The following is a 115,343-nucleotide window of genomic DNA, read 5'->3' on the forward strand; positions in this document are numbered from 1 at the left end:
CATTTTGCCGGCCTCGATCTTGGAGAAGTCCAGGATGTCGTTGATGATGCCCAGCAGGTTTTTGGCGGCGGCGTTGACCTTTTGGATGTAGTTGGCCTGGCGCGGGCTGAGCTCGCCCGCCAGCGCCAGACCCGACATGCCGATGATGGCGTTCATCGGGGTGCGGATTTCATGGCTCATGTTGGCCAGAAAATCCGACTTGGCCTGGTTCGCCTCTTCGGCGGCCTTTTGCGCCTGGCGGATAGCGAGCTCGGCCTCTTTGACGGCGGTGATGTCCTGGTTCACGCCAAACAGCTGCGCCAGGCGGCCATCGGGGTGGTTTTCGGCCTGCACCAGGGTGCGCAGCCAGATCTGCCGACCGTCGATGGGGCGGCGGTAAGGGTAGGTCAGCTCAAACGAGTGGAGCCGCCCGGCGAGCGCGTCGGCAAACTGCTGGCGAAACTGGTGGATCAACTGCGGCTCCGAGAGGTCGATGCGTCGCCACACCTCGGCCAGCGTAAATTTCCACTCGGACACGCCAGGCAACTCGCCGCACAGCTCCGCGTTGCGCTCGGAGGACACCAGCCAGTCAGGCTGGTCAGCGCGGATGTACCACTCGCCCGAGCGCGTCAGTGTGAGTGCCAGGTTGGCCCGCTCATTGGCCGCCTGCAGCTGGGCCTGGGCACTTTGCTGGTAGAGCTGCACCGCGCTGAGTTTGTCGCGCATCTGCACCAGCCGGTGCAGCACGCTGTCGCCCTGCGCCACGTCGGTATGGATAGCCGAGCCCAGGTCGCCGTCGGCAATGCGCTGGATGGTGGCGTGCACCCGCTCGATGGTGCCGCCCATCAGGGTCTGCAGTTGGTCGATGTAGCGGTTCACGTTGTCGGTCACCGCCTGGAATTCCCGGGTATCGGCGGGTGGCAAATGCCGTTGCAGGTGGCTGCCGCTGGAGGCAATGGCATCCAGCGCATCCCGGATCTTGCCCAGCGGGCTGAGCACCTGCTTGGTGACGATGGCGTACAGCGCGGCCACGGTCATGCAGTTGATCACCAGTATCTGCAGCACCAACTGCACCAGGTCGTTTTGCAGGCTCTCGCGGATGCTGCGCTCCGAGGCGTAGATGGCCACCGTACCCACCTTGGGTTCGCCGGGCTCGTAGTACACGTCGAACTCCCGCGTAATGTCGGCCGCCAGTGGGCCCGCCAACTCCACCAGCGCGCCTTGGACCCGCTGCAAGCCATAGGCCTTGTTTTTTCCGTACTGGACCTGGACGCCCATCACGATGGGATCGTTCATCTCGGAGCGCACGATGTTGATGATTTGCTCGCGGTTGAACTGCCAGATCGCAATCGGCAGACTGGTCTTGACGCGCGCCTCGATATGGTCCAGCCGCTGGGCCATATCGGCCTCTTTCGCGTGCTTGCGGGTGACGTAGTTCCAGGCCCCAAATGCCCCCAGGCCCACCGACACGATCAATACAAACAGGACGACGAATCGCAGTCGGATAGAGGGCTTTTGCGACATGGACCGTGCTGCGCCAGGTTCACTCTGCGGGCTGCAGTGGCGTGATGCCCAGCTCGGCCAGCTTGTCCTGGAAGGCCATTTTCAGCAGTCCTTCCTTTTGCATGGCCTGCAGGGCGGTATTGATCCTGGGCACCAGCGCGGCATGCTTCTTGTTCAGGTAAAAATACATCGGTTCACTGGCCCAGTAGCGCGGTCTGCGGTAAATTTTTTGCGGCTGGCGGGCAACCCCCAGCTCGCCGTCAATGAAGTTCATCATTGCGATGTCAACGCGTCCATTGACCAGCATTTCCACCGTGGAGGCGATGGTTTGGGTTTCGGTCACGGCCATACCCTGGCTGTACTTGGCCACCACCAGGGAGCCTCGCGTCAAACCCACTTTGACCCGACGCAGCTCGGCACGCGGCAAATGGACCAGCTTTTCATCCAGGCTGTAGATACCCACGTCCAACGACCCCAAAGACGTGGGCACCGCCACCAGATTGGGAAAGGTTTTGACCGCATCGGCAATACGCACCAACTCCCCGTCCAGGCTGCCCTCGTCCGCCATGGCCAACGAGCGTGTCAGTGGCAAGGGCTTGAACTCAGCCTGTAGCCCACTGCGCTTGAACGCTTCCCTCATCAACCCCTCGGCAACGCCGACCATGGGCGATTGGATATCTATCCGACCGATCTGCAACACCTGCTGGGCCGCGGCAGGCCCTGCCGCCCACGTAAGCACTGCGGCTGCGGCACCGCAGCACAGCGTGCGGCGGATAAAAAAACAGAGGGTCATTTCATCGTCCTCGCTAACTAAGTCCATGCGCGCGCCCATGCTATCCACACTCGGACCATGTTCAAGGTCTTTTTGGGCCTCCGGGTCAATCGGCAGGCAGCAGGGGCGCAATGCCCAGCTCGGCCAGCTTGTCACGGAAGATCCTTTTGATCAGTCCCTCTTTTTGCATTCCCACCAGCGCGGCATCGACTCTGGACACCAGCGCGGCGTGCTTTTTGTTCAGGTAGAAGTACAAGGGCTCGCTGGCCCAGTAGTGCGGGCGGCGGTACACGTCCTTGATACCTTTGCGGGCAATTTCCGGCTCGGCATCGAGGAAGATCAGCATCGTCATATCAAAACGCCGGTTCGCCAACATCTCGAAGGCGGTGCTGATGGATTGCGTATCGATCACGTCCATGCCCTGGCTGTGCTTGACCAGCATCAGCGTGCCACGCGTCAGCCCCACCTTGCGCTTGCGCTGCTCGGCACGGGGCAAATTGACCACCGCTTCGTCCATGCTGTAGAGGGCCACGTCGGCCATCACCACCGGCGTGGGCACCAGCACCAGGTCGGTGAAATTCTTTCCCACATCGACGATGCGCATCAACTCCCCGTCGAGGCTGCCCTCGTTCGCCATGGCTACCGAACGCAACAGCGGCAGGCGTCTGAACTCGGCCTGTAAGCCACTGCGCCTGATCGCTTCCCTGACCACCGCTTCGGCAATGTCCGACAAGGGCGATGGAAAGTCCACACGCCCAATCTGCAGCATCTGCTGGGCCGCAACGGGCCCGACCACCAGCGCCAGCGCAGCGGCCCCGCCCCCGCGAAACAGCCTGCGGCGGGCAAAAGAAGGAAGGCTCATCACGTCCACCTCGTTGGGTAAGTCAAAGCATTACATATGCTATCTAGACTTACATCAACTCACAAATACACCTAGATAAAAAATTTAAGCAAAAACAGGGGCCCGTGCTTACCCCATAAGCGGCAGGAGCTACTCTATCTATAGCAAAAACAACAATCCTGCCACCATGGTGGGCAGGGCTGCGCCGGCCAGCAAGCCTAGCGCCCCGATCGACTCGTCGTTGAAGCCCTTGCGCAGCAGCGCCACCCCAGCCGGATTCGGCGCATTGGCGATGACCGTCAAGCCACCGCCCGCCACCGCCCCGGCCACCAGCATGTACTTGGCCGACTCGCTGATGCCTACGATCAACGAACCCAGGTAGGTCAGCGCCGCGTTGTCGGTCAGCGCCGTCAGGCCCAGTGCGCCAAAAAACAGTGCCGTGGGGGCCAGGCTGGAGACGATGGGCTGCAGCCACCACTGCTGCATGCCGCCCAGCACCACCAGCCCGGCCAGAAAAAAGCCTACCAAAAGACCCTCTTTCAGGATCAGCGGGCTCTGGTGCCGCTTGTAGGCTTCGGTGTAGCCGATGAAGAACAAAAACAGCCCGATGAACACCACCGGATGGTGGGCAAACACCACCACGCCGGCCAGAAATGCCAGGTGGATCAGGCTCACCAGCAGAGGTACAGGCGGGGTCGCCGTGGGCTCGGCCGGGGTTGCACTCTTCAGGTACGGGCTCAGCAGTGCCACCACCACGCTGGCATTGACCAGCACCGCGATGCTGGCGCGCCAGCCAAAAGTACGAGCCATAAAAGCGCTATCCCAGCCCCAGACGGATGCCACCATCAGCACCGGTGGTGCGGCATACGAGGTCAGCGTGCCACCCACCGACACGTTGACAAACAGCACGCCCAAGGCACCGTATTTGAGCCATTCGGGCAGGCCGGGACGGAACACCAGCGGGGCCAACACCAGCGCAGCCAGCGTCATGGCCGCGGGTTCGGTGATCAGCGAGCCCAGCAACGGCACCAGGGCCAGCCCCAGCCAGGCGATGGCCAGCGGGGTGGACAGGGGCAATGCCCGTGCCGTGCCGGTGAGCCAGCGTTGCACCAGTTCCAGCACCGGGCGCGAGGCCGCCACCACCATCACCACAAACACAAACAACGGCTCGGTGTATTGGCGCGACTCGGCATAGGCCAGCGCATCGGCCCCGCTGCCCAGCAGCGCCATTACCAGCACCAGCACCAGGGCCCACAGGCCAAACACCACCTCCACTTCACCCAGGATGTGGAACAAGTCGGCATGGCGCGGGTGCCGGTGGGCCAGGGTCTCAAACCACTTGGCGGCAAACGTGTGCAGCAGTGCCAGCCCGAACAGTACGGCGGCAGCGATGTGGATGGCTGTGGGCTGCATTGCGTGTGACCAAAAGTAAATAAAACACCATTGTCGCCCACCCCAGAGTCACCCCTGGTTGGGACGTAAATGGATTAATTCCGTTCATAAAGTTACATAAAACATCTTTCACATTTGATGCATTTATTAACATTTAACAACCATTAAAAACATCCTTTGCGCACATCTCATTAAAGTTAATCCCTCATACCCGTTCGTCTCTCCAGGCCAAGGGGAGCGACCGCAACTATCCAGGGCTGGCAAGGGTTTGCCGCGGGAGTGCTGTTAATAGTCCCGTAATCCACCCGCAAAATCAGATGGCTATAAAAAGATCCAAAACACTGGACGTATTTCGTGGCTTGTTATTTGTCCTGATGGCGAGCACCCATGCGATGACACTGTCCGGTCTGGACAGTTCGCACTGGCTGTTTGGCGATTTCTGGTTACCCAATGGCTGGGCCACCGTGGTGTATGTCATCCTGTCGGGCTACGGGATTGGGTGGATATTCACGGTGCGGCACCCACCCGCCATCTACGGGCCCTTGTTGCGCCACCGCAGCGCCGTCATTTTGCTGGTGATGCTGCTGTCCAATAGCATTTTTGCGATCGGTGCCCTGGCCCAGCACGGTGACCTGTCGCAGGCCTTCACCTGGGGCTGGTGGATCGGTTTCGTGACACTGACCACGCCCTGGTCGATCTCCGGGGTGTTGCTGCCCACGGCCCTGGTGTTGCTGTGTGCACCGGCCTTGGTTCAACTTTGCCGCACCCGGCCCTGGCACACATTGTCTGCGCTGCTGCTAGCGCAAATCGCCGTGACTGTGGCCGCACAGGGGTTGTTGGCATCGGGCTCTGCGGAGCACTGGGCGGTGCGCTTCTTCCTGACCGAAGGCCTGGGCGGATTTCCGGTAGTGCCTTTCGTGCTGAACGGTTGCCTGGGTTGCTGGCTCGGCATCTATCGCCACCACAACGAGCCCCTGTGGCTGTACGGCATTGCCTTGCTCTTGCTGGTACAGCTATGCGTGTTTGCATCGACCTTTGCGCCACCAGCCCTGGCCTGGAGCATTTTTCGCAACACGTTGGGGCCCACAGGCAAATTTGCCTGGATTTTTCTGTGTGCCGGCCTTTTGGCGCGATCGGGCTACAGGCCACTGGTCGCTCCGATAGCACTCATCGGCAAGTTCGCCTTGGCCACCTTTGTCGCACACCGCATTTTTCTGCAGCTGCTCAACACCACCATCACCGGCACGCCGCTGGGCGCAATGCCCGGCGAACTGCGCTATGTCACGCTGTGGATCGGCACCCTCACCCTGACCTGGGCCCTGTGTGGAGGAATGCAGCGCCATTACAACCGGACAGCATCCGACCGAATGGCCCAGGACAAGGTATCCGGCAAGGACGACTACTTCACCCAGTGAGCGGCGAAGCGCGTGTTCAAGGTGCTCTCCTGCCGGGCAGCAAGAAGTTCTGCCCGAACACCTCGGCGGGCACCGGGCGGCTGAACAGAAAGCCCTGCATTTCATCGCAGTCCATCAAACGCAGCAGGCGCGATTGCTCCTCGGTCTCCACGCCTTCGGCGACCACCTTGAGCTTGAAAGCGTGGGCCAGATTGATGATGGTGGACACCAGCGACAGCCCGCGCGGACCGGAGACCATATCGACCACAAAGCTGCGGTCGATCTTCAGCGTGTCCACCGGCAGGCGCGACAACTGGCCCAGCGACGAGTAGCCGGTGCCAAAGTCGTCGATGGCAATGGTCAGCCCCATGGCGCGGATGGCCAGCAGGCTGGCACTGCTGCGCTGCACGTCTTCCATGATCAGGCTTTCGGTGATCTCCAGCTCCAGGCCCTGCGCCGCCAGGGGGTCGGTACCGATCACCTGCTCCAGCGCGGACACGAAGTTGCGGTGGCGCAGTTGCAGCGGCGAGACATTGACGGCGATGCGCACCGGCTCCAGGCCTGCGGCACGCCAGCGGCGGCAGTCTTCCAGCGCCTTGCGCAGGGCCCACAGGCCGACTTCGTAGATCAAGCCGGTCTCTTCCAGAATCGGGATGAAATGGCCGGGTGCCACCAGGCCGTTTTTCGGGTCGTTCCAACGGATCAGCGCTTCGGCGCTGGTGACTTTGCCGGTATCCAGATCGACCTTGGGCTGGTAGTGCAGCACGAACTGCTCCAGGTCCAGGGCGGTACGCAGGCGGCTTTCCAGGTCCAGCGCGGCAGCCACCCGGGTGTCCATTTCGGGCGCATAGAACATCAGGTGCTCGGCCGATCCTTTGACCCGCTTCAAGGCCGACTCGGCATTGCGCAGCAGGGTTTCGGCATCTTCGCCGTCCAGCGGGTACAGCACCACACCGATCTTGCCGGCAATGCGCAGGTCCGATTCCTGCAAACGGTAGGGCTGGGCAAAACAGTCGCGCAGCAATTGCTCCAGCTCCAGCGCCACGCGCCCCACGTCACGCGGGCCTTGCAGCACCACCGCAAAGCAATTGATACCCACGCGCGCAGTAGCCTCCAGTGCCACGCTGCCAACGCGGATGCGTTGCGCCAGTTGCTTGAGCAGGTCGTCTCCGGCCGCCCGCCCCAGGGTGTCGTTGATGGCCCGGAAGCGCTCCACATCGACCAGGGCCAAGGCCAGGCTGCTGCGGCCCCCGTCGAACATGCGCAATTGCTGGCTCACCTGCTCCAGAAACAGGGTGCGGTTCGGCAGGCCGGTCAGCTCGTCGTAGTAAGCCAGATAGTTGAGCTTGTCGGCCTTTTCAATGTGGTCGAGTGCAAAGCCGATGTCGCCCGCCAGTTCGGTCAACAGCGTCATCTCTTCTGCGTCAAAAAAACCGGTTTCGTCGGTGTACAGGGCGAGTACGCCGACCACCGTGTCGCCCACCAGCAGGGGCAGCACGGCCATGGCACTGATCCCCTGGTCCATGTGCGCTTTCAGGTACGCGCTGCCAGAGAAGTCCTTCATGTCGTTGAGCACCATGGGCTTCTTGCCCTTGATGGCCCGCACGGTCATGGAGTTGGCATGCTGCGTGCCGTCTTCCAGGGAAAAGCTGTCCCGGATGTAGGCCAGAAACTCCGGAGCCACCCCTGCCGAGGCAATGGGCAGAATCTGCAGCCCGTCCCAGTCGGTCACACCAATCCAGGCCATCCTGAACTGACCCAATTCAACCGCAATCCGGCAGGCCTCCTGGAACAGCTCCTCATGGTTGCGCACGCGCACAATCAGGGTGTTGATGCCGCTGAGCACTGCGTACACGCGGTTGAGCCGTTTGATCCGCAGCTCGGCCGCCCGCTGGTCGGTAATGTCCTCACCAATGCTGGCAGTTCCCACCACCTCGCCAGACACCGCACGCAGCAAGGTGTGGTTCCAGCGGATCAAGCGGCGGGCCCCCTGGCGGGTCTGGATTTCGCTTTCAAAATGGGCCATGCCCGGCTGGTTGGCCAGCAACGCGGCAAACCGCTGGCGTGCCGCATCCGCCGCATGCGCCGCGAAGATGCCGAAGAATTCGCGGCCCATCACTTCGGCCCGCTGCCAGCCGGTAAGGCGCAGCAGGTAGTCGTTGCAATAGGTGACCCGCCCCTCGCAGTCCAGCATCTGCGATACCAGCTCCAGATGGCCCAGCATGTCGTTGAAGCGGCGGTTGCTCTCCACCAGGGCCTCGGCGGCACGCTTGCGCTCCACCACCTCCTCCTGCAGTTGCTCGGCGTGCACCCGCACCTCTTTGTAGAGGCTGCCGTTCTCGAAAATCCGGCCCACCTGCGCCGCCAGAATGGTCACGATCTGCTCGTCCTCGTCGCTGAAATCAACCGCTCCCAGCTTGTCCACCAGGCACATCCAGCCGTAGGCGTACGACAAGGACACCACCGGCACCACCAGGCTGGCATACAGCGGCGGATAGCCCGGCGGCAGGCCCACCGACACCGGGTCACCGTCAGCACTGTGGGTTCGACGGGGGCGGCGCTGGGCGCGCACCAGGCCCAGCAGGCCATGGTCAATGGCGGGACGCGACAGCGTTTTCAACAGCGCCGCATCGATGCCACTGGCGAAAAAAGCCGGCTCGGCCTGGTACTTGCCCTGCACGCACAGCAGCACGTACTTGGCCCCCATCAGATCGCGTGCGCCGCGGCAGACCTTGTCGAGCAGCACCAGCGGGTCGTGCTCCGAGGCCAGGTGCAAATTCAAATCGGTCAAGGCCGCCAGGCGCCGGTTGGTGCCACGCAGGTCCTCCAGCTTCTCCGACAGCTTGTCGCTCATCAGCCGCATATGGGCGCGGTCAAACTCCAGGGTGTCGGGCACCGTCAAGGGCTGGGGCGCAGGCATGTGCGACAGCGCCTGGGCAATCGCCAGCAAAATCTCTTCAGGCTCGCAGGGCTTGACCAGCACCCGCAACACGCCGCAACTCTTGGCCAGGTTGCGGGCCTCGCGCTCGCGGTAGTGCGCGCTGTAGAAAATCACCTCGGTGGCCGCGCACAGGGGGTCGGCGCGCAGCTGGCGGACAAATTCGTAGCCGTCCATGGTGGGCATCAGGATGTCCGAAATCACCAGGTCCGGGCGCGAAGCCCGCACCACCGCCAGTGCCTGGGCACCGTCGGCGGCTTCCAGTGGCTGGTGGCCGCCATGGCGGATCAAGGCCACCAGCAATTCGCGGTTTTCAGCCAGATCATCCACCACCAGAATTTTTGCCATGAACTGTTCCTGGGGCGCTATGCGTCTGGCGGGCTGGGGGCGCGGAGCCCGGGCGGCAAGAAGGCCGCGATCTGGTCTACAAACACCTCGGGGGTGATGGGTTTGGTCAGGTAGTTGTCGAAGCCTGCAGCCAGCGCAATATCGCGGTCGCCCGGCATGGAAAACGCGGTGACCGCAATCAGCGGCACCACCTGCCACAGCGGGTTGCTGCGCAAGCGCTGCGCCACTTCATAGCCATTGAGCACCGGCATCTGCAGATCGCACAGCACCAGGTCCGGACGCGCGCTCAGGGCCAGGTCCAGGCCGGCACCACCGTCGGCGGCCTCCAGCACGGTGTAGCCGTGCCGGTCCAGCAGGTAACGCACCAGCTCGCGGCTGAAGTCATCGTCTTCGATCACCAGGATACGGGCGGGCATGGGCTACTCCAGGGGGAGCTCCAGGATGAAGATGCTGCCCTGCCCATGCACGCTGCGCACCGTGATGTCGCCGCCCAGTTCCTGGGCCAGTGTGCGGCTCAGGTGCAGGCCCAGGCCGGTGCCTTCGAATCTGCGCCGGTCTGCCGCCTCGACCCGGGAAAACGCCTCGAACAAACGGCCCTGCTCGGCCTCGGGAATGCCGGGACCGGTGTCTTCCACACCGATGCGCACCACGGGGCCATTCGCGCTGGCACCAGCCTCCAGTTGCAGGCACACCCGCCCACGCTCGGTGAACTTGATGGCGTTGCCCAGCAGGTTGATGACGATCTGGCTCAGTGCCCGGCGGTCGGTTTGCAGCACCAAGGTCTGCGGGGCCAGCCGCAGCGTAAAGTCCAGCCCCTTGTTTTCGGCCTCGGGCCGCAGCGTGGCCGCCAGCTCATCCAGCAGGGCCTGGCAGTCCACCGCCTCGCGGGACGGGTCAAACTTGTGGGCCCCCAGCTTGGCCAGGTCGAGCAAATCGTTGATCAACGACAACAGGTGGCGGGCGCTGGTCTGCACGATGCGCAACTGCTTGTCCTGCTCTGCGTTGAGCGGGCCGGGCAACTGCATGCGCAGGGTGCCGGTGAAGCCGATGATGGAATTCAAAGGCGTACGCAGCTCGTGCGACATGCTGGCCAGAAACCGGTCTTTCACCAGCGCCGCACTCTCCAGTTCGCGGTTTTTGTCCTGCAAGGTCTGCTCGAAGCGTTTGCGTTCGGTCACGTCGCGGATGGCGCTGGACACAAACAACCCGTCTTCCGTCTCCAGCGGGCTCAGGCTGATCTCGACCGGAAACTCTGAGCCGTCCTTGCGCTGCCCGAACAGATCCAACCCCGCCCCCATGGAGCGGGCGCGCGGCTGCGCAAAGAAGCCGCCGCGGTGGCCCGGGTGCTGGTGGCGAAACCGCGCGGGCACCAGAATCTCGATCTTCTCGCCCAGCAGTTCCTCTCGGCTCCAGCCAAACAGTTTCACCGCCTGGGAATTGACCAGCACCATGGTGCCGTCGCGGTTCACGATGACCATCGCGTCCGGGGCCGACTCCAGCAGATCCTTGAACTTCTGGTCGGCCTTCTTGCGGTCGGTGATGTCGCGGATGGCGCTCATCACCATGGTGCCCTCTTCGGTGGCGATAGGGCTCAGGCTGACCTCGACCGGAAACTCCTCACCCCCCTTGCGCAAACCAAACAGGTCCAGCCCGGCCCCCATGGTGCGGGTGCGTGGCTGCTCGAAGAAGTCGCTGCGGTGGCCCAGGTGGGCACCGCGAAAGCGCTTGGGCAGCAGCACCTCGATCGGCTGACCCAACAGTTCTGCACGCCCATGTCCAAAGACTTTTTCCGCCTGGGAATTGACCAGCACGATACGCCCGGTCACGTTGACCACCACGATGGCATCCGGCGTGGACTCCAGCAAATCCCGGAACCGGGCTTCCACCAGCTTGGCATCGCGCAACACCTTCAGGTGGGTCACATCCTTTTTGTTGGAGAGAAAGTAGGCGAACTGGCCGTTGGCATCCTTGACCACCTTGGTGGAGATGCTGGTGTGCACCAAGGTGCCGTCCTTGCGGCGGCGCACGGCCTCGTGGACCATGACACCCTGGCGCAGTACCTCGGCCTGGAAACGCAATTCTTCGTCGGCACGGTCCTTGGGAACGATCAGATCGAAGATCGACTGCCCGACCGCCTCACTTTCGCTGTAGCCAAAAATACTCTCTGCCGCCGGGTTCCAGTTCAAGACCTGTCCGGTCGCAGAAATCGCCAACAGCGCATCCGGGTTGAGCGCCCAAAGCGTGTCGGTCGAGGCCGGGATCATCCGGCCACCTTTCGCAAGCGGCCCACCGTGCTGCACTGCCATGGGCAACGCCGTCCTGCATACGCGGGCCGCAAAGGAGTTCTGTGCAATGGCATCACCATCTCCAAATGTGTAACCAATACTGTAACCAACAGTTACTTATAAACCCGTACCACCCTGCAAGGCAAGCCTCGTATGGACGCGGTGCTTACAGGTACAGGAACCATACCAGTACACAAAAACTATATCCAATAAATGGATACTTTCGCAGCATGGGTTTGCAAAATAGTTAGCTAAATGGGCCTCTACCGCCCACTCCATAAGCACAAGCAGCTATTTCTTCAATAGCAAACTACAAATACGGCGGCGTGCAGGCCGAGACGATCTCGACCACGCTATTGCCGGTATTGCGAAAGCGGTGCGGCAGGCGGCTGTCGAACAGGTAGGCATCGCCCGCCTTCAGCACCCGCACCTGCTCGCCCACGGTGAGCTCGATTTCGCCGCTGAGCACAATGCCGCCCTCGTGCGATTCGTGCTCCAGCATGTCCACGCCGGTGTCGGCCCCGGGGGCGTAGCGCTCTTGCAGGATTTGCAGGTTGTGGGCGCGGGCATTGCCCACCTGGCGCAGCGTCAGCGTGCGGTCGCCGCTGGCACCGGGGGCGTGGCGGGTCAGGCGGGATGTCAAATCCACCAGGTCGGCCGGGCGGTGGAACACGGCATCGGCCTGGGGCTGGTCGGGTTCGAAAAACTCCGCCATGGTCAGCGGCACGCCACTCAAAATTTTGCGCAGCGAGGCCACCGAGGGGCTGCTTTTGTTCTGTTCGATGGTCGAAATCTGGCTGGACGGCACGCCCGCCCGCTCCGCCAGCTGCCGCTGCGACCAGCCCGCCACCATGCGCACCTGGCGCAAGCGGCTCCCCACATCAAACGGACCATCCAGCATAAATAATTTCCCCAAACGCTCAATATTTTGAGCAAAATATACACCTATACCGATCACTTGCGAATTTGCCATGCCACTAGCCCACACCCCCACCGCCGCCGACAAACCGCCCGTCACCATTTTCGGCCCCGATTTTCCATTCCCGTTCGACGACTGGATCGCCCACCCCGCCGGGCTGGGCAGCCTGCCCGCCCAGCACCATGGGGCCGAGGTGGCCATCGTCGGCGCGGGCATGGCCGGTATGGTGGCGGCCTATGAGCTGATGAAGCTGGGCTTCAAACCCGTGGTGTACGAGGCCTCCAAGATGGGTGGCCGCCTGCGCTCGCAGCCGTTCGAGGGCGGCCAAGGCGTGATCGCCGAGCTGGGTGGCATGCGCTTCCCGGTGTCCAGCACCGCGTTCTACCACTACGTCAACGCCCTGGGCCTGCAAAGCCAGCCCTTCCCCAACCCGCTTACCCCCGCCAGCGGCAGCACCGTGGTCGATCTGGAAGGCCAAACCTACTACGCCGAAAAGCTGGCCGACCTGCCGCCCATGTTCAAGGAAGTGGCCGATGCCTGGGCCCGGGCGCTGGAAGACGGGGCCCAGTTCGAAGCCGTGCAAAACGCCATCCGCAGCCGCGACGTGCCCGCGTTGAAAGCGCTGTGGAACAAGCTGGTGCCGCTGTGGGACGACCGCACCTTCTACGACTTTGTGGCCACCTCCAAGGCGTTTGCGGGCCTGTCGTTCCAGCACCGCGAGGTCTTTGGCCAGGTGGGCTTTGGCACCGGCGGCTGGGATTCGGACTTCCCCAACTCCATGCTCGAAATTTTGCGCGTGGTGATGACCAACTGCGACGACGAACAGCGCCTGATCAAAGGCGGGGCCGACCAGGTGCCGCTGGGCCTGTGGCAGCAGGTGCCCGACACCCTCACCCACTGGCCTGCAGGCACCACCCTGGCCAGCCTGCACGGCGGCGCACCGCGTGCAGGCGTGGCGGCCATCCAGCGCCAGAGCGACGGCAACATTGCCGTGACCGACCGCTGGGGTGATACGCGCAGCTACGCCGCCGTGCTCACCACCTGCCAAAGCTGGCTGCTGACCACCCAGATCGATTGCGACGAATCGCTGTTTTCGCAAAAGATGTGGATGGCGCTGGACCGCACCCGCTACATGCAGTCCAGCAAAACCTTCGTCATGGTGGACCGCCCGTTCTGGAAAGACAAAGACCCCGTCACCGGCCGCGACACCCTGAGCATGACGCTGACCGACCGCCTCACCCGCGGCACCTATTTGTTCGACAACGGCCCCGGCAAACCGGGCGTGATCTGCCTGTCGTACGCCTGGATGGGCGACGCGCTGAAGATGCTGCCCCAGCCACCCGAAAAGCGCGTCAAGCTGGCCCTGGATGCCTTGAAGAAAATCTACCCCCACGTAGACATTGCCAGCCACATCATCGGCGACCCCATCACCGTCTCGTGGGAGGCGGATCCTCACTTTCTGGGCGCGTTCAAGGGCGCACTGCCCGGCCACTACCGTTACAACCAGCGCATGTTTGCCCACTTCATGCAAGACGACAAACCCGCCAGCGAACGCGGCATCTTCATCGCGGGCGACGACGTGTCCTGGACCCCCGCCTGGGTGGAAGGCGCGGTGCAGACCTCGCTGAACGCGGTGTGGGGCATCCTGCACCACTTCGGCGGTACAACCCACGCCGAGAACCCCGGTCCCGGCGATGTGTTCAAGGAGATTGGCCCGATGGAATTACCCGAATGAGCGACCTGAAACTGGCGCTGTTGCAGTGCCCGTCGCTGCCGCTGGACGTGCCCGCCAACCTGGCGCGGCTGGCGCAGTTCGCCGCCCAGGCGGCTGCCGCCGGGGCGCATTTGCTGGTCACGCCCGAGATGTTTTTGACCGGCTACAACATCGGCAGCAGCCAGGCCAGCCAGTTGGCAGAAGCTCCCGACGGCCCGCGCGCCCAGGCCGTGGCCGCCATCGCCCGGCAACACCAGATCGCCATCGCCTTCGGCCACCCCGAGCACGACGGCACCGGAGCCGTCTTCAACGCCGCCCAGTGCATCGATGCCCAGGGCCGCACCCTGGGCCGCTACCGCAAAACCCAGCTCTTCGGCGACCTGGACCTGGGCATGTTCACCCCCGGCCTGGGCGACGAACCGCTGTTTGACTTCCACGGCTGGCAGCTCGGCCTGCTGATTTGCTATGACGTGGAATTCCCCGAAAACACCCGCCGCCTGGCCCTGCTGGGTGCCGACCTCATAGTGGTGCCCACCGCCAACATGGAAGGCTTCGACTTCGTGGCCCAGCACCTGGTGCCCACGCGGGCGTACGAGAACCAGGTGTTCGTGGCATATGCCAACTTCTGCGGCAGCGAGGGGGACCTGGCCTACAACGGGCTGAGCTGCGTGGCCGCCCCGACGGGGGCAGATTTGGCGCAAGCCGGGCGCGGGGCCGAACTGCTGCTGGCCGACGTGACGCGGGCCGGTTTGGTGGCGGGGCGGGCCATGAACAGCCATGTGGCGCTGTGCCAGACCCCGGGGCAATCGCTATACAAAAAATAGCTGCTTGCGCTTATGGAATAAGCGCTAGAGGTCTATTCGGTTCAGATATTTCAGTTGGGCGTGGGGCATCCCTGCAGCAGCCTGGACATCCCCCAAACCTATGATGCGTACCGCTCCCGACGCGCCTACATTGAAGCCATGGCAGACCGCACATCCCGCTGCCATGTGCATGTTGCGGCACAGCCCTGCGGGGGACTGACGCGCACGCACTACCGAAAGGCCGGCCATGGAAACGCCCGTTGTATTGCTTCTGATTGGTGGACTGCTCCTGCTCATCGCCCTGGTGGGGGGTGGTATGGAGGTCAAAGGGTGGCTACAAATTCCCAAAATCGAGCGCTTGGCGCGCTTGTTCTGTGGCGCAGCCGGTGTGGTGCTGGTGCTGCTGGGTGTCCGTCTCCACGAAGATTCGCAATCCAAAGTCGGGCCACAAGAAGCGAAGCAGGATGCCCCCGAGGTGCAGTTTTTCGTCTTCCAAACTTTGACCCAGGAAGGCCTGCACATGCTGCAAGCTGAAAAGACCAGGATCGTCATCAATGGCATTTTGGTGGGCTACCTGATCGTGACCCCGGATTTTCCGGCGCTTGATCTGCCGGTAACGGTTGCTGGCCCAGGCATGCACAGCTACGCAATCGAAACCGCGGTAAACCAAACCGAGAACGGCCAAACCATGCAGGTGAGTTGCAGCGGAGCGGGGCAGATCAACGTCAAGCAAGGGGCCCGGTTCAGCCTGGAGGGCCGCATCCGGCAAGACGGTTCCTGCCCGTTGTGGCTAGAGGAAAAAGTGACCTAGCAACCTGGGCGGCAGTGCCGACATATTTGCTATGCAAATAGTAGCTATTCACGCCCTCTATATAAGCGCTACGGGCGTATTCGACACCTAAAGAGTAGCGGTGCCCGCTAGCTGCAAGCATCCACAAAACTAAGTACGTTTACGCCGCCGCACCGTCCAAGCGGAATTGACGCACCTATTGCCGGTCTCTACCCTCAAATGCGCCGTGCATTTCCGCACGTGCACCCACCAGGAGAAAACCATGCTTGTCGCAACCAATCGCAATATCAATAAAGACAACTTCAAAAATGGTGTTGGCGATGAAAAGGGGTTTGGTGAGCAACAAAATGAAAAAGGCTCCAACGAACTTCGCTTTGCGCGTGCCGAAAAAGCAGGCGACAAATGGACGCTTGCATTGGTACCAGAGCCCAAAGACATTACCCCCGAAACTGCACCTTCCAAGGCAGAGTTTGAGAATGTGGCCAAGCAGTGCTTCACCCACAAGAAAAATTGCGTTTTATATACCCATGGCTACAACAAACCATTTTGGGAGACGCTGGAGCAAGCCTGGTTAATCCAGGAGCGGTATGGGGTAGAAGTGGTTTTATTTTCATGGCCTTCCAACACCGGTGGCCTGGTGTTCACCGAATACCGCGCAGCCCGCAGAATTGCGCAGGCATCTTTTGGCGCGCTGGATTCTTTACTGGAAAAATTTTCCAAGTTCACAAAATATTGGATGGACCAACAAAGCACAAAATCATTGCTGGCCTGCAATACCACCATCAACTTTATGGCGCACAGCCTGGGAAACTATTTATTTGAGCATTACGTTTTAAGCCAGGCTTACCAAGAAGAAACCCGGCTATTTACCAATATCATTTTGAGCCAGGCTGATGTCAACAGCAACGACCATACCAAATGGGTGGAGAAATTGGTTACGGGCCAAAGAATCTATATCACCATCAACGAAAACGACAAGATTCTGAGTTTGGCAGAAAACCTGAACCCACCACGCCTGGGTAAAACGCTTGCAAATCTGGTTTCCACCAAAGCCCAGTATTTTGACTTCACCACAGGCAAAGGGGTGGGTAACAAGCACCAACTTTGGGGCGAAGTTAAAAACCCCACCGTCAAGGCCTTTTATGACTCGGTGCTCAATGGCCGTCGCGGCGATGATGTCGCGGGATTTACCTATGACGCACTATTGAAAGCGTATCGGATTAAGTCTTCTTGAGACTAAAACCGCTATATAAAATATAGCTATAAATCAATATTTGGAAAGCGCTACAGGTATTTTTAGCGTCTAAAAATACCTCTTTCTGCATTCATCCACAAAACTAGGGATGTCTGCCCCACCCCGCCGCACAAGGCAATTGACGTAACCCGCCACCCCGCCTAACCTCGCGTGAGCCTTTCGAGCCAAAAATGCGCTTACAGGCTCATCCGTGAAGGAATCCGCATGGCTGGCACTGCTGACACCGTTTTTTTGCGCGCATTTCTGTGGCTCCAGGGCAGCGTGGCCGCGCTGCAGGCCGACATCCAGCCGCCCGCGCTGGCCACGCCCCTGGCCGACGCGCTGCGCACCCGGCTCGGGCTGGCACTGGACCAAACCGCCGCCACCATCAACCCCGACAGCTTCCACGCCAGCAACGCCGAAGCCCAGTCGCTGGCGACGGCAGCCATGGTGGTGGGCGAAACCCTGGCGGCGCTGAAAACCGTGGGCGAGCTGCTGGCCCACATCGGCGACGGCACGGTAGGGCTGGGGGATTTGTCCAAGGTCGTCCAGCAAATCCACCGCATCACCTCGGCCAGCCCCGGCAAGCCGCCCAGCGCGTACTCGATTGCCAAGCTGCTGCTGATCGTCAGCGGCGATGCCGACCAACCCGCCAGCGATCCGCCCGCCAAGCTGCTGGTCTACCGCCTGCTGGGCGCAACCGCCGCCAGCCCGCCCACCCCCGCCGCCTTTGCCGAGGCGCAGATGACGCTGGGCCTGGTGGTCATGGCCATCGGCACCCTGCTGGACCGGGCCTTTGCGGCACCGAATCTGGACGATGCCAAGGGCTGGCTGGTGCCCCGCGGCCCCGGCATCGAACTGCCACCACTGGTAGCCAGCCGCGCCTTCCAGCTGGCCGGGGGCGCGAATGGCAGCCTGGACCTGCTGCTGGGTTACGACCTGCCCCTGCACAAGCTGTATGCCGAGCTCACCTCCACGCTGCGATCCAGCACCGGGGTCGACCAGGGTTTTGCGCTGGAGCTCAAGGCCGACGGCAAGGTCACGCTGCAAATCGACCTGCCGCAACTGGCCATCCCGCTGCCACCGCTGGCCGCGCCGGTGCTCACCGGCACCACGGCCCTGGGCCTGCTGTTCAGCCGCAACCAGCCCCTGGTGCTGGGCGACCCGGCCCAAACCCACTTCACCATTGGCCGGATGACCGGCGGCTTCACGCTGGACAACCTGCAGCCCAAGGTGGAGTTTGACCTGGCCGAGAGCGTGCTGTCGCTCAAGGTGGGCGACGACCCCTTCCTGGGCGCGGTGCTGGGCGATGCCATCGAGGTGGCGCTGACCTTCGGGCTGATTGCCGACATGGCGGGCGGCCTGCGGCTCAAAGACGGCACGGGCCTGCGGGCCACCATCCCGCTAGAGCGCATCCCCAACAGCCCGGTGCAGATTCCGTTCCTGACCTTCGAATTGAAGAAAGCCGACAACCTGGACAAGATCGAGGTGGAGCTGTCGGGCTCGTTCCAGGTGGAGATCGGGCCATTCTCGGGTGCCATCGAGCGGCTGGGCACCCTGCTTACGCTGGACGATCTGCTGGCGGGTGTGACCGCGCCGCGCTTTGACCTGAAGCCACCGTCGGGTGCGGGCCTGGCCATCGACGCGGGCATCGTCAAGGGCGGCGGCTTCTTGCTGTTCGACCCCGACCGGGGCGAATACGGCGGCATTCTGGACATCCGCATCGGCGTGATCGGGGTCAAGGCGATTGGCCTGCTCAGCACCAAGAACCCCGGCGGCTGGTCGCTGCTGCTGATCATCACCGCGCAATTGCCGCCCATCCAGCTGGGCTTTGGCTTCACCCTCACCGGCATTGGCGGGCTGCTGGGCGTGCAGCACACGGTGAGTGTGGATACCTTGTCGCAGGGCCTGGCCAGTGGCTCGCTGGACAGCTTTTTGTTCCCGCAGAACCCGGTGGCCAACGCGCCGCAAATCATCAACCAGCTGCGCACCATCTTCCCGTTCAAGGCCGGGGGTTTTGTGATTGGTCCGATGCTGGAGCTGGGCTGGGGCACGCCCAGCCTGGTGATTGCGCGGGTGGGCGTGCTCATCGAGGCCAGCCAGATCGTGTTTGTGGGCCAGGTGATCGTGCAACTGCCGCCGCTGGTGGACAAGTCGCTGTCCATCCTGCGGCTGCAGGTGGACTTTGCGGGCGGCATTGTGTTTGACCCGCTGAAAATCTGGTTCGACGGCGTGCTGCGCGACTCGCGGGTGGTGTTTATCTCGCTCACGGGGCAGTTTGCGTTCCGCGCGATTTTTGGCGACCGGCCCAGCTTTTTGATCAGCGCAGGCGGCTTCCACCCGCGCTTTACCGACCTGCCGCCCGGCCTGCCCAGCCCGTTCCAGCGCATCGGTGCGGATTTGTCGATCGGCCCGGTGGGCCTGCAGTTCAAAGGCTACTTTGCCGTGACCTCGGCCACGGTGCAGGCGGGCTCGTCGATGCGCATCTGGGCCGACATCGGCATTGCCGCCGTGGAGGGCGGGTTTGAGTTCAACGCCATCGTCTACATCGTGCCGCGCTTCCGGTTTGAGGTAGACCTGCACGTCTGGGCCAGCGTGGAGGTGTTTGGTATCGACTTTGCCAGCATCGACATCTATGGCCTGTTTGCCGGGCCGGGCCGCTGGCACATCGTGGGCCGGGCCGAAATCCACACCCCCTGGCCGCTGCCCGACTTCAGCTTCCATGTGGACGAGAGCTGGGGCGAAGACCGCGCCACCACGGTGCGCAGGCTGTCGCTGGCCGCCGAGCTCAAGGCCGAGCTGCAAAAGCCCGGCAACTGGTCAGCCCAGTTGCCGCAAGAGGGCGATGCCTTCGCCAGTTTCGCCAAGCTGCCTGCCAGCGCTGGCATCCTGGCCCACCCCAATGCCGTGCTGCAGTTTGTGCAAAAACGCATGCCGCTGAACAAGAAGCTGGCCAAGCTGGGCACCGACGGCATCGAAGGCACAGGCGACGCGCTGCAGATCGGCATTGGCGAGATCCGCTTCGGCAGCGAGACCGCACCGGTGGACAAAAAGCTCAACGACCAGTTCTCGGCCGCCCAGTTCCTGGAGCTAAACGAGGACGAAACCTTTAGCCGCCCCTCGTTCGACAGCTTCGAGGCGGGCTTACAGGTGGGCCAGCACAAGTACCAGTTTGGCCGCACCGCCAAGGACGTGTTCGACTACGAAGAAGTCAACCTGTCCACGCCCAAAACCGCCTTCAGCTCCACCCTGGCGCGCGGCGTGCTGGTGGACGCGGGCTATGCGCGCTGGGCCACCTCGCTGGGTGCGGCAGCCCGCTCGGAGCTGCGCCGCCCGGCCCGGCTGCAGCCCGCCACCGAGGTCAAGATTGCCGTCAGCCCGGCCCCGCTGCAGACCATCACACCGGCCAGCGGCACCCTGGCGGGCACGCCCCTGGCCGGGGCGGCTGCGCAGTCGTACTGGGCCGCGCAGGACCTGGTGGGCGCCAGCGGCAAGGCGCTGCAGATCGTCGAATCGTTTGAAACCGTACAGGCTTTCTAGGACACCCCCATGGCCACCTCCACCCAAGTTGCCTACCAGTTCATGCCCTGGGTCCGCCGGGGCCTGAGCGTGGCCCTGACCGCCACCGATACCCTGGGCGCTGGCGCACTGCTCCCGGCGCGCGCCACGGCCCAGGTCCACGTGGCCCTGGCCGGGCCGCACGCGGGTACACCCATCGATCCGCTGGCCCTGCAACTGCACGGCCCGGGCGATGTGGTGGCCATCGATACGCGGCTGGTGCTGCGCACCGACCCCAAGCCGCACGCGCGCAACTTCGAGCCCAACTACCTGGCCATCGTGGACTTCGACCCGCCCGATTTCCCGTGGATGCTGACCCCCGCCCTGGCCCACGCCGACGACCGCCTGCGCCCCTGGCTGGTGCTGCTGGTGCTGGAAAAATCCAAGGTGGGCACGCCCAAGATGCCACCCCAGGGCCCGCTGCCCACGGTGCGCATTGCCGCTGCCGACGTGGCCACCGAACTGCCGCCGCTGGGCGAATCCTGGTACTGGGCGCACGCGCAGGTGGTAAGCCACAAGGACGACAAACCCGGCATCCAGGGCGATCTGCAAGCCGACCCCACCACCAACGCCTCGCGCCTGGTCAGCCCGCGCCGCCTGCTGCCACTCACCGACTACGTGGCCTGCGTGGTGCCTGCGTTCGAGCCGGGGCGCTTGCGCGGCCTGGGCCTGGCCGAATCCCAGCCTGCGGCCATGGCCACCCTAGGCCCGGCCTGGGACGTGCAGCAGGCCCGCGATGTGCTGCTGCCGGTGTACTACCACTGGGAGTTTTCTACCGGGCCAGGCGGCGACTTCGAATCGCTGGCGCGGCGGCTCAAAACGCCTACCGCCTACGCGGGCAATGCCGAGGTGGCCGCCCTGCTCAGCCGTGTGGGCACCGCGCCCATGGGGGTAGACCCGGTGCTCACCGGCTTTGTGCAGGGCGCGGTGGCCACCATGGAAGGCGCGCTGGTGCCCGTGAGCTACACCCCCGGCACGGCACCCGACCCTACCCAGGCCGAAAGCCTGGCCCTGATCGTCAACACCCCGCAGGCCAATGTGGCCGACCCGGTAGCCGACGGCCCCACCAATGCCGCCGGGCGGCGTATCGAGGTCAAGCCGCAAATGGTGGGCGGCTGGCATGCCAAAAAGCACCAGGCGACGGTAGGCGAGGCCGCCACGCACTGGGTCGCGGGGCTGAACCTGAACCCGCGCTACCGGGGCGCAGCGGGCTATGGGGCCGAGGTGGTGCGGCAAAACCAGGAGATCTTTATGGACGCCGCCTGGGGCCAGATTGGCCGCATCCAGGAGGCCGAGATGCGCTTCAACCTGACCCGGCTGGCCATCGAGGCGCAGCGGGCTTTGAAGGCCAAGCATTTCGACAGCCTCTCGTCCGAGCGGCTGCTGCAGGTGATGGGGCCTGCGCTGGGCCGCATCGAGGCCCGGGTACTGAATGGCACGGCCTACCGCATTGGCAACGCCGCCGGTTCGGTGGGCGGGCAGATCGACCGCACCAGCCTGCCCAGCGCAATGACCGACACGGCCATGCGCCGCGCCACCACGCCCCAGCGGCGCAGCCTGCGCATGGCCGCCCGGCTCAACGCCGACCTGCCCGCGCTGGCCGGGCACACCCAGCGCTACCTGGGGGCCATGGCCGCCGCCACCCAGCGCGGTGCGGACTTCACCGTGAACGCGTTTTTGCCCGACGGCATCGTCAGCAGCAAGACGCTGGCCGCCATGAACCTGGAGGGTGCCGCCGACCAGCTGCTGGACCTGCGCAGCCTGGGGCTGGGCCAGACCACGGTGGGCCAGGCGCGCGCGCTGCAAACCGCAGGCAAAGGGGCCGAAATGGCGCTGGCCAAACGCGGCATGCCCGGGCTGCAGATCCGCGCAGGCCAGCACCTGGGGGTGTTCACCGACCTGCACGTGGAACGCTTCAGCCAGCTGGCCAGCGCCATGCCCACGGTGCAATCCACCGACTGGGGCGTGGTGGCCAGCACCATCGAGTCGCTGGGCCACCGGGGGGTGGAGGGGGTGCTGGTCGAGGCGCGCGCCGCCACCGAGCAGCAGCAGGCCAGCCTGCAGTTCAGCACTATGAAGCTGGATGCCCGCAGCGGCAGCCTGCGCCTGAACCGCGCCCTGGTGCGCGAGCTCGACAGCGCCCGGCGCGACCTCCCCCCCGCGGCCCGCAAGGGTGCAGCGGCCCGCGCCCTGACCGGCACCACCCTGGGCAGCCTGCGCATTGCCGACAGCCGCAAATTCAGCACCGCCGGCGTGTTTGCCGCCCTGCCGGTGAACGCGGTGCAGTCGGTGGTGGCCGATGCCCAGAAACCGCAGTTCAGCGTCAACACCGGATTTGAAATTGTCGGCTCGCTGGCCGCCCCGCCCGACCTGGCCGTGGCTACGCTAACCCTGCCGCCCGCCCTGCGCCAGCGCGCCATACTGAACCGCTACGCCGTGGCGACCCGCGGCAGCCAGCAGCTGTGGACCGACGGCTTCGCGCAAAGCCAGGTACAGGTGCAGCCGGTGGACTTCAGCCTGGTGGCCGCCCGCAACGCCATCACCGTGGCCACCCAGCCCGACACCACGCTGCGCGCACGCCTGGCCAGCACGGTGTCGGTGGCCCACCTGGCGGCCACCGAGGGCAATGCCTTTGTGTCGGCCTATCTGTCCACCACCGATGCCTTTGCCCGCCAGCGCTTTATGGTGCCCGCGCTGTTCGACCGCGTGATGGCTTGGCCCACCCTGCCCGAGCCGCTGTACCAGCGCCTGTCTAGCTGGAACAAGAACGCCTTCATGCCGGGGGTGGACGGCATTCCGCAAGACCTGGTGATGCTGGCCAAGGTGAACCAGCATTTCATCGACAGCTTCATGGCCGGGGCCAACTGCGAGATGAACCGCGAGCTGCTGTGGCGCGGCTTTCCCACCGATCTGCGCGGCACCCCGTTCCAGCGCTTCTGGGACCGCAGCAGCATCGGCCCCGCGCCAACCTACACCTACACCGCGCTGGACGACATCCAGCCCATCCACCAGTGGGGCGCGCAGCCGCTGGGCCTGCGCAGCGACCAGGTCAGCCCGTTCATCCGGCGCATCAACGGCGAGCGCATCAACCCGGTGGTGCTGCTGGTGCGCGGCCAGTTGCTGCGCCGCTACCCCAACACCGCCGTCTACGCCTGGAAAAAGACTGCCGGGGCCGACAGCCTGTTGAAAGACGCGCAAGGCCAGCCACCCGACGGCGCGCTGGCCACGCCGCGGTTTAGCGGCACGATTGGCGACGACATCAGCTTCTTTGGCTTCGACATCGACGACGAAAAAGCCGCCGACTGGTGCTTTGTGCTGGAAGAGCAGATGACCGAGCCGCGCTTTGGCTTCGATGTGGACGAGCCCGCCCCCGGCCAGGCCCGCACCGGCCCACCCCGGCGCAACGCTTTGCGCACCGCCATGGCCACGCCCCTGCACAGCCAGTACAACGCCTACAAGGCCTTGTCGTGGAGCAACCTGGCCGTACCCCCCGGCGGCTTTTTCACGCTGGCCGGGCTGCGCCAAGCACCGCCACCGGCATTTGCGAGTTTCCCCATGCTGACGGCCCAGGCCAATGCCGCCGAAATCGCCCGCGCCCTGCTGCAACAACCGTTCCGTGCCTTTTTTGTGGGCGCAGATTTGATTACCTGAGGATGCCGCCATGCCCGCACTGAACCTGAATCTGGACGCACTGCAGGCCGCCCGCGCCGAGCTGGTGCGCCAGCGCGAAACCCAGCGCAGCGCCACCCTGGCCTGGCAGCAGGCCCAGGCCGCACTCGACACCCTGGCCCGCACGGGTGCCGGTGCAGACACCCTGCAAGAGCAGGCCAAGATCGCCGCCGACCTGCGCCGCGCCGCCCAGGCGGCCCTGCAAGGCACGGCAGAGCGGCTGCAAGGCATTCAAAACCTCTCGCAAGACCTGCTGGGCCATTTGCAACTGCCACCAGACAACCCGGCCCCGCTGGTGCAGGCGCTGGATGCCGCGCACCCAGTCGCCCTGCTGCCGGTGGCAGTGCAAACCCGCTACACGGCCGATGGCAGCACGCTGATGGTGCGCATCTACCCCGATGCCATCCACACCTTTGGCCACGAACCGGGCCTGAGCGAGGCCGAAACCGCCGAGGGCAAGCGCTACTGGACCGAACGCTTTGCCACGCCCAGCGACACCGAGTCGCCCTGGCTGCAGATTGCCCGCATCTACACCCCGGCCCGCGCCGCCTGGATTGTGCGCAGCACCACACCCACCAACTTCGACCTGCTGGGCCGCCGCATCGACGATGCCGACGCGGTGCTGGTCAGCCCCGAGTTCATTGATGCGGCCATTCCCCAGGCCAGCAGCAACGGGGCCACCGTCTACGCCACCGCCCTGCCCGACCGCTTTGTGGTGGTGGGCCAAAGCAAGGGCCGCGAGGTGTTCCGCGTCTGGGGCCAGCCGGTGGCCGACCTGTTGCCGATGAACCCGGCGTTCGACCCGCTTACCGCCACCGATGAAGCCGAAGCTGACCACGACCCCTTTGGCGGCGACCGGGCCTGGCTGGTGGACTACCCCGCCGCCGTCAAAGCGGGCATGGCCATCAGCGTGAACCAAAGCCACCTGCAAGCGGGTTCGCGCATGACCGACCCCATCGACCGCCTGGTGGTGCTGGGCGTGGACTGGACCCAAACCCCCGACTCCGCCGCCACCCTGCTGGCCAGCCTGCTGGACAACCACCAGCACAGCGCCGGGCTGAAGCTGGTGGCCCAGGGCACGCCCACCAACAACACCAGCAGCACCCGCGCCGCCTTTGCCGCCAACGGGGCCGACCTGCTGGCCGACATGGACCCGCAAACCACCAGCCAGCGCACGGCAGACGGGGCCTTCGAGTTGGCTACCGCCGGGGGCCGCTTGCAGGGCATGCTGGGCCTGCCGGTGGAGGTGTTCGACGCAGGCACCGTGCCCGGTGCCACCCTGCGCGAATCGGCCAGCGCGGGCCACATGGTCAACGCGCTGTGGAGTGCCACCCTGGGCTACACCCTGCGCTACTTCTGGAACCCGCGCGACACGGCCCAGGCCCTGATCAGCGACGCGGCGGTGGAGCAACTGCGCGCCTGGTCGGTGCGCTACCTGCGCCCCGGCGGCCCGCTGTCCACCCTGCGCGTGGGCCAGCAGCCCTACGGCATCCTGCCCATTTGCGCACGCACCTTTGTGCCCAGCCCGCGCTCCGCGTTGGAGCGCGAGCTCACCGAGGCGCTGGACTGGCTGCGCCCGCACTGGGACAGCGTGGTTTACAAGGTGCCCACGCTGCGCAACCCCAGTGCCGAAAGCCTGCACCAGGTGCTGTCCATGCAGCCCTGGGCCTGCGCCAAGCGCTACAACGAAGTCATCGGCCCGGCCACCACCCAGAACAACCCGGCGTTTGCCGAGCTGGTGCAGTTCCAGGGCGCATTTTTGCGCAGCCTGATGGGCCAGTTGCTGGGTCGCAAGGGTGCCGCCGTGCAGGTGCCCTACCTGTCGCTGTGCGCCATGCGGCCCAAGCAGAATTCGCTGGATGCCGTGCCCTGGGTGCAGCGCGACCCCGACCAACTGCCGCGCGAACGCGAAGGTGCGGCCCTGCTGGAGCCCAACTACATTGCCACCCTGCACAACCACCTGGGCGACCCCGCCAGCGACCTGCGTGCGCGCATCGTGCCCATGCAAAACGGCAATTCCCTGCTGGAAGCCATGCTGGCCTTTGCCGCCGACGAGGAAATCTTGAAGTCCGGCCACGCGCTGTTTTTTGAGCACGTGCAAAACAGCGCCACCGTCAGCCCGCTGGTAAAAAGCCAGTTCCAGCGCATGGGCCTGGCCGAGTACGTCGGCGTGGCCACCAGCACCCTGGTGGGCGACCAAGTCGAGGTCAACACCGCCCGCAGCATGATGGGCGTGCGCCTGGAAGGCACCACTGCCAACCGCTCCGTCGAGGGCCACATCGCACAGTTCCTGGGCCAGTCGTCCACCCTGTGGCCACAGCAGATGCAGAACATCGCCAGCTTCAAAGACAGCCTGGCCTTTTTGCAGGACTGCAACGCAGGCGAACTGCAACAGTCCTTTCGCACCACGCTGGACCTGTACGCCCACCGGCTGGATGCCTGGATCACCGCGCTGGCCACGCACCGGCTCGACACGCTGCGCACCGCCCGGCCCCAGGGCCTGCACCTGGGCGCGTTTGGCGTGGTGGAAAACCTGCTACCCGATGCCGTGCGCCGCAGGCAGTTGCCGCCCGGCCAGAGCCAGGCGCTAGACAGCCTGGGCTTCGTCCATGCGCCGTCGGTGCAGCAGGCCACCGCAGCCGCCGTGCTGCGCAGCGGCTTTCTCGCCAACAGCCAAACCCCTGGCCAGGCGTTTGACATCGACCTGCGCTCCCAGCGGGTGCAGCGCGCCAAGCACCTGCTGGAGGGCATTGCCAACGGCCAGTCCATGGCCGCCCTGCTGGGCTACCGTTTCGAGCGCGGCCTGACCCACAGCGCGGGCCAGGCGCTGGCCCAGTACATCCTGGAATGCCGCCAGGCCTACCCGCTGCGCCCCGCCGGAGCCACCCCGCAGGACGAAGCCAGCGAGAGCATTGCCGCCCGCGACGTGGTGGACGGCGTGCGCCTGATGGATGCCTACCGCACGGCCCGCGCCACAGGCGCGGCCTTCAAGGTGCCCGGCGTGCCGGACGCGCTGCTGCAACCCAACGCCGCCATCGCCGTGCTGATCGACGACCTGCTGGAGCAGATGGACGCGGTGTCTGATCTGCTGGTGTCCGAGAGCGTGTACCAGATGGTCGGCGGCAACCTGGACGGTGCCGGGGCCGCCATGATGACCCTGGACAAGCAAACCCGCCCGCCCGAGCCCCGCGTGGCCGACACCCCGCACAGCACCCGGGGCTACACCCAGCGGCTGGTGGTGGCGCTGGAGTCCACCGACCCTGGCCCCTGGGCAGTGGAGGGCGAGCTGATCGCCCGCATGGAGCCGCGCCTGAACGCCTGGCTGGCCCGGCTGCTGGGCGATCCCAGCCGCTACCAGTTCCGCGCCCAGGTGTTCAGCCCGCCCACCGCGGAAAACGGCGACTGGCTGCTGACCGACACCGTGCTCACCGCCCGCATCACCGAGCTGGGCCTGTCGCCGCTGGCGCTGGTACTGCACAGCGAGGCCCAGCAGGGCGCAGGCCAGAGCGGCGTGCAGGAGCGCCTGGGGCAGCTCATGGGCGACAAGCTGCGGGCGCAATTCGGTGCCGCCGCCGACGGCCTGGCCGTGGTGCTGCACGCCGATGCCCCCGAGGCCGGGCAGATCGGCCTGGTGGCCTTCGAGTCGCTGGCCTGGGTGCTGCGCCGCCTGCTGGCCAAAACCCGCCCGCTGCGCCGCATGGACATGGTGCAGGCCCGCGACGGCGTGGAGTCAGCCGCCACCCAGGATGACGGCGAAGCCGCCGGGGTGGACCTGGCCGAGCTGGAACTGCGCTGCCAGGATGCGGAACGCGAGGCCGATGCCGTGCTGGCCCTGCTGGCCAATGCCAGCGCCGCCGCGCCCGAAGACCTGGACACCCTGGACCCGTTGGATCCGGCCACCCCGGCCCTGCTGGTACAAGCCCACACCGCGTTGGCCGCCGCCTACGCCCTGGGCTGGCGCAGTGCCGCAGGCCACACGCCCGTGGCCGCAGGCGACGGCCAAGGCCAGCCGCTGATGGACGACGACACCGCAGCCCGTGCCGTAGGCCGCGCCCGTGCCCTGCTGCTGGAAATCGGCGGCCGCAGCACGGCGGCCCGCAACGCGCCCGTGTCGGATGGTCGCGGCGGCCAACTGCAAAACCTGCTGGACCGCATCCACGCGGTGATGGGCAAGGACTTCCCGGTGCTGCCGCTGTTCACCCTGGGCGCATTCGCCCCGGATGCCGCCGCTACCCTGGCCGACCGCGACATGCTGCTGGGCAAGGCCGCGCTGGGCAACGACGACTTGGCCGTGGCGGGCTGGCTGCCCAAGCTAGCCTGCGTGCGCGAAGCCAGCGCCCTGCTGTCCGACACCCTGCTGGCAGCCGAAGCGCTGGGCGAGGACAGCGGCTACCTGGACGACCCGCTGGACTTCCAGCTGCTGCAGTACCCGCGCAACCCGCAGAACCACTGGGCCGCCCTGCCCCCCGCGCCCAAGCAAAAACTGCAAGACCTGCGCGGCGTGGTGGCCGTAGCGGCCCACGCCCCCGGCGGGCTGCGGGCGCTGGATGCAGCCACTACGCTGTCGGGCCTGTTTGTCGATGAGTGGATGGAAACCATTCCCTCGGACACCGAAACCACCGGCGTGGGCTTCCACTTCGACGCGCCCGGGGCCCGCCCGCCGCAGAGCATTCTGCTGGCCGTGCCCGCCGACCCCGCCGCCGACCACTGGACGCTGGACAGCCTGCTGGCCACGGTCAACGAGGCCATGGCCCTGGCCCAACTGCGCGCCGTGCGCCCGCAAGACCTGGAGGGCCTTGGCCTGCTGTTGCCGGGCATCTTTTTGTCGAACAACTTCAAGCAGGACGTGCCGTCCATCGACTTTGCCACCATGGTCAGCAAGAACCTGTACGCCCTGCGCGCCGCCAGCGGTACGGCCAACGGCAAAGCCACCATGGCCGCAGGCACCGTCCAGTTCGCCACCAAATCCTGAGGAATTGCCATGCCCATCTCCCTCACTGCCGCCCGCATCTCGGTGGTCTCGGCGCTGATTGCGCAGCCCGAGCCCTCGCACACCACCTGGTCCCGGCTGGAGCCGCTGCCCACCAACGACGACGTGGCCGACAGCTTGCAGGCCCGCATTGCCGACCCGCTGTGGATGCTGGCGCGGCAATGGCAGTTCAACGAATTCCAGGGCGAGGACGCAGGCAGCCCCATCGCGGCCGCGCTGGCGGTGGCGGGCCTGCCCGTCAGCAGCCTGCTGCCCAGCGCCGACGCATTGGACGGCATCGCCCTGCCGTCCGGTGCCGCGCCGCTGGAGGCATTGGTGGAGCACGAGCAGGTGTTCCAGATCCACCCCAAGCTAAACGCCCAGGCCGGCCAGCAGCTGATGCGCAGCCTGCGCGCCGCCGGGTTGGGCGGCCTGGCCCAGGCGCTGCGCAAGCAGTTCCCCGCGCCATTGCCTGCACCCGATGATGCCGCCGCCGACAACGCAGGCTTTGTGTGGCACACCCTGCTGGACCAGCGCGCCATCCATGCCCAAGCCCTGGCCCTGGCCTTCCGCGCCCTGCCCGACCGTGCGGCGGAAGAAGCGTTTGGCAGCATCGTGGGGGCCAGCATCGCGCAAATGGATGCCTTTTTAGCGCTGCTACACCACTGGGTGGACTGGCTGGCGGAATTTGCGCTGGACGGTGCCGCGCCCGGTGCCAGCCCCTACTGGAAGCCCGAGCGGCTGGAGTACAGCTTTGCGCTAGGTGCCCAGGGCGGTGGCGCGCCGGTGCGGCTGGTGGCCGACGAGTACACCGACGGGCGGTTGGACTGGCACAGCTTCACCCTGGGTGCCGCCCACGCCGACGCAGGCGGGCCAGACCAGACGGTGCCCTACCCCACCGAGCCGCCCAAAACCCTGCCCCTGCCCACCACCGCCCGCTACCCCGGCATGCCCGCCGACCGCTACTGGGAATTCGAAGATGGCCGCGTCAACTTCGGCATGCTGGGTGCGGCCAAAAGCGACCTGGCCCGGCTGGCCGTGCTGGAGTACGCGCTGGTGTTCAGCAACGACTGGTTCACCCTGCCGCTGACCCTGCCGACCAACGCGCTGTACACGATCAAACAGCTGGATGTGCGCGACAACTTCGGCATCACCCTGGCCATCCCCCCTGCCGGCTGGAACATGTTTGAGCTCAGCCTGCAGCCCGGCGCGCCGCAGCGGCTGGACAACACGCTCTACCTCTGCCCCGCCCTGCACAGCCTGCAAGGCCCGCCGCTGGAGCACGTGATGCTGGTGCGCGACGAGATGGCCAACATGGTCTGGGGCATCGAAAAGCGGGTGCAGGGCAGCTCCGGCGAGCCCATCGACCGCAAGTTCGAAAGCACCCGCCTGTCCACCACCCAGACCCTGCGGCCCACGGTGGTGGCCGACGCGCCCCCCGCCAGCGCCGGTGCCCTGCTGCAGTACACCCTGCAAACCCCGGTGGCTGCGCACTGGGTGCCATTTTTACCGGTCAAAAAACAAGGAGCCGGTGTGCTGAACTGGAGCATCCAGCTACAGCGCGGCGTGGTCACCCACCACTACCAGACCACGCCCGCACGCATGGCCGAGCCGGTCAACGCCAGCTACAGCGCCTTCATCCAGCGCCTGCGCGACAACGCTTTTGTGGAAACCACCGGTGCGCTGGGCGCCGATGACCACCAGCTCGAAGGCTTCATGTTCCACCCGCGCGGCAGCCTGCTACGGCAAGACCCGAACGTGGACGTGAAAACCGACTTCCTGCGCATCGCCGAAGAAGAGGTACCCCGCGACGGCATCAGCCTGCAGCGCCGCTTCAACTACGCCCGCGACAGCCAGGGCCGGGCGTTGCTGTGGATAGGACGGAGCAAGTCGGTTGGGCGGGGAGAAGGGGCGAGTGGGTTGAGGTTTGATGTGGTGAAGGCGTAAGGCATACCAGTAGCGCTTGGCCTAGTCACGACGGCTCATATGGAAACAGCCTCGGCCAGCACCGCGGCGCGAAATTTGGTCGGTAGTGCTTTGGGCGTGAGCACATCCACCGGCACACCCAGCAGCTCCAGCAATTCATGGCGGATGGCACCAATGTCAAACAAGGTGGTGTCCGGGCTGGGGTCAATCAGGATGTCGAGATCGCTACCTTCGGCATCATCGCCGTGCACCACCGATCCAAACACACGCGGGTTGCTGGCCCGGTGGGACTCTACGATTTGGCGGATGCGTCCCCGGTGGGTCTGCAAAGCGTCCGATGGTTTCATGCGGGACATCCTGAATGGTAGTTCCTGATTACAACACCGAACACCGTAGCCCAGTGCCTGGACGCGGTGATGGCGTGGATGCTATGCAATTTGCCATAAATTTCTCTAAAGAAATCAACCACCTGAGCCTATTCCACGGGCATAGGTAGCTATCAAAAAAACAGAGAAATCACGCCACCCGCAGCCAAAACCAGAACGCAGCCAGCGCCACCTGTGCCAGGAGTCAAGAGCCGCCGCACAACGCCAGTCTCAATAGCAGCACTCGGGCGGTGACTGCGCTGAGTTAACTTGCTTCCACGCCCAGTCGGGTGTCGACGAACACCCTTTACTTAGAGCACTGCACGCCGTAACCTGCTCGAGCCACATCACCAAACGCAGCCACAAACCTTGGCTCATAGCTCTTGAGTACTACCGAGTGATAGAGCTGCTGTAGCAGCCATTTAAATCTGAAGAAATTGAGGTCGCTATGGCCGTTCATGATGGATTTATCGCTAACAAAAATATTCCATATCGGGCTGTTGGGCGAATACACCGTGTGCAAATCCAATTTTTCTGTTGTCAGCATCTTCTCTGGATCCACCGCCTGCTGGGATGGACTTCGACTAGGCGGGTAATCGGGAATATGGCTAATCGTGCTACCTCCTAAAAAAGTACCCACCCATCCCACCATAGGCTTTTCGTTACCAACGTCTTTAGACCATTGCGCATCGGTCGTTCGTCCATTTAGCAACTTGGCCAGATTAACTTCAGTCAGCAAGGCTTCGCATATGCCCTTCTTGGCGGCATGCTCGTCGAGATGCTTCAAAACGTCACAGGCAAAATTGCTGCTGCCAGTAGCGCATTGGTTTGCAAAATCGTTCAGTTGGGTCTGCATTCTCTGGTCTGCGGCTTCTTTCGCTTTGGCTGTATCGGCTGTCATGCAACGCCGCTTGCGCAGATCGATATCTATCTCACTCCCTGACATATCGGCGCAGTCGTTTTTCAGCTTTTGGGCATATGTTTTGCGGACCTGGCGCAAGCTTGCATCATCCAAAGCCTCCTCCTTCGGAGCCACGGAATCACCATATCGAGTGGTAAACGCCTCCTGCCCTTCCAATATATGGGTGTGAAAACGGGGGTTTTGGCCTATTGTTTTAAGGGCTCCAGCCTTTTCCTCACTGCGGATATACGCCCGCTGTGCATCGTTGAATTCAGGGTTGTAGGGACTTTTATTTTCCAGCAGAGTGGCGAAATATTGAAACCACGGAAAAGTCACGCTGGTACCCCAGTCATGCTCGGACGTGATTACCACCATTACGGGCTTTTGATTGGGGCAAAAAGCTCCGATACGTTTGTCGTCTTGCGCCGAAAAACTGCGGCGCGCACGTTCCGTACTGGCTTGGTGCAATGGCTCATAGCGGGCTGCCTCTACAGCAGGGTTGATTAAAACAATCAAGTCGGCATAGGACCGTACCAGGGACTTGCCGTCGGCGTAACGCGCAGGAAAGCTGGGATTAGCGCAAGGGTCAATGCCATGCTCGCCCTTTTTCTGTGGATCGAACAACATGCCCTGCGTGATGTTCTCCAGCAGTTGCTGAGACACTGCGTTATGGACGATGAGCGCACCAAAAGAATGGCCCACGATCAGATGCCGAACCGGTTTACAGAGGTAGTAACTGTTTTCTTCATCTTTCATGCTTTCTCCGCAGGCGTTGCGAGGGGGGTCCTCAGGAGCGAGCGCAGCATAGGTAGCAGCCTGTTCGTTTCGCTCTTCCTGGTACACCTTGAGCATGCTGAACAGTTCCCGCACCGAACCCACAGCCACAATCTGAGCGGTATTTTTGCGATCCCAAATCGACACATATTCCCACGGTGTCAGCAGGTACGACAGCACCGTGGTGTCTTTGATGTCGTTGGTGGCGGTGGAGAGGCCCCGCCAACCCACATACACCCCAACCACTTCTCTAGGACAACCCATGGACGGCGTAGGCTCCAGCTTCGTCTGTGCACCGTAGTATGTAAATTCGAGTGTTTCGCGGGCCAACTGCACGTTGGCATTGTCGTAGCGTGCATTGTTGCGCCAGCCGTGCACAAAGGTGACGATGCTGACACCGTTGTTACGTTGGCTGCATGGAGCTTTGGCTTCGCCGGGCTTAAACGGCACATCGTTCGGCCGACTCTTCAATTCAAGCAAGTATTTCTTCAAAGATTGCAATTGACGACGGTCAAAAAATCGCCCCTGGTCGTCTAGCTCGACAAAAAACATCCGGTACTTGTCAGTCCGCTCAACCCACACCCTTTGACATTCAGGAATCTCGTTGGGAGGGCCATTTTTGAAGATGGGAGCACAAGGCACAGGCTTTTCATAGGGTTGCATAACTGCGCTATCGTCAACTGGCTTGGATCGGTAGGGAGATACCGCCGTACATGCCGTCAACAGCGCGCCGAGCGCAAGTAATGCCAGCGCACGAAATGTGTAGCGCAAAGTGTCCATGGTGGTGTCCCCTCACAGTGGCTTGATGTTGGTAAGCCATGCTAGGGCGCGATGCGCATAAACGCCTCCCCTAAATGGGGGATACAGGCCCAGGTAGCGCCGAGTGCCTATGTCCGTCTCGACATGCATGTTGGCACAGACACACGGCTACACCACCCGCAGCCAGAACCAGTACCCCGCCAGCGCCACCAGCAGCCACGAGCCACCGCGCACCACCACGCTGCCGTACCAGGGCTGGCGCACCACCACTTGTGACAGCAGCACCCAGGCGGCCACGGCGCTGAGTTGGCCGGCTTCCACGCCCAGGTTAAAACCGGCCAGCGCCCAGGGCAGCAGGCCTGCGGGGGCAGCGGCTTCGATCAACAAACCCGCAAAACCGTAGCCGTGGACCAGGCCGAAGACCAGGGCCAGGCGCTCGGGGCGCAGCACCGGCAAGGGGTAGATGTTCAGCAGCGCGGTGAAGGCGATGGACGCGGCGATGACCGGCTCCACCCATGCCGGGGACGCGCTGGTAAAGCCCAAAGTCGCCAGCACCAGGGTGATGGAATGGCCCACGGTGAAAGCGGTGATGGTGCGCAGCAGCGACCACCAGGGGCTGCGGCCTGTGGTCGCGGGGATGTGCGCTGTCGGTAGCTGCCCGCCCCCACCCCGGCCCTCCCCCGTGGGGGGAGGGAGCGATGCGGTGCCCGGAGTTTCCCCCTCCCCCGCCGGGGGAGGGTTGGGGTGGGGGCCGGAGGTCCTGACTGCCTCCCTCTGAGTCGAGCCCAAACGCAGTTGCAGCGGCAGCACCAGGGCCAGCAGAAAGGCCATGTGGTCGTAGCCTTGCAGCAGGTGGTGCATGCCCAGTTGCAGGTAATCCCACACCGTCCCGGCGATACCGCGTGGCGTCGCGGCCATGGCCTGGCGCAGGGCCAGGGGCACGGCTTGCTGGGGCGCGGCGGTGGCCAGCAGGTCGCGGTTGTCGAGGTGGCCGGTGACGATCAGACGGTGGTTGCTGTCTTGGGTTTTGAACAGGGTGTAGCGCAGGTCCAGCGCCGTGCCGGGCGGGCAGGCCGCCGGGCTGGTGGCGCGCAGGTAGGCTCCGTCGCTGCGGGACTCCAGGCCGTCATAGGTCCAGTGCAGGGTGCAGGCAGGGGAATTGCTGAGCAGCCCGGTATGGCTTTGCAGCAGGGCCAGCGCGGCGGGGGTGGCGGCTTGCACTTCGGCCCAGGTGACCTGGCCGTCGGCATTGGCATCGACAGGGATGAGCAGGTCCAGGTCTTTCAGGGCGACGGACAGTTGCAAGGTGAGCGCGCTGCCCTGCTGGCGCACGTCCAGGTAAGCATCGCTGCCCTTGTGGGCCCAGGCGGGGGCGCACAACAAGGCCGCGCACAGGATGGCGAAGAAACGTTTCATGGGCGGCTCCGCGCGTCGACGATGCCGACCTGCTGCATGTCTTTTTGCAACTGCTGCACAGCGGCGGTGTCCTTGGCCTGGCGGGCGCTTTGCAGGGCCACCCACCAGTCGATGGGTTCGCGCTGCAGGTCCAGGTTGCGGCGGGCGATTTGCAGGGCAGCGGGTGCATCGCCGTCCAGCCACAGGGCGACCAGGGCTTGCTCGCGGCCATGCAGGCTGAGGTCGTCGCCCCGGCGGGCGAGTTCGGCGTTCCAGCCGCCCAGGGTGGCGCGCAGGGTTTTCCATTCGGGATTGTTGAGACGGCGCATCGCGGTGGCCTGGCGCAGCAGCACGGCATCGGTGGGCGGCAGCGCTTGCAGCACGGCCAGCGCCTGGGCGGTTTGGCCGGTGCGCAGCAGCAGGTCGCTGAGGGCGATGCTGGTGTAGAGGTCTGGCTGGGCCTGCAGGCTGCGCTGGTAGGCGGTGCGGGCGGCGGCATCGCGGCCTGCGCGTTCTTCGCTTTCGGCCAGCAGGGATTGCAGCCAACTGATTTGCGCGGGATCTTGCGCACTTGCCAGCAATTGGGTGAAGCCTTTGCGGGCGGCATCCCACTGGCCTTGCAGCGACTGGGTTTCCAGCTGGCAGGCCAGGGCGTAGAGGTTTTGACCGGCACGGGCCACGGCATCGCAGGCGCGCAGGGCCTGGTCGTAGCGGCCCGACAGGCGCTCCAGAGAGGCCAGGTTGAGCCAGCCCTGGGCGTGGCCGGGGCTGCGGAGCACGGCGGCCTGCAGGATGCGGCGCGCGGCCTGGAAGTCGTGGCGGCCCTGCTGCACGGTGGCCTGCAGTACCGCCAGGTCTACGGGCGCGTCTGGCTTATCCCACCAGGGGGCCAGTGCGGCCTGGGCGCGGCCCCAGTAGCGGGTGTCGCCGGTTTGGCGGGCGGTGGCGATATGGGCGCGGGCCTGGCTTATCGCAGAGGTAATGGCAGCGGCCGGGTCGGCAATGGCCGGGGCCACAGCGGCAGGCCGCACGCGGGTGATGGTAGGCAGGCGCTCGACCACCTCGTCGCCCCGGCTGGGGTGCAGTGCGGTGACGGCATGGGCCATACCGCTCAGCAGCAAACAGGCAAGCCAGAGGATGGGTGGAAGGCGCATGGTGGGCGACATGGATTTGCTATCTAATTAGTAGCTTCTTGTGCTTATGGAATAAGTGGTAGGGGCCTATTTCTTATAAATTGCCAACCCCCACCCCAACCCTCCCCCAGAGGGGGAGGGAGCGCGGCAGGTCAGATGTCGGCGGGGTCAGCCGAATCGCTGGTCGCCAGCTGGGTGTCGGCCAGCACAACCGGGTCGCGGCTGTCACTGGTGTTGGCGATCTGCGCCTGGGAGAAGGCGAGCACATCGTCCACCCGGGTCTCTACGCCCACCGGTACTTCGGTGGTTCCTGCGACATACTGGGCGGCAGCGGGGCCGTCCCCTCCCCCGCCGCCACAGGCCGCCAACAAGCCCACGGCGACCACGGTGGGTACTGTCCATTTGAAGTGCAACATGGTGCGGGTCCTTATCAGTTGGAGCCAGAATTTGGCGTGTTGAGGTAGGGGAAGCGCGTGAGGAAGGGCACGGTGGCCTGGTCCACGGCATCGTGGATGTTGGCCGACTGGGCACCCAGCGGCACGCTGGAGGCTTTGCAGGCCGAGGTCAGGCTGGGCACGCCGGGCACACCGTTCAGGCCCAGGCTGTTGTTGTCGCCGTTGATGACGCACAGGCCGCCGAGCATGGCGACCAGGGCGATGTCCACCACGTCGTCCTTGGGGCGGCGGCCATTGGGAAAGCCCGCCAGGTCCACCGCTTGCGCCAGGTTGGCCGTGCCGCCCACGCGCAGCACCTCACCGGCCACACCCAGGCGGTTTTGCAGGGCAAACGGCACGGGGGTGATAGCGGTGTTCAGGCGCAGCACCTCGGACGGGGTGGCATTGGCGGGCTTGTTCACACCGGTGATGCCGGTGAGGAACACGGTGGCCAGGTCGGTACGCGGCAGGTTGGTGGGGGCCACGGCAGCGGGGCTACCGGCCAGCACCAGGCCCAGCAGCGCGGGCAGCGTGGGGTTGGTCACGTAGGTCAGGAACTGGCCGTCGTCTTGCGGCTTGGAGGCGTTGAACTTATCTTTGTCGGGCAGGCCGATGACCAGCTCGTTGACCAGCGGGTTGCCCAGGCGCGAGACCTGCACCCAGGCACCCCCGGCCTTTTCGCTGGCCTGGTGGCCCGACTTCGGCTTGCCGTTGAGCAAGCGCACCTGGCGCAGGCTGGCGGTAGTCCAGCCGCCGATGACGGACTCGTTGCCCGCCGTCAAGCAGCCTTTGTGCACTTCCAGGGCGATGGTGGTGATGTTGGTCTTTTGCACCACACCCTGGCCACCCATGCCCACCGCGTCCTTGTTGGCCGGGTCGAGCAGCACCGCAGCGGGGGCATTAACCAGGTCAAACACCGGGCCCAGATTCACCGCAAAGCCCTCCTGGCGCTGGCCGACGAAGACCTTGCCGTCGTCCATACCCGCGGGGCAGCCGGGCACCTTGATGCTGAAGATGTGCTTTTGGGCGTAGGTTTCATAGGCGGCCGCACCGCCCAGGGTCTTCACGCCGATGTAGTCCACCGGCTTCTCGAAGGTGGCACCGCCGCTGGCCTTGGTGACGGCAGACGACGCGCCTTTGCGCCGGTCGCCACGCACCACGTTGACGGTGTAGGTTTCATTCACGTTCAAGTTGGCATCGTTCACATTCGCCACCGCACCGGCCTGGACCAGCGGAATCGCCACGCTGGCCGTACCGATGGGCAGGGCCACGTTGTTGAGCTTGTTGTTGAACTTGAACTGGAAGCTCAGGTGTTCCTTGCCGTCGCCCACATTGTCGATGTGGATCTCGTACAACGCGTTCGGGTCCATCGCAAAGTAGTTGGGGCCGCCGTACGGGGCCTGCAGGGGCTGGTAGTTGGCGATCATGGTCACATAGTCCGAGCGGCCACCGCTGCCGTTGTTGGCCACGCCCTCGTAGCTGCGGAACATGTAGAAGTCGGTGCCGTCCACCTTCGGGCTGGTGGTGATGAACGGTGCCTCTCGGTGGCTGGACGCGAATGCCGCGCCAGTCAGCGCGAGCAGCAGGCATGCTGCGGTGATGGGATTGCGTTTGAATTGCATGGTGATCTCCTGGGGGTCATGTCCATTGGTGCCAATGAAAACCATTGGCCCTGTGGATACGCAGACGGCTTTACCGTGGATTCACAAACGTGAACTATTTCTCACAATCGGCCCGCACCCCGCGGCTGCATGCTTCTATTTTTATAGCTCGTTGTGCTTATGGAATAAGCACTGGAAGCCGTTTTTGCATGCAAATAGACAGGGATGCCCGGGCCGCTGCCGGGCCCGCCCCCACTTATTTGATCTACATCAAGCAAGCCGCGAACAGCGCCGCCTGCGGCTTGAAACCTGCCGGTAGCTCGCGCCTAATCGCAGCCTGTTACTAAATGTAGTTACCGCTGCACCGAAAGAGATTTATGCGATCCAACCTGCCCGTCACCCCGCAAGAGTACGACTACCCGTCGGCCGAGATGCTGGTGTCCACCACCGACACCCGGGGCCATATCACCCACTGCAACAGCGCGTTTGTGCAGGTCAGCGGCTTTGGCTACGACGAACTGGTGGGCCAGCCGCACAACATGATCCGCCACCCGGACATGCCGCCCGAGGCCTTCAAGGACATGTGGAGCACCATCGGCCATGGCCGCCCCTGGACCGGCATGGTGAAAAACCGCCGCAAGGACGGCAGCTTTTACTGGGTCGAGGCCAACGTCACCCCCATCATGGACAGCGGCAAGCCGCGCGGCTATATGTCGGTGCGCACCAAGCCCAGCCGCCAGCAGGTGCAGGATGCCGAAGCCCTGTACGCCCGCATGCGCAGCGAGCGCGCGGCCAACCGCCCTACGTTCACCTTGAGCGGCGGAGTCGTGCGCCCGCTGGGCTGGCGCGGTGCGCTGGCAGGCCTGGCCCGCGTGGGCATGACCCAGCGCTACATGCTGGTGCTGGCGGTGTTGATCGGCGCGGGCCTGGCTCCGATGCTGCTGGGAGTGCAAGGCGCTACGGGCTGGCTGCTGCAGGTGGGCCTGCAACTGGCCTGCGCGGCGGTGATGGTGCTGTGGTTCAAGAGCCGCGTGACCGATGTGGTGCGTGATGCCGAGCGCTTTGCCAGCGACCTCTCGGGCTGCAACCTGAACACCCAGATTGCGCTGAACTACCCCGCGCCGCTGGGCTCGCTGGTGCGCTGCCTGTGGCAGATCCAGATCAATATGCGCGCCGTGATCGGCGATGTGAACACCGAAATCCACGGCTTCACCCAGGTGGCCGCCGAAATTGCCTCGGGCAGCATGGACCTGTCGGAACGCACCGAATCCCAGGCCAGCAGCCTGCAGCAAACCGCCGCCAGCATGGAGCAGCTCTCCGGCACAGTGCAGCAGACCGCCGAGACCGCCTTGCAGGTGGCGCAGCAAAGCGACAAGAGCACCCACGTGGCGACCCGGGGCGGCGAGGCGGTGCACCAGGTGGGCGTGGCGATGCAGAACATCGACAAGTCGTCCAAGAAGGTGCAGGAGATCATCGGCGTGATCGAAGGCATTGCCTTCCAGACCAACATCCTGGCGCTCAACGCCGCCGTGGAAGCCGCCCGTGCGGGCGAACAGGGCCGCGGCTTTGCCGTGGTGGCCTCCGAGGTGCGTTCGCTGGCGCAGCGCAGTGCCACCGCAGCCCGCGAGATCCGCACCCTGATTGCCGAATCGGCCGAGCAGATTGCCGCAGGCAGCCACCAGATGCAGGATGCCGGGCGCACCATCGACGAGGTGGTGGCTTCGGTCAAGGAGGTGGGCGCACTGATCCGCCAGATCACCCACGCCACGGTGGAGCAGTCGGGCGGCATCGCCCAGGTGAACGAAGCGGTGAACCAGCTGGATGCCGTGACCCAGCAAAACGCCGCCTTGGTCGAAGAGTCTGCTGCCTCGGCCGAAGGCCTGAGCGGCAGCAGCCTGGCGCTGGCGCGCTCGGTGCAAGTGTTCCACCTGGCGTGATCGAGACCGAGGCATCGGGGACCGCCGCCACCCTGCCAGACCCGCAATACCAACCCTGCAAACCCTGGCGCAACGCCCGCAACCTGGCCGAGGCGCTGGCGGCCACCTGGACCTGCCAGTTCGAACCGGCACTGAACTCGCTGGGCAGCCAGATCGCCATCATCGACCACCACGGCACCATCACCTACGTCAACCGGGACTGGGTTGAATTCGGCATCCGCAACGGCACTCCAGCAGACTACCCCTGGGTGGGCAGCGCCTACCTGGATACCGGCAACTGCTTCAGCACCATCGCGGCGGAGCAGGCAGCCTGCCTGGTGGAGGGCATCCGCAAGGTGCTCAACGGCCTGGTGCCCACTTTTGACTGCGAATACGCCTGCCACAGCCCCGACGAGAAGCGCTGGTTCGTGATGCGGGTCGTGCCTTTGCACACCCACCCGGGGCGCTACGTGGTGTCGCACCACAACATCACGCGGCGCAAAGAACAACTGCTGGCAGGCCAGGCGGCGCTGGAGGAGTCGGCCCTGCACAGCCAGGCGGTGCTGGACAACATGGTGGATGGAGTCATCACCATCGACATGCACGGCCGGATCCAGTCCTTCAACCAGGCCGCCAGCCGGATCTTCCACTACACGCCGGGCGAGGTGCTGGAGCGCAATGTCTCCATGCTGATGCCCGAGCCGCACCGCAGCCACCACGATGGCTACCTGCAGCACTTCCAGCACACCGGCGAAGCCCGCGTCATCGGCAAGCCGCGCGAGGTGGAAGGCGTGCGCAAGAACGGCGAGGTGTTCCCCATGAGCCTGTCGGTCTCGCAAATCACCCGCTCCGGCCAGCCCACCTTCATCGGCATCGTGCGCGACATCACCCAGCGCCGCCTGCACGACGAAGAAATCCGCCGCCTGGCCTTTTACGACCCGCTGACCGGCCTGCCCAACCGCCGCCTGCTGATGGACCGCCTGCACCAGGCCATGGCCAGCTCTTGCCGCAGCCAGCAGCATGGGGCGGTGATGTTCCTGGACCTGGACCATTTCAAGCAGCTCAACGACGGCTGGGGCCATGACGTGGGTGACGAACTGCTGCAGCAGGTGGCCGCCCGCCTGAACACCTGTGTACGCGAAGCCGACAGCGTGGCCCGACTGGGCGGCGACGAGTTCGTGGTGCTGCTGGAGGCCCTGAGCCCGCTGGCCCCCGAGGCGGCCACCCAGGCCGAGTCGATTGCCAACAAGATCCTGTATGCCCTGGGGCAAAGCTACAAGCTGCGCGGCCTGGTGTACGACAGCACGCCCAGCATCGGTATTGTTCTGTTCGCCCAGGACCGGGAAAGCATGGAAGACCTGCTGAAAAAAGCCGATGTCGCCATGTACCAGGCCAAATCGGCGGGCCGCAACACCGCCCGGTTTTATGACCCCGCCATGCAGGCCGTGGCCATGGCGCGTACCGAGCTGGAGCGCGATATGCGCCAGGGCCTGAGCACCCAGCAATTTGTGCTGCACTACCAGATCCAGGTAGACAGCAAGGGCACGCCCACCGGTGCCGAAGCCCTGGTGCGCTGGCAGCACCCGCTGCGTGGCCGCATCTCGCCAGGCGACTTCATCCCGCTGGCTGAAGAAACCGGCCTGATCCTGCCGCTGGGCCAGTGGGTGGTAGAGACCGCCTGCGCCCAACTGCAGGCCTGGGCCCAAAACCCCGCCACCGCCCACTGGAGCATGGCCGTCAACGTCAGCGCCTGGCAGTTTGCCCAGGCCGACTTCGTGGCCCACGTGACGGCCGCGCTGGCCAAGACCGGTGCCCAGCCCCACCTGCTCAAGCTGGAGCTGACCGAGAGCATGCTGGTCAACGACGTGGACGACGTGATCGCCAAGATGAACGCCCTCAAGGCCTATGGCGTGAACTTCTCGCTGGACGACTTCGGCACCGGCTACTCGTCGCTGTCGCACCTCAAAAGCCTGCCGCTGGACCAGCTGAAGATCGACCAATCCTTTGTGCGCGATGTGCTCACTGACCCCAGCGATGCGGTGATCGCCCGCACCATCGTGGCCCTGGGCCACAATCTGGGCCTGAAAGTTATTGCCGAAGGGGTGGAAACCGCCGAGCAACGCCACTTTCTGGCCGGCATCGGCTGCGACGCATTCCAGGGCTACTACTTCGGGCGGCCCGGCCCGGCGGACATGCTGGCGCAGCAGGCCTGATTCAGGCCGCCGCCGTACTCTCGCGCCCAATCAACTGGTAGGGCAGCTTGCTGCTGCTGGGCTCGGGGCCATCGGCCAACGATTGCAAAATCGCCTTGGCCGCCACCCTGCCAATATCGGCCGTGGGCGGACGCACGGTGGACAGGGGCGGCTCCAGCTGGCGGCCAATGGGAAAGTCGCCAAACCCCAGCAACGCCAGTTGTCCCGGTATGGCGATGCCCTCGCGGCCTGCCTGCATCAGCGCACCGCAGGCCAGGTGGTCGGTGGCAAAGGCCACCGCCGTCACCCGCGCGCCCTTGGTAGCCAGTATCTTGGGCAGTACCGCCCGGCCCGCGTCAAACGCATCGCCCATGGCGGCGCGCAGCACCGTGGCACGCGCCCCCTGGGCTTGCACCGCGGCCACAAAGCCTTCGCCGCGCTCGTGGGCGCGAAAGTCTTCGGCCACGCCGCTATCCACATAGGCCAGCGAGGTATGGCCCAGGTCCAGCAGATGCCGGGCCATGGCCCCACCCACGGCGAAGTGGTCAAAACCAATCTGCGCAAAACCTTCTGAATCGGCCCGCGTGGTGGGGTGGTCCCAGATTTCCACCACCGGTATACCGCCCGCCTGGGCATCGCGCAGCAAACGCAGCGCCCCCGGCGTGTGGTGGCGGCCCGTGACCACAATGGCCGCAGGCGCCCAGCCGGTGAGCACGCGCAGCTGTTCTTCTTCGCGCTCCTGGGAATAGCCGGTGGACAGCAGCAGCAGCTCGTAGGCGCTCTCGCGCAGGCCCTCGGTCAGGCCCTGGATGGTTTCGGCAAAGATGGAATGGCCTACGTTGGGGATCAGCGCCGCCACCAGGCGCGACGCGCCGCTGGCCAGTTGCCCGGCCTGCTGGTTGGGCACGTAGCCGGTCTGCTCTATTGCCTCGCGGATGCGCAGGGCGGTGGCTTCGGCCACCAGGCCGGGCTGGCGGATGAAACGCGAAACGGTAATGCGGGTCACGCCTGCCGCATCGGCCACATCGTGCAGCGTGGGACGTCCATGGCCGCGCCGCTGGCGCTTGATCGGGTCCGTATTCATTTTTGGGTGTGCGCTAGGGTTTTTGCTAATGCACGAAGTTTCCACTGCCGTTAATGTTACCGGTAACAGCAAAACCGATCACCCTATTTCTGAAAGCCCCTACCCATGACCCAAACCCTCGCAGATTTACGCAGCCGCCGGTGGTTCGCCGCTGGCGACATGCGTGGCTTTGCGCACCGCCAGCGCATCCAGCAAATGGGCCTGCGCCGCGAAGATGTGCTGGAGCGCCCCATCATTGGCATCATCAATACCTGGAGTGACCTGTCGCCCTGCCACGCGCATCTGCGCGAACGTGCAGAGAGCGTGAAACGCGGCGTGCTCATGGCCGGGGGCATGCCATTCGAGCTGCCCGCCATGAGCCTGGGCGAGGTGATGGTCAAGCCCACCACCATGCTGTACCGCAACTTCCTGGCCATGGAGGTGGAAGAGCTGCTGCGCTCGCTGCCGCTGGACGGTGTGGTGCTGCTGGCCGGGTGCGACAAAACCACCCCCGGCACGGTGATGGGGGCCATCAGCGCGGGCCTGCCCATGCTGTTCTGCGCCGCCGGGCCGATGATCAGCGACCGCTATCTCAAGCGCGGCGAGCCCACCCGTGCCGTGGGTGCAGGCACCCATACCCGTATGTTCTGGGACGAATACCAGGCAGGCCACATCAGCGAAGAGGAATGGATTGGCCTGGAAGCCAAGATGACCCGCGCGCCCGGCACCTGCAACACCATGGGCACGGCCAGCACCATGACCTCCATCATCGAAGCGCTGGGGCTGGCCCTGCCGGGCTCCACCTCCATCCCCGCCATGGACGCGGGCCACAGCCGCATGGCGGCCGACTGCGGCACCCGCATCGTGCAGATGGTGTGGGACGACCTGACCCCGGCCAAGATCCTCACCAAGGGCTCGTTTCGTAACGCCACCGTGGCGCAGATGGCGCTGGGCGGCTCCACCAATGCCGCCGTGCACCTGATCGCCCTGGCCCGCCGCGCCGGGGTCGACCTTCAGCTGGAAGACCTGGATGCCATCGGCCACCAGGTGCCGGTGCTGGCCAACCTGTACCCCAGCGGCGACAAGCTGATGGAAGACTTCCACTACGCCGGTGGCATGCCCGCCCTGCTGAACCGGGTGCGCGCCCATTTGTCACTGGACGAAATGACCGCCACCGGCCACACCCTGGCCGAGAACATCGCAGGCCGCGAAAGCCTGGACGATGCCGTCATCCGCCCGCTGGACCATCCGGTCAGCCCGTCCGGCGCGCTGGCGGTGCTGCGCGGCAACCTGGCCCCCGATGGCGCGGTGATGAAGCCCAGCGCCGCCAGCCCGAAATTCTTCCAGCACCGCGGCCGCGCCCTGGTGTTCGACTCGCCCGCCGAGATGAACCAGCGCTGCGCCGACCCCGAACTCGACTGCGACGAAAACACCGTGCTGGTGCTGCGCAATGCGGGCCCGGTGGGTGCCCCCGGCATGCCGGAATGGGGTGGCCTGCCCATCCCCAAGAAGCTGCTGGACCAGGGCGTGCGCGACATGGTGCGCATCTCCGACGCGCGCATGAGCGGCACCCACTACGGCAGTTGCATCCTGCACGTGAGCCCCGAGGCGGCCGTGGGAGGCCCGCTGTCGCTGGTGCGCGATGGCGATGAAATCCTGGTCGATCTGACCACCCGCAAGCTCGAACTGCTGGTGGACGAGGCCGAGCTGGCCGCCCGCCACGCCGCCCGGGTGCCACCGCCGCGCACCTACCAGCGCGGCTATATCCGGCTCTACCAGGAGCATGTAACCCAGGCCCACGAGGGCTGCGACTTCGACTTTCTCCAGGGCACGGCACCCACGCCGCAGCCTCCCATTTACTAAAGGTCCCCGATGAACCCTTTCAAGCAACTTCTGCAAAACACCGGTGCCGCCACGCCGGTCGGCACCTGGATCATGTCGGCCAGCCCCCTCGTTGCCGAGGCCATGGGCCACGCCGGTTTCGACTGGGGCGTGATCGACATGGAACACACACCGCTGGACCTGATGGACCTGGTGCACATGCTGCAGGCGGTCGCGGGCACGCCCCTGCTGCCGGTGGTGCGCGTGCCCTGGAACGACACCGTGAATATCAAGCGCGTGCTGGACGCCGGTGCCACCACCTTGCTGGTGCCCTTTGTGCAAAACGCCGAGGAAGCCCGTGCCGCCGTCGCCGCCACCCGCTACCCGCCCGAAGGCCGCCGCGGCATGGCGGGCATGAGCCGGGCCTCGAAGTTCGGCACCACGCCCCAGTACCTGACCACCGCCAACGCACAGATGACCGTCATCCTGCAACTGGAAACCACCGAGGCCATTGCCCAGCTGGAGGCTATCGCCGCCGTGCCGGGCGTGGATGCCCTGTTTATCGGCCCAGGCGACCTGTCGGCCACCATGGGCCATGTAGGGCAGCTCACGCACCCCAAGGTGCTGGCCGTCACAGCCGATGCTGTGGCCCGCGCCAAAGCCCTGGGCATGCCCATTGGTACGGTGGGCGGCACCACCGAGGTGGTGGCGGAGTACCGCGCCATCGGCTTCGACTTTGTCGCCATTGCCTCCGACCTGGGACTGCTGATGCGCAGTGCCCAGGCCGCGCTGGCCAGCGTACGCAACACGGGCGCTGCCCCCACCACCCAACCCACACCCACCAACGGAGGCTACTGATGGCTGCTGTAGAACTACGCAACGTCGTCAAAACATACGACGGCAAACACACCATCATCCATGGCCTGGACCTGGATATCCGCGAGGGCGAATTCTGCGTCTTTGTCGGCCCGTCCGGCTGCGGCAAGAGCACCTTGCTGCGCATGATTGCCGGGCTGGAAACCATCACCAGCGGCGAGGTGCGCATCGGGGGTGAGGTGGTCAACGACAAGCCGCCGCGCGCCCGCGACATCGCCATGGTGTTCCAGGACTATGCGCTGTACCCGCACAAGACGCTGTACGACAACATGGCCTTCGGCCTGCGCCTGCGCAAAACGCCCGAGGACGAGATCAAGCGCCGGGTGATGGATGCCGCCAAGCTGCTGCGCATCGACCACATGCTGGACCGCCGCCCCGCTGCCCTGTCGGGCGGCCAGCGCCAGCGCGTCGCCATCGGCCGGGCCATCGTGCGCAAGCCCGCGGTGTTCCTGTTCGACGAACCGCTGTCCAACCTGGACGCACAGTTGCGCCAGGAGATGCGCACTGAGATCAAGCGCCTGCACCAGCGCCTGGGTGCCACCATGATCTACGTGACCCACGACCAGGTGGAGGCCATGACCCTGGCCGACCGCATCGCCGTGCTCAGCGCTGGGCACAAGATGCAGTACGACACGCCCGATGCCATCTACAACCGGCCCGCGGCGCTGTTCGTGGCGGGCTTCACCGGCGCACCACCGATGAACCTGGTCGATGCCACCCTGGCCCACGGCGTGGCCGATGTAGGCAACAGCGTGCAGATCACCCTGCCCCCCCGACTGTCGGCCCATGGCGGTGCCTGCAAGCTGGGCGTGCGCCCGGAAAACCTGCGCCTGGCCCCCCAGGCGGGCGACATCGTGCTGCCCGCCAGCGTCTCCCTGCTGGAACCACTCGGTTCGGAAACGCTGGTGTCGTTCAAGGTGGGCAGCTCGGAGCTGATTGCCCGGGTGTCGGCCTCGTTCCGCGAAGCACCGGGCACCCAGCTGGCCGTGCACGTACATCCAGACCACCTGCACTTGTTTAACCCACAAAACGGCGCAGCCCTGAACTGAGCCACTGAAAACCCCAAGGAGACACACATGCACACACGCAACACCTTTCTCGGACTGCTGGGCTCGGCCCTGCTGGTCAGCGGCTTGGCCACCGGCAGCGCCCTGGCCGACACCAAAATCCGCGCCTTCGCAGGCGGGTCCGGGCAGCGCCCCGACCTGATGCGCAAGCTGTTCGACCAGTACCAGGCCAAGAACCCCGGTGTCACCATCGAGATGGAAACCGGCGGTGCCACCTCGGAGCTGCAACGCCAGTACCTGGGCACCGTGCTCAACGCCAAGGACCCGTCCATCGACGTGTTCATGATCGACATCGTCAACCCCGCGCAGTACGCCGGAGCAGGCTGGATCGAGCCGTTGAACAGCTACATGGGCGACACCGCCACGGCGATGAAACCCTTTCTGCCCGCCTACGCGTCGGCCAATGTGATCGACGGCAAGATCGTGGCCATGCCCGCGTTTGCCGACGCGATGTTCATGTACTACCGGCGCGACCTGCTCGAAAAACACAAAATCGCCGAGCCCAAGACCTGGGACGAACTGGCCGCCGCCGCCACCAAGATCCAGAAGGCCGAGGGCGATGCCAATCTGCAAGGACTGTCGATCCAGGGCGCGCCGATCGAAGGGGCGGTATGTACCTTCCTGCTGCCCTACTGGAGCCAGGGCCACGAGTTCAATGACGCCGCAGGCAAGCTCACACTGGACAAAGCCGCCGCCGCCAAGGGGCTGAACCAGTGGCTGGCCATGGTGGACCAGGGTGTCGTGAAGAAGAACGTGGCCGAGGTGAAGACACCCGACACAGTGAACGAATTCAAGGCCGGCCAGGTGGTATTTGCCGTCAATTGGGGCTTTGCCTGGGACCGCTTCAAAGACGATGCCGACAGCAAAGTGGCGGGCAAGGTCGGTGTCATGCCCCTACCCGCCGTGGCAGGCGGCAAGAGCGCCACCTGCATCGGCGGCTGGCAGTGGGCGCTGAGCGCGTTCAGCAAAAGCAAGCCCGAAGCGGCCAAGCTGATCAAGTTCCTGTCCAGCCCCGAAGCCAGCAAGTTCCTGGCGGTGCAAGGCTCGCTGCTGCCGACCGTGTTGGGCGTGTACCAGGATGCCGAGGTGGTGAAAGCCGTGCCCTGGTTCAAGGATGCCGCCCCCGTGGTCGCCGCAGGCCGCAGCCGCCCACAGTCGAAAGACTACGGACAGGTCAGCGACATCATCCGCACCACCACCAGTGCCGTGCTGGCACGCACCAAGAAGCCCGAAGAAGGTGTGGCCGAGATCGACTCCCGCCTGCGCCGGGTGATGCGTTGATGGCTGCGCCAATGCGCCCTAAAAAGGACCTATCGTGGCACTGATCAACCGTCTGCGCGACCCCAGCGACAAGACGCTGGCCGTCATGATGCTGGCTCCGGCCTTCCTGCTACTCGCACTGATCGTGGTCTACCCGATTGGCAGGCTGATCTGGAACAGCTTCTTTGACCTGCGACTCTCCGGCGGCGGCGAAGCAAAATTCGTCGGGCTGGACAACTACGCCCTGGTCCTGCAAGACCCGGACTTCTGGAACGCTACCAAAAACACCGTGCTGATTACGCTGATCACCGTGCCCGGTGCGCTGGTGGTGGGCTTGGGCCTGGCAATGCTGGCGAACCTGCCGTTCAAGCGGCAGTGGCCGGTGCGCCTGGCGCTGCTGCTGCCCTGGGCTCTGCCCCTGGCATTCTGCGGCCTGATCTTCGCGTGGTTCTTCCACTCGGAGTACGGCGTGGTCAACGACGTGATGCGCCGTGCAGGCCAGACCGAGCCGCGCATGTGGCTGCTGGAGCCGACCTGGGCGTTCGCGGCAATCTGCATCACCATCGTCTGGAAGACCAGCTCCTTCATGGCGCTGATCCTGCTGGCGGGTTTGCAAATGATCCCCAAGTCGCTGTACGAGGCGGCCGAAGTGGACGGCGCGTCCAAGCTGCAGCAGTTCTGGCAGATCACCATCCCAATGCTGATGCCGTCCATCATCGTGGCGCTGATTTTCCGCACCATCACCGCGCTGCAGACCTTCGACATCCCCTACACCATGACCAAGGGCGGGCCGGGCAATTCCACCGAAACGCTGGCCATGCTGATCCACAAGACCACCATCGACTACCTCGACGTGGGCTACGGCTCCACCCTGGCGGTGTTCATGTTCATCCTGTCCTTGTGCGTCACCGGTGTCTACCTCAAACGGATTGGAAACAACGCATGAACACGCTCTTTGAGGGGCGCTCGCTGCGCTTCATCGCCGCCACCATCGTGGTGCTCAACGGCTTCTTCCCGGCTGTGTGGATTCTGCTGACCTCGCTCAAGACCGAGGGCGAACTGGTGCACAAGCCCATCACCTACCTGCCGCACGAACTGGTGCTGAGCAACTACGTGCAGGCCTTTGCCGACCAGCCACTGCTGAAGTACCTGGGCAATAGCCTGGCCGTAGCCGGTATGTCCACACTCGTGTCGCTGGTGGTGGCCGCGTTTGCAGCCTACGCCATCGCCCGGCTGAACATGAAGTACCGGCAACTGGTGCTGACCTGCATCGTCGCCTCCAGCATGTTCCCGCTGGTGACGCTCTTGGTGCCGATCTTCGAGACCATGCGCAACCTGAACCTGCTCAACACCTACACCGCCCTGGTGCTGCCTTATACGGTGCTGAGCCTGCCGGTGTGCACCCTGGTGCTGGTGAGCTTTTTCCAGAGTATCCCCAAGGACCTGGAGAACGCCGCCATGATCGACGGCTGCACCCGCATGGGCGCGCTGTGGCGGGTGGTGGTGCCCCTGGCCGCGCCGGGCGTGTTTACCGCAGGCATTCTGGCCTTCGTGAACGCCTGGGACGAATTCCTGCTGGCCCTGTCTCTGAACGCCAGCGCCTCCATGCGCACCCTGCCTGTCGGTATTTCGCTGTACCAGGGCGAGTTCACCTTTCCCTGGCCCGTCATCTCCGCCGCCCTGGTGGTCGCCATCGTGCCCATCGCGGTGCTGATTGCCGCCTTCCAGGAGCGCGTGGTCGGCGGCCTGACCCAGGGTGGCCTCAAAGGCTAAACCTCTTCAATCCATACCCAACCCACTGAAAGAAAAAAACATGCACTCCACCCCCAAACTGCGCTTGCTGGCCGCAGGCGCTCTGGCATTCACCTCCTGCGCCATGGCGCAAAACGTCACAATGTATGGCCGGGTCGATGTCGGCGTACAAAACATCAGCAACGGCACCACCCGCACCGGTGTAGACAGCGGCACCTACACCGCCTCGCGCCTGGGCTTTCGCGGCACGGAAGACCTGGGCGGCGGACTCTCGGCCCTGTTCTTCATGGAAATGGGCATCAACGCCGACAAGGGCGAAGCCGCGGGCGGCTCACGCATGTTCAACCGGGGCTCGTATGTAGGACTGTCCAGCGCCAGCGCGGGCACCCTCACGCTGGGCCGCCAGTACGTACCGATCTTCTGGCCCTTCCTGTTTGCCGACGACGCGGGCCCGCTGCGCCTGCACGGCTACAGTGCGGTGCAATCCATCCAGCGCAGCAATCTATTCAAGGCGAACAGCAGCGCGCTCAACACGCCTGTGGCCAACGGCGGCCTGGCAACGGCCAGCAGCGGCATCTACAGCGTAGGGGTCACATCCGCGTTTGAAAACAACCTGATCGTCTACAAAACCCCCAGCATGGGCGGGCTCACCCTGACCGCCGCCTACGGTGCCCCCGAGGGCTATGCCGACAGCGCCAAGGTCATGGGTGCCAATGCCGAGTTCCGCCAGGGCGACCTGTACCTGGGGGCAGGCTGGAACCGCAAGCAAGGCCAGGTCACCAGTGGCACGGCGTACCAAAAAGTCAACGAATCCATGGTGGGCGGCATGTACTCGGTCACCAAGGAGTTCAATGTATGGGGCAATGTGCACGGCTGGGACCTGGAAACCGGTGCCGTTGCAGGCAACAAGTTCAAGGGGCATGACGCGATGGTGGGCGTATCGTACAAGCTGCCCACTGGCCAGCTGTGGGCCAACTACGCGACCAAATCGGTCAACAACTGCACCGACTGCGGCTCGCGCGGCTTCGGCGTGGGCTACCACCACCTGCTGTCCAAGCGCACCGATGTCTACGTATCCTATGGCCGCGTGAACAACGACCGCAATTCCGCCAACAGCCTGAACAGCTTTGCGCCCACCACGGCTGGCACGGCGGTACGCGGCATCGGCGCAGGCATTGCGCACCAGTTTTAACCCCCCTCCATTTTTCAGATAAAGAGTCAAGCCATGGCACAGACCATTCGTTACGGCATCATCGGCTGCGGCAGCATGGGCCGCGAGCACATTGAAAACCTCAAGGCCCTCGCAGGCACCCAGGTCACCGCCATCGCCGACCCGCACCCGGCCAGCCGCGCGGCGGCGCTGGAAATTCTGCCTGCGGGCGTGCAGGTCTTCGAGCACCACCAGGCGCTGCTCGACAGCGGCCTGTGCGACGCGGTGGTGATCGCCACGCCCAACTTCACCCACATCGAGATCATGCGCGCCGCGCTCAAAACCGACTTGCACATCCTGGTCGAAAAGCCCCTGGTCACCCGCATCGAAGACGGCGTGGAAATGGTCCAGCAAGCCCAGGGCCGCAAGGGCATCGTCTGGGTGGCGCAAGAGTACCGCTACATGCCGCCGGTGGCCGAGATGATCCGCATGGCGCATGCGGGTGCGGTGGGCAAGCTACACCAGGTGGCCATCCGCGAACACCGCGAGCCCTTCTACCCCAAGGTGGACGACTGGAACCGCTTCAGCGCCAACACCGGCGGTACGCTGGTGGAAAAGTGCTGCCACTACTTCAACCTGATGGACCTGATCCTGGGCGAAAAGCCGCTGCGCGTGTTTGCATCCGGCGGCCAGCGCGTGAACCACCTGAGCGAGGAATACGGTGGCCGCCGCCCCGACATCCTGGACAGCGCCTACGTGATCGTCGAATACGCCAGCGGGGCCCGCGCCATGCTGGACCTGTGCATGTTTGCCGAGAACTCGGTGGACAACGAGCATGTGGTCATCGTCGGCGACGAAGGCAAGCTGGAGTCGCTGTTGCCCTCGCTCACGCTGCGCCATGGCCGTCGCGAGGATTGGGGTCGTCGCGAAACCTGGGGCCAGCCCTCGGGCACCGGCAAGGGCGTGGCCGTGCGCCGGGTGTGGGACACCAACATCAAGTACGCGGGCCAGCATTTCGGGGCCTCGTACATCGAGCACCAGCACTTCGCCGCTGCCATCCGCAATGGCACGCCACCCGAGATCACGCTGGAAGAAGGCCTGCGCAGCGTGGCCACCGGCCTGGCCGCGCACCGCAGCATCGAAACCGGCCGCGCGGTGCTGATGAGCGAAGTGCTGCCCGCGGGCTGGTAATGCAAGAACACCACGGCATCATGCTGCAGGCCGGGCCATTGCGCCTGGCCGTGCGGCCCGACCTGGGCGGCAGCCTGGCCGGGCTGTGGCACCAGGGCAGGCCGGTACTGCGTTCCACCGAGCCAGGCCAGTTGACCGGGCCGCGCCAGTCCGCCTGCTTTCCGCTGCTGCCCTACTCCAACCGGCTGGGGCATAGGCGCTTTGCATGGCAGGGGCAGAACTACACCACCGAGCCCAATTTCGACGACAGCCCGCACTCGCTGCACGGCGTGGGCTGGCTGCGCGCCTGGCAGGTGGTACGGCAGACATCCGGACACCTCAGCATGCGCTACACCCACACGCCAGACGGCCATTGGCCGTTCGCCTTCGAGGCGGAGCAAGACATCTCACTCACCCCGCAGGCGCTACAACTGGACCTGCGGCTGCGCAATACCGACGCACACGAACAGCCCGTGGGCCTGGGCTGGCACCCCTACTTCCCCCAGCGCGACGGCAGCCATCTGCAGGTGGATGTGACAACCCGCTGGGAACGCGATGCCCTGATGCTACCCACGCATGCCACGACCCAGCAGGGCATCAATGCACCGGTGCATGCACTGGCCCTGGACCACTGCTTCGGCGGCTGGCCGGGCATAGCCCAACTCCGTGACGCGCAGTTTGCAGTGCAACTGTCGTCCACCCTGCCCTACCTGGTGGTGTTCACGCCGCCGGGGCAGCCGCATTTCTGCGTGGAACCGGTCGGCCATGTGAACAACGCTATCCAGCACGCAGACCCCATAAGCCAGGGGCTGGTGGCACTGGCACCTGGTGCCGTGGCTACCGCGTCGCTGACGCTGGATGTGGAGGCGCTGTGATGGACATCCGTGCTCTGCCCGTGCCTGCCAGCCTGCTGGGCGAATCACCGCTGTGGCACCCGCAGGAACAGGTGCTGTACTGGTGCGACATTCCGGGGCGGCAGTTGCACCGCTTCGACCCCGCTTCCCAGCAGCATCAGCAATGGGATTTCCACACCGAAGTTGCCTGCTGCGCAGCGCGCACCCAAGGCGGCCTGCTGCTGGCCCTGCGCGACGGGTTGTGGCATTTCAACCCCGCCAACGGTAGCAGCATCCAGGTGGCCACCGCGCCCTACCCGCAGGCCACCGAACGCTTCAACGACGGCAAGGTGGACGCGCAAGGCCGCTTCTGGTGCGGCACCATCCACGAGCCGCGCGACACGCCCAGCGCCAGCCTGTACCGCTGGGCCGATGGCCAACTACAGCGGGCCGCAGGCGACATCACCGTCAGCAATGGCCTGGCCTGGAGCCCGTCGGGGCGCACCCTGTACTGGGCCGATACCCCGGCGCATGTGGTCTATGCCTGCGACTTCGACGCGCAGCCGGGCAGCATTTCGCACCGTCGGCCCTTTGCCCGCTTCAGCCCGCGCGATCCGGCCAAAAGCCTGGCGCGCTACGGTGGCCGCCCGGACGGTGCCACCGTGGATGCCGAAGGCTGCTACTGGGTCGCCATGTTCGAAGGTGCCTGCCTGCAACGCTTCACCCCCCAGGGCGAGCTGCTGCAAATCCTGCCTCTGCCGGTGCGCTGCCCGACCATGCCCTGCTTCGGCGGGCCGGACCTGCGCACCCTTTTCATCACCACCTCCCGCGAGAAGCGGCCCGCGCAGGAACTGGCCGACATGCCCTTGTCCGGCCAGGTGCTGCACCTGCGCGTGGAGGTTCCCGGCCTTGCCACCCACTTTGTGAATTCACCATGACCCAAGCCTTGACCCACGCCATTACCTACTACCCATCCCTCAAAAACCGCGTCGTCTTCATCTCGGGCGGCAGTTCCGGCATCGGTGCCGAACTGGTGCGCGCCTTTGCCGCCCAGGGCGCACAGGTCGCCTTTTGCGGCCTGCGTGCCGACGGCGGCCAGCCGCTGGTGGAAGAAATCACCGCCGCCGGCCACACCACCCCGTTCTTCGCCCCGTGCGACGTGCGCGATGTGGAGGCCTACCAGGCCCTGCTGGCCGATGTCATCCAGCGCCTGGGCCCCATCCGCGTGCTGGTCAACAACGCCGGGCGCGACGACCGCCACGCCATGGAAGACGTGACCTCGGCGATGTGGGACGAGCGCCTGGCGCTGAACCTCAAGCACTACTTCTTCGCCATCCAGGCCGTGGCCCCCGGCATGGCCGCCGCCGGGGGTGGCTCCATCATCAACATGGGCTCGGTGTCGTGGATGCGGGGCCGCCCCAACCTGGTGGGCTACACCACGGCCAAGGCGGGCATCCTGGGCCTGACCCGCACCCTGGCGCGCGAGCTGGGCGCACGCAACATCCGCGTCAACGCCATCGTGCCCGGTGCCATCGTCACCGAGCGGCAAACCACGCTGCACCGCGACCCCGCCGCCGACCAGCAGTTCCTGGACGCGCAGTGCCTGAAGATCCGCCTCGACCCCGGCCACGTGGCCCGCCCCACGCTGTTCATGGCCGCCGACGACAGCGACGGCATGACCGGCCAGCATGTGCTGGTAGATGCCGGTATCGCCCAGCAATCCGTTATTTCCTGAGCCTGTATGACCACCACGACCTCCCCCCTGGCCCTGCTGAACGACCCCACCCTGCTCCAAACCGACGGCCTGATCGGTGCCGAATGGACCAGTGCCGCAGAACGCTTCACCGTGCACGACCCCGCCACCGGCCTGCCGCTGGCCGAAGTGGCGAATCTCGGTGCCAGCCACGCACTGCAGGCCGTGGCCGCCGCCGAGGCCGCAGGCCCGGCCTGGCGCGCCCGCCCGGCCAAGGAACGCGCCAGCCTGATGCTGCGCTGGTTCCATTTGATCCACCAGCACGCCGACGACCTGGCCCGGCTGATGACGGCAGAGCAGGGCAAGCCCCTGGCCGAGTCGCGCGGTGAGGTAGCCTTTGGTGCCAGCTTCATCGAATGGTTTGCCGAGGAATCGCGCCGCATCTACGGCGAGACCATCCCCACCACCGACCCCGACAAGCGCTACCTGGTGATCCGCCAGCCCATCGGCGTGTGCGCGGCCATCACGCCGTGGAACTTCCCCATCGCCATGGTCACCCGCAAGCTGGCCCCGGCCCTGGCGGCGGGCTGCACTGTGGTGCTCAAGCCTGCCGAGCAAACCCCGCTGTGCGCGCTGGCGCTGGCCGAACTGGCGCAGCGCGCCGGTCTGCCGCCGGGGGTCATCAACGTGGTGCCCGGCGACGGTGCCAACTCCATCGCCATTGGCCGCGCCTGGTGCGAGAGCGATGCCGTGCGCCACCTGTCGTTCACCGGCAGCACCGAGGTGGGCCGCATCCTGATGCGCCAGTGCGCGCCCAGCATCAAGAAGCTGTCGCTGGAGCTGGGTGGCAATGCGCCCTTCATCGTCTTCGACGATGCCGATCTGGATGCCGCCGTGGAGGGTGCCATGGCCAGCAAATACCGCAACGCCGGGCAAACCTGCGTCTGCGCCAACCGCTTCTACGTGCAAGACGGCGTGTACGACCGCTTCGTGGACAAACTCGCCGCCAAGGCCCGCTCAATCCAGGTGGGCAATGGCTTCGATGCGGGCGTGCAACAAGGCCCGCTGATCGATGCCGACGCGCTGGCCAAGGTGGAAGCCCATGTGCAGGACGCGCTGGCCCTGGGCGCACGCCTGGTGTGCGGCGGCGAGCGCGTGGGTGAGCGCAGCTACGCCCCCACGGTGCTGGCCGATGCCACCGCCGCCATGCTGTGCGCGCGCGAGGAAACCTTTGGCCCCATGGCGCCGGTGTTCCGCTTCCACACCGAAGCCGAAGTCATCGCCCTGGCCAACGCCACCGAGGCCGGGCTGGCCAGCTACTTCTACAGCCGTGACATTGGCCGCATCTTCCGCGTGGGCGAGGCGCTGGAGTACGGCATGGTGGGGGTCAACACCGGGCTGATCTCCACCGCCGAGGTGCCGTTTGGCGGTGTCAAGCAGTCGGGCCTGGGCCGCGAAGGCTCGCGCCACGGCATGGACGACTATGTGGAGCTGAAATACCTGTGCCTGGCGGGCATGAGCTCTTGAATCCATGACGCTGTCGCAGCACTTGCTGTTTCTGCTCTGCGCCGCCACCGCAGGCTACATCCAGAACCTCACCGGCTTCGCCTTCGGGCTGGTGCTGCTGGGCCTGGTGGGCCTGCTGGGGGTGGTGTCCATCGCCGACGTGGCCAATGTGGTCAGCGTGCTCACGCTGGTCAACGCCGTCGTGCTGTTCTGTGCCACCCGACCGAAGTTTGAAATCCGCATCCTGCTGCCCACACTGGTGGCCAGCCAGGTCGGCGTGGTGGCGGGTGTGCTGCTGGTGAACTGGCTCAGCAGCGGCCTGGTGGTGGTGCTCAGCCTGCTGCTGGGCCTGACCATCATCGCCTGCGCCAGCATGCTGGCCCGCACCGCACAGGCCCTGGCACAACGCTCGTCCGCCACCAGCTTCATGGCGGTGGGGGCGGTATCCGGGGTGCTGGGCGGGTTGTTTTCCACCGCCGGGCCACCGCTGGTGTACCACCTGTACCGCCAGCCCCTGCCCTTGCGCGCCATCCGCGACACCCTGGTGGCCGTCTTCGCCGCCAACGCAGTGCTGCGCCTGGGCATGATGCTGCCCACCGGGCGTGTCAGCGGCAATGCCCTGCTGCTGAGCCTGGAGACCGTGCCGCTGGTGCTGCTGCAAACCTGGTGGATGGCCCACCACCCGTCCCGCCTGCAGCCCGCCACGGTCAAACGCATCGTCTGCCTGCTGCTGGCATTGGTGGGCTTGGGCCTGGTGGCATCGTCCTTGCACACCCTGGGGATATTTAAGTAAAAAGTGCCTCCAGCGCTTATTCCATAAGCGCAAGCAGCTTCTTTTTTTATAGCAATCGCAATTACTGCCGCGCGTTGCGGATGTTGGCGGGCAGTGCGCCCGGGTGGCTGGTACGGAAAGGGTTGATGTCCAGCCCGCCGCGCCGCGTATAGCGGGCATAGACCGTGAGCTTGATGGGCTGGCAGCGGGTCCAGAGCTCCATGAAGATACGCTCCACGCACTGCTCGTGGAATTCGTTGTGGTTGCGGAAGCTCACCAGGTATTTCAGCAACCCGGCCTGGTCGATCTGCGGGCCGCTGTAGCTGATTTGCACGCTGCCCCAGTCGGGCTGGCCAGTGACCAAACAGTTGCTTTTCAACAGGTTGCTGGTCAGCACCTCGGACACCGGGGCCTCGTCCAGCGCGGCGCTGAGCAGGGTGGGGTCGGGGCTGTAGGTGTCAAAGTCCATGTCGAGCCGGTCCAGGCTCAGGCCGTCGAGCTCGTGCACCGGCTCCCGGTCGAACATCTCGGGCAGCAGGATGCGCACGCCCACCGTGCTGGGTGTCTCGCTGCCGCGCCAGGCGGCTTCGCTGATGTCGGTGCGGATGCGGGCCTGCACCGCAGCGGCATCGGCAAAGCGGGTGTTGTTGAAGCTGTTCAGGTAGAGCTTGAAGGACTTGCTCTCGATGATGTTGGGGGTTTCGCAGGGCACGGTGATGTGCGCCAGCGCCACCTGCGGCTTGCCGCGCAGGTTCAGCCAGCTCAGCTCGAACGCCGTCCACAAATCGGCTCCGAAAAACGGCGTGGTGCTGTCGGCCAGGCCGATTTCAGCACGCTTGGTGGCGCGCGGAATGGGGAACAGCAGCGATGCGTCGTATTGGTCAATGTAGGCCGAGGATTTGCCCAGCTGGGACTGGTCGGGGGTGTTAGCGCTGGTCATAGGGGTTTACTCTCTATTTGATAGCTGCTTACACCCACGGAATAAGCACAAGCAGCCCATTTGATCAATTAAATTCACGTTGGCGCAGCCACTTGGTGGCAATCCACTTTTCGCCCGCCAGCACCGGCGCGCCGCCGTGCAGGCTCTGGCTGCTGGGGTGGGGCCGGTCGTAGCTGAAGAACACGGCGTTACCGCGCTGCGGGGCCACTTCCAGCTGCACATCGGGGAACAGGGTGGCACCGCCCTGCTCTGGCGACTGCAGGTACAGGATCAAGGTGGCCACGCGCTGGCCGCCGCGCTGCAGGATGTGCGGCGTGCCGGGCTCCAACGGGTCGAAGTAGTCGTAGTGCGGCTTGTACTGCGCACCCGGCTGGTACTGCAGCACCTGCAGGCCTTCGCCGTGGGACTCGGGCCAGTGCAGCAGGCGGGCGATGCGGGCTTCGATGCGCTGCACCAGTGGGTTCTCGCCGCGCTGGAAAAACATGCCGTCGCTGGTGCGGTCCACGTGCACTTCTTCGCCGCCGCTTTGGGTTTCCACCGTGAGCGAGCGGCTCAGGCGCGGGCGGGCCAGCTCTACCAGCGCGGTGCATTCCTCGTCGCTGAGCAGGCCGCCCAGCACCACCAACCGGGGCTTGCGCAGCACCGACAACACAGCCACCTGGCGGTCGCCTGCGTCTAGCCACAGGGGCGCACCGTCCAGGGCGGGGCTGGGCACAGCGACCGCGTCGGGCCGGGCCCCCGGCGCGTGCTCCAGCAGATGCGCAGCCAGCGTGGCCTGCAGCGCGTCGGCGGCCACCGCCGCGTCCCAGCCCGATGCCAGCATGGAGGCCAGCACCACGTCCGGCTCAAACCCGGCCTCGGCCTGCTCGATGATCCATCGGCGCAGGGCGGGTGTCACGGTTTGCACGGGCGCGGCGGCACTAGGCATGGGCGGCTCCACTGCGGCGAAACACCAGCCGGTCGGGCTCGGAAGTGGCGGCATCAAAGCCGTAGCCTTCCAGGTTGAAGCCCTGCAGCTGCCCGGGCAGGCTGAGGCGCTGCTCGGCGGCAAACCGGGCCATCAGCCCGCGCGCGCGCTTGGCCATGAAGCTGATGACCTTGTACTGGCCATTGCTGCGCAGCTCTTCAAACACGCATTCGACCACCCGGGCCTTGAGCGCCTTGCGGTCCACCGCCTTGAAATACTCTTGCGAGGCCAGGTTCACCACCACCGGCGTGGCGTCATTGCGCAGGCGCTGGTTCAGGTAGTCAGAGATGCGGCTGCCCCAGAACTTGTACAGCGTGGCACCGTGCGGGTTGGCCAGGCGGGTGCCCATCTCCAGCCGGTAGGGCTGCATCCGGTCCAGCGGGCGCAGCACGCCGTACAGGCCGCTGAGGATGCACAGGTGCTCCTGTGTCCAGGCCAGCGCGTCGGCGGGCAAGGTGGCGGCGTTCAGCCCACCGTACACATCGCCATTGAAGGCCAGCACGGCCTGCTTGGAGTTCTTGGCGGTGAACTTCGGGCTCCAGGCCTGGTAGCGGGCCACGTTCAGGGCCGACAAGGCATCGCTGAGGTGCATCAGCTCAGAGATTTGCAGAGGCGACTTTTCGCGCAGAAGCGCAATCAACTCCGCCGATTGCGTGGTAAACAAGGGTTGGGTATGCGGCTGGCCCGCGGCGGGCGTTTCAAAATCCAGGGCCTTGGCAGGCGACAACAAAAACAACATGGGCAAACATCCTTTGCCGCCATTATCGGACGCAACACCAGGGGGGGATGCCGGGCCCGCACCCATGCCCAGCACCGCCGTACGGATGTAACAATCTGAAGGGAAGTGCTACGATCTTTGCATCCATCCAGGGAGCCCCCTCAGCGCTGAGTTGCCTTTATCCATCTGCGAAAAATGACATCTCTCTCCCGCCAACTGCTGAGGCGCGTGTTTGCGTGGTACCTGGTGCTGGTGCTGGCAAGTTCGGTGGTGCAGTTGTACGGGGTCTACCGGTCGATCAACCAGGACATCAGCGCCGAAATCGGCCACATCGAGGCCGCATTTGTGCCGGGCATCCAGCAGGCGGTCTGGAATTTTGATCCGCAGATGCTCGAAATGCTGGCGCGCGGCGCGGCCCGGGCCTCGGTGGTCACGGGGCTGGTGGTGGTGGACAAGAATGGCATGGTCCAGACCACCCAGGGGACGGTACCTTTGGCCGCCAACCAAAGCGCTCTGCCCTTTTGGCAACGCACGGCAGCGCACACCATCACCCTGCGCTCGCTGGATGCCGCCAACACCCGCAACTTTGACAGCATTGGCAGCATCCTCATCTACACCCATTTTTCGGTCATCGTCGAGCGGCTCACCGCCAGCCTGCTGGCCCTGGCCACCAATGCCGTGCTGGTGGGCCTGGGCCTGTGGGTGGTGCTGGCCTTGTCGATCAACCGGGTGCTGTCGCGCCCGCTGGTGGCCCTGACCCAGGCGGTCACCTCGCTGAACATGGCCGCAGACCCGTCCAAGTACCAGAACATCCACTATCCCGACAAAAACGAGCTGGGGGTCTTGGTGGCCGCCCTGAACAGCCTGTGGCTGCGCCTGCTGGAGGCCAAGGAGTCGCTGGAAGCCACGGTACACAGCCGCACCCTGGAGCTGCAGGCGACCAGCCAGCAACTGGCACTGCGGGCCGGGCAGCTGGAGCGCAACGCCGAGCAGTTGCGGCGCATTCTGGAAGACAGCCCGATTGCGGTGCGCATCCTGACGCTGGACAAGCAGTTTGTGTTTGCCAACAAGCGGTTTTACGACCTGTTCAATGGTGGTAGCACCAACATGTCCCGCTCCGACATGGAATATATCTACAAGAACAAGGAAGACTATTACGACCTGGCCCAGAAGATCCGCAGCTCGGGAACGGCCGGGCCGCCCCGTCTGCTGGAGTTCATCAAATCCGATGGTTCGACCTTCTGGTCCATGACCACGGTGGTAAAGGTCGATTACGACGACACCGCCTGCTCGCTGGGCTGGTTTTTTGATGTAACCGAGCTGCGCCAGGCCCGCGAAGCTGCCGAAGCCGCCGCCGAGGTCAAGGCCAACTTTCTGGCCAATATGAGCCACGAGATCCGCACCCCCATGAACGGCATCATCGGCCTGAGCCGCCTGGCGCTGCAAACCCCGCTAAATCCCAAGCAGCTGGACTACATCCAGAAGATCCAGAGCTCGGGCAACCATTTGCTCGGGATCATCAACGACATTCTGGATTTCTCCAAAATCGAGGCAGGCAAGCTCAATATTGAGAGCATCGACTTCTCGCTGGGCAGCATCCTGCACGACATCGCCGACATGATGGCCGAGAAGGTGCAGCTCAAGGGGCTGGAGTTTTCGGTGGATATCGACGGCAGCGTACCGCCCATGCTGGTGGGCGACCCCTTGCGGCTGCGGCAAATCTTGCTGAACTACTGCAACAACGCCCTCAAGTTCACCGAGACCGGCCACATCCGCCTGGTGGCGCGCGGCAAGAAGGCATCGGCCAACAGCGTGCTGCTGCGCTGCACCGTGGAAGACACCGGCATCGGCATGACACCGGCGCAGCAAAGCCAGCTGTTCCAAAGCTTCTCGCAGGTGGATGCATCCATCACCCGGCGCTTTGGCGGCACCGGGCTGGGGCTGGCGATTTGCAAGCACCTGGCCGGTTTGATGGGCGGCTCGGTGGGGCTGGATTCCACGCTGGGCCAGGGCAGCCGCTTCTGGTTTACCGCCCTGCTGGGGGTGGTCAACGCCCAGCCGCCTACCGGCCCGCACAGTGCGGCGTTCACCGAAGACAGCAGCCCCCCCAGCCTGGCGGCGCTGGCGGGTGCGCGCATCCTGCTGGTGGAAGACAACGAGATCAACCAGATGGTGGCCGCCGAACTGCTGCGCTCCACCGGCTTTGTGGTGGCCATTGCCGACAACGGGCAGATTGCGGTGGACATGGTGCAGGCCCAGCACTTTGACATCGTGCTGATGGACATGCAGATGCCGGTGATGGACGGCCTGAGCGCCACCCGTGCCATCCGCCAGATCCGCCGCCTGGACACCCTGCCCATCGTCGCCATGACCGCCAACGCCATGCAGCAGGATGCCGAGCGCTGCGCCGCCGCAGGCATGCAGGACTTTGTGACCAAACCGATCGAGCCCCAGCGCCTGTGGGCCGCCCTGGCGCGGTGGATCAAGCTGCCACTGGGTGTGCCGCCGCCGACCACCCCCATCCCGCCGCAGGTGACCGTACCGCCGCCCGAGCTGCCCGCCGTGCCCGGCCTGGACATGGCAGCAGGTCTGAACCGGGTGGCGGGTAACCGCACGCTGTACGCATCGCTGCTGCGCCGGTTTGCCAATGGCCAGAAGACCCTGGTGGCCGATCTGCAGGCGGCGCTGGATGCCGACGACTGGGCGCTGGCCGAGCGCCTGGCCCACACCGCCAAAGGGGTGGCGGCCAACATCGGGGCCGTGCAGATCCAGCAACTGGCGCAACCGCTGGAAGCGGCGATTGCTGCGCGCAGCCCGCGCGCGCAGATTGATGTGTATCTGCAGGCCATCCGCGCGCCGCTGCAAGACCTGGTGGATCACCTGGGTACGCAGAACGCGGCCACAGCGCCCACCCCACCTGCACTGTGGGATGCGCGCCAGGCCCGCCATCTGTGCGTGCAACTCGAAGCCTTGCTGCAAGACAGCGACGCCGACAGCCTCGTTTTTCTGCAACAGCACGCCAGCAGCCTGCGCCAGGTGCTGGGGGCGCAGTTTGAAGCCCTGCAGCGGGCCATCGAAGATTTTGATTTCGACGCGGCCACCCAGTGTTTACAACAGGGGCTGGAAGCGTAAGCTGTTGCCCATTGCCACCGACCCCAAGGAGCTCTCCATGCGCGTCCCATTGCTCACTCTGGCCCTGCTGGGCACGGCGGCTGCAGGGCATGCCGCAGTGCAGATGGCTACCTTTCCCATCCCGGTGCATGTGGAAAGCGACACCAAGGGCCTGTTTGTCGAACTGGTCCGCGAAGTGGCGAAACAGGCACAGACCGACATCCAGATCCAGGTCATGCCGCCGCCCCGGGCGGTGCAAGGCTTTTTGGGCGGCAGCTTTGGCGGCCTGTTTCCGGCGCTGGATGTCAATTTTTCCGCCCACCAGCCCATTGCCCGCACCAGCGAAGCCATCGACTGCAAGGAAGACTTTGTGTTCACCAAAAAGGGCAGCCCATTTCTGCAAACCCTGGCAGACCTGAAAGGCAAGCGCGTCGGCATCACGCGCGGCTACCCCTATGCACGCGAGGTCACCGACAGCACCACCTTCACGGTAGAGACAGCCAACACCGACGAGGCCAATATCCAGAAGCTGGTGGCCGGTTACCTGGAGGCTTTTGTGCTGGACGAAAAAACCGGTCTCAAGGCCTTTGAAAAGCTGGGCCTGGCGGCGCAGATGCAGTACGCGCCCAAGGTGCCGGTGTCGCGCCAGGAGGTGTACTACGCGTTCCAGAACACGGCCGAGGGCAAAGACCTGGCCGACAAGTTCTCACTGGCCCTGAAGAAAATGAAGCAGAGCGGCCAGTTCCAGAAGATCACCCAGGGCATCACCTTCGCCAACGGCTGCGCCAAATAGGCGCCTGCGTTACTTGCGGCTGCGCTTGTTCTGGTACATCAGTGCGTCGGCCTGGGACAGCAGGGCCTCGATAGGCGCATGGGTATCGGGTGCCACCGGCACAATGCCGTGGCTGCAGGCAATCGCGTAGCCACTGTTGCTGAACTGGTTGCGCCGGTCCAGAGCAGTCAGCAGGCGGTCCACGATGCCCCGGGCCAGGTCATGCGGGCAGTCAAACAACAGCACCACAAATTCGTCGCCGCCCAGGCGGGCCAGGATGTCGGCATCCCGAAAGCTGCGCCGCATCTGGTCGGAAAACGCCAGCAAGGCCTTGTCGCCCTCGGCGTGGCCAAAGTTGTCGTTGATGGCCTTGAACTTGTCCAGGTCAAAAAACACCAGCGCACACGGCAAGGCCTTGCGCGCCGCCAGGTGCAGCGCGTGCTGCGCCAGCGCCAGAAAGCCGCGCCGGTTGTGCAGGCGGGTCAACTCGTCCAGCGTGGCCAGCTGGTAGGTGGAAATCTCTTGCTCCACGATGGCGGCCAGGTCGCCCAGCAGCTGGATGTCGTCCTCGGCAAAGCTACGGGGTTGCGGATCCAGCAGGCACAAGGTGCCCAGCTTGCTGCCGTTCGTGGCCCGCAGCGGCCAGCCCGCATAAAACCGCACGTAGGGTGGACTGGTGACCAGCGGGTTGTCAAAAAACCGCAGGTCGCTTTTCGCATCGGGCACCAACAGCAGGCCGTCGCCCAAAATCGCATGGCCGCAAAAGGAAATGTCGCGGGGTGTCTCTTTCTCGTCCAGGCCCTGGGCCGACTTGAACCACTGGCGGTTCTCGTCCACCAGGCTGACCAGCGCAATCGACACGCCAAACATGCGTCGGGCCATGCGGGTGAGCCGGTCAAAGCGCTCCTCGGGTGCCGTGTCGAGCAGGTCGAGCGAACGCAAGGTGCCTAGCCGAAACGGCTCGTCGGGCGGGATGGCGGGCTTGATCATGGACGCTCCTGGCATAAACGTGGTCAAAGACACCGGAATACTAGTGGAGAGAGCATCGGCTGTCACAGGGAATTCACGCACAGCGCCTAGGCTAGTGCGCTGTTTCCACTGATCCAAAGTAATTCTCCATGTTCCGTTTTGCACTCTCCGCACTGACCCTTGCTGCACTCTGCACCACCGCCCAAGCCCAAACCGAAGTGACCGCCGTGCTGGCAGGCCACGCCGCCCTGCCCTCCAGCAGCACCGTGGCCGCGCCCACCGATGCCGGGCCGCTGTTTGCCACTGCAGGCAAATTCAGCGCGGGCAACCGCCAACGCACCGAGGCCCTGGGCACGGTGGCCGGGGTGACTTTTGTAGGCGACCCCAAATACCCGCGCAACTCGGGCGGCAGCCTGCCCATCCAGGGCCAGTCGGTACAGGGCTTCTCGGGCATTGTGTCGCTGGGAAAAGACCAGTTTCTGGCGCTCACCGACAACGGATTTGGCAGCAAGATCAACTCGCAAGACGCGCTGCTGATGGTCCACCACGTGCAGGCCGACTGGGCCAGCGGCACGGTCACGCGCACCCGCACCACCTTTTTGCACGACCCGGACCGCAAGGTGCCGTTCCACATCGGCAACGAAAACACTGCCACCCGCTACCTCACCGGCTCGGACTTCGACCCCGAATCCATCCAGGTGGTGGGCGGCGAATGGTGGATTGGCGACGAGTTTGGCCCCTACATCCTGCGCGTCACGCCCCAGGGCAAGGTGCTGGGCGTGGTGGAAACCATGGTGGGCGGCAAGCCTGCCCGCGGCCCCGACCACTATATGAACGGCCGCCTGCCCAACTACCCCGGCGATGCAGGCTTTGAAGTACGCCGCTCGGGCGGCTTCGAGCCCATGGCCCAGTCTGTGGATGGCAAAACCGTCTACCCGATGCTGGAATGGCCGATGTGGGATGCCCAGGCCAAAGCCCAGGAATCCCGCAACGGCAAGCCGTTCACCCGCATCCTGGAGCTGGACGTAGCCAGCCAGCGCTACAGTGACCGCCAGTGGAAATACCAGTTTGAAGCCGCAGGCAACGTGGCCGCCGACTTCCAGATGCTGACCGCCACCACCGGCCTGGTGATTGAGCGCGACGATGCCAGCGAAGGCGCAGGCCCCGGCTGCCCCAAAGCCCCGCGCACCGACTGCTTCACCCACCCGGCCAGCTTCAAGCGCGTCTACAAGATCGACATGGGCCAGCTGGATGCCGATGGCTTCGTCAAAAAGGTGGCCTTCATCGACCTGACCAAGATCAGCAACCCCAAGATGCTGGCCAGACGCGGCCCGAACGAAGCCAACTTTGTACTGCCCCACCTCGGCCCAGAGGGGCTGACCGTGGTGGATGCCCGCCACATCGTGCTGGTCAACGACAACAACTTCCCGTTCTCCTCAGGCCGCACCATCGGCCAGCCCGACGACAACGAACTGACGCTGCTGGACATCTCGGCCCTGGTGGACGCGAAGTAAACCGAGGCGGTGGCCGAGGCGGCCACCGCCCACTGCAGCCTAGCGCTTTAGCGCGCCATCCCAATGCTCGGCAATCTTGCCGCCTTCAATGCGGAACATGTCGAACCAGGTGGTGGTGTACTTTTGGGTCGCGTCCTTGGGGTCCGGGTACTCGCGCACAAAGCTCAGCGTGACCAGATCGCGCTCGGCCATGATGCTGACCAACGGGGCCTTGATGCGCGCATCGATAGGCTGGGGTCCGCCGAACTTGGAGAAGAACGCCACAAACGGCGCGCGGCCAGAAGCCACATTCGGGTTGTGCTGGATATACGACTCGGTCAGGTATTTATCGGCCAGGTCCATGTGCTTGGCTTCAAACACTTCCCGCCAAAAATCATAGACCAGGCGCTTGTTGGCTGCCAACTGCGGGTCGGCGCTGGCCAGCATGGTTGCGTGGTCGGGGTTGGCTTGCACGGCCTCTTGTGCCTGGCCCCAGAGCGGCAGGCACAAAGCCACGGCGGCGATCATCTTGCGCGGTAGATATTGCATATGCATTTTCATAAAGTGGTGGATGAACTCGCTCTGATGGGGACTGCGAAGGTTTGGTTCACTCCATCGCACGGCTCCACACTACGCGCCTAAATGCTTGCCTGCTAATTTTATGAAAAATAGGCCTCCAGCGCTTATTCAACCAGCACAAGCAGCTACCAATAATATAGCAACCACGAACCCATAACCCCTGCCCGGTAAAATCGCGCCCTCCCAGAAAGAACCCCCGATAGACCATGACCGACACCGCTTCCTCCGCTCCCGCCCAGCCCGGCTTGCAATCCCTGTCCAAATCCTTCGAACCCGCCGCGCTGGAAGCGCACTGGGGCCCGGAATGGGAGCGGCGCGGCTACGCCACGGCGGGCTACCGGGGCACGGGCCAGGCCCAGGCCGGTGTGGAGGCCTTCGCCATCCAGCTGCCGCCCCCCAACGTGACCGGCACGCTGCACATGGGCCACGCCTTCAACCAGACCATCATGGACAGCCTCACGCGCTACCACCGCATGCAGGGCCATAACACCGTGTGGGTGCCCGGCACCGACCACGCAGGCATTGCCACGCAAATCGTGGTGGAACGCCAGTTGCAAGAGCAAAAAGTCAGCCGCCACGACCTGGGCCGCAAGAACTTTGTGGAAAAAGTGTGGGAGTGGAAGGAAAAGAGCGGCAACACCATCACCACCCAAATGCGCCGCATGGGCGACAGCGTGGACTGGGAGCGCGAATACTTCACCATGGACCCCAAACTGTCCAAAACGGTGACCGAAACCTTTGTGCAGCTTTACCAGCAAGGCCTGATCTACCGCGGCAAGCGCCTGGTCAACTGGGACCCGGTGCTGCAAAGCGCGGTGAGTGACCTGGAAGTGGAGAGCGAGGAAGAAGACGGCCACATGTGGCACATCAGCTACCCCCTGGCCGACGGCTCGGGCGCGCTGACCGTGGCCACCACCCGCCCCGAAACCATGCTCGGCGACGTGGCCGTGATGGTGCACCCCGAGGACGAGCGCTACACCCACCTGATCGGCAAGATGGTGACGCTGCCTTTGTGCAACCGCGAAATCCCGGTGATTGCCGACGACTACGTGGACAAAGCCTTTGGCACCGGCGTGGTCAAGGTCACGCCCGCGCACGACCAGAACGATTACGCCGTGGGCCAGCGCCACAAGCTGCCGATGGTTTGCGTGCTGACGCTGGATGCCAAGATCAACGAAAACGCTCCCACCGCCTACCAGGGCCTGGACCGCTTCGTGGCCCGCAAAAAGATCGTCGCCGACCTGACCGAACTCGGCCTGCTGGTTGAGACCAAGAAGCACAAGCTGATGGTGCCCCGCTGCACCCGCACCGGCCAGGTGATCGAACCCATGCTGACCGACCAGTGGTTTGTTTCCATGACCAAACCCGGCCCCACCGGCACCAGCATTGCGCAAGGCGCCATCGACGCGGTGCAATCTGGCGAGGTGCAGTTCATACCCGAAAACTGGGTCAACACCTACAACCAGTGGATGAACAACATCCAGGACTGGTGCATCAGCCGCCAGCTCTGGTGGGGCCACCAGATTCCGGCCTGGTACGACGAAGACGGCAAGGTCTACGTGGCCCGCAACGAAGAAGAAGCGCAGGCGCAAGCTCCCGGCAAAACCTTGAAGCGCGACGAAGACGTGCTGGACACCTGGTACTCGTCCGCCCTGGTGCCCTTCAGCACCATGGGCTGGCCCGAGAAAACGCAAGACTTCGACCTGTACCTGCCCTCCAGCGTGCTGGTCACCGGCTACGACATCATCTTCTTCTGGGTGGCCCGGATGATCATGATGACCAAGCACTTCACCGGCCAGGTGCCGTTCAAGCACGTCTACATGCACGGCCTGGTGCGCGATGCGCAGGGCAAGAAGATGAGCAAGTCCGAAGGCAATGTGCTGGACCCGGTGGACCTGATCGACGGCATCGCCCTGGCACCCTTGCTGGACAAACGCACCGTAGGCCTGCGCAAGCCCGAAACCGCACCCACCGTGCGCAAGAACACCGAAAAAGAGTTCCCCGAAGGCATCCCCGCCTTTGGTGCCGACGCGCTGCGCTTCACCTTTGCGTCGCTGGCTTCGCTGGGCCGCAACATCAACTTCGACAGCAAGCGCTGCGAGGGCTACCGCAACTTCTGCAACAAGCTGTGGAACGCCACCCGCTTCGTGCTGATGCAGTGCGAGGGCCAGGACTGCGGCGTGGCCGAGCACACGCCCGCCGAATGCGGCCCCGGCGGCTATCTGGACTTCAGCCAGGCCGACCGCTGGATCGTCTCCAAGCTGCAGCAGGCCGAGGCCGAAGTGGCCAAGGGCTTCACCGACTACCGCCTGGACCTGGTGGCCAACACCATTTACGACTTTGCCTGGAACGAGTTCTGCGACTGGTACCTGGAAATCGCCAAGGTGCAGATCAACACCGGCAGCGACGCGCAAAAGCGCGCCACCCGCCGCACCCTGATCCGCACGCTGGAGGTCCTGCTGCGCCTGGCGCACCCGCTGATTCCGTTCATCACCGAAGAGCTGTGGCAGAAGGTGGCGCCCGTGGCCGGTCGTGCGGGTGAATCCATCAGCATCGCCGCCTACCCCGTGAGCCAACCCGAGCGCATCGACGAGGCCGCCATTGCGCACATCACCAAGCTCAAGGGCCTGGTCGATGCCTGCCGCAACCTGCGTGGCGAAATGAATGTGTCACCCGCCACCCGCATGCCGCTGTACTGCGTGGGCGATGCGGCCTTCATGCAAGCCGTGGCACCGGTGCTGCAGTCCCTGGCCAAGCTGAGCGAGGTCAAGCTGTTTGACGATGAAGCCGCCTGGCAAGCCGCCGCGCAAGCCGCGCCCACCGTGGTGGCCGGTGACGCGCGCCTGTGCCTGCACATGGAGATCGACGTGGAAGCCGAGAAAGCCCGTCTGGGCAAGGAAGCGGCGCGTCTGGAAGGCGAAATCGCCAAGGCGCACAACAAGCTGAGCAACGAAGCCTTTGTGGCCAAGGCACCGCCCGCCGTGATCGCCCTGGAGCGTGGCCGCATCACCGACTTTGGCGCGACGCTGGAGCGCTTGAAAGAGCAACTGGCCCGTCTGGGCTAAGCGCCTGTCTTACTCCCTCCCCCTCCGGGGGAGGGCCGGGGTGGGGGCTTGCCCCTACCGGCGGCGCAGCACGTGGATGTAGTCCGCGCCTGCGGTCTGCTGGTCCACCAGTTCATTGCCGGTTTGCTTGGCAAAGGCCTGGAAGTCGCGCACCGAGCCCGCGTCGGTAGACACCACCTTGAGCAGCTGGCCGCTTTGCATGTCGGTCAGCGCCTTTTTGGCCTTCAGGATGGGCAGCGGGCAGTTCAGGCCGCGGGTGTCGATTTCTTTGTCTGTCTGCATGGGGCGGGTGTCCTAGGATGGGTTTTGATTTTAGTGGCTGGCACTCTCAACCGGGTTGGGCAGCATGGGCTCCATGAACTGCGGCTCAAAGCCGCGCCCGCGCAAGAAATCCGCCATCGCATAGCCGGTTCCGGCGGGCCAGCATTTCACATCGGCCAGGTCGTAGAGCCGGTAGTCCACCAGCTCGGGCGACAGGCGCACCTCGCCATGGGCCACCGCGTGGTAGACGATCAGCACCTGGTTCATGCGCTGAAAGTCGTACACGCCCACCAGGTTCAGCGCCGAGGTCTGCAGGTTGGTTTCTTCCAGAATCTCGCGGGCCATGCCCTCTTGGGGCGATTCGCCCGCCTCCATGAAGCCGGTGATCAGCGCGTACATGGTATTGGTCCAGGCCGCGTTGCGGGCCAGCAGGATCTGCCCGCCGTATTCCACGATCGCCCCCAGCACCGGCGTGGGGTTGTTCCAGTGCGTGAAATCGCAGGCAGGGCAGCGCAGCCGCTGCTGGGGGCCACCGTCTTCCAGCTGGCTGATCAGGGCCAGCGGCGTGGCGCACTGGGGGCAAAACTTGAAGGCGGAGGGCATGGAGAAGAAATTCGCTCTTGCTACAAAAAAAAGAGCTGCTCACGCCGATGGAATAAGCACGGGAGCCTTATTTCTTATAAATTTTTAAGCCGGGAACACACCGGTGGACAAATACCGGTCGCCCCGGTCGCAGACGATGAACACCACCGTGGCATTGGTCTCGCGCTCGGCAATCTGCTGCGCCACCCAGCAGGCACCGGCGGCCGAGATGCCCGCAAAAATCCCCTCTTCGCGCGCCATGCGGCGGCACATTTCCTCGGCATCGTCCTGGCTCACATAGGCCAGTTCGTCCACGTGCGAGGGGTCGTAAATCTTCGGCAGATACGCCTGCGGCCATTTGCGGATACCGGGGATGCGCGAGCCCTCGCTGGGCTGGGCACCGATGATGCGGATGGCCGGGTTCTTCTCTTTCAGAAACTTGGACACGCCGGTGATGGTGCCGGTGGTGCCCATGGCGCTGACGAAATGGGTGATGCGGCCCTGCGTGTCGGCCCAGATTTCCGGGCCAGTGGTCTCATAGTGGATGCGCGGGTTGTCGGCATTGGCGAACTGGTCGAGCACGCGGCCCTTGCCCTCGCGCTGCATCTGGTCGGCCAGGTCGCGGGCGTATTCCATGCCGCCGCTTTTGGGCGTGAGGATCAGCTCGGCGCCGAAGGCCTTCATGGTCTGCGCCCGCTCGATGGACAGGTCCTCCGGCATGATCAGCACCATGCGGTAGCCCTTGACGGCGGCGGCCATGGCCAGCGCAATGCCGGTGTTGCCCGAGGTGGCCTCGATCAAGGTGTCGCCCACGCTGATCTCGCCGCGCTCCTGCGCCCGCTGGATCATCGACAGCGCGGGCCGGTCCTTCACCGAACCGGCCGGGTTGTTGCCCTCCAGTTTGCCCAGCACCACGTTGCCGCGCTCGGCATTGCCCGCAGCCCCAATACGTTGCAACGCGACAAGCGGAGTTTTTCCGATGACATCTTCAATGGTTGGATATTTCATACCCTGCACTGTGCCATAATATTGGTCTTGCTTCTGCAATAGCCCGGGTGGTGAAATTGGTAGACGCAGGGGACTCAAAATCCCCCGCCGCAAGGCGTGCCGGTTCGATTCCGGCCCCGGGCACCACACACCAAAAAACCCCTTAACTCCTACGAGTTAAGGGGTTTTTTTTTACCCGCATGGCCACGCAGTACCGTAAATTCTGAAAATTCGGGAATCAAAGGAATCCATGTATGAACCTGCAGCCCCTGACCCAGCGTTTTGTTCTGCACTTTGGCGAGATGGGCAGCCGCTGGGGCATCAACCGCACGGTGGGGCAGATTTATGCGCTGCTGTTTGTGTCGGCCAAGCCACTCAATGCCGATGAAATTGCCGAGGCCCTGGCGTTTTCGCGCTCCAACGTCAGCATGGGGCTGAAAGAGCTGGCCTCGTGGAACCTGGTGCGGCTGCACCATTTGCCCAACGACCGGCGCGAGTACTTTCAGGCCCCCGAAGACGTGTGGGCCATCTTTCGCACCCTGGCCGCAGAGCGCCGCAAACGCGAAATCGACCCCACCCTGTCGATGTTGCGCGATGCGCTGCTGGAAGAACCCACCGCCGAGGAGGATGTGCACGCCCAGGCGCGCATGAAGGAAATGCACAACCTGATCGAGCTGGGCACCGCCTGGCTGGACGAGGTGCAGAAGATGGACTCCGCCTCACTGGCACGGCTGATGAAAATGGGCTCCCAGGTGCAAAAGCTCATCCAGGTGAAGGACCGGGTGAAACAGGTCTTCAAGACTGACAAATCCCCCTGACAGGTTTTACACGTGCGGCGGTTTGTCCAGCTTGTCGTGCCGCGTGGCGGCATCGTCCATCAGCTCGTACCACATGGCATTGAGCACCGCGAAGGTCGCGGCCAGCGGCAGGCCTAACAGCCAAGAGAAATACCACATATCTGAGTTCCTTTAAGAATAAGAGAGCGCCGCGGCGTTCAGTACGCGTGGCCACGGTTGTCGCGGATGGCATCGGCATCCACCTTGCCCCACATCACCTTGTAGACCCAGCTGGTGTAGGCCACGATCAGCGGAATGAAGACCACGGTGACCACCAGCATGATGAACAGCGTCAAATGGCTGGACGATGCATCCCACACCATCAGGCTGGAACGCGGATCCAGCGACGAGGGCAGGATGAACGGGAACATCGACACACCCACGCTCAAGATGATGCAGGCAATCGACAACCCGCTGGCCAGCAAAGCCAGCCCGCCCCGGCGCAGCCGCAGGCATACCAGGGCCAGCAAGGGCCCGACCAGCCCCAGTACCGGCACCAGCCACAGCCCCGGGTGCGCGGCATAGTTGGCAAACCAGGCACCAGACTGCAAGGCCACGGTTTTCAGCAGCGGGTTCGACGGCCCGTTCACCGGCAAGGCGCTGGTGACCTGGTAGCCCACCACCCAGCCCCACATCACCCAGCCCGCCAGCGCGTACAGCGCCATGCTGGCGATGGCGGCCACGCTACCAATGCCCCGCGCCCGCTCGGCCACCGGGCCCGCGGTTTTCAGCATGAGCCAGGCACTGCCGTGCAGCAGCAGCATGGCCACCGACACCAGGCCGCACAGCAGCGCAAACGGGTTCAGCAGGCCGAAGAAGGTGCCTTCGTAAAAGATGTGCATGTCGTTGGAAAAGCGGAAAGGCACGCCCTGCAGCACGTTGCCGATGGCCACGCCAAAAATCAGTGACGGCACGAAACCACTGAAGCACAGCACCGCATCCCAGCGGGCGCGCCAGGCGGGTTCTTCGCGTTTGCTGCGGAACTTGAAGGCCACGGGCCGCAAGATCAGGGCCAGCAAAATCGCAAACATGGCCAGGTAAAAGCCCGAAAACGACACCGCATACAGCGGCGGCCAGGCCGCAAAAATGGCCCCACCACCCAGAATCAACCAGACCTGGTTGCCCTCCCATACCGGGCCCACGCTGTTGATGATGACGCGGCGCTCCAGGTCGTCGCGCCCGGCAAACGGCAGCAGCATGCCCACGCCGAGGTCAAAACCATCGGTGACGGCAAAGCCGATCAGCAAAACACCCAGCAGCAGCCACCAGACCAGGCGCAGGGTTTCATACGAAAGCAGTTGGTGCAAGACCATGTTGGTGTTCCTCGGTTCAAATGGCAGCGGTACGGGGGTTGCCCACGGGGGCGGGGGACGACGGCAGCGCGGGGTGCGGTTCCGGCCCTTTGCGGATGGCCTTGAGCAGCAGCTTCATCTCGATCACAAACAGCACGGTGTAGAGCGCAACAAACCCCACGATGGTGGCCAGCACCGTGCCAGCCCCCAGGTTGGAGACCGCCACCGCGGTGGGCAGCACGCCCTCGATCACCCATGGCTGGCGGCCCAGCTCGGCCACGATCCAGCCGCATTCCGCCGCCACCCAGGGCAGCGGAATCGACCACACCGCCACCCGCAGCAGCCAGGGGTAGGCATCGAGCTTGCGGCGCGCCGACAGCACAAAGAAGGTGCCGGTCAGCACAATGAAGAACATGCCCAGCCCCACCATCACCCGGAACGACCAGAACAAGGGTGCCACCGGCGGAATGGTGTCGCGGGCGGCCTGCGCCACCTGCTCCGCCGTGGCCTTGCGCGGATCGTCCACATAACGTTTGAGCAGCAGTGCATAGCCCATGGCGTTGCCGTTTTTCTCGAAGATGCTGGCTGCCACCTCGCGGGCTGCCGGGTCGGTGGCCGGGTCGCGGATCTTTTGCAGCGCGTCATAGGCCGATATGCCCACCCGGATATTCAGCTCGGCATGCAAGACCAGCTCGTCAATGCCGGGGATTTCGGTGTTCAGCGAGCGGGTGCCGATCAGCCCCATCACCGCCGGAATATGCACGGCATAGTGCGTCTCGCGCGCCTCCTGGTCCGGAAACCCGAACGCGGTGAAGGCCGCAGGCGCAGGCTCGGTCTTCCACATGGCTTCGATGGCCGCCAGCTTCATCTTCTGGTGCTCGGTCGACAGGTAACCGCTTTCGTCGCCCAGTACCGCCACCGACAGCGCGGCAGCCAAACCGAACGACGCGGCCACTGTCATGGAGCGCTTGGCCAGCTCGGTATGCCTGCCGTGCAGCACATACCAGGCCGCCACGCCCAGTACAAACAGCGATGCCATGGTGTAGCCTGCCGACACCGTGTGCACAAACTTGGCCTGGGCCACCGGGTTGGTCAGCACGGCATAAAAGTCGGTCACCTCCATGCGCATGGTTTGCGGGTTGAACGCCGCGCCCACCGGGTTTTGCATCCAGCCGTTGGCAATCAGAATCCACAGCGCCGACAAGTTGGTGCCCAGGGCCACGGCCCAGGTCACGGCCAGGTGCCCGAGCTTGGAGAGCCGGTCCCAGCCAAAGAAGAACAGGCCCACAAAAGAGGCCTCCATGAAAAAGGCCATCAACCCCTCGATCGCCAGCGGTGCGCCAAACACGTCACCCACGTAGTGGCTGTAGTAGCTCCAGTTCATACCGAACTGGAACTCCATCACGATGCCGGTGGCCACGCCCATTGCGAAATTGATGCCAAACAGCCCGCCCCAAAACTGGGTCATGTCGCGCCAGATGGGGCGGCCGGTCATCACGTAGACCGTCTCCATGATGGCCAGCAGCACCGCCAGGCCAATGGTCAGCGGTACAAACAAGAAGTGGTACAGCGCCGTCAAGCCAAACTGCAGCCGGGACAGATCCACAATGTCGAGGTCCATGGGTTTTCCTTCGTTTCAATTCAATCGGGTCGCAGCGCCTGGAGCGCGGCATCAAATTCGGCCGTTCCGCGCCGCAGATCGGCGGTGACGCGGCCAGCGCGCAAGCACAGCAAGCGGTCGGCCAGCGCCGCCTCGCGGCGCAAATGGGTGGCAATCAACAGGGTTTTGCCGTGGGCCTGCGCCTGCAGGCGTTGCAAGACATCGTGGGCCGTCTCAGTATCCAGCGCCTCGGTAGGTTCGTCCAGAAGCCAAAATGTCACAGGACGCAACAGCAGCCGCGCCAGGGCCAAACGGCGCAGTTGGCCACCCGACAAGCCCAGCCCGCCCTCGCCCAGCCGCGTGTCCAGCCCGGCGGCCATGGCCCGCACCGCGTCGGCCAGGCCCGCTACTTCCAGCACGGCCCAGAGCTGGGCATCCGGGGCGGCCGGGTCGGCCAGCCGCAGGTTGTCGCGCAGGGTGTCGGCAAACAGCTCGCTGCGCTGGGTCAGCAGGCTGTGTGTCTGCACCTGCACGCTGCCCGCCTCCGCTGCCAACTCGCCCGCCACCAGGGCCAGCAGCGTGGACTTGCCTGCGCCGCTGGGCCCCACCAAGGCCACCCGCTCGCCCTGGGCCAGCGTGAACGACGTAGGCTGCAACGCCCGCAGCGGGCTGCCGGGATAGGCCACACTGACCGCGTTGAGCTGCAAGGCGAAATCTGTGCCGCCGCCGACGGGGGGGCTGGGTTGCTCGGCCTGCGCCATGCGCGGAGCCAGCCGCCGGGCGGCACGCCAGCTGCGGCCTGCCTCCAGCGCACCCCGGCGCAGGGCCGCAAAGGGTTCGGTGGCGGTCAAGGACAGCAGCAGGGCCAGCGCCGCGGCGGGGGCACCGATGCGGCCCTGCTCCACCAGCGCGGCAGCGGCCAGCAACACCGCCACCAGCGTCAGGCTGCCCGCCATGCCGTAGGCCGCACCAGTGCGGGCTTCCAGGCGGTTCAAGGCCAGATCGGCCCGGGCCAGTTGCTGGTCGGCAGCGGCCAGGGCGGCCCGCTGGGCCTGCAGTTGCCCGGCCATGGCCAGCTCGGTCTGGCCGGCCACCAAATCGACAGCGCGCTCCCGCAACTGCTCCAGCGCATGGGCCCGGCGCACCGCTGCAGGCCCGGCCCGCTGCGCCACCACCAGGGCGATGCCCCAGCCCGCACCCAGCAACCACAGGGCTAACAACACCCCCAGCCAGGGCTGCATGAAACCCAGCACCAACCCCGCCAGCAAGGCCGCGCCCAGCGCCGCCAGCGCGGGCACCAGCAGGCGCAGGTACAGCGACTCCAGCGCGTCGATATCGGCCGTCAGGCGAAACAGCAGGCGGGCGGGTTGCGCCAGCAGTTGGCGCGCCGCATCGGGCCGGGCCCAGCCGCGGAACAGGCGCTCGCGCAAATCGGCCAGCGCGGCAAAGGTGGCATCGTGGGTGACCAGCCGCTCGGCATAGCGCGAGCCGGTGCGCCCCAGGGCCAGCAGACGGATACCTGCCGACGGCATGAACACATCAAAATGCAGCGCGGTGGCCGCCTGCAACCCGGCCAGGGCGGTGGCGGTGATGAACCAGCCCGACAAGCCCAGCAAGGCCATACCGGCCAGCACCGTCAGGGCCGCACACCCAGCCCCCAGCGCCAGGCGGGTGCGCTGCGTGGCCCAGAACATGGCCAACACCACCTGCACATCGTGCCAGCGCTGGTTCATGCTGCGGCCCTCACCGGACCGGCATCCAGCTGCACCACCCGGTGCATGCGGGCGGCCAGCACCGGGTCGTGGGTGGCGGTGATCAGGGTCTTGCCCTGGGCGAACTGCAGCAGCGCATCGGCCACGGCCTGGGCGGTTTCGGTGTCCAGATGGGCGGTGGGTTCATCGACCAGCAGCAGGTCGGCATCGGCATGCAGCACCAGCCGGGCCAGCGCGAGGCGCACCAGCTCGCCGCCAGACAAGCCGGTGCCGCCCTCGCCCAGCGCCACATCCACACCCGCCTGGGCCACGCGGCCCAGACCGGCCTGCTGCAGCGCCGCCACCACACCGTGCGCCGCCACGCCGGAACGGCCCAGCGCCACATGCTCCTGCACCGAACCCGCAAAAATATGCGGCTTTTGCCCTATCCAGCCCATGCGTTGGCGCAGGGCCGACGCGGAGGCTTCGGTCAGCACCACGCCGCCAATGCGGATGCGCCCCTGCTGCGCAGGCACCAGGCCCGCCAGCAGGTGCAACAAAGCCGTCTTGCCCGCGCCGCTGGCCCCCATCAGCGCCACATGTTCGCCCGCAGCCACCCGCAGCGCTAAACCGGCAAACACCGGAGCCTCACCCGCATGGCCAAAATGCAGATCGGTGACCTGTACCGACGGTGTGCCCAGGCTGTGCAGACCGGCGGGCGGCAACGCAGCCCCCGGCAAGGGCACGCCGTCCTGGGCCAGCGCTTCCAGCGCCGCCAAAGCGGCCTCGCCCGCAGCGCGGTCGTGCCACACCGCTGCCAGTTCGCGCAGAGGTTCAAAAAAGGCCGGGGCCAGCAGCAGGATGAACAGGCCCTCGCCCAGGCCCAGGCGCTGCCCCCAGCTGCCCCAGGGGATGCTGCCCAGCAGATGAAAGCCCACATAGACCGCCACCATGGCCACACCCAGGGCCGCAAACAGCTCCAGCACCGCAGAAGACAAAAACGCAATCCGCAACACCGCCATGGTGCGCTGGCGCAACGACTGCGCCGATGCCCCCAGGCGGTGGGCGGTGGCATCCACCGCATCCAGCGCGCGCAAGGTGGCCAGGCCCCGCAGCCGGTCGAGCAAAAAAGCGTTCATCTGGCCCATCTCCACCATCTGGGCGGCGCTGGCCGCCTGGGCGCGCCAGCCCACCAGCGCCATGAAGATCGGAATCAGCGGGGCCGCCAACAGCAGCACCAGGGCTGCCGCCCAGGAAAAATAGGCCACGGTGGGCAGGATCAGCAGCGGCACCACCATGGCCCGCCAGCGGGCCGGTTGGTAGCGCACCAGGTAGGGCAACACCGCCTCGGCCTGCTCGGCCACCACGCTGGCAGCCAGGCCGGAAGCGGGCCGGGCGGCATCCAGCGGCGAACGCGCCGCCAGCGCTGCAGCCACCCGTGCGCGCAGGTCTGACACGTATGGGCGGGCGACGGCAAACACCCGGCGCAGGCCCCAGGCCTCGGCTGCCGCACGCAGCGCGCCCAGCAGCAGCACCCCGGCGGCGGGCCACAGCACCGCGGTTGCGTCGACGAGCCCCGCAGGACCGGCCAGGCGGTGCACGGCCCAGGCCAGCAAGGCGGCTTGCGGCAGCCACAGCACGGCGGCCAGGCCCTGCACCACACCGCCCAGGCCCCAAGGGGTCAGGCTGCGCAAACGGGGTTGGGATGGGGACTGGGTGTTTTTCATCTTTTAATGATTGAAATTTCAGTAATTACTGAAATTTCAATCATTAAAATTATATGAATAACTTTGATCCGGGTCAAACATGCCGATGCTGCACCACCGCGCGGTGTTGTGAAATGGCAGATTCCCGCGCCCAAGTTAACCCCGCCAATCCGGGACAAGCTTGTGGATAAGCCGGGCAAACCCCTGTATGCCCAGCCTAAGTGCTTGTTTTCAAAAGATAAAGCTTGCAGTGCTTAATATTTAGGCAACTTGCACGAAGCACCGGCACGGCGGAATGCGCCTACCATGGACAGGTCCTGTTAGCGGTTGAAAAGGAGAATTTTTATGTCTATCCGCCTGGCTGTTGTGCTGGCCGTCGCCGCCCTGGCCTTCTCGGCCTGCGCCACCAAGTCCGCCCCTTCCGGCCCGGCGCTGGAGGCGCGGCTCAGCGCCCAGCGCTGGACGCTGCAGTCGGCCACCGATGGCCAGGGGCAGGCGATCAAGGCACTGTTTCCGCGTGCTGACCCGCGCTTGACGGTGGAGTTCAAAGACGGGCGCGTGGGCATCCGGGGTGGCTGCAACGCCATGGGCGGCAGCTACCAGATCGACGCGGCGAGCCGTTTGCAGGTGGGGCCGCTGATGTCCACCCGCATGGCCTGTGCGGGCGGGCTGATGGAGGCCGACCAGGCCCTCAGCGCCCTGCTCGCCCAGCGCCTGCAGGTGCGGCTGGACGATGGCCCGGCCCCGGTGCTGCGCCTGCTCTCCGATGCCGGGCAGACGCTGGTGTGGGCGGGTGTGCCCACACCGTAGATGCTATAGTTTAAATAGCTTCTAGTGCTTATGGAATAAGCGCTAGAGGCCTATTTCACCCTGAAAATCATGCTGTCACAGGAGACGACGCGACCCGGCGGTGTTTCACCACCAGGCGCTCGGGCGACAGGTACTGCGGCAGGTACACATCAAACGGCATGGTGTCGGCGGCTTCGATGGCTTTCTGCGCGGCCACCGACGCGGTGGTCATAGCCTCAAAGCGGTCCTGCTGCTCGGCACTGAACGGCAGGTCCAGCAGGTGCTGGCGGGTTTGCAGCGACTGTTGGGCAATGAAGGGCACGAACGATCCGCACGCGGTGTCTTGCATGGCGGCCAGCACGCGGGCCGACGACAGCAGGCTGGGGTCGGCCAGGGCGGCATCGGCAGCGGCCAGTGCGTCGCTGTACAAGGTGCCGCCGTGCACGGCATCCAGCGCAGCAGCGATGGGGCGGCACTGGGCCACCAGGTCGCTGCCCCACTCCACCAAGGGCACTTCCTGGCCTGCGCGCTCCAGCGTCAGGCCGGGCTCGCGGCCCCGGGCGGCCACGCGGTGCTGGTTGTGCGCCAGCTCGGTGATCTCTTGCGGGGTGTCGGGCGGGCTGTCGCTCAGCAGGCAGTGCAGCAAGAACACGTCGATGAAGCGCATGGTCTGGGCGGTGATGCCCACGGGCACAAACGGGTCCAGGTCGAGCAGGCGCACTTCCACGTACTCCACGCCGCGCTCGCGCAGGGCGTGCAGGGGGCGCTCGCCGGGGTAGATCACCCGCTTGGGGCGGATGGTGCCGTAGAACTCGTTTTCGATCTGCAGCAGGCTGGTACCCAGCTGGTTGTAGTCGCCACCAGTGCCGCGCACGCCCACCGCCTTGTAGGCCGGGTACGGGCGGGTCAGCGCGTCTTGCAACGATGCGCCGTAGCCTTCCAGGCTGTTGTAGCTCACCGCCAGCGAGGCCTGGGCATCGCTTTGGTAGCCCAGGCGGCCCATGCGCAACGAGGTGCCGTGCGGCATGTACATGGTGCGCTCGTTGAGCTGTTGCAGTTCGTGCTGGCGACCGGCCACAAAGCTGGAGCACACCGCGGGCGACGCGCCAAACAGGTACAGCAGCAAGAACGCGTGGCGGCGGAAGTTGCGGATCAAGCCAAAGTACTCCTCGCTGCTCACGCCCGGCAACGACCAGTTGTAGTGGATGCCCGAGATGGTCTGCATGCGGCGGCCATAGCGGTGGCCCAGGCCCATGCGGTACACGCTCTTGGCACGGCCCACGTTGGAGCTGCCATAGCGGCCAATCGGAATGGTCTCGTCGGTGGGCAGGCCGCAAGGCATGCTGGACACCCACAGCATTTCGTCATCCCCCTGGGCTTGCAGGGTGCGGTAGGTGAACTGGTGCACTTCGGTGAGCTCGTCCAGGCAGGCCTCTACGCCCTGGTGCACGCCGGTGATCAGCTCCACCTGGGATTCGCTGAAGTCGGTGGTGATGTGCGGATGCGTCAGCGCCGAGCCGAGTGCCGCCGGGTGCGGCGTAAGGGCCAGGTTGCCATTGGTCTGGGAGCGCAGGCTTTCCTTCTCCAGGCCACGGCGGATGCCCTGGAGCCGGTCGGGCGCGAGGGCCTGCAGGCGTTCTAGCAAAGCGGGGTTGGGAAGGGAACTGGGCATCTGAGGGTATCCATAAATCTTGGCCGGGCGTGGAAGGTATCACAGGCGCGGCGGGCGTGCTGGAGACGGCACAACGCCCCCAGCCGCAAAGCGTGGGGGCGTTGGGGTTGGGCACGAACTACGGTTTTGTGGTCTGCGCGGTAACGCTGCTGGCATCCCAGCCGCCGCCCAGGGCCTTGTACAGGCTGACCACGGCAGCCAGCTGGCTGCGCTGGATGTCGATCAGGCCCGATTCGGCCTGCGCCAGGTCGCGCTGGGCGTTCAGCACTTCCAGGTAGCTGGAGTAGCCGTTTTTGTAGCGCAGGTCGGCCAGGCGCAGGGTGCTGCGCAGGGCGGCGATGCGCTGGGCCGTGGTAGCGGTGATGTCGCGGCCCGCGGCCACGTTGTTCAGCGCGTCGTGCACATCGCGGAAGGCGTTTTGCACCGTCTGGGTGTAGGTGGCCAGCGCCTGCTGCTGGCGTGCGTTGGACGCGGCCACCACGGCATCGATGGCCCCGGCGCGGAAGATAGGCTGCGTCAGGTTGCCCACCAGGTTCCACAGCAGCGAGGCCGGGTCGAACAGGTCTTTGAGTTCGCGCGACTGGTAGCCCAGGCCGGCGGTGAGGCTGAGCTTGGGGAAGTAGGCGGCGCGGGCCTGGCCGATGTCGGCGTTGGCCGCAATCAGGCTTTGCTCGGCTGCCACCACGTCGGGGCGGCGGGTCAACACATCCGACGGCAGATCGGCCGGAATCGCCTGGGCGGCGTACAGCGTGCCCAGGTCGGCACCGCGCAGTAACACCGGATTCACGATGTCGCTGGGCTTGCGGCCCAGCAGCACGGCCAGCGCGGATTCGGCATTTCGGCGGGCTTGTTGGGTCTGCTGCAGCGTGGCCTGGATGCCTGCGGCTTCCGACTCGGCCTGGCGCAGGTCCATCTCACCAATCACCCCGGCACCGAAACGGCGGTTTTGCAGGCGCAGGTTCTCGGTACGGGTGGCCTGGGTTTGCTCGGCCAGCACCAGCTGGGCATCCAGGGCACGCAGGGCAAAGTAGCTTTGCGCCACGTTGGCGTACAGAGTGGTCAGCACCGTGCCCCGGCTGGCTTCCTGGGCCAGCAGGCGGGCCTTGGCGGCTTCGTCGGCGCGGGCGTACCTGCCCCAGAAGTCCAGCTCGTAGCTGGCGCTCAGGGCCAGTTGCCGGTCGTTCGAGTACGGGTTGGAGCCGGGGTTGAAGCTGGCAGTGTCCTCGCTGGCACGGCGGCGCGAGGCGCTGGCGTTCAAATCCACCGTGGGGTAGAAGTTGGACGCGTTCTGGTCCAGCGTGGCGCGGGCCTCGGCAATCCGGGCGGTGGCCAGGGCCAGGTCCTGGCTGTTGGCGGCAGCCTCTTGCAGCAGGCCGTCGAGCACCGGGTCGTTAAAGCCCTTCCACCACACCAGCCAATCGACATTGGCCGCCGTACCGGTACTGGTCAGTGTGGTGGGCAGGTCCAGCGCCGGGCGCTGGTAATTTGGACCTAAAGGGGCTATACCGCAAGCAGATAGGGCGCAAGCAGCTACTAAAGTAATAGCAAATGATTGGAGAGTGCGCTTAGACATGCTGCGCTCCTTGCCCGTGGGCGGGTTTGTTCAGGCTCTCGAAGTCCTCCGGCGTGCTGCGGAAGTTCCAGTCGTTGACCAATTTAAAGAACAGCGGCACCAAAAACACCGCCAGGAAGGTGGCTGCCAGCATGCCGCCCAGTACACCCGTACCGATGGACTGGCGTGCTGCCGCACCCGCGCCGCTGGAGAAAGCCAGGGGCACCACGCCCAAAATAAAGGCCAGCGAGGTCATCAGAATCGGGCGGAAGCGCAGGCGGGCCGCTTCCAGCGCGGCGGCCACCGGGCTCAGGCCGTCCTGCACCTTCATGGTCGCAAACTCGACGATCAGAATCGCGTTCTTGGCCGACAGCCCCAAAAGCGTGACCAGACCAATCTGGAAGTACACGTCGTTGGTGTAGTTGCGCAGGTACACCGCCACCAGCGCACCGAAGATGCCGAACGGCAGGGCCAGCAGCACCGAGAATGGCAGCGACCACTTTTCATACTGCGCGGCCAGGATCAAGAAGATCATCACAAAGCCTGCGCCGATGGCCAGGCCACTCGACCCGCTGCTGCGCTTTTCCTGGAAGGCGGTGCCGCCCCAGTCGTAACCCATGTCGGCGGGCAGCACCTTGGCGGCGGCGCGTTCCATGGCGGCAATCGCCTGGCCCGAGCTGAAGCCGGGTTTCGGGTCGCCCAGGATCTGGATCGACGGCAACGCGTTGAAATGCTGCACCGAATCCGGTCCGGCCACAAACTGCACGTCGGCCACAGAACGGATCTGCACCATCTTGCCGGTGTTGGTACGCACGTACAGGTTGCCGATGTCGTCCGGCTTGGAGCGGTACTGGCCCTCGGCCTGCATCAGTACCTGGTAGATACGGCCACTCTTGTTGAAGTCGTTCACGTAGTAGCTGCCCAGGGTGGCCGCCAGGGTGTTGTAGATGTCGGCCACGGCGATGCCCATGGAGCGGGCTTTCTCGGTATCCACACTCACGAACAACTGGGGCGAGTTGGCTTGCCACAGGGTTTTGACGCCTTGCAGCTCGGGCTGCTTGTTGGCTTCTTCCAGCAGCTGGGGCAGGATTTGCGCCAGGCGGCGCACACCGCCGTCGCCCTTGTTTTGCAGGTTGAACTCGAAGCCGCCGGTCTGGCCCAGGCCCTGGATGGCCGGGGGGCTGAAGGCCAGGGGCAGGCCTTCCTTGATGCCGCCGGTCTTCATGTAGAACTCGCCCACCAGCTCTTTGGCCGACTGGGTGCGTTCGTCCCAGGGCTTGAGCGGGAAGAACATGGTGGCGGTAGACGACTTCAGGCCGCCGCCGCCCAGGATGTTCAGGCCGACCAGACTGAACACCGTGTCGATGTTCTTGTTTTGCGATTCAATGGCTTCGATCTTGCGCACCACATCGTTGGTGCGGTCCAGCGACGAGCCTTCGGGCAGGATGGCCGCGCCGATGAAATAGCCCTGGTCTTCGTCGGGCACCAGGCCGCCGGGCACGATCTTGAACAACAGCCCGGTCAGCCCGGCCATGCAGATGAACAGCACCACGCCCAGGAAGCCGCGCTTCAGGAAGAAGGCCACGCCACGGGTGTAGCGGTAGGTCAGCTTCTCGAAGCTGCGGTTGAACCAGTTAAAGAACGCGTTCTTGCGCTCGGCACCGGGCTTGAGCAGCACGGCGCAAAGGGCCGGGGTCAGCGTCAGCGCCACAATGCCGGACAGCACCACCGCAATGGTGATGGTGACCGAGAACTGCCGGTACAGCTCGCCCGCCAGGCCGCCCAAAAAGGCCACCGGGATGAAGGCGGCGCACAGCACCAGCACAATCGCAATCACCGGGCCGGTGACCTCGCGCATGGCTTCAATTGCGGCTTCGCGCGGGCTCATGCCCTCTTCGTGCATCAGGCGCTCCACGTTTTCCAGCACCACGATGGCATCGTCCACCACGATACCGATGGCCAGCACCATGCCGAACAGGGTCAGGGTGTTGATGCTGTAACCCAGCAGGTGCAGGCCCGCCATGGTGCCAATCAGCGACACCGGCACGGCCAACGTGGGGATGATGGTGGCGCGCCAGCTTTGCAGGAACAAATACACCACGATGAACACCAGCACCATGGCTTCGACCAGGGTGATCAGCACTTCGCGGATGGATTCGGTGACGAACGGCGTGGTGTCGTAGGGGGTGGCGTAGGTCAGGCCCTCGGGGAACTTGGCCTTGAGCTCGACCATGACCTTTTCCACCGCCTTGCGGGTGTCCAGCGCGTTGGCACCGGTCTGCAGGAACACGCCCACGGGCACGGTGGGGTGGCCATTCACGCGGCCATAGAAGTTGTAGTCCTTGGAGCCCAGCTCGACCCGGGCCACGTCTTTCAGGCGCACCACGGCACCGTTGGTACCGCTACGCAGAATGATGTTGGCAAACTGCTCGGGCTCCAGCAGGCGGCCCTTGGCGGTAACGGTCAGGGTCAGCTCTTCGCTGTTGCCGGGAGGTGCACCGATCTTGCCTGCGGCGTACTGGGCGTTTTGCTCGGTCACGGCGCTGGAGATGTCTGCCACGGTAATGCCCATGGCCGCCATGCGGTCGGGGCGCAACCAGATGCGCATGGCGTAGTCTTTGGCACCGAAGATCTGCACATTGGTAGTGCCGGGCACGCGTTTGATGGCATCCAGCACGTTTTGCGTCACGTAGTTGGAGATGAACAGCGAGTCGTAGCGGTCGTCTGGCGAGTAAATCGCCGCCACCGTCATGAAGCTGGACGAGCTTTTGGCTACCGTCACACCCTGGCGCTGCACTTCCTGCGGCAGCTTGTTCAACACCTGGTTGACCCGGTTGTTGACGTTCACCGCCGCGATGTCCAGGTCGGTGCCCACGTCAAACGTGATGCTGATGGACACGGCACCGTCACCGGACGAGGTGGAGCTCATGTAGAGCATCTTTTCCACGCCGTTGATGGCCTGCTCGATGGGTGCGGCCACGGTGGTTTCCAGCACTTCGGCCGAAGCACCGGGGTAGACCGCGCTGACGCTCACCACGGGGGGCGAGATTTCCGGGTAGCGGGCAATCGGCAGCACGCGCATGGCGGCCAGCCCGGCCAGCACCAGGAACAGAGACAACACCGTCGCGAAGATCGGACGGTCGATAAAAAACTTGGAGAACATGGGGGTGTTGCTCCTTATTTCGCAGCGGCTGATGTAGCGCTGGCGGGCGCAGCGGGTGCTGCAGGCTCAGACGCTGCAGCAGCGGCACCGGGGGCCTTGCCCGCCGAGCCCAAGGCGGCATTGGTGGCGGCCACGGCCACGTAGGGCACGGGCTTGACCGTCATGCCCGGCTCATGGGCCTTGATAAAGCCCTCGACCAGCACGCGGTCGCCGCTTTGCACACCCTTGGTGACGATCCACTCGCCCTTGGTCCAACCGTCCAGCTCCACCGGGCGCGGGGCCAGCTTGTCGTCGGGCGTGACCAGAAACACCATCTTGCCCATGGGGCTGTCGATCACCGCGCGCTGCGGCACGCTGACGGAATTGGGGCGGCTGGCACCACTGAGCAGCACACGCACAAACTGGCCAGGACGCAGCACGCCGTCGGGGTTGGGGATTTCGGCCCGGGCATCAAAGCTGCCGGTGGTGGGGTTGAGCCGTTCGCCCGAGAAATTGAGCTTGCCCGCCAGTGGGTAGGTGCTGCCGTCGGCCAGCTTCACGTTCACGCCAAAGCCCAGGCTGCCGTTGGCCGCCTTCTTGCCGGGCACGGCCAGTTGGCCCGAACCCACTTGCTTGGTGATGCGCAGCATATCGGCTTCGGACACGCTGAAGTTCACATACATCGGGTTGGTTTGCACGATGGTGGTCAGCAGACTGTCGGTGGCCGAGACCAGGTTGCCGTCAGATTTGGCGGCAATGCCGGTGGTGCCGCTGATGGGGGCCACCACGGTGGTGTACCCCAGGTTCAGGCGGGCCTCATTGGCCTGGGCCTGGGCTTGCTTCAATGTCGCGGCAGCGGATTCGGTAGCCGACTTGGCATCGTCAAATTCTTTCTGGCTGATGGCCTTCTCAGCCACCAGCGGGGCCAAACGGGCCTGGTCGCGCTGGGTCTGGTTGACCTTGGCCTGGGCCACGGCCACAGCGGCCTCGGCGGAGGCGGCCTGGGTCTGGAAATTGGCCGGGTCGATCTGGAACAGCGGTGTGCCGGCCTTGACGCTGGCACCCTCTTCAAACAGGCGCTTGCTCAGGATGCCAGCCACCCGGGCCCGCACCTCGGTTTCACGCGAGCCAGCGGTCTGGCCCACATATTCCAGCTCGACCGCATGGTCCTGGGCCTTCACCGTGACCACCGACACCTCGGGTGGCGGCATGGCACCGGGGGCACCCGCACCCGCCCCATCGGCAGGCTTGCCACCGCAGGCCACCAGGGCCAAAGGCAGTGCCGCCAGCAGGAAGGGCGACATCCATCGCTGGCGCAAAGAGCGCTTCGCAACAGGACGATGGAGGGGGTCGATGGAGGGAACGCGAGACGGTGCGATGGACATAAACATAGTAAGGTTTAATGAGGTTGGTGTAGTATCACATACATTCGTGAATGTTTACTTTAGTTAAGTAATAACCCGCAAGCAACTTTCCCGCCATGGCCAGAAAAACCAAAGAAGACGCAGAGCATACATACGCTGCCCTGCTAGAAGCAGCGGAACAAATGTTTTTCGACAAAGGTGTTGCACACACCACACTGGCCGATATCGCCAGCGCAGCCGGTATGACGCGCGGTGCCATCTACTGGCACTTCAAGGACAAGTCCGCCCTGCTCAAAGCCCTGTTCGAGCAAGCCAAGCTGCCCATGGAAACCATGCTGGCCGAGCTGCCCGCCTGCACCGCCACCGACCCCCTGGCCGTGCTGCGCCACATGAGCGTGCATGCGCTGACCATGCTGGCCGCATCGCCCAAGCAACAGCGCGTGTTCGGTATCTTGTTCCACAAATGTGAAAACGTCGGGGAAGTGGCCGACGTACTGGAACACGAACTGGCCTGCCGCGACGAATGCATGGCCCGGTTTGAGACCATCATGCGGCAAGCCGTGGCCCAGGGCCAGCTGCCTGCCGACACCGATGTGCCGCTGAGCCTGCAAACCATGCACAACTTCATGATGGGCACCATGCGCGAATGGCTGCTGGATACGCAAAGCTACCCGCTGGCCAGCGCCGCCCCGGCCATGGTGGACATGCTGATTGCCGGGCTGCGCACCTGCCCGCCGCGGGTCCAGCCGGGCTAAATGCCGGGTTAAAGTTGCAGCCATGCAAGGCCTGCACCTCACCGCCGATCTCCACCACTGCCAGTGCGACAGCGCCTGGCTGCTGGATGCGCGCCTGCTGGGCGTGGCCTGCCGCGATGCCGTGCAAGCCGCCGGGCTGCAGGCCGTGGCCGAGCTGTTCCACGGTTTTCCGGCCACAGCGCAGGGCCCAGGCGGGGTAACGGCCACCATTTTGCTGGCCGAGTCGCACCTGTGCGTACACACCTGGCCCGAGCTGCGCGGCGTGACGCTGGACGTGTACGTGTGCAACTTCGGTGCCGACCACTCGGCCAAGGCGCAAGCGCTGCTGGACGGGCTGATCGCCCTGTTTGCGCCCAAACAGGTGCAGCGGCAGCGGCTGGACCGAGGCCAGGCCGTTTAATATTTATCCGAATTTCAAACAACAGTTGTTTGATCACCAGAGAATAATTAAACTACAGGCCCTTCCCCTGCCGGAGCCGCCGCATGCAAACCCTGAACCTTGAACAACTCAAAGCCGCCACCCTGGCCGGTGGCGTGACCGGCATCACCTTGCGCGGCGACGGCGCGGCCTTTGTGGTCAACGTGCACACCCAGCGGGGCGAAGCCATCATGGTCACCTCGCGCCAGCAGCCGCGCCGCTTTGCCGACCCCCGCAAAGCCCTGCAGGTACTGCGCAGCACCGGCTGGAACGAATGCCGCCTGGACGCCACCCAGTGGCGACCCGAAGACAGCGCCCTGGAGCGCACCGCCCGCCCCGACCGCAGCATCGCCCTCAAAGCCGCCCACGAAGCCGCCCAGGCTGATGAAGACTACGACCGCTGGTTCCGGGCCAAGGTGCAGGCTGCGCTGGACGACCCCCGCCCCGCCATCGGCCCCGAAGAATGGGCCGTGCGCCGTGCCGCCATGGTGGCCCGCAGCAAAGCCCGGCAGCCGGTATGACAGTGCGCAGGCTCGTTGTGCTGCGATCGCCGGTGTATATCGAAGCCCTGCAGGCCATCCAGGACCACATTGCCCTGGACAACCCCGATGCCGCCTTGGACCTGGTGCTGGACATCGATGGCCAGGTAGATGACCTGGCCGACCCCAACTTCCCCCGCCGTCCGGGCCGCGTGGCGGGCACGCTGGAGCTGGTGGCCCACCCAAACTACATCGTCGTGCTACAGCAAACCACCACCACCGTCACCGCAAAAACGGTGCTCCACGTCGCCAAACAATACCCCTGATCCCACATGTTCTTGCGCCTTCTTCACCGCACCGCCCTCCTCCTCGCCACCGCCGCCCTCGCCGTAGCCTGCAGTACCCCCACCGAAAAGTCTTGCGACAGCCCTTACGCCGCTTCGCCGCAGTTCAAAGACTGCGCCTTTCGCAACATGGACAACCCGGCGGCGCTGCCCTCGCAGAGCACGTTCAAGATTTTCTGGCGCATGTTCACCGCCCCCAAAGTGGGCACGGTGCCCATCGACCCCATCCCCATGCTGCCGCTCACCCGCGCCCAGCTCGACGCGCTGGACCCGCAGCACAACCATGTGGTGCGCCTGGGCCACTCGTCGCACCTGCTCAAGCTGCAGGGCCAGTACTGGCTGATCGACCCGGTATTCAGCGAGCGCACCTCGCCGGTGCAGTGGTACGGCCCCAAGCGTTTCCACCCCAACCCCATCGCGCTGGCAGATCTGCCACCCATCGCAGGCGTGGTGCTGTCGCACGACCACTACGACCACCTGGACACCGCCACCATAGCCTTTTTGAATACCGGCGTGCAGCGGTTTCTCGTGCCCCTGGGCGTGGGCCCGCGCCTGCAAGACATGGGCGTGGCCGCAGACCGCATCACCGAGATGGACTGGTGGCAGAGCCAGCAGGTGGGCCCACTGCGCTTTACCGCCGCCCCGGCGCAGCATTTCTCGGGCCGCACCCTGCGCGACCGCGACCGCACGCTGTGGGCCTCGTGGGTGGTGCAAAGCGGCGAGCAGCGCATCTTCTACAGTGGCGACTCGGGCTACTTCCCCGGCTTTGCGCAAATCGGCGAACGGCTGGGCGGCTTGACCTGGCACTGATGGAAAACGGCGCCTACGACAGTTACTGGCCCGCCGTCCACATGACCCCCGAGCACACCCTGCAAGCCTTCCAGCAGCTGCGGGCCAAAACCCTGTACAGCGTGCACAACAGCACCTTCGACCTGGCCTTCCACCCCTGGCAAGACCCGCTGGAGCGCCTGGCCGCCCTGGCGCAACAGCACCAGGTGGATCTGGCCACCCCGCAAATCGGCGAGGTGCTCACCGTAGGCCAGCCGCGCAGCAATGTGCTGTGGTGGAAAGGCTTGCGCTAAGGGTTCAAGCCAAATCATGCTCCCGCGCTTATCCCGTAAGCGCAAGCAGCTATAAAAACAGTAGTACTTACCGGACTTGCGACGGCACTATGCGGTCTATCGCACAGACCGATGCCAGCGCCAGGGCTAGAGTGGCATTGAAACTGCATGCAATTTCGGTACAACGCCGGTCGCACACAGCTCCCCTGCCGTCTGACCCACGGATTTCAGCTTGCGCTGCCACCGCTTTGGAGATCCCGACATGCCGCACTCCCAGCACTCCACCGTGAGCGAGTCCATCCAGGGAACGCTGACCCAGCGTGCCGGTGGCGCGCCCGATGCCAATGCCGTGGTGGATGCGGTCAGCCGCACCTGGCAATTCATGGCAGCCCAACTGGTGCCGGTGATCGGAGAGCGCGGCGTGGGCGTGCTGCTAGACCGCGCCGTGCACCTCACCGGCAAAAACTACCCTTGGCTGGCGCACACCGCCCCGCCGCAAGACCAGGCCGACCGGCTGGTCCGCCTGCAGGCCCGCTTCGCCAGCCGCGATGCCAAGGAATCCGCCGAGGCGGGCTGCGCCCTGCTGGTCACGTTCACCGAGCTGCTGGCCAGCCTGATTGGCGACTCGCTGACCGAACGCCTGCTGGCCTCGGTCTGGCTCGATGCCCCACCCACCACCGAAGAGGATGCCCACCATGCCTGAACCCGTGACTCTGCGCCGACTCGCCACCGGTGTCCCCGGGCTGGATGCCATTCTGGGCGGCGGCCTGCCCGAGTTCTCCTTCAACCTGGTGACCGGCCCGCCCGGCTCGGGCAAAACCACCCTGGCGCACCAGCTGATGTTTGCCCTGGCCACGCCCGAGCAGCCCGCGCTGTTTTTCACCGCCCTGGGCGAGCCCCCCTGGAAGATGCTGCGTTACCAGCAACAGTTTTCATTTTTTGACACCCACAAGGTCGGCCGCACGGTGCATTTCATCGACCTGGGCGGCGAGTTGGCCCAGGGCGATTTCGACCAGGTGCTGGCCCGCATCTCCGCCGAGGTGAAGGCCCTGGGCCCGGCCTATGTATTTGTGGACTCGTTTCGCTCCGTGCTGGCCGAGGTCCACCGGCAAGACAACGGCAAGGACATCGGCAATATGGGTCTGCGCCGTTTCACCCAGCAGCTGGGCACTACGCTGGCGGGCTGGCAGACCACCAGCTTTTTGATCGGTGAATATTCGCCCCACAGCGACCCCCACCCGGTGTTCACCATCGCCGACGGCATTCTGGCGCTGGAGCAGAACGTGCAGCGCAACTCCATGGTGCGCAAGATCCAGGTGCAGAAAATGCGCGGCCAGGCCACCAGCCCGGGGGTACACACCTTGCGCATCACCGATGATGGGCTGACTATCTTCCCGTCGGCCGTGGTGCAAGACGACAACAACGCCACGCGGTCCGAAAACCCACCCGCCCGCGCCGACACCCGTATCTCCATGGGCGTACCGCTGCTCGATGCCATGCTGGGCGGCGGCCTGCCCGCGGGCTACTCGCTACTGGTGGCCGGGCCGTCGGGCTCGGGCAAGACCATTTTGGCCACCGCCTTTTTGCAGGAAGGCGTGCGCCTGGGCGAGGCCGGGGTGATCGTGGCTTTTGAGCAAACCCCCAGCCGCTCGCGCACCCACACCATCGACGACATGGTGCGCGCCGGCTGCCTAGGGCTGATCAACACCCGCCTGCTAGACCTGTCGGTGGACGAGATCGTGCAGCAGATGGTGGAGACCATCACCAGCATGCGCGCCACCCGGGTGGTGATCGACTCGCTGTCGGGCTTCGAGCTGGCGGTGGCGCCCACCTTCCGCGAAGACTTCCGCGAGTCGCTGTTTCGCATGGTGGCCGTGCTGTCGGGCATGGGGGTCACGGTGCTGATGACCTCGGAGCTGGAAGACCGCTACACCGATCTGCGCTTCAGCCCCTACGGCTCGGCGTTTTTGACCGATGCCATCATCGTGCAGCGCTATATCGAGGTGGACAGCAGCCTGCAGCGCGTGATGGCGGTGGTCAAGGTGCGCGGCAGCCACCACAGCAACGACATCCGGCGCTACGAAATTACCGACAGCGGCATCGCCATCGGCAAACCGGTACTGCACTACGAAGGCCTGCTGGGCGGGCGGCCCGTGCGCACCCAACCCCCCCTGCCGCTACCGCTGCCGAGGAGCGTGGCATGAGCAGCCAAACCCCGCTGCTGGAACAAAAACCCGTAGCGGACGGATCGGCGCAAACCCTGACCCTGGCCGAGCGCGAAGCCCGGCTAGAACAGCGCGAAACGGTAGTACGGCAGCAGGAGCTTGCCGTCCACGCCAAAGAATTCCAAGCGCTGCAGACCACCGAGCAATTGCGCGAGGCCAACGAGCGCCTGGTGGTGGCCTCGGTGCAGGCCCAGGCCCTGGCGGAAGCTGCCGAAAGTGCCACCGCCCAGATGTCGTACCTGGCGCAGCACGACATCCTCACTGGCCTGCCCAACCGCGCCCTGCTCAATGACCGGCTGACCCAGTCGATGGCGCTGGCGCAACGCCACGGCCAGAAAGTGGTGCTGGTCTACCTGGACCTGGACAACTTCAAGCAGGTCAACGACACGCTGGGCCACGCCGTGGGCGACGCGCTGCTGCGGGCGGTGGCCCAGCGCCTGAGTGCCAGCGTGCGCCAGTCGGATTCGGTGTGCCGCCAGGGTGGTGATGAGTTTGTGTTGCTGCTGGCCGAGGTGGACACGGTCAAGGATGCTGCCCGCGCCGCCGCCATGCTGATCGAGGCCACGTCCGAGCCCTACCAGGTGGGCGGCCACCTCCTGCATGTGTCGTCCAGCATCGGCCTGAGCATCTATCCCGACGACGGCAGCGACGTGGAAACCCTGCTGCGCAATGCCGACACCGCCATGTACCACGCCAAGAAAAACGGGCGCGCCAACTTCCAGATGTTCTCGCCCGACATGCACATGCGTGCCGTGGCCCGCCAGTCCATCGAGGAAGCCCTGCACCACGCGCTGCAAAACCACGGCCTGCTGCTGCACTACCAGCCCAAGCTCAATCTGGCCAGCGGCAAGATCACCGGTGCCGAGGCTTTGGTGCGCCTGCAGCGGCCCCACCAGTCCCTGCTGTATCCCACCCATTTTGTCGGCATTGCCGAAGAATGCGGCCTGGTCGTGCCCATGGGCCAATGGGTTCTGCACACCGCCTGCCAGCAAGCGGTGGCTTGGCAGCAGGCCGGGCTGGTCGAGCCTTCAGGTGGCAGCATGGCGGTCAACGTGTCGGCAGCCGAACTGCACGGCAAAGACTTTTTGCAGGACGTGCGCAATGCACTGCAGACCAGCGGCCTGGAGCCGCAAATCCTGGCGCTGGAGCTGAAAGAAAGCAGCCTGCTGCAAGACCGCGATGCCACCACCACGATTCTGCGGGCGCTGAAAGAGCTGGGCGTGCAGATCACCATCGACGACTTCGGCACCGGCGACTCCAGCCTGACGCATCTGCGCCGGTTTGCCATCGACATACTGAAGATCGACCAACGGCTGGTACAGGACCTGGACCGCCCCGACGGCGATGGCCCGCTGGTCAACGCCATCATCGCCACCGGCAAGAGCCTGGGCCTGCGGGTGGTGGCCGAAGGCGTGGAAACCCTGGAGCAGTTGACGCACCTGAAAGCACAGGGCTGCACCGAGGCCCAGGGCTACTACTTCATCCGGCCCGTGACGGCCGACATCTACACCGACATCCTGCATGCACAGTCCCACTAGCGCGGGCCAACTGGCACAGAATTTAGGCATAAAATTGGCACCTAGCGCTTATTCCATAAGCACGAGCAGCTATATTTTTGATAGTTTTTTACTTTCACTTACGCAGCGACTACACTGCAATTCGCTGAAGTGCCCGCATGACCCTTCTTCGTAACCGGAGAACTCCATGGCATCCAAGGCAAAAAGCAGCAGACCCCCTCCGACCGCCGCCGAGACGGTGGTAGAGGCCCCGTCCATTCCACCGTCCCTACCCAGCTTCCCCATTGTCGGTATCGGCGCATCTGCGGGCGGATTGGCGGCGTTTGAAGCCTTTTTTTCCGGCATGCCTGCAGGCGCGCACCCCGGCATGGCCTTTGTACTGGTGCAGCACCTGGCCCCCGACCACAGCAGCATGCTGACCGCGCTGGTGCAGCGCAACACCCGCATGCAGGTGCGCGAGGTGCAAGACGGCATGGTGGTGCAGGTCAACTGCGCCTACATCATCCCGCCCAACCGCGACATGGCCTTTTTGAATGGTGCGCTGCACCTGCTGGAGCCCACCGCGCCACGCGGCCACCGCCTGCCCATCGACTACCTGTTTCGCTCGCTGGCGCAAGACCAGCGCGAGCGGGCGATTGGCATCGTGCTGTCGGGCACCGGCAGCGACGGCACCCTGGGCGTGCGCGCCATCAAGGGCGAGGGCGGCATGGTGATGGTGCAAAACCCGGCCTCGGCCGAATTTGACGGCATGCCGCGCAGCACCCTGGCCACCGGCCTGGTCGATTTCGAGCTGCCCCCGGCCGAAATGCCCGCCCAGCTGATGGCCTATGTGGCCCACGCCTTTGGCCGCCCGCCCAATGTCGGCTTGGCCAGCGTGCCGCTGTCCGAAAACGCCCTGAAGAAGATCTTCATCCTGCTGCGCACCCATACCGGGCACGACTTTTCGCTATACAAGCCCAACACCATCTACCGGCGCATCGAGCGGCGCATGGCGGTGCACCAGGTGGATACGCTGGACAGCTACGTGAAGTACCTGCAGCACACCCCGACCGAGGTGGACGCGCTGTTCCACGACCTGCTGATCGGCGTGACCAACTTCTTTCGCGACCCCGAGGCCTTTGCGGTGCTGGAGGAGCAGGTCATACCCAAGCTGTTTGCCAGCAAGCCGCCGGGTTCGGTGGTGCGCGCCTGGTCGGCGGGCTGCTCCACCGGCGAAGAGGCCTATTCGCTGGCCATCCTGCTGCAGGAGCGGCTGGACACCCTAAAGCAGAACTTCAAGGTGCAGGTATTTGCCACCGACCTGGACAGCCGCGCCATTGCCACCGCCCGCGCCGGGCTGTACCCGGCCAGCATTGCCGCCGACATCTCGCCCGAGCGGCTGGCCCGCTTTTTCACCGCCGAGCCCGATGGCAGCGCCTACCGGGTGCACAAGGGCATCCGCGACATGCTGGTGTTCTCGGAGCACGACCTGGTGAAAGACCCGCCGTTTTCCAAGCTCGACCTCATCAGTTGCCGCAACCTGCTGATCTACATGGGCGGCGAGCTGCAAAGGAAGGTAATGGCGCTGTTCCATTACGCGCTGCTGCCCGGCGGCATACTGTTTCTGGGCAGCTCGGAAACCGTGGGCGAGCTGGCCGACCTGTTTGCCGTGGTGGACCGCAAAACCAAGGCCTACCAGCGCAAAGAAGACTTCCAGGGCGCGCAGCGTGCCGCCCTGGGCCGGTTTTTGCCGCCCATGACCACCCGCGAGGTGGCGCTACCGCCCGTGATCGACAAAATTGCCCATCCCATGAAGCTGTCCCTGCGCACCCTGACCGAGCAAACCCTGTTGCAGCACCTGGCCCCGGCGGCCGTGCTGGTCAACGGCCAGGGCGACATCCTGTACCTGCATGGCCGCACCGGCATGTACCTGGAGCCCGCGCCGGGCGAGGCGGGCATCAACAACATCGTGAAGATGGCCCGCGAAGGCCTGCGCCGCGAGCTCACCACCGTGCTGCACAAGGCCACCATCAGCAAGGCGCCGGTGCAGGCGCTGAACCTGCGGGTCAAAACCAACGGCCACTTCAGCCTGGTGAACCTGGCTGTGTGCCCGGTGGCGGCGGGGGCCGCACCGGCGCTGGAATGTGCGCTGTACCTGGTGGTGCTGGAAGTGGCCACGGTGCAGGACATGCCGCAGTCGCCACCACCGTTGCCGCCCGCCGCCACGCTGGATTCGCAGGAACAGATCAACGCGCTCAACGAAGAGCTGCAGGCCAAGGAAGAGTATTTGCAGGCCGCCAACGAGGAGTTGGAAACCTCGAACGAAGAGCTCAAGTCGTCCAACGAAGAAATGCAGTCGGTGAACGAAGAGCTGCAGTCCACCAACGAAGAGCTGGAAACCTCCAAGGAAGAGCTGCAGTCCATCAACGAAGAGCTGGCCACCGTCAACACCGAGCTGCAAACCAAGGTGGCCGACCTGTCCCGCGCCAACAACGACATGAACAACCTGCTGGCGGGCACCGGCATTGGCACCATTTTTGTCGACCATGGCCTGCGCATCCTGCGCTTCACCCCGGCGGCCACGCTGATCATCAACCTGATCTTGAGCGACGTGGGCCGCCCGGTGGGCCATATTGCGTCCAACCTGCTGGGCTACGACCGGCTGGTGGCCGACGTGCAGGCCGTACTCAAGAACCTGCAGCCCATTGAAGCCCATGTGGAGACGCTGGAGCACAAGCACTACACCATGCGCATCCTGCCCTACCGCACGCTGGACAATGTGATCGAAGGCGTGGTGATCACCTTTGTGGAGATTACCGAGATCGTGCGCACCCGCGAAGCCCTGCGCAAGGCCAATGAGCTGCTGCGCCTGGCGGTGGTGGTGCGCGACGCGTTCGATGCCATTACCGTGCAAGACCTGGATGGGCGCATACTGGCCTGGAACCCCGGTGCCGAGCGCCTGTACGGCTGGACCGAGGCCGAGGCCCTGCGGATGAATGTGCGCGACCTGCTGCCACCCGGCACCCCCGACCCCGCCGCCCCGCAACGGCTGACCAAAGACGGCCAAGTTTTGAGCATCTCCCTGGCATCGACCGAACTGCTGGATGCAGACGGCCAGGTATATGCTCTTGCCACCACCGAACGTATCCAGCACACCACCACCAATGAGGTCCGCCATGGATAAATCAAGCGCCGCGCAGTCCCTGCGCCTGCAGGCAGAAGCCATCGTTCGCGAAAAGGCCGCGTTGACCGCCCGCCCCACCGAATCCCTGACGCTGGCAGACATGCAGCGCGCGGTGCACGAGTTGCAAGTGCACCAGATCGAGCTGGAGATGCAGAACGACGAGCTGCTGCGCACCCAGTTGCTGCTGGAGGCAGCCCGGTCCCGCTATTTCGAGCTGTACGACCTGGCCCCGGTGGGCTACTGCACGGTGAGCGAAAGCGGGCTGGTGGTGGAGGCCAACCTGGCCGTGGCGGCCCTGCTGGGCATTGCCCGCGGCACCCTGGTGGGGCAACGCATCAGCCGCTTCATCGGCAAAGACCACCAGGACACCTACTACCGCCTGCGCAAGCAGTTGCTGGAAAGCGGCGCGCCCCAGACCTGCGAGCTACAGATCGTCGACCTGGTGGGCCATGCCTGCTGGGTACAAATGACCACCAGCGCTGCCCGGGATGCGGCCGGAGCCCCCGAACAGCACCTGGTGCTGGCCGACATCAGCGATTCCAAGGTCATGGCTGCGGCCATGCAGGCCAGCGAGGCCCGCTACCGGGCGCTGGTGGACGGCTCTCCCGAAGCCACCGTTGAGCGCAAGCGGCAGGACGAGCTCAAGCCCCACTGAAGAGCATCAAGCGGCCAGCGTCATCTGGTCGCGCGGGCGCGATGTGCCCGCCGCGTAGAGGGCACAGGCCCCCTGCTCCAGCCGGGGGCGGTTGAGTACCTCGATGTGGCCGCGCCGGTAGGCAATCACCCCGGCCTGTTGCAGCTTGCGGGCGGCCGCCGTCACGCCTTCGCGGCGCACGCCCAGCAGGCTGGCGGCCAGTTCCTGGGTCATGGCCATTTTGTTGCTGGGCAAGCGGTCCAGCCCCTGCAACAGGCGGCGGCAGAACTGCTGGTCGATCGAATGGTGGCGGATGTAGGCGGCGGTCTGCGTCACCTGGGCGATCAATGCCTGGGTGTAACGCAGCAGCATGCGCATGACCGGGCCGCCTGTTTCGGCTTCGGCATTGACCCGGTGGGCGCTGAGCCGGTAACCCTGCCCGGCGCTTTGCACCACCGCTTCGTGCGGGCTGACCTCGCTGCCCATGAACAGCGACAGGCCGACCACGCCGTCCAACCCGACCACCGCCACTTCAGACGACGCGCCGTCCTCGGCCAGGTACATCAGCGAGACGATGGCGGTGGTGGGAAACACCACATAACCGGGCGTGCTGCCCGAGCGGCACAGCACCTTGCCCAGCGGCAGATCCACCCATTCCAGGTAGGGCTCCCACCGCTCCCAGTCGGCATCGGACAGAGAAGCCAGCAACTGGTTCTGGCGCGGATCGGAAACGGTTTGTAGAGCGGTGGGCATGGGAGTCCTCTGGCAAAAGTGTGAGGACTTGCGTAAGTCCTGATGCATCCCATCATTCCCATCCCCGGGCCCAGCGGCTATCGGCGGTCGTCGGCAATCTGCGTCGGCACTGTCCTACAAACCGCCGAACGTAGAGCCACCGTCCTACCCGCAGTGGCGCACTGTCCGACAGACAGCCGACCCCTGCTTTCCTACGATGGACTTATCAGTCCATTTACCACCAATCCTGGAGAACTCCATGCCTGCTTCCACCTCCCCTTCCAAAGCTTCTTCCCAGTATGCAGGCCCCAGCTGGAGCACCTCGTCGTTTCAGGATGCCGCCGCCAGCCAGCCTATGGAACTGGCCGCGCTGGGTGAGCACCTGAGCCTGTGCCAAGGTGCCAACCGGCGCTGGTCCACCCTGCGCCATGTGGGCAACACAGTGCATGGTTTTGCCGCCTCGCGTTTTGTGACCACCCTGGCCGTTGCCGCCTTGTTGATCGGTGCCACTTTGTTGGTGCTGTAAGGCATGGCGACCGAGCTGCTGCGCCTGGTGCCTGGTGCATCCCCCATCCTGTGCCAGATGTTGGACGGGGTGCGTGGCCCGGTGCAGCCGCCGATACGGTCCGAAATCTTTGGCTTGCAGCGCTTTGCGCAGCACGGTCGCAGCCTGGGCGAGACGCACCGCGCCGAACGGCCCAGCCTGCGGGCCGCCAGCTTTTTTCCACGCCTGCGCGACAACATCCACACCCTGAACGAGGCCCACCGCTATATCGGCGCGCAGGCCGCCACCGGCTATGACGTGAGCCCGGCGGCCGAATGGCTGCTGGACAACTTCCATTTGATCGAAGCCCAGCTGGAAGAAATCCACGCCGGGCTGCCGCGCAGCTACTTCCGCGCCCTGCCCGTGCTGCAAGACGAGCCCCTGGCCGGGCTGCCCCGGGTCTACGGCATCGCCTGGGCCTTTGTGGCGCACACCGATGGCGCGTTTGACGAGGCGCTGCTGGTGCAGTTCCTCAGCGCCTACCAGGAAACCCGCGAGCTGAACCTGGCCGAGATGTGGGCCCTGCCCACCACGCTGCGGGTGGTGTTGGTGGAGAACCTGCGCCGCCTGGCCGAGCGCGTGGCCACCAACAAGGCGGCCCGCGAAGTGGCCAACCTGTGCTGCGACCACCTGGCCACCACGTCCATTGCCGACCTGGACGCATTGCTGGCGCTGCTGAATGCGCGCGGTGTCGGCCGCATGTTCCTGACCCAGATGGCGCTGCGCCTGCAAGACAGCCGCAACACTGCAGACACGCCGGTCCACGACTGGCTGCACAACGCCCTGCCCGACTTTGCCGCCGCCCAGACCCAGCACAACGCAGACCAGGCCGCCGACAACCTGAGCGTGAGCAACGCAGTGAAATCGCTGCGCGCCATAGGCGACGCCGACTGGCCCGACATCGTGGCGCGCACCAGTGTGCTGATGCAGCGCATGCTGGCCTCACCCATTTTTGAAGCCGAACACCCGCGTACCCGCGATGCCACGCTGCACGGCATCGAGCGCCTGGCCAAACACAGCGGGCATAGCGAAGCCTCGGTGGCCCAGACCCTGCTGGGGCTGATGCAGACCGGCAGCCCGTTGGATGCGTCTACCGGCGTACCGAGTTACTGGCTGGAGGATGCGGGCCGCCCGGTGTTGGTCAAAGCCCTGGGCCTGCATGAAAACACCGCCGTGCTGTGGCGCGCCGTCACGCGCCGCGCCGCCCTGCCCGCCTACCTGGGCGCTCTGGGCGTGGGCACCATCGGTTTGGTGGCGTGGATGCTGCACCACCCCACCGGCGGGGCGGGCCTGGCCCTGCTGAGCGCCGCGCTGATGCTGCTCCCGGCTTCGGAAGCCATGGTGGCCATCCTCAACCGGCTGATCAGCGAATCGGTGCGCCCGCAGCACCTGCCGCGCCTGGGCCTGCTGGACGGCATACCGCCTGCGCACCGGGTGATGGTGGTGATTCCCGCCATGCTGGACAGCGCGGCATCGGCCCGCGCCCTGGTGCACCGCCTGCACCTGCACTACATTGCCAACCCCGAGCCCTGCGCCCAGTTCGGCCTGCTGACCGACTGGGTGGATGCCGACACCGAGCGCACCCCGGCCGATGCCGACCTGTTGTCGGCCGCCATGCAGGGCATCAGCGCGCTGAACCTGCGCTACCCCACCTCGCTGGGGGTGGCACCGCGCTTCATCCTGCTGCACCGGGAACGCAGCTTCAGCCAGAGCGAACAGCGCTGGATCGGCTGGGAGCGCAAGCGCGGCAAGCTGGAGCTGCTGGTGGATGCCATGTCCACCGACTCCACCGCCGCCTTCATGTACCTGGGCGACACCTCGCGCATTGCCGCGCACACGCCCTACATCGTCACCCTGGACAGCGACACCCAGTTGCCGCCAGGCCGCCTGCGCGAACTGGTGGGCGTGGCCGCCCACCCGCACAACCAGCCCCGGCTGGATGCCAGCGGGCGCAGCGTGGTGCAGGGCTACGGCATCCTGCAGCCGCGTGTGGCCACCCCCTTGCCTGCGCGCAAGGATTTCACGCTGTACCACTGGCTGTTTGCCGGGCAGTGCGGCATCGATCCCTACAGCGCCGCCACCTCCGAGGTCTACCAGGACGTGTTTGGCGAAGGCAGCTTTACCGGCAAGGGCCTGCTGCACGTGCAGGCCCTGCACGCCGTGCTGTCGGGGCGTTTGCCCGAAGACCAGGTGCTCAGCCACGACCTGCTGGAGGGTTCGCTGGCGCGCTGCGCTGCGGTTACCGATGTCAGCGTGATCGAAGACGCGCCCTTCCATGCCGACGTGGCTGCCTCGCGGGTGCACCGCTGGACGCGCGGCGACTGGCAACTGCTGGCGATTCTGCTGAACTCCGGGCGCTACCCGCTGCGCGGCATCAACGTCTGGAAGATGTTTGACAACCTGCGCCGCTCGCTGGTCGCCCCGGCTTCGCTGCTATTGCTGCTGCTGACCCTGTGTGCCCCCACGGTATCGCCCTGGGCCGCGCTGGCCCTGGTGGCAGCGGCTTTTTCTGCCGGGCCGCTGATGGGCGCAGTGGCGGGCTTTTCGCCCAGCCGCGACGACCTGGCCAAGCGCCACTTCTACCGCCAGGCCGGGTCCGACCTGGCCCGCACACTGTGGGGCGGGCTGTGGCACGTAGCCCAGTTGCTGATGCATGCGGTGCTGGCGGTGGACGCGATTGCCCGGGCGCTGTACCGCCTGTTTGTGAGCCACCGACATTTGCTGCAGTGGACCACCGCCGCCACGGCCCAGGCCCAGGCCCGAACCCATTTGCCCGCCCTGGTGCGTGCGCACTGGAGCCTGCCGGTGGTGGCCCTGCTGTTGCTGGCGGGGCTGCTGGCCGTGGGCACCGCGCACCCCGCTCTGGCCACCGTGCTGTGCCTGCTGTGGGCCGCGTCGCCGGTGTGGATCTGGTGGACCAGCCGCCCCCGCGCAAGCAGCGAGGATGCGCCCCTGCCCGCCGCCGACCTGGAGCGGCTGCACGGCATTGCCCGCGACACCTGGCGCTGGTTTGAGCGCTGCATCGGCCCGGGCGACAACTACCTGCCGCCCGACAACCTGCAAACCCTGCCGGTGGACATGCTGGCGCACCGCACCTCGCCCACCAACATCGGCCTGTACCTGCTGAGCACGGCCTGCGCCCGCCAGTTTGGCTGGATCGGCACGCAAGACCTGCTGGAACGGCTGGAGGCCACCCTGGCCACACTGGGCCGCATGCAGCGCCACCGGGGCCACTTCTACAACTGGTATGACACACAAACCTGCGCGCCGCTGCTGCCGCTGTATGTGTCTACCGTGGACAGCGGCAACCTCAGCGGGCATTTGCTGGCCGTGGCCCAGGCCTGCCGCGAGATGGCCGCTGCGCCACAATCCACCCAGGCCGCCCACGGTGCGCTCAACGCATCCCGCCGCCGCATCGCCCCGCTGCTGGCGGCCCGCAGCAGCCTGCCACCGGCCCAGCGCGAACAACTGCGCTGGCTGCTGGCCGACCACCGCGCCACCCGCACGTCTGCCGAGAAAGACCTGGGCCCCCACCCCGACAACGCCCCCCGCCTGCTGGCCCTGGCCCACGCCATGGAAGAGATGGCCTGGGCGGCCGACTACCGCTTCCTGTACCACCGCAAACGCCACCTGCTGCACATTGGCTACCGGGTGGCCGAGCGGCAACTGGATGCGGGCTTTTACGATCTGCTGGCTTCCGAGTCGCGCCTGACCAGCCTGCTGGCCATTGCCAAGGGCGATGTGCCGGTGCGCCATTGGGCATCGCTGGGGCGGCCTTTCTACGCCATTGGGGCCAACGCGGGCCTGCGCTCGTGGTCGGGCTCGATGTTCGAGTACCTGATGCCCACGCTGGTGCTGGTGGAGCCGCCTGGCAGCGTGCTGCAAGAGGCTTGCCATGCGGCATTGCAAGAACAGATGGCCTACGCGCAGGCCCACAAAGTGCCCTGGGGCATTTCTGAATCTGCCTACGCCGGGCAGGACCACACCCTGGCCTACCAGTACGCACCGCAGGGCGTGCCCCGGCTGGCACTGCGCCGCACGCCAGTCGATGAACTGGTCATCGCTCCCTATGCCACGGGGCTTGCCGTGCTTGTGGCACCTGCATTAGCAGCTGCGAATTTTGTAGCACTGGAGAATTTGGGCGCACACGGGCGCTACGGCTTCATCGAAGCCCTGGACTTCACCCCGGCGCGCCAGGCCGATGGCGAGGCCTTCACCCCCGTCAGCACCTTTATGGCCCACCACCAGGGCATGACCCTGGTGGCCCTGGCGAATGTGCTTTTGGACGGCCCAGCCCAGCGCTGGGGCATGGCGAACCCGTCCATCGAGGCGGTTACGTCCTTGCTGCACGAGCGTGCGCCGCGCGAGGTGTCGCTGCTCGGCGCGCCCCCAGCCGGCCCGCCGACCCAGCTGATGCAGCAGCGCGCCCCCGGCCTGCTGCGCGAGGTGGTGCCTGGCGGCGCGGCGCTGGAGCCCACGCACCTGCTGTCCAACGGGCGCTACCACGTGGCGCTGCGCTCCAATGGCGCGGGCTGGAGCCGCCGCGGCAGTACCGGCATCACCCGCTGGCGCGACGATGCGCTGCGCGATGCCTATGGCAGCTTCTTTTACCTGCGTTCCAGCCCGGACCAGCCGCTGGTGTCCATCACCCAGCACCCGGCACCGGACCCTGCCGCCCACTACCACAGCACCTACCACGCCGACCGGGTCTGCTTCGATGCCGAATGGCCGGGCGTGCAGGCGCACACCACGGTGTGGGTCAGCCCCGAGGACGACATCGAGTTCCGCCAGGTGGAGCTGCGCAACCTGGGCGACCAGCCGCTGGAGATCGAGCTGGTTTCGGCCTTTGAAGTCACGCTGTCCGATGCGCGGGCCGACGAGGCGCACCCGGCCTTTACCAACCTGTTCATCCGCGCCCAGTGGCAGGCCGAAGACCAGGCGCTGGTGTTCGAGCGCACCCCCCGCCTGCCCTCCGAGCAGGCCTTGCAGGCCGCCCACTTCATGGTCGATACCGACCCGCAGGTGCTGGGCCTGCGCATCCAGACCGACCGCCAACACTGGCTGGGTCGCAACCGCGATGCCAGCCAGCCGCTGGCCCGCCTGGTGGCACCGCCTGCGCCCGGCAGCAGTACCGCGCTCGACACCGGGCTGGACCCGGTGTGCGCCATCGCGGTGCAGTTGCGCATCGCACCGCATGGCAAGGCCCGGCTGACCTTTGCCACCGCCGCCAGCGACAACACCGAGACTCTGCAGGCGGTGATCGACAAGTACCGCCAGCACATCCACGTGAAGCGCTCTTCACTGATGTCGGCCACGCTGGCCGGTATCCGCCTGCGCACCTGGGGCCTGGCCCCCGACAGCCTGGTGGCCATCCAGACCCTGACCAGCGCGCTGGCCCTGAGCCTGGCCCGCCCCACCGTGCGCACCGGCCCCGACGGCATGGCCCCGGTGAGCGACCGGCGGCTGCTGTGGCGCTTTGGCATCTCGGGCGACCGGCCCATCCTGCTGGTATCTGCCAGCGCCATGGAAGGCCTGGGCCTGCTGCGCGCCCTGGCGCAGGCGCTGAAGCTGTGGTCCTGGGGTGGCCTGGGCTGCGACCTGGTGGTGGTAAACGCCGAGCCTGCGTCCTACCTGATGGCGCTGCACCGCGAGATCGGCATCCTGCGCGACCGCCATGCGGCCGACCGGGGCGGCGAGTCGGCTCCCACCACCATGTACCTCTTGCGCGCCGAGGAGCTGACCCCCGACGAGTTCAGCACCCTGCACGCCCAGGCCCGCGTGCGCCTGCTGGCCGATGGCCGCCCGCTGCTGCACCACGTGCAGGCCTGGACAGCGCTACATGAGAAGGCCCTGGAATCCCGGCACGCCACCTCTACCGTGGCCGTGCCCCTGGTGCCGCACCGCACCCAGGCCGTACCCGCGCCCACCGGGGCGTTTACCGCCGAAGGGGAGTTCCGCTTTGATGTGGGCCCGACCCTGCGCACCGTGCGCCCATGGACCAATGTGCTGGCGAATCCGGGCTTTGGCGCGCACATCACCGAAGCCGGTGGTGGCTACAGCTGGGGCCTGAACAGCCGTCTGAACCAGCTCACCGCCTGGTCCAACGACCCGGTGGGCGACACGCCATCAGAATGGTTTTTGCTGCAAGACCGCAAGACGCTGGAGGTGTGGAGCGTCACCCCCAATGCCTGGGCCGACCCGCAAGCGGTCTACCACGTGGCGCATGGACAGGGCAGCACCACCATCCGCCACCGCCGGGGCGATATCGACGTGGCCGCCACCTGGTGCGTGGACCCCGACACCTCGGTCAAGCACATACGGCTGCACACCATCAACCGGGGCCACCGCCCGCTACAGCTGCGCATCATCGGCATGGCCGAATGGCTGATGGGGGCCAACCGCAGTGACCGCAGCAGCGTGCACATGGGCGTGTTCCAGCACGGGACCACCACCGCCCTGCTGTGCACCCAGCGCGAGCGCAGCGCAGGCTTTGGCGAAGGCACGGCTTTTCTGGCCCTGGCCGGTGACGGCGACCATGCGGCGGACGACTGGACCGGTGACCGCCGCGAATGCTTCGATGCCCGTGGCCGCCTGCTGCTGCCCGACCACTTTGGCCACGCCACCGGTGCCGGGCTGGACCCCTGCGCCGCCCTGTCCACCACCCTGCACCTGGCCGCTGGCGACACCGCCGACCGGGTGTTTTTGCTGGGCTTTGCGGCCAACCCACTGCTGGCCCGCGAGGTGGTGCTGCAGGCTGCTGCGGTAGAGGCCACGCAGCGCCTGGCAACGGCCCGCGCCCATTGGGACCGGCTGCTGGGGGCCGCCGTAGTGGCCACGCCCGACCCGCTGTTCGATGCCATGGTGAACCACTGGCTGCTGTACCAAACCGTGGCCTGCCGCCTGTGGGCCAAATCCGGCTTCTACCAGGCCGGTGGGGCCACGGGTTTCCGCGACCAGTTGCAAGACGCCATGGCGCTGGCCTGGGCCGCGCCCGGCATGCTGCGCGAGCAGATCACCGTGTGCGCCGCGCGCCAGTTCCCCGAGGGCGATGTGCAGCACTGGTGGCATGCGCCCAACGGCGCGGGCGTGCGCACGCACTTTTCAGACGACCTGCTGTGGCTGCCGCACGCCTGCGCCCACTACCTGCGCAGCACGGGCGATGCCACGCTGCTGGAGGTGCAGGTGCCTTTTCTGGAAGGCGCGGCTATTCCCGAAGGTGCGGAAGACGCGTACTACACGCCCGCCGTCGGCATGGACACGGCCACCGTCTACGAGCATGCCGCGCGCACCATCGACCGCAGCCTGGCGGTGGGCGTGCACGGCCTGCCGCTGATGGGCAGCGGCGACTGGAACGACGGCATGAACCGCGTCGGCATCGAGGGCCGGGGCGAGTCGGTGTGGCTGGGCTGGTTTTTGTGCCAGGTGGTGGCCGAATTTGCGCCGCTGGCCCAGGCCCGCGGTGACACGGCCCGGGCGCAACGTTGGGAAGCCGCCGCCGAGGGCTGGAAGGCCGCGCTGGTGGGCCCGGCCTGGGACGGCCAGTGGTTCAAACGCGCGTTTTTTGACAACGGCGAAGCCCTGGGCTCGCACGCCAACCCCGAGGCGCAGATCGACCTGATCGCCCAGGCCTGGGCGGTGTTGTCCCATGCCGCACCGGTGGCCTTGCAACGGATTGCGCTGACCGCCATGGAGCAGCATCTTGTGGACCCGCAGGCCGGTCTCATCAAGCTGCTGGACCCGCCGCTGGCGCATGCCGTGCCCAGCGCTGGCTACATCCAGGCCTACCCGCCGGGCGTGCGCGAAAACGGTGGCCAGTATTCGCATGCCGGGGTCTGGGCGATGATGGCGCAGGCCCAGTTTGCGCAGAGCCAGCACACGCCGTCTGACACGCCTTACCGCTACTTCACCTACCTGAACCCGGCCCACCGGGCTGCCAACCCCCGCCACAACACCGCCTACGGCATCGAGCCCTATGTGATGGCCGGTGACGTGTACACCCAGCCACCGTACGTGGGGCGGGGTGGCTGGAGCTGGTACACCGGCTCGGCGGCGTGGATGCACCGCGCGGCGATTGCCTCGATCTTTGGGCTGGAACAGGAAGCCGACACGCTGCGCTTCACCCCCTGCCTGCCGTCCCATTGGCCGCAGGCCGAGATGACGCTGCGCCGGGGCGAGCGCAGCATGCGGTTCATCTTTACCCGCGGCGCACCCGAGGCGGCGCTGGCGGCCCACGCGCACAGCAACGCCAAGCTGCTGCGGGTGGATGAGGCGCTACCCTGGGCCGGGCTGGCGGTGCAGAGCTGCTTTGTGATCCCGATCTGAACCTTCCGCCCATGACCACACCTGACAACACCACCGAGAAACTGCTCGGCCTGGCCTATGAAGCCATGGACGCGCAAACCCAAAAGGTTGCCAGCCACATCGCCGGACGCAAGCACATTGCCCGCAATACCGCCAAAGACCTGGATAACGACACGTCCTTCGGCGCACGCGCGGCCGATGCCGTGGCCAGCTTTGGCGGCTCGTGGACCTTTATCTTGCTGTTTGCCACGGTGCTGGTGGTGTGGGTGGTGTTGAACGTGGTGCTGCTGGTGCGCTGGAATGCGGTGTTCGACCCCTACCCTTTCATCCTGCTGAACCTGTTTTTGTCGATGCTGGCCGCGGTGCAGGCGCCCATCATCCTGATGTCGCAAAACCGCCAGGCCCAGAAGGACCGACTGCACGCCGAGCACGACTACGAGGTCAACCTCAAGGCCGAGCTGGAGATCATGCTGTTGCACGAGAAAATTGACGCGCTGCGCCAGGGCCAGTGGGCAGAGCTGCTGGAAATCCAGAAAGAGCAGTTGAAGCTGCTATCGCATTTGAAAGACAAGGCTACAAGCTAGCCGACACGCTCATGCGGCATCGTCCTACATGGCGTAGCGGCACAAGCCGATAGGGCGTGGCAATCCTCGGTTTTAAAGTTCAGTCATCGGTTGGGCAGTACCCACATCCCACTGAACCGAACAACCAAGGAACCACGATGGCCGCTAAGAATGAACCTACGAATGTCACGCAGTTGCCGACGAGTAACGGCGACCGGATGGTCTTGAACGAAGCGGCCATCGGTGCCGCCCGCCGCAGCCTGGACCAGGGTGCTGTCACCCCCAGCTATGGCCCCTGGCGCGAAGACATCATCAAGCTGCTGAACGACTCGCTGGCCACCGAGCTGGTGTGCGTGCTGCGCTACAAGCGCCACCACTTCACAGCCGACGGCCTGGCATCCAGTGCTATTGCCGCAGAGTTTTTGGTGCATGCGAACGAAGAAGCCGCCCATGCCGACCGGCTGGCCCAGCGCATCGTGCAGCTCGGCGGCGAGCCCGACTTTTCGCCCGATTCGCTTACCAAGCGCAGCCATGCGGCCTACGACGACTCTAAGGATCTGAAAGAAATGATCAAAGCCAATCTGGTGGCCGAGCGGGTCGCCATTGAAGCCTACAGCCAGATGATTGCCATGATTGGCGACAAGGATTCGACCACCCGCCGTCTGCTGGAAGACATCTTGAGCGACGAGCAAGAGCACGCCGACGAACTCAAGGACTGGCTGGCCGCCTAGTGTTTTAGCCCTGGCTGGTGGGGCCATTCACCATGCCAAACCACTTTTTTTACCAACTGGAGTATCCAAAATGAAACTGAACATCCGCACCACCCTCGCCGCTTCCATCACCGCCATCGTGCTGTTGACCACCGCAGGCTGTGCAGTCACCCGTGGCCAAGAATCCGTGGGCGCCTACATCGACGACTCCGCCGTGACCACCAGCGTCAAGGCCCGCTTTGTGGACAACAAGGAAGTCGACGCATCGGCCATCAGCGTGGAAACCCTGAACGGCACCGTCATGCTGTCGGGCTTTGCCAAGAGCCTGAAGGAAAAGTCCACGGCTGAAAGCATCACCCGCAACGTCAAGGGTGTGAAGGCCGTGAAGAACGAAATCGCCATCCGTCCTTAATTTTCAACTGCAACTGCAAGGAGACCGCCATGAACTGGGACACCATCCAAGGAAACTGGAAACAGGCCACCGGCAAAGCCAAAGAGCAATGGGGCAAACTGACCGACGACGACCTCGATGTCATCGCCGGTAAGCGCGACCAGCTCGCAGGCAAGATCCAGGAACGCTACGGCATTGCCAAAGACGAAGCCGAAAAGCAGCTGTCTGCCTGGGAAAAGAAGGCCAATGACGACGCCTGGTTCAAGTAGTCCGATTCTGGTTTGACCATAAAAAAAGCCCCGACCACCTTCGCAGGTGGTCGGGGCTTTTTGGCTTGGGGTTAGCAATTGCCTTTTTTGGCCTGGCCCGGGGGGCAGTGGCCATGGCCATGGCGGTCGTCGCGGCGATCTTCGCGCCGTTCATGCCGGTCGTCGTGCCGGTCGTCACGACGCTCCTCGCGGCGCTCGGCACGCCGCCAGCTGCCGTCCACCCAGCGCCAGCCACCATCGGCACGGATCCAGCGGCCCGGGGTAAAGTTGTAGTCTTGGCGCGCTGCTTGCCAATAGCCGACACGCCAGGCGTAGTCGCGCCCATTCCATTGCCAACTGCCTGGCACCCATACCTTGCCTACCCTGGGGCCCGGCATCTGCTCCATGCGTGGCGCAGGCGGCGCAATCTGCACCAGACCGGGAATGGTGATGTTGACCGACACCTGGGCCTGGGCCGTCGAGAGGGCGGCGGTAGCCACCACTGCAGAGAGAAAGAGGGGAATAAGTTTCATGGTGGAATGTAGTGGGTTGAAATAGCAACAGATGCAAGCCTAACGCCGCGCAGACCTGGGTGGATGACAGGGCCGCTCCCCTAGACATGCAACAGCGTGCAAAATTGCACGCTCCGGCCACCGCGCAGGCGGCCTGGAACCTCTTTATTTCACACCACACACACCATGCAATTTGCCACCTGGAACGTCAACTCTCTCACCGTACGCCTGCCCCAGGTTGTGGACTGGCTGGCGGCCAACCCGGTCGATGTGCTGGCGCTGCAGGAAACCAAGATGACCGACGACAAGTTCCCGCACGCGGCCTTTGCCGAGGCGGGCTACCAGGCGCAGTGGTTTGGCCAGAAGACTTACAACGGTGTGGCCCTGCTCAGCAAGACGGCGGCCACCGACGTGGTGAAAAACATCCCCGGCTTCAGCGACGACCTGGCCCGGGTGATTACCGGCACCGTTAACGGCGTGCGCGTCATCGGCGCGTACTTTCCGAATGGCCAGGAGCCCGGCAGCGAAAAGTTCGACTACAAGATGCACTGGCTCAAAGCCCTGCGCGACTGGGTCAAGGCCGAACTGGTGGTGCACCCGCAGCTGGTGCTGATGGGCGACTACAACATCACCTTCGACGATGCCGACGTGTGGGACCCGGTGGGCCTGAAGGACACCATCCACTGCACCGACGAGGAGCGCTACCACCTGCAGGCCCTGGTGGGCCTGGGCCTGACCGACACGCACCGCCTGTTTCCCCAGCCGCCCAAATGCTATTCGTGGTGGGATTACCGCGACTTCGGCTTTCGGCGCAACCGGGGCATGCGCATCGACCATATCCTGGTCAGCCCGGCACTCAAACCACGGGTTACTGCTTGCAGCATCGACACCACCCCGCGCAAGAACGAGCGCCCCAGCGACCACGCCCCGGTGGTGGTCACCCTCGATTCACTATAACTTTCATAGCTTCTCACGCCGATACCATAAGCGCCAGAGGCCTAAAAAGTTTGTAAATCCATACTGCAGCTCAGCGGACCTCGGAGATCTCCACTTCGACGCGGTAGTTATTGGACCGTACCAGCGTGGTCAACGGCAGGGCGTTGGCAGGCACGGCCTGCGCGGTAAATGCCAGGCTTTGCGGGTCGAAGCGCAGCCACGCGGGCAGCGGCTGACCATTGGGCAGTGCGGCCGTGGCCAGTGTGGGCTGGGCCCGCAAACTGGTGCTGGCCTGCAGCGGCAGAGCCGCCTCGAACGTGGCGTTGCGCATGCCAACCACCTGCACCAGCACCTGCCCGGCCAACACGGGCGACACATTGCGTACCGGGGTCACGACCACGTACCCATGGGGGCCATCGCGGCGGTCGCAGTCCGGGCCGGTGCGGGACGTGCCCACACAGCCCGCCGCGCCCCGTGCCGCGCCATCCCCCCGGGGCCATCCCTGGGCCAAAGCCCCCCCGGCGACCCCTTCCAGCGCACTGTGGGCCGGTGCCAACGGCGACGCAGACACCATCTGGGGGTGGGGCAGCAAAATCTCTTTGGTCCACACCCCTGCTGGCGGTACACCGGGCACCACGATGCTGCTGGTGCCGTTGCTGGCATAGGTAATGGTGTAGTTGCCCCCGCCATTGCCATCGTCGATCTGCACGCCCGAGGTGAGTACGGTTTTGTTGTTGCCCACATTCGGATCGGTAAACGCAAATGTTCCGCCGATGAGGCGGTCGGTGCCAAACAGGCTCCCGCCCGCCACCACCGCCGTGCCCTGGGCACTGGTGGTGCCATCAAAGGGTTTGCTGACACTGCTGGTGGCCACGGTGATGGACGCGGGTGTGATGGTGCTGGTGGTGTTGTTGGCGTAGCCCACGGTGTAGTTGTTGCCACCGTTGCCGTCGGCCACCACCACGCCTGCAGTGGTCACGGTCTTGTTGCCCAGGCCCGCGTTCTTGTCGGTGAAGGCAAAGCTGCCGCCCACCAGGCTGTCGGCACCAAACAGCGTGCCGCCGGTCACCACTGCGCTGCCCAGGGCGCTGGTGGTGCCATCATAGGTTTTGACCACGTCACTGGTCGACAGGGTCAGAGGTGCCGGGGTGATGCTGCCATCGCTGCCTGCCAGGATATTGCTGCCCGCCAGGTAGTAGTTGCCCGCATCGCCACCGGCCAGGGCGATATCGCGCACCACATAGTTCAGGTTGTTGCCCACGTTCCGGTGCCCAAACGCGCCGCTGCCGTTCACCAGCAGGCTGTCACCCGCCTCCCGGCCCGCCGTGTCCAGCGCCAGGCCCGCCATGTCGGTCGTGCCGTTATAGGTTCTGCTGACTCCCGCAATAGTGGGCGTAACGGGCTTGGGGGTGACCGCCAAGTTACCGACGAACACCGGGCTACCGACGAAATTGCTGCCCACCACGGTAGGTGCCGCGTCGGCCAGGGCGTAGTTGCCCACCGGGGTCTTGCCCGCGCCGCTGCTGCCCGCCCCCTGCGGGCCGGGGGTGAAGGTGATGCTGCCGCCGGCACCATCAGCGTAGTTATAGGTGTTACCCACGCCGCTGCCAGAGAGGTTCAGGATGGTGGTGCCATCGGCCGCCAGGTACTGCACGCTGGTGACGTTCAGCGTGGGCGTGCTGCCGTAGACCGTGCTGGTATTGGTCAGCTTCACCAACAACTCGTTGGCGGGCACGATGGTGTAGGTGCCGGAGGCATAGGTAATGGTGTAGTTGCCCGAGACCAGTCCGCTGGGCACCAAGGCCCCGGCGTAGGTGCCTACGGCCGTGTCGGTGGCGGCATTGGGCCGGGTGATGGCCAGGGTGCCGCCGAGCACGCCAGGGGTTTCGCCACCGACCAAACCGTCGTAATGGGCACCATAGTAGCCCGGCACATCGGGCACGCCGACGAAGCTGGCATCGGCATTGGCCGTGACGGTGAGCGGTGCCGGGGTGATGCTGCTGACCGTATTGTCCACATAGGTCAGCACATAGTTGGCGGTGACATCGGCACCGCTGCTGTCCACCACGGTCAGGCCCGCAGCACGCGTGGTCTTGTTGCCCAGGCCCACGTTCTTGTCGGTATAGGCCAGCGTGGCGGCCAGGCCCACCTGCTCACCGGCGGCGCTACCCGCCAGCGCACCCACGATGGCGTTGCCCGTGGCATTGGTGGTGCCGTCGTAGGTCTTGTTGACGGTGGGTGCCGTGACCATCAGTCCGGCCGGTGAGATGCTGGCACTGGCGCTGCCGGTACTGGCAATGGCGTAGTTGAGCGCATCGGCCCCCACCAGGCTGATGCCGCTGACGGTGATGTCTTTGCCCGTGCCCACGTGCTTATCGTCAAAGTTGGCAGCCGTGTAGGCCACCATGACCGAGTCGCCACCGGTCAGGCCGCCGGGGGCGGCGGTGACGGTGGCCGTGGTGCTGCCGTCGTAGTCGCGGTCGATGCCGACCAGGCTGCTGGTCAGCGTCTTTTGCGCCACGCTCAAGGTACCCGTGGTGACGGTGCCGACGGTGTAACCCAGGGCCAGGGCGGCGGCGCTGCCAGGCGTCAGGGTGTGGCTGCCTGCGGTGTAGTTCAGCGAGCCCGATTGCGCGCCGCCCACCGCCACGCTTGCACCCAGAACGTCGCCATTCACCGCCCCGGTGGCCGTGGCGCTCAGGCCGGGCACGGCATCGCCATAGGTGATGCCGACGCTGCCAGTGGCCAGGTCCACCGTGGGGGCCTCGCGGTAGATGGCGTAGGCACCGCTGGCCAGGGGGGTGGTGTAGTTGGTGGTGACTTCGTCGCTGTTGTAGCGGAAACGCCCGCTGCCCGGCCCGACAAAAGCCGTCAGCCCGGTGCTGCCTGCCACCGACCCGGTCATCAGGGTGGTGCGCCCGCCGCTGCCGGTGGTGATGGCGGGGCTGCCACTGAAGACCAGGTTGCCGCCGCTGGCGGTGCCCGCTGCGCTGGCCACCCCGGCGTTGAGCAGCACGGCGCTGCTGCTGGCATCCGCGGTGGCCACGCTGCGCGCAACGGTCAGGTCACCGCTGGCGGTGCCGATATACACCGGCCCGCTGGCGTTGATGCCATTCACACCGTCCACACTGCCAATCTGCATCGCACTACTGTTTTGATAGCTGACTACGCCCGCCCCTGTAACGGCAAGCACACTTACGGCATTGGAACTGGCGGTGGCCAGTGCGTAGTTGCCGGGGCCGTTGAGCAGCAAATTGGTGGCGGCAATATGGCCGCCCACCGTCTGGCTCACATTGCCCAGGGCGTTGAGCGTCAGGGTGTTGTTGACGGTGATGGGGGCGTTGATGGCGATGGTGGAGCCGGTTTTGAGGATGACGTTGGTGGCCAGCGAGGGAGCCACGGCGCTGGCCACCGTCATGGCCCCGGCTGCAGTGGCATCGTTGCGGCCCACCACCAGCGTACCGGCGGTGATGCGGGCCAGCTGGGCCGCGCTCAGGCCCAGGGTGAGCGGGCTGCCGGTCAGCACGTCGGCCCCGCCCAGGTCGATGCGGGTGCCTGCGGTGCGGTTTTGCACGGTGACCGTGCCCGTGCCGGCCGACACATTTTCGGAGCCGCCGCTGCCGTAGCTGTCGGTGGTGATGGTGAGCGGGCTGGCGTTACTGGTGGACAGGCTGGCCGACCCGCCTAAAAACACCCCCAATGCATTCGCCTGGCCGTTGGCATTGCCGGTCAGGCTGAGTGCGCCAGCCGCATGGATGCTCGCTGCGTTTCCGACCTCGACGGCATTGCTGTTGGCGGGGGAACCGCTTGCCAAGGTGCCCGCAATCGCCACACTGCCAGCTACTGCATCGACGGTGCTGCTTGCCACGTACACGCCGCCAGCCACCGCGCCCGGGCCGCCACCGCCGGTACCGGTGATGGCGATGTTGCCACCCGCCGTGGCCAGCACCTGGCTGTTCTGGGTGATCGCCACGCCGTCGGACGCACCCGACAAGCCGCCGGTACCGCTGAGCGTGATGTTGCCCGCGCCACTGCGCAGCGTGGGGCGTTGCAGGTAGATGCCATCGCTGTCCGGCCCCGGGCCGTTGCCGGTGCCCGTGATGCTGAGGCTGCCGTTGGCCGTCTCGACCAGGCCGAGCGCGCTGTAAATGACCACCCCGTCGGAGTTGCCCGCCGCGCCAAAGCCCCCCGTGCCCTGGATGGCCACGGTGCCATTGCCCGTGGTGCGCACGGTCGCGTCGCCGATGCGCACCCC

Annotated in this window: 83 protein-coding genes and 1 tRNA gene (1 of these 84 running past the window's edge); 49 read left to right on the forward strand and 35 right to left on the reverse strand. The window is 65.1% G+C overall.

The features are described from left to right. From AC097O_RS00005 to AC097O_RS00020, 4 genes are all read right to left on the reverse strand, one after another. Positions 1-1,503: histidine kinase dimerization/phospho-acceptor domain-containing protein (locus AC097O_RS00005; protein ID WP_479590581.1), on the reverse strand; the 1,503-nt coding region annotated here is incomplete at its 3' end. 19 nt (positions 1,504-1,522) lie between these two features. After that, entirely contained in the window at positions 1,523-2,275 is a 753-nt protein-coding gene (locus AC097O_RS00010; protein WP_479590583.1) for a substrate-binding periplasmic protein, read from the reverse strand. A gap of 85 nt (positions 2,276-2,360) precedes the next feature. After that, the gene (locus tag AC097O_RS00015; RefSeq protein ID WP_479590585.1) at positions 2,361-3,116 is read right to left on the reverse strand and encodes a substrate-binding periplasmic protein; all 756 of its coding nucleotides are present in this window, start codon (positions 3,114-3,116) and stop codon (positions 2,361-2,363) included. A 138-nt stretch (positions 3,117-3,254) separates the two neighbouring features. After that, a complete protein-coding gene (locus AC097O_RS00020) occupies positions 3,255-4,508 on the reverse strand; it encodes a putative Na+/H+ antiporter (protein WP_479590587.1) in 1,254 nt (417 codons plus the stop codon). 353 nt (positions 4,509-4,861) lie between these two features. Between AC097O_RS00020 and AC097O_RS00025 the strand changes: the two genes are divergently transcribed. Beyond that, on the forward strand, positions 4,862-5,902 hold the full coding sequence (locus tag AC097O_RS00025) for a hypothetical protein (RefSeq protein WP_479590589.1): 1,041 nt from the start codon (positions 4,862-4,864) through the stop codon (positions 5,900-5,902). A gap of 16 nt (positions 5,903-5,918) precedes the next feature. On the opposite strand, the gene AC097O_RS00030 is transcribed toward AC097O_RS00025, so the two are convergent. The 4 genes from AC097O_RS00030 to AC097O_RS00045 form a co-directional block, all read right to left on the reverse strand. Continuing rightward, positions 5,919-9,167, reverse strand: a complete 3,249-nt coding sequence (locus AC097O_RS00030) for an EAL domain-containing protein (RefSeq protein ID WP_479590591.1) — start codon at positions 9,165-9,167, stop codon at positions 5,919-5,921. Between the two features lie 17 nt (positions 9,168-9,184). Beyond that, positions 9,185-9,583: a response regulator gene (locus AC097O_RS00035; protein WP_479589285.1), complete on the reverse strand. Its 399-nt coding sequence runs from the start codon at positions 9,581-9,583 to the stop codon at positions 9,185-9,187. 3 nt (positions 9,584-9,586) lie between these two features. Next, positions 9,587-11,431 (reverse strand): PAS domain-containing sensor histidine kinase, encoded by a 1,845-nt coding sequence (locus AC097O_RS00040; protein WP_479590593.1) that lies wholly within the window; start codon positions 11,429-11,431, stop codon positions 9,587-9,589. Between the two features lie 331 nt (positions 11,432-11,762). Beyond that, on the reverse strand, positions 11,763-12,353 hold the full coding sequence (locus AC097O_RS00045; protein WP_479590595.1) for a cupin domain-containing protein: 591 nt from the start codon (positions 12,351-12,353) through the stop codon (positions 11,763-11,765). Between the two features lie 70 nt (positions 12,354-12,423). Between AC097O_RS00045 and AC097O_RS00050 the strand changes: the two genes are divergently transcribed. The 8 genes from AC097O_RS00050 to AC097O_RS00085 all read left to right on the forward strand — a co-directional run bounded on the left by AC097O_RS00050 (position 12,424) and on the right by AC097O_RS00085 (position 31,055). Then, entirely contained in the window at positions 12,424-14,106 is a 1,683-nt protein-coding gene (locus AC097O_RS00050) for a flavin monoamine oxidase family protein (RefSeq protein ID WP_479590597.1), read from the forward strand. After that, entirely contained in the window at positions 14,103-14,909 is an 807-nt protein-coding gene (locus tag AC097O_RS00055; protein ID WP_479590599.1) for a carbon-nitrogen hydrolase family protein, read from the forward strand. Before AC097O_RS00050 ends, AC097O_RS00055 begins: the two co-directional genes overlap by 4 nt. Positions 14,910-15,135: 226 nt before the next feature. Continuing rightward, positions 15,136-15,699 carry a hypothetical protein gene (locus tag AC097O_RS00060; RefSeq protein ID WP_479590601.1) on the forward strand — a complete coding sequence of 188 codons (564 nt, stop codon included), beginning with the start codon at positions 15,136-15,138 and terminating at the stop codon, positions 15,697-15,699. A 241-nt stretch (positions 15,700-15,940) separates the two neighbouring features. Further along, positions 15,941-16,912 (forward strand): alpha/beta hydrolase, encoded by a 972-nt coding sequence (locus tag AC097O_RS00065; RefSeq protein ID WP_479590604.1) that lies wholly within the window; start codon positions 15,941-15,943, stop codon positions 16,910-16,912. Positions 16,913-17,137: 225 nt separating this feature from the next. Beyond that, positions 17,138-20,452, forward strand: a complete 3,315-nt coding sequence (locus AC097O_RS00070) for a DUF6603 domain-containing protein (protein WP_479590607.1) — start codon at positions 17,138-17,140, stop codon at positions 20,450-20,452. A 9-nt stretch (positions 20,453-20,461) separates the two neighbouring features. Beyond that, on the forward strand, positions 20,462-24,121 hold the full coding sequence (locus tag AC097O_RS00075; protein WP_479590609.1) for a hypothetical protein: 3,660 nt from the start codon (positions 20,462-20,464) through the stop codon (positions 24,119-24,121). 10 nt (positions 24,122-24,131) lie between these two features. Further along, entirely contained in the window at positions 24,132-29,111 is a 4,980-nt protein-coding gene (locus AC097O_RS00080; RefSeq protein WP_479590611.1) for a hypothetical protein, read from the forward strand. A 9-nt stretch (positions 29,112-29,120) separates the two neighbouring features. Beyond that, a complete protein-coding gene (locus AC097O_RS00085) occupies positions 29,121-31,055 on the forward strand; it encodes a hypothetical protein (RefSeq protein ID WP_479590614.1) in 1,935 nt (644 codons plus the stop codon). 35 nt (positions 31,056-31,090) lie between these two features. Here AC097O_RS00085 and AC097O_RS00090 read toward each other — a convergent pair whose 3' ends face one another. The 6 genes from AC097O_RS00090 to AC097O_RS00115 all read right to left on the reverse strand — a co-directional run bounded on the left by AC097O_RS00090 (position 31,091) and on the right by AC097O_RS00115 (position 38,417). Then, complete coding sequence (locus AC097O_RS00090) at positions 31,091-31,381, reverse strand: nucleotidyltransferase family protein (RefSeq protein ID WP_479589483.1); 291 nt, start codon at positions 31,379-31,381, stop codon at positions 31,091-31,093. A gap of 325 nt (positions 31,382-31,706) precedes the next feature. Beyond that, positions 31,707-33,854: a hypothetical protein gene (locus AC097O_RS00095; protein WP_479590617.1), complete on the reverse strand. Its 2,148-nt coding sequence runs from the start codon at positions 33,852-33,854 to the stop codon at positions 31,707-31,709. Positions 33,855-34,001: 147 nt separating this feature from the next. Further along, positions 34,002-35,249 carry a HupE/UreJ family protein gene (locus tag AC097O_RS00100; protein ID WP_479590620.1) on the reverse strand — a complete coding sequence of 416 codons (1,248 nt, stop codon included), beginning with the start codon at positions 35,247-35,249 and terminating at the stop codon, positions 34,002-34,004. Continuing rightward, positions 35,246-36,382, reverse strand: coding sequence for a tetratricopeptide repeat protein (locus AC097O_RS00105; protein WP_479590623.1), 1,137 nt, complete (start codon positions 36,380-36,382; stop codon positions 35,246-35,248). The genes AC097O_RS00100 and AC097O_RS00105 overlap by 4 nt, the downstream gene beginning before the upstream one ends. Before the next feature lie 131 nt (positions 36,383-36,513). Next, positions 36,514-36,777: a hypothetical protein gene (locus tag AC097O_RS00110; RefSeq protein ID WP_479590626.1), complete on the reverse strand. Its 264-nt coding sequence runs from the start codon at positions 36,775-36,777 to the stop codon at positions 36,514-36,516. A gap of 14 nt (positions 36,778-36,791) precedes the next feature. Then, complete coding sequence (locus AC097O_RS00115; protein ID WP_479590628.1) at positions 36,792-38,417, reverse strand: DUF4331 domain-containing protein; 1,626 nt, start codon at positions 38,415-38,417, stop codon at positions 36,792-36,794. 356 nt (positions 38,418-38,773) lie between these two features. Between AC097O_RS00115 and AC097O_RS00120 the strand changes: the two genes are divergently transcribed. Both AC097O_RS00120 and AC097O_RS00125 read left to right on the forward strand, forming a co-directional pair. Continuing rightward, complete coding sequence (locus AC097O_RS00120; RefSeq protein ID WP_479590630.1) at positions 38,774-40,333, forward strand: methyl-accepting chemotaxis protein; 1,560 nt, start codon at positions 38,774-38,776, stop codon at positions 40,331-40,333. Continuing rightward, positions 40,330-42,525 (forward strand): EAL domain-containing protein, encoded by a 2,196-nt coding sequence (locus AC097O_RS00125; protein WP_479590633.1) that lies wholly within the window; start codon positions 40,330-40,332, stop codon positions 42,523-42,525. The genes AC097O_RS00120 and AC097O_RS00125 overlap by 4 nt, the downstream gene beginning before the upstream one ends. A gap of 1 nt (position 42,526) precedes the next feature. Here the strand turns inward: AC097O_RS00125 and AC097O_RS00130 are convergent, their stop codons facing one another. Continuing rightward, positions 42,527-43,588, reverse strand: a complete 1,062-nt coding sequence (locus tag AC097O_RS00130; RefSeq protein WP_479590635.1) for a LacI family DNA-binding transcriptional regulator — start codon at positions 43,586-43,588, stop codon at positions 42,527-42,529. 105 nt (positions 43,589-43,693) lie between these two features. Here AC097O_RS00130 and araD point away from each other — a divergent pair, with 105 nt between their 5' ends. From araD to AC097O_RS00195, 13 genes are read left to right on the forward strand one after another with little or no spacing between them, the layout of a single operon-like run. Continuing rightward, positions 43,694-45,430 (forward strand): L-arabinonate dehydratase, encoded by a 1,737-nt coding sequence (araD, locus tag AC097O_RS00135; protein WP_479590637.1) that lies wholly within the window; start codon positions 43,694-43,696, stop codon positions 45,428-45,430. A gap of 9 nt (positions 45,431-45,439) precedes the next feature. Continuing rightward, positions 45,440-46,246: an HpcH/HpaI aldolase family protein gene (locus tag AC097O_RS00140; protein ID WP_479590639.1), complete on the forward strand. Its 807-nt coding sequence runs from the start codon at positions 45,440-45,442 to the stop codon at positions 46,244-46,246. Next, positions 46,246-47,313 carry an ABC transporter ATP-binding protein gene (locus AC097O_RS00145; protein WP_479590642.1) on the forward strand — a complete coding sequence of 356 codons (1,068 nt, stop codon included), beginning with the start codon at positions 46,246-46,248 and terminating at the stop codon, positions 47,311-47,313. The genes AC097O_RS00140 and AC097O_RS00145 overlap by 1 nt, the downstream gene beginning before the upstream one ends. Positions 47,314-47,340: 27 nt before the next feature. Continuing rightward, the gene (locus tag AC097O_RS00150; RefSeq protein WP_479590644.1) at positions 47,341-48,612 is read left to right on the forward strand and encodes an ABC transporter substrate-binding protein; all 1,272 of its coding nucleotides are present in this window, start codon (positions 47,341-47,343) and stop codon (positions 48,610-48,612) included. A 34-nt stretch (positions 48,613-48,646) separates the two neighbouring features. Next, positions 48,647-49,537 carry a carbohydrate ABC transporter permease gene (locus tag AC097O_RS00155; RefSeq protein ID WP_479590646.1) on the forward strand — a complete coding sequence of 297 codons (891 nt, stop codon included), beginning with the start codon at positions 48,647-48,649 and terminating at the stop codon, positions 49,535-49,537. Beyond that, a complete protein-coding gene (locus AC097O_RS00160; RefSeq protein ID WP_315186661.1) occupies positions 49,534-50,364 on the forward strand; it encodes an ABC transporter permease subunit in 831 nt (276 codons plus the stop codon). Before AC097O_RS00155 ends, AC097O_RS00160 begins: the two co-directional genes overlap by 4 nt. 40 nt (positions 50,365-50,404) lie before the next feature. Then, a complete protein-coding gene (locus tag AC097O_RS00165; RefSeq protein WP_479590649.1) occupies positions 50,405-51,535 on the forward strand; it encodes a porin in 1,131 nt (376 codons plus the stop codon). 33 nt (positions 51,536-51,568) lie between these two features. Continuing rightward, positions 51,569-52,684, forward strand: a complete 1,116-nt coding sequence (locus tag AC097O_RS00170; RefSeq protein ID WP_479590651.1) for a Gfo/Idh/MocA family protein — start codon at positions 51,569-51,571, stop codon at positions 52,682-52,684. After that, positions 52,684-53,538, forward strand: a complete 855-nt coding sequence (locus tag AC097O_RS00175) for an aldose 1-epimerase (protein WP_479590653.1) — start codon at positions 52,684-52,686, stop codon at positions 53,536-53,538. The genes AC097O_RS00170 and AC097O_RS00175 overlap by 1 nt, the downstream gene beginning before the upstream one ends. Beyond that, positions 53,538-54,434, forward strand: coding sequence for an SMP-30/gluconolactonase/LRE family protein (locus tag AC097O_RS00180; RefSeq protein ID WP_479589333.1), 897 nt, complete (start codon positions 53,538-53,540; stop codon positions 54,432-54,434). Before AC097O_RS00175 ends, AC097O_RS00180 begins: the two co-directional genes overlap by 1 nt. Beyond that, positions 54,431-55,231: an SDR family NAD(P)-dependent oxidoreductase gene (locus AC097O_RS00185; protein WP_479590655.1), complete on the forward strand. Its 801-nt coding sequence runs from the start codon at positions 54,431-54,433 to the stop codon at positions 55,229-55,231. Before AC097O_RS00180 ends, AC097O_RS00185 begins: the two co-directional genes overlap by 4 nt. Positions 55,232-55,237: 6 nt before the next feature. Further along, the gene (locus AC097O_RS00190) at positions 55,238-56,716 is read left to right on the forward strand and encodes an NAD-dependent succinate-semialdehyde dehydrogenase (protein ID WP_479590656.1); all 1,479 of its coding nucleotides are present in this window, start codon (positions 55,238-55,240) and stop codon (positions 56,714-56,716) included. Between the two features lie 4 nt (positions 56,717-56,720). Further along, positions 56,721-57,488, forward strand: coding sequence for a TSUP family transporter (locus AC097O_RS00195; RefSeq protein ID WP_479590658.1), 768 nt, complete (start codon positions 56,721-56,723; stop codon positions 57,486-57,488). Between the two features lie 61 nt (positions 57,489-57,549). On the opposite strand, the gene queF is transcribed toward AC097O_RS00195, so the two are convergent. The 3 genes from queF to yaaA form a co-directional block, all read right to left on the reverse strand. After that, positions 57,550-58,407, reverse strand: coding sequence for an NADPH-dependent 7-cyano-7-deazaguanine reductase QueF (queF, locus tag AC097O_RS00200; protein ID WP_479590660.1), 858 nt, complete (start codon positions 58,405-58,407; stop codon positions 57,550-57,552). Positions 58,408-58,471: 64 nt separating this feature from the next. Then, a complete protein-coding gene (locus AC097O_RS00205) occupies positions 58,472-59,335 on the reverse strand; it encodes a 2OG-Fe(II) oxygenase (protein ID WP_479590662.1) in 864 nt (287 codons plus the stop codon). Continuing rightward, complete coding sequence (gene yaaA, locus AC097O_RS00210) at positions 59,328-60,113, reverse strand: peroxide stress protein YaaA (RefSeq protein WP_479590664.1); 786 nt, start codon at positions 60,111-60,113, stop codon at positions 59,328-59,330. Before yaaA ends, AC097O_RS00205 begins: the two co-directional genes overlap by 8 nt. A gap of 174 nt (positions 60,114-60,287) precedes the next feature. Here yaaA and AC097O_RS00215 point away from each other — a divergent pair, with 174 nt between their 5' ends. Both AC097O_RS00215 and AC097O_RS00220 read left to right on the forward strand, forming a co-directional pair. Next, positions 60,288-63,224, forward strand: a complete 2,937-nt coding sequence (locus AC097O_RS00215) for a hybrid sensor histidine kinase/response regulator (protein ID WP_479590667.1) — start codon at positions 60,288-60,290, stop codon at positions 63,222-63,224. Between the two features lie 37 nt (positions 63,225-63,261). Continuing rightward, a complete protein-coding gene (locus AC097O_RS00220) occupies positions 63,262-63,996 on the forward strand; it encodes a substrate-binding periplasmic protein (protein ID WP_479590669.1) in 735 nt (244 codons plus the stop codon). A gap of 9 nt (positions 63,997-64,005) precedes the next feature. Here AC097O_RS00220 and AC097O_RS00225 read toward each other — a convergent pair whose 3' ends face one another. Continuing rightward, positions 64,006-64,965: a GGDEF domain-containing protein gene (locus AC097O_RS00225; RefSeq protein WP_479590671.1), complete on the reverse strand. Its 960-nt coding sequence runs from the start codon at positions 64,963-64,965 to the stop codon at positions 64,006-64,008. 128 nt (positions 64,966-65,093) lie between these two features. On the opposite strand from AC097O_RS00225, the gene AC097O_RS00230 reads away from it, so the two are divergent. After that, positions 65,094-66,458, forward strand: a complete 1,365-nt coding sequence (locus tag AC097O_RS00230; RefSeq protein ID WP_479590673.1) for an esterase-like activity of phytase family protein — start codon at positions 65,094-65,096, stop codon at positions 66,456-66,458. Positions 66,459-66,497: 39 nt separating this feature from the next. Here the strand turns inward: AC097O_RS00230 and AC097O_RS00235 are convergent, their stop codons facing one another. Then, positions 66,498-66,986 (reverse strand): nuclear transport factor 2 family protein, encoded by a 489-nt coding sequence (locus tag AC097O_RS00235; RefSeq protein ID WP_479590675.1) that lies wholly within the window; start codon positions 66,984-66,986, stop codon positions 66,498-66,500. 236 nt (positions 66,987-67,222) lie between these two features. On the opposite strand from AC097O_RS00235, the gene AC097O_RS00240 reads away from it, so the two are divergent. Continuing rightward, positions 67,223-70,081, forward strand: coding sequence for a valine--tRNA ligase (locus tag AC097O_RS00240; RefSeq protein WP_479590677.1), 2,859 nt, complete (start codon positions 67,223-67,225; stop codon positions 70,079-70,081). A gap of 54 nt (positions 70,082-70,135) precedes the next feature. Here the strand turns inward: AC097O_RS00240 and AC097O_RS00245 are convergent, their stop codons facing one another. From AC097O_RS00245 to cysM, 3 genes are all read right to left on the reverse strand, one after another. After that, on the reverse strand, positions 70,136-70,363 hold the full coding sequence (locus tag AC097O_RS00245; RefSeq protein WP_315186712.1) for a sulfurtransferase TusA family protein: 228 nt from the start codon (positions 70,361-70,363) through the stop codon (positions 70,136-70,138). Positions 70,364-70,393: 30 nt separating this feature from the next. Beyond that, on the reverse strand, positions 70,394-70,945 hold the full coding sequence (locus tag AC097O_RS00250; protein WP_479590680.1) for an NUDIX hydrolase: 552 nt from the start codon (positions 70,943-70,945) through the stop codon (positions 70,394-70,396). An 84-nt stretch (positions 70,946-71,029) separates the two neighbouring features. After that, complete coding sequence (gene cysM, locus AC097O_RS00255; RefSeq protein WP_479590683.1) at positions 71,030-71,932, reverse strand: cysteine synthase CysM; 903 nt, start codon at positions 71,930-71,932, stop codon at positions 71,030-71,032. A gap of 41 nt (positions 71,933-71,973) precedes the next feature. On the opposite strand from cysM, the gene AC097O_RS00260 reads away from it, so the two are divergent. Beyond that, positions 71,974-72,058 (forward strand) — tRNA-Leu (locus AC097O_RS00260). A gap of 107 nt (positions 72,059-72,165) precedes the next feature. Continuing rightward, on the forward strand, positions 72,166-72,729 hold the full coding sequence (locus AC097O_RS00265) for a GbsR/MarR family transcriptional regulator (protein WP_479590686.1): 564 nt from the start codon (positions 72,166-72,168) through the stop codon (positions 72,727-72,729). Between the two features lie 6 nt (positions 72,730-72,735). Here the strand turns inward: AC097O_RS00265 and cydX are convergent, their stop codons facing one another. From cydX to cydD, 5 genes are read right to left on the reverse strand one after another with little or no spacing between them, the layout of a single operon-like run. Then, positions 72,736-72,867 (reverse strand): cytochrome bd-I oxidase subunit CydX, encoded by a 132-nt coding sequence (cydX, locus tag AC097O_RS00270; RefSeq protein ID WP_315186722.1) that lies wholly within the window; start codon positions 72,865-72,867, stop codon positions 72,736-72,738. Between the two features lie 38 nt (positions 72,868-72,905). Continuing rightward, positions 72,906-74,060: a cytochrome d ubiquinol oxidase subunit II gene (gene cydB / locus AC097O_RS00275; protein ID WP_479590689.1), complete on the reverse strand. Its 1,155-nt coding sequence runs from the start codon at positions 74,058-74,060 to the stop codon at positions 72,906-72,908. Between the two features lie 16 nt (positions 74,061-74,076). Further along, positions 74,077-75,660 (reverse strand): cytochrome ubiquinol oxidase subunit I, encoded by a 1,584-nt coding sequence (locus tag AC097O_RS00280; RefSeq protein ID WP_479590691.1) that lies wholly within the window; start codon positions 75,658-75,660, stop codon positions 74,077-74,079. A gap of 20 nt (positions 75,661-75,680) precedes the next feature. Next, positions 75,681-77,372 (reverse strand): thiol reductant ABC exporter subunit CydC, encoded by a 1,692-nt coding sequence (cydC, locus tag AC097O_RS00285; RefSeq protein ID WP_479590694.1) that lies wholly within the window; start codon positions 77,370-77,372, stop codon positions 75,681-75,683. Next, positions 77,369-79,057 (reverse strand): thiol reductant ABC exporter subunit CydD, encoded by a 1,689-nt coding sequence (gene cydD / locus AC097O_RS00290; RefSeq protein ID WP_479590697.1) that lies wholly within the window; start codon positions 79,055-79,057, stop codon positions 77,369-77,371. Before cydD ends, cydC begins: the two co-directional genes overlap by 4 nt. Positions 79,058-79,381: 324 nt before the next feature. Here cydD and AC097O_RS00295 point away from each other — a divergent pair, with 324 nt between their 5' ends. Beyond that, on the forward strand, positions 79,382-79,846 hold the full coding sequence (locus AC097O_RS00295) for an META domain-containing protein (RefSeq protein WP_479590699.1): 465 nt from the start codon (positions 79,382-79,384) through the stop codon (positions 79,844-79,846). A 67-nt stretch (positions 79,847-79,913) separates the two neighbouring features. Here AC097O_RS00295 and gshA read toward each other — a convergent pair whose 3' ends face one another. The 4 genes from gshA to AC097O_RS00315 form a co-directional block, all read right to left on the reverse strand. Continuing rightward, complete coding sequence (gene gshA, locus AC097O_RS00300; protein WP_479590702.1) at positions 79,914-81,497, reverse strand: glutamate--cysteine ligase; 1,584 nt, start codon at positions 81,495-81,497, stop codon at positions 79,914-79,916. A 118-nt stretch (positions 81,498-81,615) separates the two neighbouring features. After that, positions 81,616-83,070 carry an efflux transporter outer membrane subunit gene (locus tag AC097O_RS00305; protein ID WP_479590705.1) on the reverse strand — a complete coding sequence of 485 codons (1,455 nt, stop codon included), beginning with the start codon at positions 83,068-83,070 and terminating at the stop codon, positions 81,616-81,618. Then, positions 83,063-86,212: an efflux RND transporter permease subunit gene (locus AC097O_RS00310; protein ID WP_479590707.1), complete on the reverse strand. Its 3,150-nt coding sequence runs from the start codon at positions 86,210-86,212 to the stop codon at positions 83,063-83,065. Before AC097O_RS00310 ends, AC097O_RS00305 begins: the two co-directional genes overlap by 8 nt. Before the next feature lie 14 nt (positions 86,213-86,226). Then, positions 86,227-87,495 carry an efflux RND transporter periplasmic adaptor subunit gene (locus AC097O_RS00315; protein WP_479590710.1) on the reverse strand — a complete coding sequence of 423 codons (1,269 nt, stop codon included), beginning with the start codon at positions 87,493-87,495 and terminating at the stop codon, positions 86,227-86,229. Positions 87,496-87,671: 176 nt separating this feature from the next. Here AC097O_RS00315 and AC097O_RS00320 point away from each other — a divergent pair, with 176 nt between their 5' ends. The 11 genes from AC097O_RS00320 (at position 87,672) to AC097O_RS00370 (ending at position 98,172) form a co-directional block, all read left to right on the forward strand. Continuing rightward, the gene (locus tag AC097O_RS00320; protein ID WP_479590712.1) at positions 87,672-88,310 is read left to right on the forward strand and encodes a TetR family transcriptional regulator; all 639 of its coding nucleotides are present in this window, start codon (positions 87,672-87,674) and stop codon (positions 88,308-88,310) included. A gap of 22 nt (positions 88,311-88,332) precedes the next feature. Next, complete coding sequence (locus AC097O_RS00325; protein WP_479590715.1) at positions 88,333-88,710, forward strand: S-adenosylmethionine decarboxylase family protein; 378 nt, start codon at positions 88,333-88,335, stop codon at positions 88,708-88,710. Between the two features lie 83 nt (positions 88,711-88,793). Continuing rightward, entirely contained in the window at positions 88,794-89,249 is a 456-nt protein-coding gene (locus tag AC097O_RS00330) for an antitoxin PaaA2 family protein (protein ID WP_479590717.1), read from the forward strand. Between the two features lie 17 nt (positions 89,250-89,266). Then, positions 89,267-89,533 (forward strand): type II toxin-antitoxin system RelE/ParE family toxin, encoded by a 267-nt coding sequence (locus AC097O_RS00335; protein ID WP_479590719.1) that lies wholly within the window; start codon positions 89,267-89,269, stop codon positions 89,531-89,533. A 6-nt stretch (positions 89,534-89,539) separates the two neighbouring features. Then, the gene (locus AC097O_RS00340) at positions 89,540-90,361 is read left to right on the forward strand and encodes an MBL fold metallo-hydrolase (protein ID WP_479590721.1); all 822 of its coding nucleotides are present in this window, start codon (positions 89,540-89,542) and stop codon (positions 90,359-90,361) included. Then, a complete protein-coding gene (locus AC097O_RS00345; RefSeq protein ID WP_479590724.1) occupies positions 90,361-90,633 on the forward strand; it encodes a hypothetical protein in 273 nt (90 codons plus the stop codon). The genes AC097O_RS00340 and AC097O_RS00345 overlap by 1 nt, the downstream gene beginning before the upstream one ends. Before the next feature lie 241 nt (positions 90,634-90,874). Further along, complete coding sequence (locus AC097O_RS00350) at positions 90,875-91,315, forward strand: hypothetical protein (RefSeq protein ID WP_315186758.1); 441 nt, start codon at positions 90,875-90,877, stop codon at positions 91,313-91,315. Further along, positions 91,308-92,816: an ATPase domain-containing protein gene (locus AC097O_RS00355; RefSeq protein WP_479590727.1), complete on the forward strand. Its 1,509-nt coding sequence runs from the start codon at positions 91,308-91,310 to the stop codon at positions 92,814-92,816. Before AC097O_RS00350 ends, AC097O_RS00355 begins: the two co-directional genes overlap by 8 nt. After that, the gene (locus AC097O_RS00360; protein ID WP_479590729.1) at positions 92,813-94,375 is read left to right on the forward strand and encodes a putative bifunctional diguanylate cyclase/phosphodiesterase; all 1,563 of its coding nucleotides are present in this window, start codon (positions 92,813-92,815) and stop codon (positions 94,373-94,375) included. Before AC097O_RS00355 ends, AC097O_RS00360 begins: the two co-directional genes overlap by 4 nt. Before the next feature lie 166 nt (positions 94,376-94,541). Then, positions 94,542-97,517, forward strand: a complete 2,976-nt coding sequence (locus AC097O_RS00365) for a chemotaxis protein CheB (RefSeq protein ID WP_479590731.1) — start codon at positions 94,542-94,544, stop codon at positions 97,515-97,517. Continuing rightward, complete coding sequence (locus AC097O_RS00370) at positions 97,510-98,172, forward strand: PAS domain-containing protein (protein WP_479590733.1); 663 nt, start codon at positions 97,510-97,512, stop codon at positions 98,170-98,172. The genes AC097O_RS00365 and AC097O_RS00370 overlap by 8 nt, the downstream gene beginning before the upstream one ends. A 6-nt stretch (positions 98,173-98,178) precedes the next feature. Here the strand turns inward: AC097O_RS00370 and AC097O_RS00375 are convergent, their stop codons facing one another. Next, positions 98,179-98,904, reverse strand: a complete 726-nt coding sequence (locus tag AC097O_RS00375; protein ID WP_315186772.1) for a helix-turn-helix domain-containing protein — start codon at positions 98,902-98,904, stop codon at positions 98,179-98,181. Between the two features lie 238 nt (positions 98,905-99,142). On the opposite strand from AC097O_RS00375, the gene AC097O_RS00380 reads away from it, so the two are divergent. The 6 genes from AC097O_RS00380 to AC097O_RS00405 all read left to right on the forward strand — a co-directional run bounded on the left by AC097O_RS00380 (position 99,143) and on the right by AC097O_RS00405 (position 109,661). Beyond that, on the forward strand, positions 99,143-99,409 hold the full coding sequence (locus tag AC097O_RS00380; RefSeq protein ID WP_479590735.1) for a hypothetical protein: 267 nt from the start codon (positions 99,143-99,145) through the stop codon (positions 99,407-99,409). Between the two features lie 3 nt (positions 99,410-99,412). Continuing rightward, positions 99,413-107,749, forward strand: a complete 8,337-nt coding sequence (locus AC097O_RS00385; RefSeq protein WP_479590737.1) for a glycoside hydrolase family 94 protein — start codon at positions 99,413-99,415, stop codon at positions 107,747-107,749. A gap of 11 nt (positions 107,750-107,760) precedes the next feature. Beyond that, the gene (locus tag AC097O_RS00390) at positions 107,761-108,312 is read left to right on the forward strand and encodes a DUF1003 domain-containing protein (protein WP_479590739.1); all 552 of its coding nucleotides are present in this window, start codon (positions 107,761-107,763) and stop codon (positions 108,310-108,312) included. Between the two features lie 197 nt (positions 108,313-108,509). Continuing rightward, a complete protein-coding gene (locus AC097O_RS00395) occupies positions 108,510-109,022 on the forward strand; it encodes a ferritin-like domain-containing protein (RefSeq protein ID WP_479591457.1) in 513 nt (170 codons plus the stop codon). A 70-nt stretch (positions 109,023-109,092) separates the two neighbouring features. After that, a complete protein-coding gene (locus AC097O_RS00400) occupies positions 109,093-109,413 on the forward strand; it encodes a BON domain-containing protein (RefSeq protein ID WP_315186783.1) in 321 nt (106 codons plus the stop codon). 29 nt (positions 109,414-109,442) lie between these two features. Beyond that, entirely contained in the window at positions 109,443-109,661 is a 219-nt protein-coding gene (locus AC097O_RS00405; RefSeq protein WP_315186786.1) for a CsbD family protein, read from the forward strand. A 71-nt stretch (positions 109,662-109,732) separates the two neighbouring features. On the opposite strand, the gene AC097O_RS00410 is transcribed toward AC097O_RS00405, so the two are convergent. Continuing rightward, positions 109,733-110,173 (reverse strand): YXWGXW repeat-containing protein, encoded by a 441-nt coding sequence (locus tag AC097O_RS00410; protein ID WP_479590742.1) that lies wholly within the window; start codon positions 110,171-110,173, stop codon positions 109,733-109,735. A gap of 165 nt (positions 110,174-110,338) precedes the next feature. On the opposite strand from AC097O_RS00410, the gene AC097O_RS00415 reads away from it, so the two are divergent. Continuing rightward, on the forward strand, positions 110,339-111,109 hold the full coding sequence (locus tag AC097O_RS00415; RefSeq protein WP_479590744.1) for an exodeoxyribonuclease III: 771 nt from the start codon (positions 110,339-110,341) through the stop codon (positions 111,107-111,109). A gap of 70 nt (positions 111,110-111,179) precedes the next feature. On the opposite strand, the gene AC097O_RS00420 is transcribed toward AC097O_RS00415, so the two are convergent. After that, on the reverse strand, positions 111,180-115,343 hold the 3' portion of the coding sequence (locus AC097O_RS00420) for a YDG domain-containing protein (protein ID WP_479590746.1). The gene runs 3,408 nt beyond the window's last position; the window shows 4,164 of its 7,572 coding nt (coding positions 3,409-7,572); the start codon falls outside the window, past its right edge; its stop codon occupies positions 111,180-111,182.

This window comes from Rhodoferax sp. LS1P39 (assembly GCF_056521425.1).

Excerpts from the sequence above, each read along its gene's own strand:
- AC097O_RS00010 (WP_479590583.1), bottom strand. The coding sequence starts at position 2,275 with ATGACCCTCTGTTTTTTTATCCGCCGCACGCTGTGCTGCGGTGCCGCA.
- AC097O_RS00015 (WP_479590585.1), bottom strand. The coding sequence starts at position 3,116 with ATGAGCCTTCCTTCTTTTGCCCGCCGCAGGCTGTTTCGCGGGGGCGGG.
- AC097O_RS00020 (WP_479590587.1), bottom strand. The coding sequence starts at position 4,508 with ATGCAGCCCACAGCCATCCACATCGCTGCCGCCGTACTGTTCGGGCTG.
- AC097O_RS00025 (WP_479590589.1), top strand. The coding sequence starts at position 4,862 with ATGGCGAGCACCCATGCGATGACACTGTCCGGTCTGGACAGTTCGCAC.
- AC097O_RS00030 (WP_479590591.1), bottom strand. The coding sequence starts at position 9,167 with ATGGCAAAAATTCTGGTGGTGGATGATCTGGCTGAAAACCGCGAATTG.
- AC097O_RS00035 (WP_479589285.1), bottom strand. The coding sequence starts at position 9,583 with ATGCCCGCCCGTATCCTGGTGATCGAAGACGATGACTTCAGCCGCGAG.
- AC097O_RS00040 (WP_479590593.1), bottom strand. The coding sequence starts at position 11,431 with ATGATCCCGGCCTCGACCGACACGCTTTGGGCGCTCAACCCGGATGCG.
- AC097O_RS00045 (WP_479590595.1), bottom strand. The coding sequence starts at position 12,353 with ATGCTGGATGGTCCGTTTGATGTGGGGAGCCGCTTGCGCCAGGTGCGC.
- AC097O_RS00050 (WP_479590597.1), top strand. The coding sequence starts at position 12,424 with ATGCCACTAGCCCACACCCCCACCGCCGCCGACAAACCGCCCGTCACC.
- AC097O_RS00055 (WP_479590599.1), top strand. The coding sequence starts at position 14,103 with ATGAGCGACCTGAAACTGGCGCTGTTGCAGTGCCCGTCGCTGCCGCTG.
- AC097O_RS00060 (WP_479590601.1), top strand. The coding sequence starts at position 15,136 with ATGGAAACGCCCGTTGTATTGCTTCTGATTGGTGGACTGCTCCTGCTC.
- AC097O_RS00065 (WP_479590604.1), top strand. The coding sequence starts at position 15,941 with ATGCTTGTCGCAACCAATCGCAATATCAATAAAGACAACTTCAAAAAT.
- AC097O_RS00070 (WP_479590607.1), top strand. The coding sequence starts at position 17,138 with ATGGCTGGCACTGCTGACACCGTTTTTTTGCGCGCATTTCTGTGGCTC.
- AC097O_RS00075 (WP_479590609.1), top strand. The coding sequence starts at position 20,462 with ATGGCCACCTCCACCCAAGTTGCCTACCAGTTCATGCCCTGGGTCCGC.
- AC097O_RS00080 (WP_479590611.1), top strand. The coding sequence starts at position 24,132 with ATGCCCGCACTGAACCTGAATCTGGACGCACTGCAGGCCGCCCGCGCC.
- AC097O_RS00085 (WP_479590614.1), top strand. The coding sequence starts at position 29,121 with ATGCCCATCTCCCTCACTGCCGCCCGCATCTCGGTGGTCTCGGCGCTG.
- AC097O_RS00090 (WP_479589483.1), bottom strand. The coding sequence starts at position 31,381 with ATGAAACCATCGGACGCTTTGCAGACCCACCGGGGACGCATCCGCCAA.
- AC097O_RS00095 (WP_479590617.1), bottom strand. The coding sequence starts at position 33,854 with ATGGACACTTTGCGCTACACATTTCGTGCGCTGGCATTACTTGCGCTC.
- AC097O_RS00100 (WP_479590620.1), bottom strand. The coding sequence starts at position 35,249 with ATGAAACGTTTCTTCGCCATCCTGTGCGCGGCCTTGTTGTGCGCCCCC.
- AC097O_RS00105 (WP_479590623.1), bottom strand. The coding sequence starts at position 36,382 with ATGCGCCTTCCACCCATCCTCTGGCTTGCCTGTTTGCTGCTGAGCGGT.
- AC097O_RS00110 (WP_479590626.1), bottom strand. The coding sequence starts at position 36,777 with ATGTTGCACTTCAAATGGACAGTACCCACCGTGGTCGCCGTGGGCTTG.
- AC097O_RS00115 (WP_479590628.1), bottom strand. The coding sequence starts at position 38,417 with ATGCAATTCAAACGCAATCCCATCACCGCAGCATGCCTGCTGCTCGCG.
- AC097O_RS00120 (WP_479590630.1), top strand. The coding sequence starts at position 38,774 with ATGCGATCCAACCTGCCCGTCACCCCGCAAGAGTACGACTACCCGTCG.
- AC097O_RS00130 (WP_479590635.1), bottom strand. The coding sequence starts at position 43,588 with ATGAATACGGACCCGATCAAGCGCCAGCGGCGCGGCCATGGACGTCCC.
- araD (WP_479590637.1), top strand. The coding sequence starts at position 43,694 with ATGACCCAAACCCTCGCAGATTTACGCAGCCGCCGGTGGTTCGCCGCT.
- AC097O_RS00140 (WP_479590639.1), top strand. The coding sequence starts at position 45,440 with ATGAACCCTTTCAAGCAACTTCTGCAAAACACCGGTGCCGCCACGCCG.
- AC097O_RS00145 (WP_479590642.1), top strand. The coding sequence starts at position 46,246 with ATGGCTGCTGTAGAACTACGCAACGTCGTCAAAACATACGACGGCAAA.
- AC097O_RS00150 (WP_479590644.1), top strand. The coding sequence starts at position 47,341 with ATGCACACACGCAACACCTTTCTCGGACTGCTGGGCTCGGCCCTGCTG.
- AC097O_RS00160 (WP_315186661.1), top strand. The coding sequence starts at position 49,534 with ATGAACACGCTCTTTGAGGGGCGCTCGCTGCGCTTCATCGCCGCCACC.
- AC097O_RS00165 (WP_479590649.1), top strand. The coding sequence starts at position 50,405 with ATGCACTCCACCCCCAAACTGCGCTTGCTGGCCGCAGGCGCTCTGGCA.
- AC097O_RS00170 (WP_479590651.1), top strand. The coding sequence starts at position 51,569 with ATGGCACAGACCATTCGTTACGGCATCATCGGCTGCGGCAGCATGGGC.
- AC097O_RS00175 (WP_479590653.1), top strand. The coding sequence starts at position 52,684 with ATGCAAGAACACCACGGCATCATGCTGCAGGCCGGGCCATTGCGCCTG.
- AC097O_RS00180 (WP_479589333.1), top strand. The coding sequence starts at position 53,538 with ATGGACATCCGTGCTCTGCCCGTGCCTGCCAGCCTGCTGGGCGAATCA.
- AC097O_RS00185 (WP_479590655.1), top strand. The coding sequence starts at position 54,431 with ATGACCCAAGCCTTGACCCACGCCATTACCTACTACCCATCCCTCAAA.
- AC097O_RS00190 (WP_479590656.1), top strand. The coding sequence starts at position 55,238 with ATGACCACCACGACCTCCCCCCTGGCCCTGCTGAACGACCCCACCCTG.
- AC097O_RS00195 (WP_479590658.1), top strand. The coding sequence starts at position 56,721 with ATGACGCTGTCGCAGCACTTGCTGTTTCTGCTCTGCGCCGCCACCGCA.
- queF (WP_479590660.1), bottom strand. The coding sequence starts at position 58,407 with ATGACCAGCGCTAACACCCCCGACCAGTCCCAGCTGGGCAAATCCTCG.
- AC097O_RS00205 (WP_479590662.1), bottom strand. The coding sequence starts at position 59,335 with ATGCCTAGTGCCGCCGCGCCCGTGCAAACCGTGACACCCGCCCTGCGC.
- yaaA (WP_479590664.1), bottom strand. The coding sequence starts at position 60,113 with ATGTTGTTTTTGTTGTCGCCTGCCAAGGCCCTGGATTTTGAAACGCCC.
- AC097O_RS00215 (WP_479590667.1), top strand. The coding sequence starts at position 60,288 with ATGACATCTCTCTCCCGCCAACTGCTGAGGCGCGTGTTTGCGTGGTAC.
- AC097O_RS00220 (WP_479590669.1), top strand. The coding sequence starts at position 63,262 with ATGCGCGTCCCATTGCTCACTCTGGCCCTGCTGGGCACGGCGGCTGCA.
- AC097O_RS00225 (WP_479590671.1), bottom strand. The coding sequence starts at position 64,965 with ATGATCAAGCCCGCCATCCCGCCCGACGAGCCGTTTCGGCTAGGCACC.
- AC097O_RS00230 (WP_479590673.1), top strand. The coding sequence starts at position 65,094 with ATGTTCCGTTTTGCACTCTCCGCACTGACCCTTGCTGCACTCTGCACC.
- AC097O_RS00235 (WP_479590675.1), bottom strand. The coding sequence starts at position 66,986 with ATGCAATATCTACCGCGCAAGATGATCGCCGCCGTGGCTTTGTGCCTG.
- AC097O_RS00240 (WP_479590677.1), top strand. The coding sequence starts at position 67,223 with ATGACCGACACCGCTTCCTCCGCTCCCGCCCAGCCCGGCTTGCAATCC.
- AC097O_RS00245 (WP_315186712.1), bottom strand. The coding sequence starts at position 70,363 with ATGCAGACAGACAAAGAAATCGACACCCGCGGCCTGAACTGCCCGCTG.
- AC097O_RS00250 (WP_479590680.1), bottom strand. The coding sequence starts at position 70,945 with ATGCCCTCCGCCTTCAAGTTTTGCCCCCAGTGCGCCACGCCGCTGGCC.
- cysM (WP_479590683.1), bottom strand. The coding sequence starts at position 71,932 with ATGAAATATCCAACCATTGAAGATGTCATCGGAAAAACTCCGCTTGTC.
- AC097O_RS00265 (WP_479590686.1), top strand. The coding sequence starts at position 72,166 with ATGAACCTGCAGCCCCTGACCCAGCGTTTTGTTCTGCACTTTGGCGAG.
- cydX (WP_315186722.1), bottom strand. The coding sequence starts at position 72,867 with ATGTGGTATTTCTCTTGGCTGTTAGGCCTGCCGCTGGCCGCGACCTTC.
- cydB (WP_479590689.1), bottom strand. The coding sequence starts at position 74,060 with ATGGTCTTGCACCAACTGCTTTCGTATGAAACCCTGCGCCTGGTCTGG.
- AC097O_RS00280 (WP_479590691.1), bottom strand. The coding sequence starts at position 75,660 with ATGGACCTCGACATTGTGGATCTGTCCCGGCTGCAGTTTGGCTTGACG.
- cydC (WP_479590694.1), bottom strand. The coding sequence starts at position 77,372 with ATGAACCAGCGCTGGCACGATGTGCAGGTGGTGTTGGCCATGTTCTGG.
- cydD (WP_479590697.1), bottom strand. The coding sequence starts at position 79,057 with ATGAAAAACACCCAGTCCCCATCCCAACCCCGTTTGCGCAGCCTGACC.
- AC097O_RS00295 (WP_479590699.1), top strand. The coding sequence starts at position 79,382 with ATGTCTATCCGCCTGGCTGTTGTGCTGGCCGTCGCCGCCCTGGCCTTC.
- gshA (WP_479590702.1), bottom strand. The coding sequence starts at position 81,497 with ATGCCCAGTTCCCTTCCCAACCCCGCTTTGCTAGAACGCCTGCAGGCC.
- AC097O_RS00305 (WP_479590705.1), bottom strand. The coding sequence starts at position 83,070 with ATGTCTAAGCGCACTCTCCAATCATTTGCTATTACTTTAGTAGCTGCT.
- AC097O_RS00310 (WP_479590707.1), bottom strand. The coding sequence starts at position 86,212 with ATGTTCTCCAAGTTTTTTATCGACCGTCCGATCTTCGCGACGGTGTTG.
- AC097O_RS00315 (WP_479590710.1), bottom strand. The coding sequence starts at position 87,495 with ATGTCGCCCTTCCTGCTGGCGGCACTGCCTTTGGCCCTGGTGGCCTGC.
- AC097O_RS00320 (WP_479590712.1), top strand. The coding sequence starts at position 87,672 with ATGGCCAGAAAAACCAAAGAAGACGCAGAGCATACATACGCTGCCCTG.
- AC097O_RS00325 (WP_479590715.1), top strand. The coding sequence starts at position 88,333 with ATGCAAGGCCTGCACCTCACCGCCGATCTCCACCACTGCCAGTGCGAC.
- AC097O_RS00330 (WP_479590717.1), top strand. The coding sequence starts at position 88,794 with ATGCAAACCCTGAACCTTGAACAACTCAAAGCCGCCACCCTGGCCGGT.
- AC097O_RS00340 (WP_479590721.1), top strand. The coding sequence starts at position 89,540 with ATGTTCTTGCGCCTTCTTCACCGCACCGCCCTCCTCCTCGCCACCGCC.
- AC097O_RS00345 (WP_479590724.1), top strand. The coding sequence starts at position 90,361 with ATGGAAAACGGCGCCTACGACAGTTACTGGCCCGCCGTCCACATGACC.
- AC097O_RS00350 (WP_315186758.1), top strand. The coding sequence starts at position 90,875 with ATGCCGCACTCCCAGCACTCCACCGTGAGCGAGTCCATCCAGGGAACG.
- AC097O_RS00355 (WP_479590727.1), top strand. The coding sequence starts at position 91,308 with ATGCCTGAACCCGTGACTCTGCGCCGACTCGCCACCGGTGTCCCCGGG.
- AC097O_RS00360 (WP_479590729.1), top strand. The coding sequence starts at position 92,813 with ATGAGCAGCCAAACCCCGCTGCTGGAACAAAAACCCGTAGCGGACGGA.
- AC097O_RS00365 (WP_479590731.1), top strand. The coding sequence starts at position 94,542 with ATGGCATCCAAGGCAAAAAGCAGCAGACCCCCTCCGACCGCCGCCGAG.
- AC097O_RS00370 (WP_479590733.1), top strand. The coding sequence starts at position 97,510 with ATGGATAAATCAAGCGCCGCGCAGTCCCTGCGCCTGCAGGCAGAAGCC.
- AC097O_RS00375 (WP_315186772.1), bottom strand. The coding sequence starts at position 98,904 with ATGCCCACCGCTCTACAAACCGTTTCCGATCCGCGCCAGAACCAGTTG.
- AC097O_RS00380 (WP_479590735.1), top strand. The coding sequence starts at position 99,143 with ATGCCTGCTTCCACCTCCCCTTCCAAAGCTTCTTCCCAGTATGCAGGC.
- AC097O_RS00385 (WP_479590737.1), top strand. The coding sequence starts at position 99,413 with ATGGCGACCGAGCTGCTGCGCCTGGTGCCTGGTGCATCCCCCATCCTG.
- AC097O_RS00390 (WP_479590739.1), top strand. The coding sequence starts at position 107,761 with ATGACCACACCTGACAACACCACCGAGAAACTGCTCGGCCTGGCCTAT.
- AC097O_RS00395 (WP_479591457.1), top strand. The coding sequence starts at position 108,510 with ATGGTCTTGAACGAAGCGGCCATCGGTGCCGCCCGCCGCAGCCTGGAC.
- AC097O_RS00400 (WP_315186783.1), top strand. The coding sequence starts at position 109,093 with ATGAAACTGAACATCCGCACCACCCTCGCCGCTTCCATCACCGCCATC.
- AC097O_RS00405 (WP_315186786.1), top strand. The coding sequence starts at position 109,443 with ATGAACTGGGACACCATCCAAGGAAACTGGAAACAGGCCACCGGCAAA.
- AC097O_RS00410 (WP_479590742.1), bottom strand. The coding sequence starts at position 110,173 with ATGAAACTTATTCCCCTCTTTCTCTCTGCAGTGGTGGCTACCGCCGCC.
- AC097O_RS00415 (WP_479590744.1), top strand. The coding sequence starts at position 110,339 with ATGCAATTTGCCACCTGGAACGTCAACTCTCTCACCGTACGCCTGCCC.